The following is a 109,689-nucleotide window of genomic DNA, read 5'->3' on the forward strand; positions in this document are numbered from 1 at the left end:
CGAGCTGCCGCTCGGGCTGCCCGACCGCGCCTTTCACGCGCTGCGCCACAAGGAACGCTATCGCACCCGCGCGGCCGACGCGCTGACGGATCTTATCAAGGAGCAGGTCGCATGACTGCCGACACGCACTCCGTTCTCAGCGGCCTCAAGCCGCTCAGCCGGCTCGATCACCCCCGCGAGATGATCCGCCAGTTCACCCCCAACTGGTTCGCCGCGACGATGGGCACGGGCATCCTTGCCCTCGCGCTGCCGCAGGTACCCGGCATTGGACCCTTGCTGAAGCCAATTGGCGAGGTGTTGTGGTTCTTCAACATCGCGCTCTTCGCGCTGTTCGCCGGCCTCTATGGCGCTCGCTGGGCGATGTTCGGGCACGAGGCGCGGCGCATCTTCGGGCACAACACCGTGTCGATGTTCATCGGGACCATTCCGATGGGGCTGGCGACGATCATCAACGGCTGTCTCGCCTTCGGCATCGCGCGGTTCGGAAATGGCATCGTGCCGGTCGCGCATATCCTGTGGTGGATCGACGCCGCCATGTCGCTCGCCTGTGGCGTGCTGATCCCGTACATGATGTTCACCCGTCACGAGCACAGCCTGGACGGCATGACCGCGGTATGGTTGCTGCCGGTCGTCGCTGCCGAAGTGGCGGGCGCCAGCGGCGGGCTGCTCGCGCCGCATCTGGCCGATCCTCACGCGCAGCTCGTCACGCTTGCGACCTCCTATGTGCTGTGGGCCTATTCGGTGCCGGTCGCGTTCGGCATCCTCGCCATCCTCATCCTGCGCATGGCGCTCCACAAACTGCCGCACGAGAGCATGGCGGCGTCCTCCTGGCTGGCGCTGGGACCGATCGGCACGGGTGCTCTGGGCATGCTGGTGCTCGGGGCGGACGCGCCGGCGATCCTCGCGGCGCACGGGCTGGCCGGTGTCGGTGCCGTCGCGCAAGGGATCGGCGTTGTGGCCGGACTCTGCCTGTGGGGCTTCGGCCTGTGGTGGCTGGCGCTCGCGACGCTCATCACCATCCGCTACTGGCGCGCCGGCGTGCCGTTCAATCTGGGCTGGTGGGGCTATACCTTCCCGCTCGGCGTCTACACCGTTGCCACCTTCCGCCTCGGCACGACGCTCAATCTCGGCTTCTTCGGTATTGTCGGCACGGTGCTGACGATCGCGCTTGCGGCGATGTGGCTGCTCGTCGGCGCCAAGACGCTGGCCGGCGCATGGCGCGGCAACCTGTTCGTCTCACCCTGCATCGCCACCCCGAACTGATCCGCCATGATGATCGGATCAGTCGGTCCGATCACTTGCAGAACGCCCCTTCGATCCGCCAGCGTGACTGGCCACAGGAGAGCCTTGTCATGGACAATTTCGACGCCGGGCTGGCGAGTGAGACCAGCCGTCGCCGCTTTCTCAGGCATGCCGCGCTCGGTACCGTCGGCCTTGCCGCCGCGCCTGCGCTGGCGCAGCAGCTCGTCGACCTGAAGCTGCCCGGCGGCAATGCCGAACGGCCGATGACCAGCGCCTTTCCCGGCAAAGGCAGCATGATCCTTCAGCGCGTCCATCCGCCTTTGCTGGAGACGCCGATGGAGGTGTTCGACAAGTCGGTGTTCACCCCCAACGACCAGTTCTTCGTCCGCTGGCACTGGGCCGATATCCCGACCTCGATCGATGTCGAGACTTTCCGCCTCAACGTCTTCGGCCACGTCAATCGGCCGCTGTCGATCAGCCTCGCTCAGCTGCTGCGCCTGCCGCGGGTCGAGATGGCGGCGGTGAACCAGTGCTCGGGCAACAGCCGAGGGCTGTTCCAGCCGCGCGTCGCCGGCGCGCAATGGGGCAATGGCGCGATGGGCAACGCCAAGTGGCTCGGTGTGCGCCTGCGCGACGTGCTCGACCTCGCCGGGGTCAAGGCAGGCGCGGTGCAGGTGCGCTTCGGCGCTCTCGATCAGCCGGTCGTGGCGGGCGCCCCTGACTTTGAGAAGGCGCTCGACATCGACCATGCCCGCGACGGCGAAGTGATGATCGCCTTCGGCATGAACGGCGAGCAGCTGCCGCTCCTCAATGGCTTTCCCTGCCGGCTGATCGTGCCGGGCTGGTACTCGACCTACTGGGTCAAGATGCTGAACTCGATCGAGGTACTGCCCGGCCCCGACGACCAGTATTGGATGGCCAAGGCCTACAAGATCCCCGCGACGCCGGGCGCGAATGTCGCGCCCGGCGCCAGAGACTTCCCGACTGTCCCCATCAACCGCATGATCCCGCGTAGCTGGATGACCAGCCTGCCCGATGGTCAGGCGATCGCCTATGAAGCGTCGATCCCGGTCGGCGGGATCGCGATGGGCGGCGACTGCGGCGTCGCCAAGGTCGATGTGTCGTCGGACGGTGGCCGCACCTGGTACAGGACGACGCTCGGAGCGGACGAGGGCAGGTACAGCTTCCGTCGGTGGGATGGTCGCGTGCCGCTGCGACGCGGTGCCAACCCGATCATGGTGCGCTGCTGGAACACCAACGGTGTCGCCCAGCCGATGAAGCCGATCTGGAACCCGGGCGGGTTCATGCGCGGCAATATCGAGACCACCACCATCATCGCGGCCTGAGGAGCGAGTAGCATGAAGACCCCGTCTCCCGGCATCATGGCCGCTGGCCTGATCGGCCTGACCGGCATTATCCTCGTCTCGATCGGGGCGCCGAGCAGCCGCAAGGCGCCTGCCCCGATCTCCGAGACATCCGAGCCGGCACCGCCCACCAGCGTCTCAGCCCGCGGCTTTTCGCTCGCCTCGACCAGCGTCGACCTGCCGGTCGATGACGCTACCTACCCCGATGGTCCGCACGCCGACGTCATCAACGCCAACTGCACTTCGTGCCACTCGGCCAGCATGGCGCTAACTCAGCCTGCGCTATCGGCGGACCAGTGGAAGGCGACCGTCACCAAGATGCGTGAGGTGTACAAGGCGCCGGTGGCCGAGAAGGACGTTGACGCGATCGTTGCTTATCTCACCGCTATGCCGAGCCAGAAAGCGGCACCCGCAACCGGCAAGGCACAGGATCCCGACCCCAAGGTGGCTCCTGATGTCTCAGGTGGAACCGGATAAGCAAACCTCTCGCATAATCTAAAAAGGCGATTTCGACAGACGATCGGCAGCCTTCAGTAGGACTTTTTCAACAGCCACGTCCGGTTCTGACGCCCGGCGCTTAGCCTAGCTTGTTCAAGGGTTTGCAGGTGTCACAAATCAGCATCGTAATGATCGCTGGGGGCGAGTTACCTGTAAAAGCCAAAAGCCACGACCCGCTCGTCCCGAAAACGAACGGCCAGCGCGAGCGCCGACGACCGTCCCGATTGGGATCCCAATCGGGAAAGGGGACAGAGCGATTGTGGCGGACCTCCTTGGTTCAGGCAGTCACGTTGGCGCTGTCGCCCCCCGTTACGGCGAGGCTCGTACCCGACACCATCGAAGCGCCTTCCGATGCCAGGAAGACGATTGCCGGCGCCATCGCGTCGGGTTCCAGCCACGGCACGCCCAGCGGCAGTTTGGCGGCAAGCGCCTCCGCGGCCGTCTTCTCGTCCTTGGCTTCATCGCCGGTGGGTTGCTTACCGCCGCTCTCGATCGCCTGTGCGTAGCGATCCTCGTGACGCGTCAGAGCGGTATCGATGAGACCGGGCACGAGCGCGTTGACGGTGATCTTGTGTCTGCCGAGTTCGAGCGCAGCCGACTTCATCAGCCCAAGGATGCCCCACTTCGACGCCGAGTAGCTCGCGCCGTTGAGCGTCCCATGCTGGCCCTGCGTGGACGAGGTGACGATGATCCGGCCGCCGCCACGGTCGACCAGCGCGGGAGCGAAGGCGCGAATAGCATTCGCCGTGCCGTTCAGGTTGTTGTCGATCTGGTCGTGCCAGTCGGCGTCGTCCATTTCGAGCAGCGGCTTGAACGCCTGAATGCCGGCGTTGGCGAACAGGATGTCGATCCCACCGAACGCCGACACAACCTCGTCACGCGCCGCGCGCAACGCGCCAATGTCGCGTTGGTCAGCGACGATCGCGTGCCAGCGATGGCCCGCCTTTGCTACCAGCGACCCGGTGTCGTCGAGGTTGCCTCTCGTCGCGGCCGGAAAGGTGTCGATCGGGCTGGGGCGGCGCACAGATCGATGCCGACCACGTCCGCTCCAGCTTGCGCGAGTGCGATGGCGGCGCAGCGGCCGATGCCACGCGCTGCGCCAGTGACGACAGCAACCTTGCCCGCCAAGGCGTCGGAGGCGAACGTCGGCATCACTTTAGCCCCTTCTTGCTGGCGATAACGACGCGGCCGAGCTTGTCAGGAAGGTTCTCGAATTGCTCGATCGAGCCGCCGAACACCGCGGCCAAAACGTCGGCGGGCATCGCTTTGAAGGACTGGACGAGACCGATGTCATCGTCCGGCTCCATTGAGGACGCATTGAAAACGATGAGGACCAACAGATCCTCGGTATCGCTCGCGTTCTCGAAATAATGAAAATGGCCTTGTGGGGCGAAAATCATGTCGCCCTTTCCCGCTTCGAATGGACCGTCCTGCGCCGAATTCGGCCCCACGAAGGTCCAGCGGACGCGACCTTGAAGGACGAAGTTCATCTCCCAGGCGTAGGGGTGCCAATGCGGCTCGCGTACGCCGCCGGGCGCAAGCCGCGCGATGTAGCAGGCCCCCTGCTGTCCCTTCAGGATAGGCCAGTTATGCTCGTGTCCGCCTTGCAGACCGCCGCCGTCGAACACATTGGCAGGTGCTTCAGCCAGATGAAATAGGTGCGGATGGTCAGCATCCACCCCGCCGGCCGGCTTGTCACCTGCAAGCTCCGGCGCTGCTCCGGGATCACTCCAAGCGGCGCTGCCCACTCCTGGACCTTCGGACGGCGACGACACGGAAGGAGCGTCCTTGCCGCTGTCGTGCCCATGCGGACGGTGACGGAAGTCAGCGTCGGTATCGGGTTGCGTAGCGCCATCGGGTGGGTTCGCGTTCGGCATGGAGTAGGTTCCTTTGCGAAGGGATCATTGCACCGCCCAAGGACTAGCTTGAGTCGTGATGTACATAATCGCCAGCGCGCCATATCGGGCCGAACAATCGTGCAATTGGCTTCAGCGACAGATGCAGGACGCCCGTGCGATGGGCATTCTGCCTAGCCCTCTTAATTTTTTTAGGTTTTTTGGGTCTAAGCATGGGTCACGTTCGTTGAAGGGCGGACCGCCGCGCGTTGCGTCCGGTGAATGGGAGCGGACTGATGCGGAAAAGCGGTGTTCTGATCGGGCTCGGTGCCCTCACGATAGCGCTAGCGGGAGCTGCCTACGCCCAGGTGGGTCGCAGCGCTGCGCTGGCGCAGGTGGCGCGCTTCGACCACCAAGTCACCGGCGTCGCCGTCACTGCCGACGGCCGCCGCTTCGTCAACTTTCCGCGCTGGACCGACGACGCACCGATCTCCGTTGCCGAGGTGATGCCCGACGGATCGCTCCGGCCTTATCCCGACGTCAAGTGGAACAGCTGGCGCAACGCCAGGGCAAACGAAATGCCGGTTGGCGAGTATTTCGTCTGCGTCCAGTCGATCGTTCCCGACGGCCACGGCAATCTCTGGGTGCTCGATCCCGGCGCGCCCGGCAACGAGAAGATCCTGGAGGGCGCACCGAAGCTCGTCCGTATAGACCTGAAGACCAACAAGGTGACCAAGGTCATCGCGGTACCGGGCGACGTTGCGTTGCAGGGCACCTACCTCAACGATATCCGGTTCTCGCCCGATGGCCGGACCGGCTACATCACCGACAGCGGCACGCGCGGCGCAATCATCGTCGTCGACTTGGACGACGGAAAGAGCTTCCGAGCGCTTGATGGCCATCCGTCGACCCAGATCGACAAGAGCGTCACCGTCGCCATCGAGGGCAAGTCGCTTGTTCGCCCCGATGGGCGGCAGCCTACGTTCGCGTCCGACGGCATCGCGATCTCGAATGACGGGAAGACGCTCTACTGGCAGGCGCTGACCGGGAAGACGCTCTATTCGATCGCCACCGACAAGCTGCGCTCCGACGTCAGCGAGCGCGACCGCGCCGCCGCGGTGAAGACAGTCGCTACTACTGCCGTCGCCGACGGCCTGTGGATGAGCAAGGCGGGCACCCTCTACATCACCTCGCCGACCGACTATTCGATCCGGCGGCTCGCCGGGACGTCCACCAAGATTGTCCTAACCGACAAACGGCTGCGCTGGCCCGATACGTTCGCCGAAGGGCCTGACGGGACGATCTACGTCACCGCGAGCCACATCCAGGACACGCCATGGTTCAAGCCGGGCGCGCCGCCGTCCATTCGTACCGAGTTGTTCTCCTTCGCTCCGATCCGCTGAGGATCGTCATGGCCTACTTGCGCTACCGCGACGACATCGAGACGCTCGAGCCCGACGAGCAGGAAACGATCGACGGCATCATCCAGGGGATGACCCAGCAGAGCGAGGTGGTCGAGAAGCGCGAGCAGCACGCCGTGCGCGCCAGCCATGCCAAGAGCTCGGCCTGCGTCGTCGGCACGCTGACGATTGCCGACGACCTTCCGCTCGAACTGGCGCAGGGATTGTTCGCCACGGCGGGCAGCTACGACGTAGCGATCCGCTTTGCGCAAGGCCCGGGCGAAACGCTGGGCGATCGCGTGTCCACGCACCGCGGCATGGCGATCAAGGTGTTCGGCGTTGAGGGTGAAAAACTGCCCGGGCATGACGCGCCGACGCAGGATTTCGTCCTTGCCACGGGACGGACGTTCCCGTCCGGAACCGCTTCCGGCTTCCTGAGCGATGCGAAGAAGATCGGCGCGGCGACGCCCATGCCCGAGGGCGTCAAGAGCGCTGTGTCGTCGATGGCGCGCAACTTCAACAAGGTGCTGAGCCTTTTCAACACCGCTTATGCCAAGGCGGATTTCTTCGGCCATCCGTTCAGCCATCCGATCGGCGACGATTATTTCAGCCAGGCGCCGGTGCGCTATGGGGACTACGTCGCCAAGCTCGGGGCGGTTCCAGCGTCGCAGGCGCAGGACGCGCTCGGCGAGTGGCAGCTCGATCCGCATGAAGACGAGGACGGCTTCCGCCATGCCGCGACCGATTACTTCCGCGACCATGAGGCGGTGTTTGAACTTAAGGTGCAGCTCTGGGCGAACGCGGAGACGCAGCCGATCGAGGACGCCTCGGTCGAGTGGCCATCGCAGGACAGCCAGTACCGCACTGTCGCCACGATCCGCATTCCTGCGCAGGAAGCCTATAGCCCGGCGCGCGTGCGCTACTTCGACGAGGTGATGACCTTTCGGCCCGCGCATAGCCTGGCCGCGCATCGGCCGCTCGGATCGGTGATGCGGGCGCGGTTGCAGGTGTATCGTGTGTTGTCCGCCTTTCGCCACCGCGAGAACGGGGTTGCCGAGGAAAACACCGCCGACATCACCGCCATCCCGGCCTAACGCAAAACATGAAGGCGCCGATCATGCCGACAGCCGTCAATACTGCCACATACGCTGCCGTGCCGATCGGCACGGTGCCGACCACGCTGACGATCAACGGTGAGACGCGCACCCGCGCGATCGAGCCCTGGACGACGTTGCTCGATCTGCTGCGGGAAGGCGAAGACCTGATCGGCACCAAGAAGGGCTGCGACCACGGTCAGTGCGGCGCGTGTACCGTGCTGGTCGACGGGCGCCGCATCAATTCGTGCCTCAAGCTGGCGGTGACGCTGGACGGGGCGGAGATCACTACGATCGAGGGGCTAGGCCAGCCGGGCGACCTCCATCCGCTGCAATCCGCCTTCTGCGACCACGACGCGTTCCAGTGCGGTTATTGCACGCCTGGCCAGATTTGCTCGGCGCAGGGCCTCATCAATGAAGGCAAGGCTAAAACCCGCGAGGAGGTCCGCGAACTGATGAGCGGCAATCTGTGCCGGTGCGGCGCCTATTCGAACATCGTCGATGCGGTGCTCGACGTGATCGGAGAAAAGGCATGAACCGCTTCGACTATGCCCGCCCGACCAGCGTCGCCGAAGCGGTGCAGGCGGGTGCCGGAGAGCAGGTCCGCTATCTGGCGGGCGGCACCAACCTGATCGACCTGATGAAGGAGAACGTCGATCGGCCGATGACGGTGATCGACATCAACCGCCTGCCGCTGGACGCGATCGAGGAGCTGGACGGCGGTGGACTGCGGCTGGGCGCGCTCGTGCCGAACGCCGATACGGCCTGGGACGCGCGGGTCGAGCAACGCTATCCCTTGCTTTCCTCAGCGATCCTTGCCGGCGCCAGCCCCCAGTTGCGCAACGCCGCGACCAATGGCGGCAACCTCAACCAGCGCACGCGCTGCTATTATTTCTATGACGTCGCCACGCCCTGTAACAAGCGCGAGCCGGGCTCAGGCTGCGGGGCGATCGGCGGAGTCAACCGCATCCACGCGATCCTGGGCGCAAGTGACCAGTGCATCGCCACGCACCCGTCGGACATGTGCGTCGCGCTGACGGTACTCGACGCGACCGTCCAGGTGACCGGTCGTGAAGGCGACCGAGCGATCCCGATCGCCGACTACCATCGGCTGCCCGGCGACGAGCCGTGGCGCGACAACACGCTGAAGCCCGGCGAATTGGTGACGGGCATCGACCTGCCGGCCGAGGATTTCACCCAGAACTACACCTATCTGAAGCTGCGCGATCGTCTGTCCTACGCCTTTGCGCTGGTGTCGATAGCCGTCGCGATGCGGGTCGAGGACGGCACGATCGCTGAAGCGCGGGTGGCGCTCGGCGGTGTCGCACACAAGCCATGGCGCAGCACGGAAGCCGAGAAGCTGCTGAAGGGCCAGCAGCCGTCGCCGCAGGCGTTCGGCGCCTTCGCCGACGCCCTTCTCGCCGGCGCGGCCGGTCAGGGCGAGAACGACTTCAAAATCACGCTCGCCCGCAAGGCGATCGTTCGCGCACTGAAGCAGGCTGCCGAGGCCACCCCGCAATCGCAGACCGACAAGCGCGTCGCGTAAGGAACAGACATCATGGCTACCGCAGCGAAAATCGGGATTGGAAGCTCGATCAACCGCGTCGACGGGGTTGAAAAGGTCACCGGCACGGCGCGCTACGCCGCCGAGCATCCGGTGGAGAACCTGCTGTACGGCTACATCGTCGAGGCCGCGATCGCCAAAGGGCGGATCGTCAGTATCGATGAGGAAGCCGCGCGCGCTGTGCCCGGCGTTGTCGAGGTCATCACACACCTCAACCGGCCGCACGTCGCCTGGACCGACCACAGCTACCAGGACGAGATGAAGATTCCTGGCTCGCCGTTCCGGCCACTCTACGATGACCGCATCCACTTCAGCCAGCAGCCGATCGCGCTGGTGCTGGCCGAGACGTTCGAGGCAGCGCGCTTCGCCGCCAGCATGGTCGAGGTCGCCTACGAGGCGGAGGCGCACAATACCGACTTCGAGGTTGCGGTCGGCGATAAGTACGTGCCGAAGAAAAAGCGCAGCGGCTATATGGCGCCGAAAAACCGCGGAGACGCGGCGCAGGCGTTTGCGGACGCCCCGCTCAAGGTGGCCGGCGACTACCGGCTCGCGCCGGAGCACCACAATCCGATGGAGATGTTCGGCTCCACCGTCGAATGGCACGGCGACGGCAGCATCACCGTGTGGGATAAGACCCAAGGTTCGCAGGGGGTGCATGCCTACCTTGCCAGCGTGTTCGGCTTTTCGAAAAAGAAGGTACGCGTGCTCAACCCCTATGTCGGCGGCGCCTTCGGCTCCGGACTCCGACCGCAGCATCAGGTGTTCCTGGCGGTGCTCGCCGCCAAGATGCTGGAACGCTCGGTCCGGGTCACGATGACCCGCAATCAGATGTTCAGCCACGCCTATCGCCCCCAGGCGATCCAGAGCATCGCGCTGGGCGCGGAGACGACCGGTAAGCTCACCGCGATCCGCAACGAGGCGACCACCTCCACCTCGCGCTACGAAGATAATATGGAGAACGTCGTCACCTGGGGGCTGATGAACTACGACTGCCCGAACGCCGACGCTGAATACACCGTCGCTCAGATCGACACACCGACATCAGCAGACATGCGCGCGCCGGGGGCGGCAACCGGCATGACGCTGTTCGAGATCGCGATCGACGAGATGGCCTATGCCGCCAAGGTCGACCCGCTCGAGTTTCGGCTCATCAATTACTCACCCATCGATGCAATGAACGGCACACCGTACACCAGCAAGGCGCTGCGGGAGGCGTTCCGCGAGGGGGCCGAGGCATTCAAATGGAGTGAGCGCTCGGCCGAGCCGCGCTCGATGCGCGATGGCAAGGAGCTGGTCGGCTGGGGCTGCGCGACTGGCATGTGGGACGCGCAATTCTCCAAGACGTCTGCGAGCGCGAAGCTCACGGCCGACGGAAATCTGGAAGTAGCATGCGCGACTTCGGACATCGGCACCGGCAGCTACACGGTGATGACCTTGGTCGCCGCAGAGACGCTCGGCCTGCCGCCCGAGCAGATCACCGCCAAGCTGGGCGACTCAGACCTGCCGACCGCCCCGGTCGAAGGTGGATCGTGGGGGGCGGCATCGACCGGTGCGGCGGTACAGCTCGCTTGCCAGGCGCTCGGCAAGAAGCTTTTGAAGGCGGCCGGCAAGATCGCTGGTGAGCCGCTGGGCGACGCGAAGATAGACGACGTGCTGTTCGAGGACGGCTGCATCGTGCTCAAGGACACGCCAACGGTCCGGGTGCCGTTCGGCGATGCGATGCGTGCCGCTGACCTGACGGCGATCGAAGAGGAAGCAACCGCTGCGCCCGGGTTCGGCGACATGTGGAAGGGTCTGCACAAGTCAAAGAACACCCACAGCGCGATCTTCGCAGAGGTGAAGGTGGACGAGGAACTGGGTGTGGTGCGCGTCACCCGCATCGTCGATGCGGTCGCCGCTGGCCGCATCATCAACCCGAAAACCGCGCGCAGCCAGATTCTCGGCGGCGTGGTGATGGGCATCGGCATGGCACTTCACGAGGAGACCTTCCCCGATCACCGGCTGGGTCGCTGGATGAACCACAACTTCGGCGAATACCATGTGCCCGTGCATGCTGACATTCACGATATCCAGGTGATCTTCGTCGATGAACCCGATTCCGAAGTGACCCCGCTCGGGGTCAAAGGCCTTGGCGAAATAGGCATCGTCGGCACCGCTGCCGCGATTGCTAACGCGATCTATCACGCGACCGGTAAGCGGGTGCGGTCCCTGCCGATCACGATCGATAAGATCCTGGATTGATTAGCCGATGTGAGCACCCGCCGTGCCGGGTCTATAGCCGGTCTCAGCCATTCTCCGGATCTTGGCCTGGCTTGTAGCTGGGCTTTGCTGGCGGAACGATATAGCTCAACGTAACGATCCCCGCGACGATCAGTCCAGCACGCCAATTCCAGAATGCCAAGACGAACGCTGCCCAATAGGCTCCGGCGGTGACGGCGAATTTGAGGGTTATCCGCCTAAGGTAGGCGTCCGTCAGGCGCGGGTCTGGAAGTCCCCTCGCGGTCGCGTAAACCCAACGCACGAACCACCACGTCGCCGGCGCAGCTGCCACGCCCAGATAGGCCAAAACGGCGGTCTTGCTTTCCGCGTCACCGCCGAGATGCTCGATGAGCGGCCGCGCAGGAAATGGCGTGATGCTGACAGCGGCAAGAAAGCCGATGCTCAGCAGATTGTAGCCATGATCGGTTTTTTGCAGAAGCTTGCCGGTTAAGTGGCTGGAAGCCCAGTAAAGGCCGATCAGGATCACGCTAAGGGCGTAGGCCGCATATTCCGGTGCCAGCTTTAGGTATGCCGCTGCCAGGTCGCCGTCAGTCGGCTCTGGTGCGTGTAGTTCGGTCACCGGGAGAGTGATGGCAATTGCCAGCACCGCGTCCATGAACGCTTCAAGGCGATCCGACTCGCGTTCGGTTGCTTCGAGAGAGGGTATTGCCATCTGACGCTACAGCATTTCGAGTGGGCGACGGACCGCTGGCCGGGGAAATGCCGCATCGAGTGTCGCAAGGTCGGCGTCGGAGAGTACGATATCTGCGGCCGCACGGTTCTCCCGCACATGTGCAATCGAACTCGCTTTCGGGATGGCGATGAGGCCATCGTGGCGCAACGTCCAGGCAAGTGCGACCTGTGCAGGGGTTGCGCCAACCTGGGCCGATACTTTGTCGAGGGCGGGATGGCTTGAGAGGCGTCCCTGCTCGACGGGACTATACGCCATCACTGGCACTTTGTGCTGGGTGAGCCACGGCAACAGGTCCAACTCAGGGCCTCGACGGACGAGATTGTAGAGGATCTGATCGGTTACGCAGCCATCCCCGCCGGCAGCGACAAGCTCGTCCATATCGTCGGTATCGAGGTTGCTGACACCCCAATGCCGAATCTTTCCTGCCGATTTCAGCGCCTCCATTGCCTCTATCGTCTCAGCGAGCGGCACTGATCCCCGCCAGTGGAGCAGGTAGAGGTCGAGCCGATCGGTGCCGAGCCGCTTCAGACTCGCCTCGCACGCACCGGCAAGGCGGGAGCGCGATGCATTCTGTGGATACGCCTTGCTGACGAGGAATAACTGGTCGCGGCGGTCGCCGAGCGCTTCGCAGATCAGCGTTTCCGCCGCACCATCGCCGTACATTTCAGCGGTATCGACGAGCGTCATGCCCAACTCGACACCGGCGCGCAGCGCAGCGATCTCATCGGATCGCCGCTCGGCACGTTCGCCCATCTTCCAGGTGCCTTGACCCATTGAAGGAACCACTTCCCCGCCGGGCAATGTCACGTGTTTCATGTGCTTTCGTCCTATGAGATGAGTTCGACTGTTCGGTCGCGGGAGGCGGATTGGCAGATGACCACCATGTAACGATCATATCGCGGCCGGCCATCGATCGAGTGTCATTTTGGCGATGGAGAGCAGTTCGTTGATCGTAGCGCCGTCGCGCGCCTGAACGGACATGCCTTCCATGACCGTATTGATGAATTTGCCTAGCACGGCCGGATCGGTGTTTTCCGCAAGCTCGCCCTGCGCGGCGCCGCGTTGCAGACGCTCGATCAGGAGGGCCTCCGCCGCAATACGCTTGTCGCGCAGCAGGCATTCGATGGCGGCGGACGCCGGCGAAACGGCTGCCGCTGCCGAATACATGAAGCAGCCGGCCGGCGTTCCAGGTTCCGAGAATGATGACGCCGCTCGTTCAAGCAGGCCTTTGACGGCCTCGTAGGTGGACAACGCCGGATCGTTGATGGGTGCATAGAGGTGGACGCTGAACGTCGCGGCGTAGCGCTCGATCACCGCCGCAAACAGCCCCGCCTTGTTGTCAAACGCTGCATAGAGACTGGCGGCGGCGACGCCAGTCTCCGCCACCAGATCGGCCATCGATGTCGCCTCGTAGCCGCGCTGCCAGAACAGCCGCACCGCCTTGTCGAGCGCAGCGTCAGTGTCGAACACACGAGGGCGACCTGCGCGGCGACGGGCTTTCGTCTCTGTCATCTCTGGTGCACGATATGGAACGATCGATAAATAATATCTTGAAACGGGTGGTCTTCTCCCTTACAGAACGATCATTCAATAATCAAGGATTTTCCAATGAGCCGCATCGTCCGTATCCACGAATATGGCGACGCCAGCGTCCTCAGGATTGAAGATGTGGCCGTCCCCGCGCCCGCGGCCGACGAAGTGCAGATCGCGGTGAAGGCGATAGGCATAAACCGCGCCGAGGTGATGTTCCGCAACCATGCCTACCTTCAGGAAGCCGAGTTCCCGAGCCGCCTTGGCTATGAGGCTGCCGGCACTGTCGTTACGGTCGGTGCGGACGTGACCGGGTTTGCGGAAGGCGAAGCCGTCAGCGTCATCCCCCCGCTCGATATCGCGCGCTGGGGCACTTATGGCGAGGTCGCCAACGTGCCCGCCCGCCTTGTCGTCAAGCATCCGGCGGCGCTGTCGTTCGAGGAAGCGGCGGCCGTGTGGATGCAGTATGTCACCGCCTGGGGTGCGCTGGTGGAGCAGGCAAAACTCGGCAAGGGCGATTTCGTCATCGTCACTGCTGCCTCCAGCAGCGTCGGCCTTGCTGCCTTCCAGATTGCGCGGATGGTCGGCGCGACGGTAATCGCGACGACGCGTACCGGCGCCAAGCGCCAGGCCCTGATCGATGCCGGTGCACATCATGTCGTCGCGACCGGGGAAGAGGATCTTGTAGCGAGGGTGATGGAGATAACCGATGGTCAGGGTGCGCGCGTGGTGCTCGATCCGGTCGGAGGCCCGTCGTTCGAGCCGCTGACCGAGAGCATGGCACGCGGCGGCATCCTGCTCGAATATGGCGCGCTCAGTGGCGAACCGACGCCGTTCCCGTTGTTCTCCGTGCTGGGCAAGAGCCTCACGCTCAAGGGGTATCTCTACAGCGAGATCGTCTCGGACGATGCCGCCCTCGATCGCGCCAAGGCGTTCATCGTGGCGGGTCTGGAATCGGGCGCGCTCAAGCCGCGGATCGCGCGCACTTTCCCGCTCGACGCCATCCAGGACGCTCACCGCTTCCTCGAATCGAACGACCAGATCGGCAAGGTCGTCGTTACGGTCTGACCGGCATACCGGGGGGGGGTGAGCGATCGCTCCCCCCCCCTTCCCCGACGGAGGATCGGACCCTCGGCGCCCATGCCAAGGCTGCACGTGGCGCAGGCTTGAGAGCATGACCGGAACCTCGCCCGATCAGAAAAACGCCCGGCTCTGTGCAGGATTGAAACTCCCCCCCTGTATAGTATGCTGGAGCGATTTCTCGGGAAAACGCTATGCCACATTCATCAGAGGACAAGAAGCGAGCCATCACACGCTTGCGGCGTATCAAGGGTCAGGCGGACGCTCTGGAACGCGCGATCGAAGCGGGGGCCGATTGCGCTCCCCTGCTGCAGCAAATTGTCGCCATGCGTGGTGCGACAAATGGACTGATGGCAGAAGTGATGGAGAGTCACCTCAGGGAAACATTCGGTGCGGGCGCAGATCGGGCCGGCGGAGGCGCAGGTGGCGATCACGATGACGGCGTGGAGGGCGTAATGAAGATTCTGCGTACTTATCTTAAATGACAATTTCAGGCTCATTTCCTTGCCCGTGTTCTCCCGCACTTAGAAGCCAGCCCCTGCTGCCTTCTCTGGTTTGAGATCCTCGTTAGGACACCTCTTGCATACTGGCAGGGAGTATGATAAAGATACTCCCTGCCAGTATGAGAATGTCGACGAATTTGCGCTGACGCAACGGCCTCGCACCAGCAATCGGTTTAACTCAACGAGGGTATCCCAACATGAAATCTCGCGCCGCTGTAGCCTTCGAGGCGGGCAAGCCACTCGAAATCGTCGAGATCGATGTCGCCCCACCCCGGAAAGGCGAAGTCCTCATACGGGTGACGCACACCGGTGTGTGCCACACCGACGCGTACACGCTGGCGGGGAGTGATCCGGAGGGTGTTTTCCCGGTGGTTCTGGGCCACGAGGGCGCGGGCATCGTTATCGAGGTCGGTGAAGGCGTCACCAGCGTCGGACCGGGCGATCACGTGATTCCGCTCTACACCGCCGAATGCGGCAAGTGCGACTTCTGCCTGTCGGGCAAGACCAACCTGTGCGTCGCTGTCCGCGAAACGCAGGGCAAGGGCTTGATGCCCGATGGGACCACGCGCTTTTCGTACAATGGTCAGCCCCTCTATCATTACATGGGCTGTTCAACCTTCAGTGAATATACTGTCGTCGCCGAAGTCTCGCTCGCTAAGATCAATCCCGAGGCAAACCCCGAGCATGTCTGCCTGCTCGGCTGCGGCGTCACGACCGGCATCGGCGCAGTCCACAATACCGCCAAGGTCCAGCCCGGAGACTCGGTCGCCGTGTTCGGCCTCGGCGGCATCGGCCTCGCGGCGATTCAGGGTGCGCGCCAGGCGAAGGCGGGTCGCATCATCGCCATCGACACCAATCCGTCCAAGTTCGAGCTGGCACGCCAGTTCGGTGCGACCGAGTGCATCAACCCCAAGGACCATGACAAGCCCATCCAGCAAGTGCTGATCGAGAAGACGGGCTGGGGCATCGATCATACCTTCGAGTGCATCGGCAACGTCCACGTCATGCGCGCCGCGCTTGAATCAGCGCACCGTGGCTGGGGTCAGTCGATCGTGATTGGCGTTGCCGGCGCGGGCGAGGAAATCTCCACCCGCCCATTCCAGCTCGTCACGGGCCGCGTATGGAAGGGGTCCGCTTTCGGTGGCGTCAAGGGACGGACACAGCTCCCCGGCATGGTCGAGGATGCGATGAGAGGCGATATCGATCTGGCCCCATTCGTAACCCACACGATGGGTTTGGAGGAGATCAACGAGGCCTTCGAACTGATGCACGAAGGCAAGTCGATCCGCACGGTCATTCACTACTGACCCGCCGATCCGAAGCGGCGCGAGGCGCTCGGATCGACAACTCGGCCGTCATCATGGCCGGGCCCCCGGCCATGATGAAGCGCGCTCTGGCAAATGGGCAACGCGTCGCGATGCGGTAACAAGCGCCGAAGTACGGTCGTTACATGCCGATAGCGGCACGGACCAGGGCCGCCCAGCCCAGGCGCTTACCAGCGGAGTGTGTGTGGCCTCGTCGCGCGACCCAACGGGAAAAATGGTTTTGTCGTAACCTTTGTCCAATACTGGAGAAATATTTCAAAGGTGCCGAACATCGGGCCAGACTGGCCGCTGGACGTATTGAGTCGGAAATGCATTCATCTGTTACCCGACTGTGATGAACCACGGGCCGCACCGGCGTATAGGGCAGGAAGACTGAATTGAAGAGCAAGGATATTCACGCGACGACGCCGGCCCCCGATCATGGGCATACGGGGCCGCCCGCTTGCGTGCAGGTTCGCGGCGCGCGCCAGAACAATCTCAAAAATGTCGACGTCGACGTACCGCGCGACGCCTTCGTGGTGTTCACCGGCATATCGGGCTCGGGCAAGTCATCGCTCGCGTTCGGCACCCTTTATGCCGAAGCCCAGCGGCGTTATCTGGAATCGGTTTCGCCCTATGCCCGCCGCCTGATCGACCAGGCCGGCGTTCCGGAAGTCGACGCGATCGACGGATTGCCGCCTGCGGTCGCGTTGCAGCAGCAGCGCGGCTCGGCCAACGCGCGATCCTCGGTCGGCAGCGTGACGACGCTCTCCAGCCTGGTGCGGATGCTCTATTCGCGCGTCGGCGAATATCCGCGCCATCAACCCATGCTCTATGCGGAGGATTTCTCCCCCAACACGGTCGCGGGGGCCTGCGCGACCTGCCACGGCATCGGCCGCGTATATGACGCGACCGAAGAGACGATGGTTCCTGACGACAGCCTCACCATTCGCGACCGGGCGATCGCCGCCTGGCCGACCGCCTGGCATGGGCAGAACCTGCGCGATATCCTCGTTTCGCTCGGCTATGACGTCGATACGCCGTGGCGCGACCTGCCGAAAAAGGATCGCGACTGGATCCTCTTCACTGAAGAGGCGCCGACGGTGCCGGTCTATGCGGGCCTGACGCCCGAACAGACCCGGACGGCGCTCAAGCGCCGCATGGAGCCAAGCTACCAGGGCACCTTCACCGGCGCGCGCCGCTATGTGCTGGAAACCTTCGCCAACACGAAAAGCGCGCTGATGAAGAAGCGCGTCTCGCAATACATCATCGGCCGCGATTGCCCGACCTGCGACGGCAAGCGGCTGAAGCGCGAAGCCCTGTCCGTGAAGTTCGCGGGCCTCGACATCGCCGAGTTCGGCGATCTGACGGTGATGAAACTCCGGGACTTGCTCACGCCCGTCGCGCATGGCGAATATGGGGGCGCCGCGGCGGTCCCGAAGGGCCATGTCCTCGGCAAGGCGGCCCGCGATGCGGCGGTCGAACGGCGGGTCGCGGCAGGAGGTTCGGCGCACAAGGCTGCGCCCGACGTGCGCCGCACGCCCAATCTTTCCGATGAAAAGCGGGTCGCCGCACAGCGTCTCGCCTGCGAATTGCTCGAACGGCTCGAGCCACTGATCGATCTTGGCCTTGGCTATATCTCGCTCGACCGCAGCACGCCGACGCTCTCCTCCGGGGAGCTGCAACGCCTGCGCCTCGCCACCCAATTGTCGTCGCAGCTTTTCGGCGTGGTCTATGTGCTGGACGAGCCCTCGGCGGGGCTGCACCCGGCAGACGGCGAAGCCCTGCTGACCCTCCTTCAGCGGCTGAAGGCGGCGGGCAACTCGCTGTTCGTCGTCGAACATGATCTCGACGTGATCCGCCGCGCGGAATGGCTCGTCGATGTCGGGCCAGGAGCCGGGGAAAAGGGCGGTGAAGTCCTCTACAGCGGGCCGATAGAGGGGCTTGCCGACGTCGAGAATTCGATCACCCGCCGCTACCTGTTCGCAGAGCCGCTCCGCAGTGAGCGCACACCGCGCGATCCCAAGGCATGGCTACGCCTGGAAGGGATCAGGCGGAACAATCTCCATGGTCTCGACGTGGAGTTTCCCATCGGCTGCTTCACCGCTGTCACCGGCGTTTCGGGATCGGGCAAATCCAGTCTTGTCAGTCAGGCGCTGCCCGAGCTCGTCACGGAACACCTCGGCGGCTCCCCCTTGGCCGAGGAGGAGGATATCGATCCGCTGCTCGATGTTGCGCAGAACGACACTGAAGGACGCATTGTCGCAGGCATGGAGCATGTTCGCAGGCTGGTGCGGGTCGATCAGAAACCGATCGGCCGCACGCCGCGCTCGAACCTATCCACCTACAGCGGCATGTTCGACCATGTGCGACGGATCTTCGCTGATACGCCGCTCGCCCGTCGGCGGCACTACAGCCCGGGAAGGTTCTCGTTCAACGTCGCGCAAGGCCGCTGCCCAGTGTGCGAGGGCGAGGGATACGTCATGGTGGAGCTGCTGTTCCTGCCGAGCGTTTTTGCCCCGTGCTCGACCTGTCATGGCTCTCGCTACAACCCGCAAACGCTCGAAGTCGAATGGAACGGGCGCAATATCGCCCAGGTGCTCGAACTGACGGTCGACGATGCGTGCGATTTCTTCGCTGGCGAGGCATCTGTGATGCGCTCTCTCAACGTGTTGCGGGAGATCGGTCTTGGCTATCTGCGGCTCGGTCAGCCGGCGACCGAGCTGTCTGGCGGGGAGGCGCAGCGCATCAAGCTGGCGACCGAACTGCAACGCGCTCAACGCGGCAACACGATCTACATCCTCGACGAGCCAACTTCGGGGCTTCACCCCTCCGATGGCGACCGGCTGATGCAACACCTGCACGGCCTCGCAGACGCCGGCAATACCGTCGTAGTCGTCGAACATGACATGCGCGCCATCACACAGGCGGACTGGATCATCGACCTGGGACCGGGGGCCGGCGAAGATGGAGGCCGTATCGTTGCCAGCGGCGTCCCTGGCGTCGTAGCGGAAGCGGAGGGCAGTCTCACCGCCCGCTATCTCAAGGCGGCGCTATAGGTCGTAAATCTGGCCGAACGCACATTCGATCAGGTGCATCTCGACCAGACGTTGGAATGGGTCGAAGCTGGAAGCGGGAGCCGGCGATGTGTCACCGCGGTTGACGCGGATTAGGGTTTGAGTGCCCGTCAGGTGCGCCGTGTTCGTGTGATACGCGGCGTGGCGGACGGCCAATCGCCGACCATCCGCCACGCTCGCTTTGTGCGGATCTTCCCCAGGGAGAGGGCCCTCACACGGTTTCGCCGAACCGCCTCGCCTTAATTCCCTCCTGCGGGCGCTGCACCGACACCTTCTGCGATTTCCTCAACGAGTTTGGCACAGAAGGCGGGCAGATCATTGGGATCGCGGCTGGTAACAAGGCCGTTGTCGACCACGACTTCCTCATTGGTCCATGCACCGCCGGCGTTCTCGATATCGACCTTCAGCGTCGGGTAGGACGTCAAGGTGCGACCCTCAAGCACTCCCGCCTCGATCAATGTCCATGGTGCGTGGCATATCGCCGCAACAGGTTTTTTCTGATCGAAGAAAGCCCGGATGAAACCAATTGCCTCGACGCTGCCGCGCAGCTTGTCGGCACCGACAGTCCCTCCGGGCACAACAAGTCCGTCGAAATCGTCGGCTTTGACCTCGGAAAACGTCTTGTCGATAGTATAGCTGCCGCCCTCGTCAAGATCGCTATTGACTGTGCGAGCCTTGCCCGGTTCAAAACTGACCACGGTCACTTTGCCACCAGCGTCCTCGACAGCTTGCTTGGGCTTCGAGAATTCTGGTTCTTCCGTCCCGCGGGGTGCGATCAGAATGGCAACCGATTTGCCTTCCAAAGTCATAATTTATTTCCTATTCCGTCGAAGGCTAAGGTCAGGTGCCCGGCTTGAGCACGACCTTCGTCCAGCCAGCATCGCGCCCGTCGAAATGCTTGTAGGCGTCTGGTGCCTGATCAAGCGGCAGTCGGTGCGAGATGATTTGGGCAGGATTGGCCCGGCCTTGCTCGATAAGCTTCATCAGTCGCCGGTTGTAGTGCTTTACATTGCACTGGCCGGTGCCGATCTTCTGGCCCTTGAACCAGAAGTTGCCGAAGTCGAACGCCATCTTTCCTTCCTTCTGGAGATCGTCGGGCGCGTTCGGGTCTTCCGGAATGAACACGCCGACGACGCCGATTCCGCCGGTGGCCTTCGTGCTTTTGACGAGGCAGTTCATCGTGTAATTGCTGCGCTCCTTGCCGTGGCGATCGCAACACTGATACCCGACCGCCTCGACCCCCCGGTCGGTCCCGAGGCCGCCGGTCGCGTCAAGAATCTGCCGGGCGGGATCGCCCTTGCGCATGTCGATCGGAATAGCGCCCATCGCCTCGGCCAGTTTCAGGCGGTCATCGTGAGAATCGACCACAAAGATCTGAGAGGCACCGCGAATTTCGGCTGAGTGCGCGGCCATCAAACCGACCGGACCGGCGCCGTAGATCGCGATGCTTTCGCCAGGCAGAAAACCCGACAGTTCGACGCCATGCCAACCGGTGGGGAAGATGTCGGAGAGCATGACATAGTCATCCTCCTTCTCCTCAGCGTCCTCAGGCAGCTTCAGGCAATTGAAGTCCGCATAAGGAACACGCATCAACTCGGCCTGACCACCTTGCCACGGACCCATCTCGGCAAAGCCATACGCTGCGCCGGCGGTTCCAGGGTTGGTCGTGAGGCAGAAACCCGTCAAACCGCGTTCGCAATTTTCGCAGAAACCGCAACCGACATTGAACGGCATGCACACGCGATCGCCCTTCTTGATACGATCTACGGCAGCGCCGACTTCGATGACCTCGCCAAGGTTTTCGTGACCGAAGACCCTGCCCTTCTCGAAGCTGGTACGGCCCTCATACATGTGAAGGTCCGACCCGCAGATATTGGTCGTGGTCAGCCGGATGATAACATCGGTCTGCTTTTCGATCTTGGGATCATCGATGGTATTGACAGAAACATCTTTGGGCCCGTTATACACGACAGCTTTCACGGATTTTTCCTTTCGCAGATCTTCTCAACGCGTCATCAAATCGAGAGCTTGCTGATGATCCCGGTCCGTCGCAGCGACGGAGGACATCGCGCCCCTCCAAGTGAGCTCAGTTTCCTGAACCTTCTGCCATCTGAGATGGTTCCTACCCGCAGGGCCGTCCCAGGATCGATTTACGGCGGTTTTCTGAATGACTGGGCCAGAACGGGCGAATAGCGCTCTAAACGGAGGCGGCCCGCGTCGCGCGAGAGGCGCGCCCGGCGCCCGAGCCCGCCGCTGTCGACTGGACCGCCGTCGACTGAGCCGGCGCCGCCGCGCCCGGCACCGTGCTCCAGGGCTCAGCCGCGCGCGAACGCCTGCGCCGCCGCCTCGGCCACGTCCTGGTCTTGCTTGCCAGTGCCGCCCGACACGCCCACCGCGCCGATCACCGTCTCGCCCTCCTTGATGGGCACGCCCCCGGCGAAGATCATCACCTTGCCGTCGTTGGAGGCATGGATGCCGTAGAAGTCGGCGCCCGGCTGGGCGAGCTTCGACAGCGCCTTGGTCTCGACGTCGAACGCGCGCGCCGTCCACGCCTTGCTTATGGCGATGTCGACGCTGCCGCGCCACGCATCGTCCATCCGCGCGAACGCCAGGAGGCAGCCGCCCGCGTCCACCACCGCGATGTTCGACGGGCTGCCGATCCGCTCGGCCTCCGCGATCCCCGCATCGATGATCGTCCGCGCGTCGTTCAGGTCTAGCGTCTGGGTGGTGCGCATGGAGTATCTCCTTGGCCAGTTCGTGGAAAACCGCTCAACGCACGCCGCCGCGCCGCCCCCCCCCCAACCCGGGCGATGAGAGCGACGCGCTGGGGTGCCGACCGCTCCGCTATTTCGCGGCCAGCAGGGTCAACTTGTGAATCTGCGGCGGTTCAGAAAACAGTTCTTCCGCCTTGTCCATCAGTGCGGCGGCAACCTTGCCGTCAAGATGGGCCTGGCGATCCTCCTCTGTGTCGAACGTATCGAAGATCGCGTACGCACCGGGACCTTCCTCGATCGCATACCAGGTCAGAGTGCCCGGCTCAGCTTGAACGAGCGGCAATGCCGAGGTCAGGAAATCGGCGACATCGCGCTCTTTTCCGGGCTTGGCCTTCAGTGGAACATACAGGGCAAGTTTGGGCATAAATCACTCCTCAAGTGAAACGGACAGATATTATTCGGCAAAGTAACGGACGAGCGGGCCGGTACGTTCCCGATGAGGCGGAGCGCATGCGGCCCCGCCTCCTCGTCGAAATCAGAACTGCTGTGCGGTCGGCCGGATGACGATCGCGTTGACGTCGACGTCATCAGGTTGTTCGACAGCGAACGCGATAGCACGCGCCACCGATGCCGCCGGGATGGCCTGCTTGTAGAAGTCCAGCACCGTCTCGGCAGCCGTACCCGAGGTCGTGAACTTCAGGTCGCTCTCGACGGCTCCGGGCTCGATCGACGTGACGCGGACCTTCTCGCCCACCTCGTGGCGAAGACCTTCGCTGATCGCGCTGACGGCGAACTTGGTGCCGGAATAGACCGTGCCGCCCGGGGCGAAGACCTTGATGCCGGCGACCGAACTCAGGTTGATGATGTGGCCGCTGCCCTGCTCGAGGAAGCCGGGAAGGGCCGCCGCGATGCCGTACAGCGTACCCTTCAGATTGACGTCGATCATCTGGTCCCACTCGTCGGTGTTGACCTCGGCCATCGGACGGATCGGCATCAGCCCGGCGTTGTTGATCAGCACGTCGAGGCGGCCGAAGTCGGCGATGATCGCGGCGACAACGGACTGGACCGCCGACTTGTCGGTGACGTCGAGCGCATAGGCGCGTGCCGTTCCGCCGTTCTCGGCGATCTGCGCGACGACCTCGTCGAGCTTGTCCTTGCGCCGTGCGGCAATGGCGACCTTCGCACCGCGTTCGGCGAGAAGACGCGCGGTCTCTGCGCCGATGCCGGTGCTCCCGCCGGTGATGAGAACAACCTTGCCTTCGATACCTTTGGTCATGACTGTGTTTCCTTCACTTCAGATGTTGATTTTTCGCTGGGTCGCGGCCCCGCGCCAGCGGTAGCCGCGTGGATGAACGAGGCCCATAAGGCCCGCGCGAAGCGCAGGTGCCGACAGGCCGATCATCCGCAGCTCCTCTATGTGGAACGGTTGTGCCAGCAGCGCCGACCCCACCCATTCTTTAAGCTTGCCCATGGCAGCACCCCTAGGTCGCGGAGACGGGGTTGAGGACGAACGCGCCGCGCTCGGCCAGATCGCCGATCTGAGAGAGGTAGTTTCGGAAGTGGGGCGTCGCGCGGTGGGCGGTAACCGCATCCGCGTCCACGTACAGCTCGTCGAGGACGAAGCGGTTCGGATCGCTCTGGTCCTGCCAGAGATCGTAGCGCAAATTGCCCGGCTCGGCACGGCTCGGCTTTAGCATGGCGTCGAGCAGGGCGCGCAGGCGGTCGACGGTGTCCGCACGGGCGGTGAGGACGGCGACGATCTTCACGTTGGAGGTCATGGTACCGTTCCTCATAATGGTTACATGCGAAGCGGGGCGCATCCTGAGCGCCCCGCCCGTCATCCTGGTACTCACGCAGCGGCGCGATCGAGGGCTTCGATCAACGCGTCGGCCATGGCCCGGTCCGACGCGGGATTCTGACCCGTGATCAATTCCCGGTCCACGACGACATTCGAAGCGAAGTTCTCGTCGGTGACAGAGACGTCGCCACCGGCCGACCGCAGCGCCTTTTCCATGTCGAAGTAGAGTTCGCCCTTCAGCACTTGCTCCTCGGCGATCTTTTCCTCGCTCGCCGAAAAGACGGTCATGCGGTAACCTGAGTAGATCCAGTCTCGCGCCAGGTCGGCCGCCCCGGCGTCATCGCCTTCCTCCAGCGCCTTGCGGAAGGCCGGAGCATCGTCGAGCGCAGAGATAACGGCCACCGGTCCGTGGCAGAGGAGCGCGGTCGGCTTGGCCGCCGTGTGGAAGTGACGGAGGATCGTGCCCGCATCGCGGTCCTGCATCAGATCGACGATGGGCGCGTGACCTCCCGGCACGAACACGCCAACGAAGCCGTCCAGACCCTCGTCGACGACCGATTTCAGGGTGCGGACGTCGTTCATGGCCGGGTGGCTGGCGAAGAAGTCCTTGGCGCGCTGGTATGCCGCCTCATCACCGCCGAAGTGGTCCTTCGTGTCGGAGCCGGCGTCGATGTGCGGCTTGGTCCCGTTGGGCGTAGCGATAACAATATCATAGCCGGCGTCGAGCAGTGCCAGCGCGGGGACTGCCGTCTCGTTGAGATACTGACCGACCGTTGCGGTACTGCCGCCACGCAGACCGAGCTGTGTCGCGTTCGATCCAAGAACGAGAACCTGACCCTTGCTCATCTGAACCTCCATGTTCGCGGCGCCCGTCGCCGATGGATGGGAAATGGGCCGCGTTGATATATTCTAGAAGTTTATCTTTTTGATGTCAGATATACGCCTGACAGGATGACTGCATGCGCTACGATCTGAACCTGCTGCCGATCTTTGTTGCGTTGATGGAGGAGCGCAGCGTCACGCGGGCCGCCGCGCGCATGGGCATGACACAGCCCGCCCTGTCTAATGCCCTATCGCGTCTACGACTGATGCTTCAGGACCAACTGTTCGTCCGCGAGCGCTACGGCATCCAGCCGACCCCGATCGCGCTTGAACTCTCACCGCTGATCGCCGAGGCACTCGCCCAGCTCGACGACGCGGTCCTCGGTCAGCAGGCCTTCGACCCCGCACAGGCCGAACGGCTCTTCACGATCGCGCCAAACGGCTATGTCGAGTTCGTCCTCGTCCCCGCTATTGTGGCGCGCCTCGAGAAGGTCGCCCCCGGCATAAAGCTTCGTCTGACGCCCTACGGGAACGATCTTGTGGAAACAGGCGTCGTGTCAGGCACGACGGCGCTCGTGCTGGGCCGCATCGTCGATCCGCCCGACAACCTCGTCGTCCAGCACCTGATGGACGAAGGGCTCGCCTGCGCCGTCCGTGCCGACCATCCGGGCGTCGGCGATGTCATGACGCGCGAGCAGTTCGAGACGATGAAGCATGTCAACATCGTGCCGCCCGGACGGATGCGCGCCGGGCTGTTCCAGGCGCTGGCGCAGCAGCAGCTGAAGCGCGACGTCGCAATCTCCGTGACAAACTTCTTCGCGGTAGCCGAGATGGTGGCCGTGACCGACTATTGCGCCACCTTGCCCTTGCTCATCTGCAGGCGACTGATGCACGACCCCCGGCTGAAGATCCTGCCGGCTCCGGTCGACCTTGGCAGCTTTCCCGTGGAAATGGCTTGGCACGTCCGCTATCGGCATGATCCCGCACACCGCTGGTTACGGGCGCTGATCGGCGCGGTCATCGCCGACCTCACGGGGAATACGGCAGCGGCAATCACGCCGTCGCCAGCCTGAGGACGATGTCGAACCGCGATGTCGCCTGTGCGTATCCCGTACGCGACAAAGTTCGCTATACAGCCCCTGACGGTAGGATTTATCATGCGCGGAATCGGCTACCAGCAGCCCGGAACGATCGATCGCACGGAAGCTCTCGTCGATATCGAACTTCCCGATCCCAACGCTACCGGCCGTGATCTCCTCGTCGAGGTCAAGGCTGTCTCGGTAAACCCGGTCGACACGAAGGTGCGCGCTGGCTCGGGTTCGATCCACGGTGATTGGCGTGTCCTGGGTTGGGATGCCGCCGGTGCCGTTCGCGCCGTTGGCCCTGAAGTGCGCGGCTTCGAACCGGGCGACGAGGTGTTCTACGCGGGCAGTATCGGCCGCGATGGGACCAACGCCGAGTTGCACCTGGTCGACGAGCGCATTGTCGCGAAGAAGCCGGCCAGCCTCGATTGGGCAGAGGCAGCGGCGTTGCCGCTGACGGCGATCACCGCGTGGGAGGCCCTCTTCGAGCGATTGTCCGTGCGTACTCCTGTAGCCGGTGCAGCACATGCGCTGTTGATTGTCGGGGGTGCCGGCGGGGTAGGCTCGATGGCGATCCAGCTTGCCCGTCAGGTTCCCGATCTCACCGTCATCGCAACGGCATCACGCCCCGAGACGCAAGCCTGGGTGCGTGAGCTCGGTGCGCATCATGTCATCGATCATCGCCAGCCGCTGGCTCGGCAAGTGGCGGATTTGGGCATCGGCGCGCCGGCTTTCATCTTCTCGGCCACGCACACCGACGAGCATATCGAGCAGATCGCCGAGCTGATCGCCCCGCAGGGACGTTTTGCGCTCATCGACGACCCCAAGACGCTCGATGTCGTACCGTTCAAACGTGTGGATCGGCGTGGAAAAAGGACCCCGGTAGCGGGGTGATCGGCGTCGAAAAGGGACCCCTCATCCCGGTGGTCTAGGCTGTTCGCTTGGCGGTGTGTCAGGCGGCGAGAGCGGGATGCTGGTATTGGAGACGGTGTTGAGGATCCGGCGCGAGCACGCGTCGGGGAAGGCCATCAAGGCGATAGCGCGGGACCTGCACCTGTCGCGCAAGGTGGTGCGCAAGGCGATCCGGGCACCGGAGGCGGACATGGGCTACCGGCGGGCAGTGCAGCCGCTGCCGAAGCTGGGTCCGTTCCAGGCGCGACTGGATGCTTTGCTGGAGGACGATGAGGCACGGCCGCGGCGCGAGAAGCTGCGCCTCACGCGCATCCACGACCTGCTGCTACGCGAAGGGTTCGACGGCTCGTACGACGCGGTTCGCCGTTATGCGGCCCGCTGGCGGCAGGCGCGACGTCGCGATGTGATGGATGCGCCGGCGTTCATCCCGCTGCTGTTCCGACCGGGCGAGGCCTATCAGTTCGACTGGAGCCATGAGGACGTGGAGATCTCGGGCAAGCCGATGCGCGTGAAGGTCGCGCATGTGCGACTGTGCGCGTCGCGGGCCATGTATGTGCGGGCCTATCCGCGCGAGACACAGGAGATGCTGTTCGACGCGCATGCGCGGGCGTTTGCCTTCTTCGGAGGCGTGCCGACGCGCGGCATCTACGACAACATGAAGACGGCGGTGACGAGCGTGTTCACCGGCAAGGAGCGTGTCTTCAACCGGCGCTTCCTGGTCATGGCCAACCACTACATGGTCGAGCCGACCGCCTGCTCGCCCGCGTCGGGTTGGGAGAAGGGTCAGGTCGAGAACCAGGTGCAGACCGCGCGCGGCCGCTTCTTCCAGCCACGCCTGCGCTTTACCAGCCTCGCGGAGCTGAACGGCTGGTTGGAGGCCGAGTGTCGGCGCTGGGCCGACATGCACCAGCATCCCGAGCAGAAGGAACTGACGGTCGCTGAGGCATGGGCAGCCGAACAGGCTGTACTCCAGCCTGTTGTCGCGCCCTTCGACGGCTTCCACGAGAGCGAGCATGCGGTAAGCGGCACATGCCTCATCAGCTTCGACCGCAACCGCTACTCCGTTTCTGCCAGGGTGGCGCGACGCGCGGTGCAGGTTCGCGCCTATGCCGACCGCATCGTCGTGCGCTGCGATGGTGAAGTAGTCGCCGACCATCCCCGGTTCTTTGGCCGCGACCGGACCATCTACGACCCGTGGCATTATCTGCCGGTGTTGGCGACCAAGCCGGGCGCCCTGCGCAACGGCGCACCGTTCCAGGGCTGGGAGCTGCCGCCTGCGCTGGCACGACTGCGGCGCAAGCTCGGCGTCGGTGACGATGCCGACCGGCGGTTCGTGCGGGTGCTGGCAGCGGTGCTCGACGACGGACTGGAGGCGGTGGAAGCGGCCGTGCGAGAGGCGCTGCTGGCCGGCACCGCCAGCGACGACGTCATCGTCAACATCCTGGCCCGCAGGCGAGAACCGCCACGACCGCTGACCATTGTCACCCCCGAGGACCTGGCGCTGCGCCATCCGCCCCGCGCCGACTGCAACCGCTATGACAGCCTGCGAGGCCTCCATGCAGCGGCATGAGATGATGACGGCCATGACCGAGTTGGGGCTGAAGGGCATGGCTGGCGCCTTCGACGAGGCGGTGACCACCGGTCTCCAGCGCAAGCGCACGACCATGGAGGTCCTGACCGACCTGCTGCGTGCCGAGGCGACGCACCGCCATGCAGCGTCGGTTCGTTACCGGATGTCGGCCGCCAGGCTGCCGGCGGTGAAGGACCTCGACGCCTTCGTCTTCGGCGACACTCCCATCAACGAAGGACTGGTGCGCTCCCTGCACAGCGGCTCGTTCCTCCCCGGCCGGCGCAACGTCGTGCTGGTCGGTGGGACGGGCACCGGCAAGACGCACCTCGCCACCGCCATCACCGCCAATGTGGTACGAGCCGGCGCCCGCGGGCGCTACTTCAACACGGTGGACCTGGTGAATCGGCTCGAGGAGGAAACGCGCCTCGGCAAGGCCGGCACGTTGGCGGCCCAGCTCTCGCGTCTCGACCTCGTGGTGCTCGACGAGCTTGGCTACCTGCCGTTTGCACGCTCGGGCGGTCAGCTGCTCTTCCATCTCGTCAGCAAGCTCTATGAGCAGACCTCGGTCATCGTCACCACGAACCTGGCCTTCGGTGAGTGGCCGACCGTCTTTGGCGACCCCAAGATGACCACCGCGCTGCTCGACCGCATTGCCCACCATTGCGACATCGTCGAGACCGGCAACGACAGCTGGCGATTCAAGCACCGCAGCTGACGCGCGGGACCACCGGCAGAAGATGCTTCGCGCTGGTTGCGCCTCCGGTCGGGCTACGCCCGCCCTACGCCGCAACCAGCGCGAACGGCACGCCCGCCATACCCGTCACACCGCTCGACAAACGGGGTCCCTTTTGGACGCCGATAGGGGGTCCTTTTTGGACGCCGATTGACAGGCGATGGAAGGTCCGCACCTCCAGCGCTGGGACACTGTGTCCGTAAGTGAATACGGAAATCTGAGCCTCGTCACGTTTGAGACTGAGAGGCCAGAACGTCTTCTCGGCACATGGGTTCGTGTCCACGCCGGTCTGGAGTGGAGCCCAGGCTTCAAACCCGATCTTTTGCCAGGCGATGTTCCCTAGCCGCGTCGGCTAGAGCAGTCCCTGCCGGCCTTCTACCGGGTTGTTCGTAAAGATCTCGATGTCGGCATACGTCGCGGCGTTGGTTGGCGGATCGATATTGTCGAAAATGATGACCTGCCCCAGTGCGCCAAGCGATCCCAGATGCGCGAGCATTCGCTCTGCAAGGTCGGAATTCTTGATGGCCGATTCGTCGGCCGAGAGCGCGCCGTCCCGTGACCGGATCGGATCGCGATAGGTGATGAGCGGGCTGTCGAGCACGACGAAGCCTGGATGCGGCAACCCGCGACTCCGGCAATAGGTCATCAGCCCGACCTTAAACGCCGCGTGGGTGATGGCCCGCACGCCCTTGCCGTTATCCATGCGACGCTTGCCGTCGATGATAAGATCAAACGTCTTCTCGACATCGAAGAAGGTCCGGCATTCGCCGGGGAAACCCCATGCCTTCAGGATCGAGCCGATTTCAGCCGCGAACTGGGTAGCGGTATGGATGGACAATCCGGCCTGGGCATTAGACGGTAGCCGCTTTTGCCGTCTCTTCTTGAGCTCGGCGATCTGCTTTTCGAGTTCGAGTTTTCGCTTCGAGAGTTCAAGGCCGCGATTGATGCGGTCGCGCCGCGGGATGATCTCCGACAGGCGACGTAGATTATCATCGGCCCCTGGAAGGCCAACGACGATCTCGGTTTCGATGGCCGCCAAGCTCTTTTGATTGTCCATCAGTCGGTCGCCAGTGCGCCGGAGTTCGGCAGACGTGTCACCGACCGTCGCAGCCAATTCAATAACATGCGCCTTGACCTTAGCGATCTCGATTTCAGCGGCGGCGCGCGCCGCCTCAATTTCGGCAAGAGCGTGCCGATGCTTTTGCGCTTCGGGCGGCGCACCGCAGACCGGGCAGCTGTCATCGCCTGTGAGGCCCAGAAGAAATCCCGCCTCTTCGATCGATTCGAGCCGGGCAACATCGCTATCGTACACCCGCTTGAGCTGCGAGAAATTGTCCAGCGCGAGAACGATGTCGGTGACACGCTGCTGATCGCGATTGATGAGCTTGACCAGATTCGCCTTGTTTTCGAGCTTCGTGCGCGCTGACTCACGCACGAATGCGATCTGCCGCTCGAGATTAGCCAACTCGCCTCGCACTTTTTCCAGCTCATCGGTCAATTTATCAAGATCGGGGAAGCTGTCCGCAATTTCGGCTTCGACCTCAATCAGCATCTGTTCGAGCAGGCTGACCTGGGCTGACCGCCCGGCACTATACTCCTTGGGCTTCAACTGGGTGACGAGCGCTGAATCATCTTCTCCGGTCAACATATATTTGAAGATGTTGCGCTCGAGCGCCGCGAACTGGACCTCGCCGGTCTGCGCGGGCGACGCCTCTGACTGGATCGACGTTTCATCGACGATGCACAGCCGAACGATGTCCCGGAAGCTGAGTGGTTTTTTGGTCGCTGATTTGTCCTGCGCGATTTCTTTGCCGGCCATGCCTAGGCGGCTGAGTAAATTGTTCGACAGATTGTCGTCATTGTTCCTATTGTGCCGTGCGCCCCGTACCACCGGCTCCGCACCATTGAGGGACACCAGGAATTCACCTCCTGCGAGGGCCCGCTCGAGAGCCAGCTTTTGATCTGGTTTGAGTGTCAGATCGAGCTGGACCCGGTCGTAGGGCCGTCGCTCCTGGATGTCGGGAAGTTCGCGATTGCCGCCGAGCATGAAGTCGAGGGACTTAACGGCAAACGACTTCCCCGTGTTCGACGCGCCGAACACGAACGAGAAACTGTCCGAGAATTTGAGCTCGGCGCGCGTATCACCGGTCGAATTGGTGAATATGAGCCGGTTCAGCAGAATCGACGGTTCAGCCATGCGCCCGACCACCTTCAGCCTGGAACTCGATGCTCCAGCGACCGATCTTGTCGCTGATCAATTGCACAAACTCGGTTGAGTCAACCCGGCCGACGTAATCTATGAGCCAGGTTGCCCGCTCCTTCAGCCGCCGCCCGTAATCGGACCGCACCAGTTGCGCGAACTGGGCGCCCTCCTCGGTCACGCAGAACAGGATACCGGATGTCATATAGTTCGTGGCCACAAGATGCAGCCGGCGCATGAGCCTCAGGCCATCCTCTACATTGCGTCGGCGCACGACCAGTTCGCCATCACGCTGCGGAATATCGGGATGAAGGCTCGCGGGTCCGCCGATGTCAGCAGTATGCACCACCAGATGATCAAGCCAGGTCAGATGGGTCAGGTCGAACGCGCGCGGTTGCGCGACACTGAGCAGCAGGACGCTGCGCACGCCCGTTTCGAGCGGGCTATTAAATAGCTGTTCCGGCGCGGCCGTGGTCACTTCGGCGCCTTCCAGCTGATCTCGCCGTCGTTGATCAGATGGTGAAAGATGCCCTGCTTAACGGGTATATAGGCATAGTTCGCAAGCGGCCCCGCCGGCTCAAGACCACCGGCGCGTGACATGGTCGCCTCTACGCGCGCTAATTCATCCGGCGCGGCCTGTTTCAGCGTTTCATGGATACCGAGGCGAATGCCGAGCCGAAACTGGGTGATCGTTTCCGGCGAGGTACTGTCGCGATAGAATTTCTGGAAGCCTTCGGCTTCGTAGAAGCGCAGCCGGTGGATTTTGAAGTCCTCGCCATGCCCGGCATCGTCGAACACATCCTGATGGCTGCCGAATTTGCCTTTCTCACGATCATTATAGGCGCCGAGCAGCGCATCCATGTAGACCATCTCATGCGCCTGCACGGCGAGCGGCACCGACCCCTTGGGATAATCTCCGGGATCATTGCCGAACAAGGCGAAAAGAAGCGGTTTGGCGGCCGGGTCGGCGATCATTTCATCGACGTCGACGAACGAGATCGTGGAATAATCGAACGTTTCAACCGCGACCAGAACCTCGTTCGCGAGCGCGATCGTCTTGTTCTGCACGATCTTCGTGGCGCAGGCGGCATCCCAGCCCGCAACCAGGTCGGCCTTGAAGCTTGCCGGCTTGTTGATGAGCTTCAAGAGGGTCGAGTTCAATCCTTTTGGCGCGACGAAGACGAACCGACGTGGCGACGTGAACTCGCCTTGCGACGCCCAGTAAAGAATCTTGCCGACAGCCAGGAGGCCTTCGGCCTTGCCCAGCTTGGAGCGATACTGCTTGCACTGGTAGTTGTCCCAGTCACCGTCATGGCGCTGGTCGGTGCAGAACCCCACGACGTCGCGTCCCTTGTCGCCCGCACCGCCGAACCGCTTGACCTCGTAATAGTCCACCGAGCGGTGCTCGACCCACTGCCGGCAGAATTGCTCGAGCTCCGCGTCGTCCATTTGCAGGATCAGACGATCTAGCCTGACCTTCAAGCAGCGATCGGACGCATGAGCAGTTCCCCTCCCCCTGGGACGGCAATGCTATCGCGCTGGTGGACCAGGCGCAACGGCAGGGGCAGCCATTAATAACCGCCTTGGGAGTACCCGGGCAACGAGCGCAGCTGGATTGTCGGGCTCGCACGCGAACACCGCTCGCCCGACCTGGATCAGATACGCAATCAGGTTGCGACCTCCGTGTGCATCAGCCGCTTGAAACCGAAGAGTTGCGCCATGTCCTCAGGCTTCATCTCCTCTGTGTAGAAAACGAGATTGTCGCGGAAGATCACATGCGCGAACCCGCGGGTAGCTGCCGATCTGCTGCTGATGAACGAAGGACCGCTTAGCTCAGCATCCCGCCCCAAGCCGGCCAGTCTGGTTTCCACCAGGCTTGCACGCCGACGGTCGGCTATCATCCCCGATGCCGCTGCATCCAGGTGACGGATATGACAGAGGGTCGGGCGCAGAAACAGGTATCGCGCAGCCAGTCGAGTTCGGCGTGTTCGTTTACGGCGGGGAGCTCGGTCCACCACGTGCGTTTTTCGGCATGCCAGCGATATCCCCTGGCTTTCAAGGCGTCTTTGGCATCATACGGGGCATTGGTCGCCTCGATCCGAACGCTGGCCTGCTCAGCTTGGCGGATGAGCTTCGCCAAAGCCGTTTCGCCGTCTGGCATGACGCGACCGAGCAGATTGATCGTCGCCCAGACGTCGACCGCAGCCCGGTGCCCCTGATGGAACAAGCCCTGCTGCATGAGGAGGTGGCCAAGCTTGCGGCCGTCAAAGCCGAGATCCGGCCAGGGCACCTCGTTGCACGAGCAGGCCCAGGCATGACCGGCCACGTCGGGCAGACGCCGCTCGACGCGGGGAGCATCGAATGCGGCATTGTGGGCGATCGCGAGGGTGGTGCTGGCGATCAGGCTCGTTGCTGCGTCGGCATCGATACGCCTGCCGGCGACATCGGCATCGGTGATGCCGGTCAGCCGGGTAATCTCGGCGGGGATCGGCATCCCCGGATCCTCGAACCATTGGCGGGGCTGGCCGACCCGGATAATCACTCCGCGCTCGTCAAATGCGATGCGCTGCATCGCCAGGTCGATGATCGGGTGATCCGCCTCGAGGCCCATCGTCTCGACGTCGATCACGACGGCGGTGCGTACGAGGCCCTGTGGCTGGGCGACGGGATAGCATTCCGGGCGTGGCAGGGCGCGCAGCACCCGGTAGTCAGGATGCTCGTCGAGTAAGGCCGCGGCTTGCTCGGGCGGGGATAGGGCAGCCATCGGTTATCAGCCTGTCGAATGGGGCGACGCCCCTGCCCCAAGCGTCGGGCAGCGGCGTCGCTTCCGATCCGATCAGCCGTTTAGCGCATCTTTGACTGCCTTGGCGGGCACGAAGGTCAGCTTGCGCGATGCCGCGATCTGGATGGTCTCGCCAGTCGCGGGGTTGCGACCCTCGCGAGCCGGGCTATCCTTGACCTTGAACTTGCCAAAGCCAGCGAGCGAGACTTCTTCGCCTTTCCCGGCCGCAGCCACAATCGCAGCCATCAGGGCATCGACCGCTTTGCGCGCATCGGCCTTGCTCAGGGCGTGATCGGCGACCAAGGTCTCGGCAAGCTCGGCGTTGTTCATGACAATCATCTCCAAAAGAGGGAGCCCCTTACCGGGCTGAACGTGCGACGATCAATCGTCTTGCGCATCACGCTGGAACCCGTCGCTCGCAGGACCCGGCTCGCGAATTCGTGCGGCTCTAGCTTGGCTTGACGGGCTTTGCGCCATAGAGCTTGGAACCAGTTATCGCTCCCGCTCCATCATAAGCCTCTTCGCCCATGCAGATCATCGTCCGCGAGAACAATGTCGATCAAGCGCTGCGTGCGCTCAAGAAGAAGCTGCAGCGTGAAGGCGTCTACCGCGAGATGAAGCTGCGCCAGCATTATGAGAAGCCGTCCGAGCAGCGCGCCCGGGAGCGGGCTGCCGCGATCAACCGCGCTCGCAAGGCGGACCGCAAGCGTGCCGAACGGGATCGCTGATCATCCGGCCGCACATCGGAGTGACCATGCCAGAAGGTGAGCGATGCTGAAGACCCGAATGCGCCGACTGGTGGCACAGAACGACGATGCAGCCGCACGCCTCCGCAAAATCGCGCTGTCGATCACGAACCTGATCGACGAGGATCTTCTAGACCTGGCGGACATCTTCAAAGCGTCACCTGCCAGCCCCTTGGGTGAAATGGCTCGCAGCGAGATGGCCAAGCGTAATATCAAGCTGTAATCCATCGGGTACGACAGGCGACGACCCCGCACACGAGGGGCGCTGCATATGACGTATCCGGGACATCTACCTGCAAGCGTGAGTGACATACATTGAACGATGAAACCAATCCCGTCGAACTCGCTGTCGAACTGACCATCGCGTGGCTGGGCAATCCTAACACTCGCGCGGCAAGCGCGGACATCCCCCTCTTCCTTCAGTCGATGCATGCCGCGGTGACCAGGCTCGCCGCTCCCGCGGTGGATGACGCAGCGCCAGCCAGCGGGCAGGATTATACGCCGGCGGTCACCGCCCGGAAGTCGCTTTCCTCGCGCGAGCACATCATTTCGATGATCGATGGTAAGCCGTACCGGACGCTGCGCCGCCATCTCTCGACGCACGGCCTGACCCCAGACGAATACCGCCAGCGTTATAGCCTGCGTGCCGATTACCCGATGGTAGCGCCGGCCTATAGCGAAAGCCGCAGCGCCATGGCCAAGACCATCGGCCTGGGGCGCAAGCCCGGTGAGAGAAAGCATAAAGCCGACGGCGAATGATCGCATGGATGCGCAGCGGTCGGGCAAACCGCTGTGGACACCGTCACCCCTGGCAATGCTCATCCCCGCCCCGCGCAAGGCCGATGATGCGGCGATAGCGGGCCAATCGGCTTGGTGTCGGGACTCGTTGATCGCCACCATGAATGTACGCCTGTTTCCCCGCGCCTGAACCTATCCAGCTTGGCCACAACCGTTCGTCGCACGAGCGATTCATATCGACTCATAGGATTTGGCGGCAGGTGGGTGATGCGGCAGCCTCGAAACCATGGAACAGCAGATCATTCATGCCTGCGGCCACCAGCAGGCTCATGTGCTTTACGGCTTCGACTCTCAAGTTGCGCGCAAGGCACGCTGGTTGCGGACAACCAAATGCCGCGCCTGTTTCCTCGCAGACAAGAAAGCCGAACAGATCGAGGCTACGGCACGTGACACCGCGACGGTAGCGCATCTCATCCTGCCGCCTCTGACCGGCAGCGAGCGGCAGGTGGCTTGGGCAGAAACTATCCGCATCAAGCGCTTGGCCGCACTGACGGTAAGTCCTCACACAAGCATCGACGCCGACTGCAACCTTTGCCTGCGCATCTACGACGCCAAGTGGTGGATCGATCATCGGGACCTGGCGAACGAAGATCTTCTGGATCAGGCAACCAGGCACCTGCAAATTGCTGCCATGCCAGCTAATGGGCAGCAGTCCGCTGCGGCATAATCAGGCTCCCGGCAGATTCCTACTCGATAGCACGAAATTGCCGGAATGCTGCCTGAGATCTAGCGCAGTACGCCGTTCAACTCAGACCCGAAAGTAAAGCAGCCGTGGATCATCGAGCATACTGGCCGGTGTCGGGGTGATCCAATCGGCACCAAGTTCGGGATAGGGGCCGTGGAACAAGTCGCCCAGCGCCCGACGGAAATGCGCGTTCATCCAACGGCGTCGGCGATGCTCAGGCGCATCATGAATCATGTGGCATCGTTGGCAAAGGGCAGCCAGCTTCTCGAAGCGACTGTCGCTTGGATCGTGATGGAGATGCGCGCACGCCAGAACCACCGAGGTCCACCTGCCCACGTGGAGGATATCATTGGTCGGACGACGAACCCGCCTGCCCTGCCCGTTCCGCCAATAGCCACGTTCCGCGTCCCACCACCGTCCGTCGCCCATGTGAAAGACGCGCTTCAGATGTCTCCGACCACAATGCTCGCAGCAGCCTTTGGCACGGACAAAGCTAGCGTCCACGGTCGTGGTGTAATTTCCCGGTGTAGATGACGGTGTATGCCGGGGTGGGGCCGAGGCCCCACCCCGGCGTCGGCGTCTCGGTGGCCACCGGGCTCATCGGTTAAGGTGGAAGTGTCGAGCTTCACCAACCCGAGGAGTAGTTCCCGATGACCGACGACAGACTACCGCTTGCCGAGCTGATGGCGAAGACCGGAGACGGCGATTTCCTGCGCAGTGTCGCTGAGAGCGTGCTGCAGATCATCATGGAGGCCGACGTCGACGGCCTGATCGGTGCCGGCCGGCACGAGCGGTCCGGCGAGCGCAGCACGTGGCGCAATGGCTACCGTGACCGCAGCCTGGACACCCGGCTGGGCACGCTCAACCTGAAGATCCCCAAGCTGCGCACCGGCGCCTACTTCCCAGGGTTCCTGGAGCCGAGGAAGACGGTCGAGAAGGCGCTGGTCAGCGTCATCCAAGAGGCCTGGATCGCCGGCGTCAGCACCCGCCGTGTCGACGATCTGGTGCAGGCGATGGGGATGAGCGGAATCTCCAAGTCCAGCGTGTCGAAGCTGTGCAAGGACATCGACGAGCGCGTGAACGCGTTCCTGAAGCGTCCGCTAGCCGGCGAGTGGCCGTACCTTTGGCTGGACGCCACCTACCTCAAGGTCCGCGAGGGCGGCCGCATCGTCAGTGTCGCGGCGATAATCGCTGTCGCCGTCACCACCGAGGGCAAGCGCGAGATCGTCGGCCTGCACATCGGCCCGAGCGAGGCCGAGCCGTTCTGGTCGACCTTCCTGCGCGACCTGGTGCGCCGCGGCCTGAAAGGCGTGAAGCTCGTCATCAGCGACGCGCACGAGGGGCTCAAAGCCGCCATCACCCGCGTCGTCGGCGCCACCTGGCAGCGCTGCCGCGTCCACTTCATGAGGAACGCGCTGGCGCACGTGCCCAAGGGCCAGAACACCGTCGTCGCCGCCGCGATCCGGCAGGTCTTCCTCCAGCCCGACCATGCCGCCGCCACCCAGACCTGGCGCCACGTCGCCGACCAGTTGCGCGGCCGGTGGCCCAAGCTCGGCGCCTGCATGGACAACGCCGAGCACGACGTGCTCGCCTACATGACCTTCCCCGAACAGCACCGGGTGAAGCTGCACTCGACGAACCCATTGGAGCGGCTGAACAAGGAGGTGAAGCGACGCGCTGACGTGGTGGGCATCTTCCCCAACGAGGACAGCATCACCCGCCTTATCGGCGCCGTGCTCCTCGAGCAGAACGACGAGTACCAGCTCCAGAACCGCTACATGCAGATCGAGGGCATGGTCGCTCTCGCCACACCACAGATCGAGGAGGTGACGCCGCTACAAATTACACCCAAGGCCGCCTAACCGATGCGGCCCGGTGCCACACCTCAAATTACACCACGTTGACGGACACGACCCGGACAAACCGAACGAAGTTGGAAATATGCCGCCAATCGATCGGGTAGAGGAAAACATGCTCAGGACGGATCGGCATCGGTAGCCGGACTATGCAGTAGAGCGGATTCCGATGGCAAGGCATCGTTTGGTCCGAGAGACGCCGCAGGCAGAAAACGGTAGACCGTCCCTCGCGAAATCCCCAGTTCACGGGCAATATGTGCAGGGCGCATGCCCTCTGCCGCGCGCCGGCGCACCGCCTCCGGGTCGATACGCGTTTTACCGCCTTTATAGACGCCTCGCGCCTTGGCAGCCGCGATCCCCTCCGCCTGCCGTTCCTTACGCAGGTTCGTCTCGAACTCTGCAAAGACGCCAAGCATATCTAGGAACGCTTTACCGGCGGCAGTGCGGGTATCAATCGGCTGCTCTGTCGCCTTCAGGGCTACCCCCCTGCCCTTCAACTCGTGCACGATGTCCTGAAGGTCCTTCATCGATCGTGCGAGACGGTCGATCCGCGTTACGACCAGGGTGTCGCCTTCGCGCAGGAAATCGAGGAGGACTTGTAACTCGGTTCGAGCCTCTCGGCCGGCGCCGGACTTTTTTTCCGATCGGATCGTCTGACATCCCGCGGCTCGCAAGGCGGCCTCCTGGATCCCGAGATCCTGATCCGTTGTAGAAACGCGGGCATATCCGAAAAGCGCCATCGAACCCTCATTCTGTTCGAACAGCTTCTAGACCCACCAGTGCGCCTGTTCAATATCCCTGCAAACCACCCTGATGAGACGCTACCAGCGTTTCATCCCGGCTGTACGATACGGGTGTACCCACATTGACATATGCACGATGACACCCCGGAAGTAGCTTCCCACAGCCTAGTTGTGTCACGTTCTTTCTTCTGGCATGTTCTAGATCGATACCAAATGGAAGGAGTGCGAAGGTGGCATCACAATCCATAGATATCAACGTTGCTGGTAATGGCCGCATGGTTCTTCCGGCATCGGTACGAAAGGCGATGGGTCTGCATGGCGATACGAAGATCATCCTAACTGTCGAGGATGATCAGGTGCGCCTGTCCCCTATTGGTCATGGCGTATCACGCGCGCAGGCACTCTATCGAGCACATGCCAATCATGCTCGCACGACCGACGACTTCCTGGAAGATCGGAAGGCGGAAGCCGCCGCTGATCACGGTGAGGACACGTCCGCTGCATCGGATCGAGACGCATAATGGCATTCGTCGTTCTCGACGCATCCGCAGTGTTGGCGTTGGTCCGAGATGAACCCGGTGCCGACAAGGTCGCCCCCCACATCGGGCGCGCAGCGATATCGGCGGTCAACCTCCAGGAGGTGATTAAGGAGCTGCTGCTCAGTGGCCTCGACGAGCCGACCACCCGCGAATTGCTCGACGAGCTTCGACTAGACGTTCGCGCCCACGATACCGAAGCGGCCTATGCCGCCGCGGCTCTCCATGCCCAGACGCGCCAATATGGTCGTGGACTGGGTGACCGATCATGTCTCGCGCTCGCTGTGCAGCTTGGGGTCCCTGCCCTCACTGCCGATCGTGAGTGGAAAAAGGTGAAGGTGAAAAACCTGAAGCTTGAACATATCCGGTAAGCCAAGCTGCGACGATCTCACTGCCTAACACGGACCTCGTGCTTTCGACGACAGGAGGTTCGCTTGTGACGTGATGGGGTGGACGGCCCCTGCACCAGCGTAGCTGTGCGATGATGTGGTCGTTGAGCCACGTCTAGGAGGGGCGATCCATGCAGCAGGACATCGTGGCCGTCGGAGTCGATCTGGCGAAGAGCGTCTTCCAGGTCCACGCGATCGATGCTGGTGGCAAGGTGGTAGTCCGCAGGCAATTGCGGCACGCGGAGGTGCTGAAGTTCTTCTCCTCGCTGCCGCCGTGCCTAGTCGGTATGGAGGCATGTGCTTCGGCGCATCACTGGGGTCGCGAGCTTCTAGCGCTCGGGCACGACGTGCGGTTGATGCCGCCGGCCTATGTAAAGCCTTACGTGAAGCGCGGTAAAACCGATGCCGCCGACGCCGAAGCGATCTGCGAAGCGGTAACTCGCCCTACTATGCGGTTCGTAGCGGTGAAGAGCGTCGAGCAGCAGGCGGTACTGATGCTTCACAAGACCCGCGACCTGCTCGTCCGGCAGCGTACTGCGTTGATCAACGCCTTGCGAGCGCACCTGTCGGAGTACGGCATCGTCACCAGCAAGGGGCCCGGCGGCGTCACCGCGCTGATGAAGCTCCTCCACGAGGAGCAGGAGAAGCTGCCAGCGCATGCGCGGTCGGCACTCCATACGATCGGCGCCCAACTTTGATCGCTCGCGAGCGAGGTCGATCGGCTTGAGGCCCAGATCCTCGCTTGGCACCGCGCCGATGACACCAGCCGCCGGCTCGCTACGATCCCCGGCATCGGCCCGATCACGGCGTCGGCGATCGCCGCGGCTGTGCCCGACGCGTCGCTGTTCCGCTCCGGCCGCCAGTTCGCGGCATGGTTGGGGCTCACACCGCGTCCACATAGTTCGGGCGGCAAGGAGCGGCTCGGCGGCATCAGCAAGCAGGGCGACGGCTATCTCCGCAAGCTGCTGGTGGTCGGCGCGACCGCGGTGATGCGCATGGCAAGGAAGGACGCGGCTCGCCAACCGTGGGCCGCGCAGCTTCTCGAGCGCAAGCCGGTGAAGATCGCTACCGTCGGGCTTGCCAACAAGACAGCGCGCATCGCTTGGGCGGTGATGGCGCGCAACGAGGTCTACGCGGTGGCTGCCGCGTGACCGCTGTCCTCGCCGACCGCTGAGCGGTCGGCAGGATGGTGTAAGGGCAGCTGAGTGGTGATGACAGACCGGTCAGACCGGGGATCGAACAAGCCCAGGGGAGCAGAGCGCTTCGAGCGCGATGACGTGATTAGGGATCCGATCCGTGGACTTCATCGGGGCCAGCAGCCATGCGGTGCTGCACGAACAGGCCGAACACATGGATGCACCCGACCGGTGCTCATCGCTGCACGAAAGCTCTTGCACCGGAGGGGTCGTCCACACATGGCTCAACGATCACATCATCGCACAGCTACGCTGGTGCAGGGGCCGTCCACCCCATCACGTCAAAGCGCGGCAAATACGAATAGATGGGTTGCGGTGGCAACCTTAGCCAAGCCATGAGTCACGCCACACGTTCTGCCGGTCTCGATGCATTGTTACCGCGTACCATCGATCAAGCAGTGGATGAGCCTGTCGCGTGCCGGCTCGACATCCTCTTTGTGCAGCGCTCTCGCACAGACTGAACCAAGCGAGATGATCATGAATGCCTGAGCAAGGGTGCGATGCTCGTCTGCGACCACGTCGCTGCCCATCAATCCGGCGAAAGCCCGGCTGACATTTTCAGACATCCGCGCGCGTACGTCCAAGAAAATTCTGTTGATCCGCTCATTGCGCGACGCTTCCGCGGCAATCTCAAGGAACAGGCGATCGCCCTCTTCATCCTTGCGACAAGGCGTTGCGACCAGCCACCCGATAATGCCGGCACGGTCCTTGGCGGCAAGCGCTTTGTTGAGGGTCTTCTGGTCCGCTATGCGTTCGCAATCCACCGTCACGATGGCGGCGATGATGTCCTCTTTGGAAGGAAAATCGCGGTAGAGCTGCTGGACTGCGACCCTGGACTTCTTGGCAATCGCCGCGATCCCGGTCGCGTGGAAACCGTTCTCAACGAACAGGCGCCTCGCCACTTCCGTGATGGTGTTTTGGCGCAGTTCGCGGCGCGTCAGCGGGGGCACTTTGAATTCGACAACTTAGGACCTCTCGTAAGTCGGTTGGCGCACTCGAACGGCCCATCTAGGGTTAGGACCCATTGATGTCAGCATCGCGATCTGATTCAGCCTCCGCGAGGAGACCGGGATGAGCGGACCTGTTTTGGCTAAAGGATGAGCAGATGGAACGGCTGCGGCCGTTCTTTCCCAAGAGCCACGGCAAGCCTCGGGTGGATGACCGGCGGGTGCTGAGCGGCATCGTGTTCGTCAACAAGAACGGTCTGCGCTGGCGTGATGCGCCGAGCGCCTGCGGCTCACCCAGGACGCTCTTCAACCGGTGGAAGCGCTGGGGGCGGCAGGCGTGTTCACGCGGATGAAGGAAGGTCTGGCTGCGGCGGTCGCGGAGCCACGAACGGTCATGATCGACGCGACCTACCTGAAGGCGCATCGCACGGCATCGAGCCTGCGGGTAAAAAGATCCCATGGGCGCGGGCTGGCGCCGGTTGAGGCAGACTGACCTTCCCGCTTTGTCGTGAAGGAGGTGTGGATCGGCGTGGAAAAGGGACCCCGTTAGCGGGGTGATCGGCGTCGAAAAGGGACCCCTCATCCTGGTGTTCTAGGCTGTTCGCTTGGCGGTGTGTCAGGCGGCGAGATCGGGATGCTGGTATTGGAGACGGTGTTGAGGATCCGGCGCGAGCACGCGTCGGGCAAGGCCATCAAGGCGATAGCGCGGGACCTGCACCTGTCGCGCAAGGTGGTGCGCAAGGCGATCCGGGCGCCGGAAGCGGACATGGGTTATCGGCGAGAGGTGCAGCCGCTGCCGAAGCTGGGGCCGTTTCAGGCGCGACTGGATGCGTTGCTGGAGGAAGATGAGGCACGGCCGCGGCGCGAGAAGCTGCGCCTCACGCGCATCCACGACCTGCTGCTACGCGAGGGGTTCGATGGCTCGTACGACGCGGTTCGCCGTTATGCGGCGCGCTGGCGGCAGGCGCAGCGTCGCGACGTGATGAATGCGCCGGCGTTCATCCCGCTGCTGTTCCGGCCGGGCGAGGCTTACCAGTTCGACTGGAGCCACGAGGACGTCGAGATCTCGGGCAAGCCGATGCGCGTGAAGGTCGCGCATGTCCGGCTGTGCGCGTCGCGGGCAATGTATGTGCGGGCCTATCCCCGCGAGACACAGGAGATGCTGTTCGACGCGCATGCACGGGCGTTTGCTTTCTTCGGAGGCGTGCCGACGCGCGGCATCTACGACAACATGAAGACGGCGGTGACGAGCGTGTTCACCGGCAAGGAGCGGGTCTTCAACCGTCGCTTCCTGGTCATGGCCAACCATTACATGGTCGAGCCGACCGCCTGCTCGCCGGCGTCGGGCTGGGAGAAAGGTCAGGTCGAGAACCAGGTGCAGACCGCACGCGGTCGCTTCTTCCAGCCGCGCCTGCGATTTACCGGCCTCGAGGAGTTGAACGGCTGGCTGGAGGCGGAGTGTCGGCGCTGGGCAGAGTTGCACCAGCATCCCGAGCAGAAGGAGCTGACAGTCGCCCAGGCATGGGCAGCAGAACGGGCGGTGCTCCAGCCTATTGTCGCACCCTTCGACGGCTTCCACGAGAGCGAGCATGCGGTAAGCGGCACATGCCTCATCAGCTTCGACCGCAACCGCTATTCCGTTTCTGCCAGGGTGGTGCGACGTGCCGTCCAGGTCCGCGCCTATGCCGACCGCATCGTCGTGCGCTGCGACGGTGAAGTCGTCGCCGACCATCCCCGGTTCTTCGGCCGCGACCGGACCATCTACGACCCGTGGCACTATCTGCCGGTGCTGGTGACCAAGCCGGGTGCCCTGCGCAACGGCGCACCGTTCCAGGGCTGGGAGTTGCCGCCTGCGCTGGCACGACTGCGGCGCAAGCTTGGCACCGGCGACGATGCCGACCGGCGGTTCGTGCGGGTGCTGGCAGCGGTGCTCGACGACGGGCTGGAGGCGGTAGAAGTGGCCGTGCGCGAAGCATTGCTGGCCGGCGTCGCCAGCGACGACGTCATCGTCAACATCCTGGCCCGCCGGCGCGAACCGCCGCGACCGCTGACTATTGTCACGCCAGAAGATCTGGCGCTGCGCCATCCGCCCCGTGCCGACTGCAACCGCTATGACAGCCTGCGAGGTCTCCATGCAGCGGCATGAGATGATGACGGCCATGGCCGAGTTGGGGCTGAAGGGCATGGCTGGCGCCTTCGACGAGGCGGTCACTACCGGTCTCCAGCGCAAGCGCACGACCATGGAGGTCCTGACCGACCTGCTGCGTGCCGAGGCGACGCACCGCCATGCAGCCTCGGTCCGTTACCGGATGTCGGCCGCCAGGTTACCCGCGGTGAAGGACCTCGACGCCTTCGTCTTCGGCGACACTCCCATCAACGAGGGACTGGTGCGCTCGCTGTACAGCGGCTCGTTTCTTCCGGGCCAACGCAACGTCGTGCTGGTCGGTGGAACGGGTACCGGCAAGACGCATCTCGCCACCGCCATCACTGCCAATGTGGTACGAGCCGGCGCCCGCGGACGCTACTTCAACACAGTGGACCTGGTGAACCGGCTCGAGGAGGAAACGCGCCTCGGCAAGGCCGGCACGCTGGCGGCCCAGCTTTCGCGCCTCGATCTCGTGGTGCTCGACGAGCTTGGCTACCTGCCGTTTGCACGCTCGGGCGGTCAACTGCTCTTCCACCTCGTCAGCAAGCTCTACGAGAAGACCTCGGTCATCGTCACCACCAACCTGGCCTTTGGTGAGTGGCCGACCGTCTTTGGCGACCCCAAGATGACCACCGCGCTGCTCGACCGCATTACCCACCATTGCGACATCGTCGAAACCGGCAACGACAGCTGGCGCTTCAAACATCGAAGCTGAAGCCTGGGGCACCGGCAGAGAACGCTTCGTGCTGGTTGCGCCTCCGGTCGGGCTACGCCCGCCCTACGCCGCAACCAGCACGAACAGTGCGCCCGTCATACCCGTTACGCTGCTCGACGAAGGGGGTCCCTTTTGCACGCCGATAGGGGGTCCTTTTTGGACGCCGATTGACAGGAGAGCTGCGCGATCGCACGTTCGAAAACCAGCGGCACCGCGCGTCAGGGCTGACCCTGGTCACGGCCGCGGTGACGCTATGGAACACGGTCTATCTCGACCGTGCCGTCCAGCACCTGCGCCATTCCGGCATCGACGTCCCCGATGAGCTGCTCGCCCATGTCGCCCCGCTCGGCTGGGAGCACGTCGGGCTGACCGGCGACTACCTCTGGAGCGAGATCGACCGCCCGCGCGAGCGGCTCAGGCCGTTGCGCGTGCCGCGAACCAGCGAGAATCGTTAGCGTACGTTTTCGGGCCTTCTCTCACCGGCCCCCATGGAAGACTCTTTTTTCGTGGCTTTTCACCCTACGCGCTCCGGACCGAGCAGGCGTGGAGCTTAAAGCGCAAGTTACTGGCTACGAACACCTTACGGGATAGCCGAAGCGGGTATGACGCTATCATGGTCGAGCTGCCAGCAGCCGATTGAGGACCTTCGCCACGCGGTCGACCAAATAGGGTTTCTGAAGGAGCTCAAAGCCATGCGAGCCTTCTTCGGCGATGATCTGGCTATAGCCGCTCGCGAGGACGACCGGGAGAGCGGGATGGTCGCGGCGCAGCCGCTGCGCCAACTCGACCCCATTCATGCCGGGCATCACCACGTCCGAAAACACTACGTCGAACTTTTCGGGGTGCTGGTCGATCAGGTCGAGCGCCGCCTGCGCATTGGCAGCCCACGTCGTTCCAAACCCGAGATCGTGCAGCATCTGGGTCGCGAACTCGCCGACCTGCACATTGTCCTCGACAACTAGAATGCAGCCATGGCCCCTCAGGCTCACGCCTTCCTCGGCGTTTATCGGTTTGTCGGCCGACATCTCGTCATGCGCACGAGGCAGATACAGCGTGAACCGGGCCCCCTGGCCCGGATCGCTCGCGGTGACGATATCACCGCCTGTCTGCTTGGCGAAGCCGATCACCTGGCTGAGGCCGAGGCCGGTGCCCTTGCCGACATCCTTGGTCGTGAAAAAGGGTTCGTAAATGCGGTCGATCAGATCATCGCTGATACCGGTGCCGGTGTCGCTGACCTCGATCGCAACGAACGTGCCAAGCGTCGCATCATGGCCTCGCCGCGCCGGGATCTGATCAACATTGCGCGCGACAAAGCGGAGCACTCCGCCTTCAGGCATGGCGTCGCGCGCATTGACCGTCAGATTGAGCATGGCGGTGTCGAACTGCGCGGGATCGGCAAGGACCGGCCAAACGTCGGGTGCGACGTCACGCTCGATGGTGATCTGCGAACCGACAGTCGAGCGCAGCATATCGTCGATCGACGCGAGACGTGCTCTCGGTTCGAACACCTGCGGCTTGAGCGGCTGACGGCGCGCGAACGCGAGCAGTTGTCCGGTGAGAGATGCCGCACGATCGACCGTTTCGGAGATCGCCTTGATGTAACGCCTGCGCTTTTCCTCGGTCACATCGTCGCGCTGCAACAGATCGGTGCTGCCGCGGATGATTGTCAGCAGATTGTTGAAATCGTGCGCCACCCCGCCGGTAAGTTGACCGACCGCCTCCATCTTCTGCGCCTGACGTAAGGTTTCTTCGGTGTGCTGGCGCTCGGAGATCTCCTGCCGCAACTGATCGTTGGCAGCCTTGAGAGCGGCGGTACGCTCGTCAACCGCGTGTTCGAGATTGAGCGCGAGTTGACCCAAGGCTTCCTCGGTACGCTTGCGGTCGGTTACCTCAAGCGTCACCCCGGTCATCGTCATCGATGCCCCGCTGGCTGCGCATTGCACGGTACCACGCAGATGTATCCAGTGTTCGCTGCCATCGGGCCAGCAAATCGGATAGTCGGTATCGTAGGTGTCGCCGCTTGCCAGCGCGTGCTCAATCCCGGCGCTGACTTCGTCGCGATGCTCCGGGTGAACCGCATCGAGAAGCGCGTGGAAGGAAAACGCATCCTCGGCACCACGCCCGAAATTGGCCTTGCACGCATCGTCGCAGCTCAGAAGCAAGGTTGCCGCGTCGAGCTGCCAGGTGCCAAGCCTCCCAGCATCCAGCGCCGTCGCCAGTTGCCGCTCGCTGTCGCGCAGGCGCTGTTCGGCCAGGTGCTGGGGGGTGCGATCCCGCAGTATCTTGATATAGCCGATATGCTCGTCGCTATCCTCGGCCTCGAAGCGCATCATCAAGCCGGACGCCCAGATGCAGCTTCCGTCTTTGCGCTGATGCCAGCGCTCGTCCTCGGCCCGACCATTACGCGCTGCGCCGGCCATCTCGGCATCGCACACCCCGTTCACCTTGTCGTCGTCGGTGAAGAAGATGCAGGCGTTCTTGCCGATGATTTCAGCCTCGCTCCATCCGAGCAGATGCTCGGCGCCTGGGTTCCAGCTCGTGATATTGCCGTCCAGATCGATCGAGATGATGGCAAAATCGGTCGCGCTGTCGAGAACCAAGCGCGCGATCCTGTCGCTATGCGGCCGGGGGTGCGGCGCAGTCGGTCCGGTATGATCCATATGGGTATGCCTACGGGAGAACGCTGAACTAGATGAGACTTATCAGGCGCTCAACGCGCTCGACGGGTTTTGGCTCACCTGTAAAGAGGATTTGCGACTTGTGGCGGCCGTTGCCCCCTCGCATGACACGGCGATGTGCATGAGCCTTCGATATCGATCCCTTCTACCCCTCATTATCGGGTTCGCATTGCTCGCGCTGACCGTGCTCGGCAGCCTGTGGCTGGCGGAGCGGCAGGAGCGCTCGTTCGAGGCCGTCCGCCACACTCTGGAGGTGCAAAAGCGCCTCGGCATGATCCTTTCGCGCTTTCAGGATGCCGAGACGGGGCAGCGCGGATATCTGCTTACCGGCCAAATCGCCTATCTCGAACCCTATGAGGCCGCGTTGGCCGGACTGGGCAGAGAGTTCATCGCGCTCGACGCCGCAATCGCCGACAACCCCGACCAACTGGCGCGAGCCAAAACCCTGAACGCGGTTTCCAACCAGCGACAGGACATCCTGCGCGCCACGATCGAACGCTACCGGCTCGGTGATGCCCGCGGTGCGATTGCAATCGTGCGCGAGGGCAGCGGGAAGCGCATGATGGACCGGCTTCGATCTGTCGTGGCGGCGATGGACCGCGAGGAACAAAGGCTCCTTGCCGCGCGGGGTGCAGCAGCCGACCGTCAAGCGCGCCTCGTAAAGCTCGCGCTCCTGGCGAGCGGCATAGCCATCGTGCTGCTTGCGCTTCTGGCGATCCGGGATGCCCGCAAGCGCCTGCATGACGCAATCGCAGCACGCGATGAACTCGGTATCGCCAACGAGCGGCTGACGATCGAAGTCGCGGAGCGCACCGCGGCTGAGGGACAGGTCCGTCAGATGCAGAAGATGGAGAGCATCGGCCAGCTCACCGGCGGCATTGCGCACGACTTCAACAACATGCTCGCGATCGTGATCGGCTCGCTCGACATGGCGCAGCGGCGGTTTGACGAAGCACCCGCCAAGGCCAAGGACTATATCGACAACGCCATAGATGGCGCTCGGCGTGCCGCCCAACTGACCGCGCGGCTGCTGGCCTTCTCACGTCAGCAACCCCTCGAGCCGCGAGCGATCGACACCAACAAGCTGGTCGGCGGAATGTCGGAACTGCTGCGACGCACCATCGGCGAGCATATCGCGATCGAAACGGTGCTGGCGGGCGGGCTGTGGCCTGCCTTTATCGACGCCGGACAGCTCGAAAACGCCGTCCTGAACCTGTGTGTCAATGCCCGCGACGCCATGCCCGATGGCGGCAAGCTGACACTGGAAACCAACAACACGCATCTCGACGAGCGCTATGCGGCCGAGCATGACGAGGTCACCGCCGGCCAATATGTGGTGCTCTGCATCACCGACACCGGCACGGGCATGCCGCCCCACGTCATCGAACGCGCGTTCGATCCCTTCTACACGACCAAGGGTGTCGGCAAGGGGACCGGGCTAGGGCTCAGCCAGGTGTTCGGGTTCGTCAAGCAGTCGGGTGGTCACATCAAGATCTACTCCGAGCCCGATCAGGGAACGACGGTAAAGCTTTACATGCCACGCCACTTCGGCGCGGCAAGCACGCTGTCCGATGCAAAGGCTGGCACCGTTGAAATCCCCCGCGCGAGGGACGGCGAGACCGTGCTGGTGGTCGAGGACGAAGAGCGCGTGCGGCATATGTCGGTCGATGCCCTTAGAAGCCTCGGCTACACCGTGGTCCAGGCGTCGGACGGTATGCAGGCGCTCGCCGTGCTCGCGATCCAGCCACGGGTCGATCTGCTGTTTTCGGATATCGTCATGCCGGGCATGAACGGACGGGAGTTGGCGGACACCGCCCGCGAGCAGCGATCCACTCTCAAGGTGCTCTTCACGACCGGCTACACCCGCAATGCAGTCGTCCATAACGGCGTGCTCGATCCAGGCGTTGCGTTCATCTCGAAACCGTTCGGGATCGATCAGCTCGCGGTGAAGGTTCGTCAGGTTCTGGATGGCGAGGGCGATAACCGCCGCGACTGAAGCGTCGCTCAAACAAGTTCCCAACCGACCATCCCGCGAATGCCGCAACTGGTTGCGATTACGCCGCCAGCACCAACCGATTTCGGCCATTCGCTTTGGCATTGTACAAGGCCCGGTCAGCGACCCCGAGCAGCTGATCCGCTGTCGTCCCGGGCATGACAGCAGCGATCCCGACGCTGACCGTAGCACGCATGGTTCGTCCATCATCTGCCGTGCAGGGGGCCTCTGCGAAGCTCGCGCGAACACGTTCACAGACCAGCTCCGCCTGCTCCAGTGATGCACCGTCTAGAATGGCAACAAATTCTTCGCCGCCATACCGCGCCACCACATCGGATGTTCGAAGCGTCGACCGGAGAAGGTCCGAAAACGCGCGGAGGACGACGTCGCCCGAGACGTGGCCAAAGCGATCGTTGATCGACTTGAAATGGTCGAGGTCGAACATTGCGATGCAGCCGGGGCGTTGCTCGGTGCGGGAGCGAGCGATCTGCTCATCCAGCGCGAGATCGAACGCTCGCCTGTTGGCAAGCGATGTAAGCGGGTCGGTCAGGCTTTCCCTAGTCAACGCGCCTTCTCGCTCCTTGCGGCGCGTGATCTCTCGAAGGATACTGACGACCCCGCTGGGCGTACCTTGCTGATCGATCGTTGCTCGTGTGTGGGTCTCGAACCAACCTAGGCTGCCATCGCCGCGTCGAGCGCGATATTCGACGATGAACGTGTCGTTCGGCGCAGCGAGCGCCATGCGGTGAACCCGAACCACCTCGGGGACGTCGTCCTCATGGATCATCGCGTGCGGGAGCTGCCCCAGCATGTCCTCTGGTCGGTAGCCGGCGATCGCGAGGAGCGAGGGAGACACATACCGGATGACCCCATCAACATCCAGGCGCATGATGATGTCCCCGGTTCGATCAAGAATAAGGCGCGAGAGCGCCGACGCTTCCTGGAGAGAGGCGAAGAGCTGCTTGCGCCGGCGCAGCTCTGCCGCTGCCGGCAGGATCGTCAGCACCGCCGTCGCCAGATAGAATTGGAGGAACTGCGCCTTGTCGCCGTTCTGGCCGTCGATGAGGCCGATCGGACCGGTGCCGTTGAGCGTCGCAACTATCGCTGGAACGGTAAGAAAAATGATGGATGCCGCAGCGCCGAGCCGGCCGAGCCGGAACACCGCCACCATCATCGGCAAAAAGGGCAGGAAGAGCAGCGGAAAACGTGTCTGCGAAAACACAAGGAAGGCGACAATTCCGACTAATAACGGGAGGACGATTACCTCCGCCCAATCGCTGGCCTCGGCCTTGCGCATCCAGCCGGACACATCACCGCCTCTGGCCAACATCAACAGCGGCGTGAAGGTGATCGCTCCCAGCGCATGACCGGCCGAGTAATGTAGCCAGTTGGACAGAAAGGGACCGCCGGTGATCAGGTGCGCGGTCAGACCGGCGGCTCCTCCGAGCACCGAAGGCACCGCCAGACCAACGATCGCGAAGAATGCGGTGATCTCGGGAATCGACTCCAAGTGGCAGCAGTTCGCGACATATCGTCGCAGCAGGAGCGCTCCCAAGGCTGCCTCCGCCACATTCACCACGGCAAATGGGAGGGAAGCAGCGATGCCGAGGCCGAACCATGTCGTAGCTGCGCTTCCGGCGACGAAGCAGATTGCCAAGGGTAGCGGCCACTCGCCGCGTGGTCGCACCACCAGATCGGAAAGGAGGATTGCAGTTGCACCCCAGATGAATGCCACACCCCCCTCGAAACGGGTGTAGGCCACCGTTAAGCTGGCTGCGACGAAATAGGAGATGCCAAGGAAGGCCACGTGCACGAGGCGCCGGCGAAAATCCCGAGAAAGGTAGGTCGCTGACATCGCCGCAGATTAAGGGAAAAAGGTTAACAGCCAGCTTCTACATGCCGCTACCAGTCCATATGGCTTAGCGAGCTCCGACGGCAGGACGGTGGCTTACCTCAAAACTGGTCACCGGCCTCACATTCCGATAGGGTCGGAGGCCGTATGGGAGACCTCAACGAGGATCGTTCAATGGAAAATACCGAGAACGATCGCCAATACTACAAACGTAGAGCGCGTCAGCAGCTCGACTTGGCTGCGGCCGCTACAGACCTGGCAGTCAAGGCAATCCATCTTAATCTGGCTTCCAGGTACGCGACGCAAAGCGAGGAGGATTCACATGAGAAGGACGGTACATCGACTAACCGCTAGTCGGGTCATAGAGAGCCTTGAGTATCGAGAGGAGGTCTGACTCGCGCAGCGAATGCCTCCAATACATCGGGATCAATCTCTTCGCCTGGTTGAAGCCGCTTCGCTCCAATTGCCGCATCGATCGCGGCCTGGAGATGACAAGCTGCAGTCGTCGTGTGCTCACCATCCTGATCGTAGAGCGCAAGCGCCTTTCGCATGAGAACCAAAGCTCTTTTGTTTTCCATTGGATCCTCCCTTCATTCTTGGGTTGAGTACGCGGCCCCTTCCAGTTCCGCGACGATTGCATCCTGAATCGGCGCGGGAAAGTGGCGGTAAAGCGTTGGAACAGACACTCCGATCGCCGGCGCCACGTCTCGCATCGTCATCCCGCTCGCTAGGAGCTTGCGGGCGGCGTCGAGGCGCTTGGGCGTCATGACCGTCTTTCGGCCCCCTACCCGCCCCTCGCGCCGAGCTACGATCAGAGCGGCCGTCGTCCGCTCACGATTGAGATTCCGCTCCATCTCGGCCATCGCCGCCATGATGTGAAAGACGAGCTTGCCGGCTGTGCCGGCGGCATCAATCCCGTCCGTTAACGAGCGAAAGCCTATGCCACGATCGGCTAGCTCGGCCGCCAGGTCGACGAGCCCCTTCATCGTTCGGCCGAGGCGATCGAGCTTCCACACTACGATCACGTCGCCGGCGCGAGCGTGGGACAAGGCTTCCGCTAGGCCGGCGCGGTTGGCCTTGGCACCACTAGCCTTATCAGTGAAGGTCCGCTCGCAACCTGCCTCGCGCAGCGCATCGAGCTGGAGCGTCAAATCCTGTTCGGGCGTCGAAACCCGCGCATAGCCGATCAGCATGAATCGTTCTCAAAACTCATCTTCCGCGCCTAACACGACCGGTCGCAATCGAGAATGTGTTTTGATACGTCCTCGCTGCCTGCTAAAGCTTCTCACATGGTTTCGGCTCAAAATCGATCGTGGCTGTTGAAAATCTCGCGTTCGAATTGATGTTGCGCGATTAGGGCACTGAGCGCTCTTTCAGGCCCCATTCGGCGGGCGTGTGTTAAAAACCTATCGAACGATCCCGATTTGATGCGCCGGCCCGCCGGGGGGATGGCCGGGCCGGCGCCTGCAGCTGGCTTAGCGACGGGGGAGCTTTGCCAGGGCAGCCTTGTAAGCCGCGTAATGCGTGCCTTCGTCGACCGCGATCTGGCGGAACATCTGCGCCACCTTCTTGTCGCCGGCCGCTTCCGCCTCCTTGGCGAAATTCACGTACATCGTGACATTCTCGTAGTGCTCGCCCTTCATGGCATCTTCGAGGTTCACATTGTTGCTGCTGCCGAGCCGCAGCGCCTGCGCTTCGCGATCGAAGTGCTCGTTGGCCTCGACGTTGGCCGATGCGCGGAAGAGCTTGGCGAGTTCGGGCTTTCCCGCCGCCTGCGCCTGGTCGGCGTACCGCAGATACTTCAGGTTGGCATAAGCCTCCCCGTGCATCGCGGCTTCGAGGTTCGCCCGCGTGCTGGCGGCTAGCGGGCGGGTCGGCGCCGACGGCGCGGCGGTCACGCTGACGGCGAAAATGGTCGCGGCACCGGCGGCAGCGACGATCAGGGACTTCATCATGGTCGATACTCCATTGCCGCCGGAAGTGCGGCTGCCCCGCTATCGACCCCGGTCCTGACGACGACCTGACAGGTCCGCGGCAACCGCATTCTCGAGCCGTCGGAAAAACTCGTTGTGCCGTCAGGTTTCGGTCAGGCGGTGCTGCGATCTCCCGGTCATCGAGGCTATCCCGCCTCTGACAGGAGCTCGTTCGATGATCCGATTTGCCCCCTTGAAGGTCGCAGCCTTTCTCGCCGCCGTCGCAGCTGCGCCGATGGCGATGGCGTCGCCCGTCTGCACCAAGGCGCCTCAGGCCAAATGGATGACGCCGGCACAAATGAAAGGCCGCGTCGCCAAGATGGGCTATCGCGACGTCAAGGTCTTTCAGGTGTCCGGCAGCTGCTACGAAATCTACGCCCACACCAAGGACGGCAAGCGCGCCGAGGTCTATTTCAACCCGGTGAACGGCGCGGTCGTTCAGAACAACGTCGACTGACGATGAGCCACGTCGCTCCAGCGGCTCCTTCCCGAGACCCTGCTCGCAACCGCGGCAGGGTCAAGGTCTGGGACCCGATCGTCCGCATCTTTCACTGGACCGTGGTAGGAGGTGTGATCGCCAACCTGACGTTCCTTCGGCATGAGGAGCCGCCGCATATCTATGTCGGCTACGTTGTCGTCACGGCGCTGGCGATCCGGCTGATCTGGGGTGTTATCGGCCGGCGTTACGCGCAATTCGCCAGCTTCGTGCCAGGCCCGTTCGTGTTGCTGCGCTATTTTCGCGCGATGGCTGCCCGGCGCGAGCCGCGCTACATCGGGCACAACCCGGCCGGAGGCGCAATGATCGTCGTCCTCCTTGTCCTGCTGGCGACGGTGGGGACCAGCGGATGGATGATGGGGCTCGACCAATTCTGGGGTGTGGGCTGGGTCGAGACGTTGCACGAAACCGCCGCCAATGTTCTGATCGGCGCGGTAGCCCTGCATGTCATCGGTGCGATCGTCGAGAGCGTGCGGCACCGGGAAAACCTGCCGCTGGCGATGGTCACTGGCTACAAACGTGCACCAACGGGGACCGACATCGACCATGCGCCTGCTGCTGATTGAAGACAACGCCCGGCTCGGCAGCCTGGTTCGGGACGGCCTGATCCCGCAGGGTTTCGCGGTCGATTGGGTCGAGACCGTCGAGGACGCCGAGCTGGCGATGAAGGTGGCGACATATGACCTGCTACTGGTCGACCTTGGCTTACCCGATGGAGACGGCTTGGACATCGTCCGCCGTTCCCGCCGGGACAAGAATGCGACGCCGATCCTTGTCCTGACCGCGCGAGGTGGCCTCGACGATCGCGTCACCGGACTCGACGCGGGCGCTGACGACTATCTGGTGAAGCCGTTCCAGATTCCCGAGCTCGCGGCGCGGTGTCGTGCCCTGCTGCGACGACCCGGGGCGTCGCTCGGCACCCAGCTCGCCGCGGGCAACGTCGTGCTCGATTGTGCCTCACGGTCGGCCGACGTGGGCGGCGTCGCGATCGACGCGACGCCGCGTGAAATCAACCTGCTCGAAGTTCTGCTCCGCCGCGCCGGACACGTCGTCGCCAAGCCGGCGCTTGAGAATACGCTATATGCGATGGACGCCGAGGTAACGCCCAATGCGTTGGAAGCGGCAGTATCGCGGCTGCGCAAGCGCCTGACCGCCGCCGGGGCGGACGTGCAGGTCCGCACCGTGCACGGCGTCGGCTATGCGCTGTTCGCGCCAAGCGTATCTGGTGAATAGGATGGACGCGGTTCGGCCAAGGCGACGGCCCCCTACGCTGTTCCGACAGATTGCGGCGCGTCTGGCGGCGTTCACGCTGCTGTTCGCAGCACTCGACGTCGGGATCGTCGTGTTCACCTACAGTCGCCAGCCCGAATCGCTCGCGCAGGAATTGCTGACGCTTGAAGCGACGAAGGCTCAGGCAGGCGGCGTGCTGTCGCCCGACCTGCTAACCGGACCGCCGGGGGCCGAATCCTGGTCCGCGCGCTATGTCGAACCGGGATCACCCGAACTCCGGCGGGTAGGGGAAACCGGGATCGACGGCGCGTCAACCCTGGTCGACTGGACGCGGCGCGAACAGACTCCTCGCGGCTATCGGATATCGGGCGTTCGCGCGATCGATCGCGGCGAGGAGCGGCGATGGCTGGCGATGCAGTTCGAGGGCGACGGCATCCGCCCCTATGTGCCGGTGATCGTGAACGAGATCATTCAGCACGTGATGCTGCCGCTGATCCCGTTGTCGCTGTTGCTGTTGCTGTTCAACGTCTTCGCCGTCCGCCGGGTGCTCCAACCGCTCCGCCATGCCGAGCGCGAAGTGGACGCGCTGGAACCCGACAACACCCTGCTTCGCCTTTCGGAGCCGAGTGAGCCGCGAGAGGTCAACACGCTCGTCAGTGCCGTCAATCGGGCGCTCGGTCGGCTCGATGCAGCGATGGCGACTCTGCGGGAGTTCACTGCCAACGCCGCACATGAGCTGCGCACACCGTTGTCGATCATGCAGCTATCGCTCGATCGGCTCCCCGCAGGCAAGCAACGGGACGAACTGCAGGCCGATGCGCGGCACCTGACCCGTCTCGTCGAACAGATGCTCGATCTCGCCCAAGCCGACGCGCTGGCCCTCGATGGCCACGTTGCCATCGATATCGCCGACATCGGCCGGGACGTCGTGGCCGCGATGGCGCCAAAGGTGTTCGCGGCGCAGCGTGATCTACGTTTCGAGAGCTTCGGCGACACCGCGGCGATCGGGCACCCGGAAGCGATCTTCCGCATCTATCGCAACCTGATCGACAATGCGCTGTCACACGCGCCCGGCGTCACGCCCATCGACGTAAGCGCGGGACCCGGTCCACAGCTGACGGTCCGTGACTACGGGCCGGGGATTGCAGAGGTCGATCTTCCGCACGTGTTTGACCGCTTCTGGCGCAAGGATCGCCGCAGCTCTACCGGAGCGGGCCTAGGCCTTGGCATCGTGCAACGGTTGACCGAAGCGCATGGTGGAACGGTCAGCGTCGAAAACGCGACAGGCGGGGGTGCTTCGTTTCGCGTCCGACTCGAGGTCTAGCCTTGAAATTACGGGAGCCATCGCTTTCGTCAGCTGTTCGTCAGGCCCGTGCCGCAACGCACCTGGCGTAGCTACATCGCTCCATCATCCCTGCACTGCTGTCCGGAGCCAAATACAATCCAATTCCCGCCCACTCGGCGGCTCACCGAGTTCGACATACTTTAGGATAGCCAATGACGACCGACGCCATCGATCACGCGCCAGGAGAACATCATCTCGTCCACCGTACAGGCTGGCTTCGCGCAGCGGTGCTCGGTGCCAACGACGGAATCATTTCTGTTTCAAGCCTGATCGTCGGTGTCGCAGCCGCGCCAGGCTCGACTGCGAGCACAGTCCTTGTTGCGGGGGTAGCAGCATTGGTCGGGGGTGCACTGGCGATGGCGGCGGGCGAATATGTTTCGGTCAGTTCGCAGGCGGATACCGAGAACGCTGACCTTGCGCGGGAATCGGCCGAGTTGGAACGTTCGCCCGTGACCGAAACGCGGGAACTGGCCGCAATCTATGAAGGGCGTGGCGTCGAGCCGTCGCTAGCGATTCAGGTGGCCGAACAGATGATGGCACATGACGCTCTGGGAGCGCATCGCCGTGATGAGCTTGGCCTTGCTGACGACGGCGCATCGCAGCCGATGCAGGCCGCGGTATCCTCGGCCTTGGCATTTGCCGCCGGCGCGATCCTACCCGTGATCGCTGCATTAGCACCGCATAGCGCTGTGCTTTATGCGGTACCAGCAACGGCATTGGTGCTGCTTGGCGTGCTGGGTGCGCTTGGAGCGAAGGCGGGCGGCGCCCCGATCGGGCGCGCCATGATCCGGGTGGTTTTACTGGGTGTCCTTGCGATGGGGATGACGGCCCTTATTGGGGCTTTCACCGGGACGGTGGTTTAAAAGCTTTTCGTTGCCCGCGGCGATGCGACACTAGTCCGCACCGCTACGTCCCGAAAACGAGTAAGCAAACGCATCGCCACCCACGCCTATGGTCAGCCCCCCCTTTCGCAAAGCTGATCGTATCCGGCACCACGCTAATTTGTTGCCGAAGTTTCCCGAAGCCTCCACCGTAACTGTCTTTGGCCGTGAAGCGACGGGGCACTCACAGCGCACACCAACCGCCAGAAAAACGACCGGTTTTCTGGCGGTCGATGGTTTTGCCCCGTCAGCGCATCCCGACAATCGGAAAACCCGTTGCGAAAACCACCGACACATTGCAGGGTGCCAAGCGTCTTTTCTGGCGGGGCAATGATGCTCATTGGTTATGTGAGGGTGTCCAAGGCTGACGGATCGCAGACGCTGGCTCCGCAGCGGGACGCGCTGCTCGCCGCAGGCGTCGACCTCTCGCGCATCTACGAAGACCTTGCTTCAGGTCGACACGATGCCCGCCCCGGCCTGACTGCCTGCCTCAAGGCGTTGCAGCCAGGCAATACACTGGTCCTTTGGAAACTGGATCGCCTCGGGCGTGACCTCCGGCATCTGGTCATTACCGCCGAGGCGCTGCGTGAGCGTGGCATCGGGTTGAAGGTGCTGACGGGGGCCGGCGCGCAGATCGACACCACTACCGCGAACGGCCGTCTAGCCTTCGGCATCTTTGCCGCCTTCGCTGAGTTCGAGCGCGAGTTGATCGCCGAGCGCACACAGGCTGGCCTTGCTGCAGCACGCGCGCGGGGGCGGATGGGTGGACGACCCCGCAAGATGGACAAGGCCACCCTTGCGATGGCGATGGCCGCTATGTCCGATCGCAACGCGATCGCAGCCGATGTCGCGCGTCGTCTCGGGATGACGACAACGACACTTTATATGTATGTGAATGGCGACGGCACGCCCAAGGCGCCGGGCCAAGCACTGCTCGACGGCGTGCCGTACCGCAAAGAGCGACTGCGCGCCGCGTGATGAACCGGACCGCGCTTCAGCGATCAGGCATATCGCGCAGAGGGCGGCACAATCACGTCCTGTTCGATCGACCGGGCCGAAATGGCAGCTGGGGTCAACGCCGCGGGGACGCAGACACCCCGGCGCGGCTTGCCGGTCAGCCGTTGCGGTCGCGCCAGGATCATCAGGTTCATAACCGCCGCGCCGATCAGGAACTCCTCCTCCGCTCCGCGAATGCCGCGCAGGTGAAGCCGCCTCATGCCATGCTTGCCCTTGGCGTCGGCGAAGAACCGTTCGACCCCCCGCCGCAACCGCATCGACCGCTTGAAGAGGCCGGTTTCCGTTTCGGCTCTGGCAAGATCGCGGACGTCCTCGTCGTCCAGACGGACCAGGGTACGACGCCGTGCAGTCGTGCATTTCTTCCGAAGCACGCACGCCTCGCAGTCGCGGGCGTCGGCAGCATAGCGATGTACGCCGGTGGGCGGATGGAAGGCGTGGTGTTGGAGCGTCTTGCCGGTCGGGCAGGTAAAGCTGTCGGTATCCCGATCATACCTGAAGGCCGTTCGCGGCAACTTGCCCTTGGTCTGGTGCGTCCGATCGATCACGGGGATGTGCGGAATTGCACCGTGGTCCCGCACGAAGCCGAGGAAGCCGGCGCTGCCATAGGCCTTGTCGGCAGCGACCCGCTTGGGGTGATAATCGAAACGAACGGCCGACCGCTCGAGCATGACGCGGCCTGCATCGACCTCCTCCGCGAAGCGAGCTGGTGTTGCCTCAACATCGAGCGCGACGCCGCTCGGGGTATCGACCAGCGCATTGAGGGCGTAGCCGAACCGGCCACGCACCGTTCGCGCCGACCAGGCCGCGGCAGGATCCGTCCGAGAGACGCCTTGGAAGCTTTTCGAGCGAGCCAACTCCCAGACGGTATCTCCTGTGTCTTGCACCCATTCCCTGACCGCGCGCGACGCGTTGGCGACATACGGCAGGTAGCCAGGAACGGTCTTGCGCTGCCAGCTCGCATCAGCCGCTATGAACGACGCATCGATCGCGGCGTCTTTTCCGCCGATCAGCCCTTCACTGATGCAGAGTCGGACCGTGCTCTCGAACAAGATCCGGAACACGTCGGCATCGCGGAAGCGACCGTGCCGGTTCTTGCTGAACGTCGAGTGGTGCGGAACCTTGTCTCCCGGCGCGAGACGGCAGAACCAGCGATAGGCTAGATTGTAGCGAAGTTCCTCGCAAAGGCGCCGTTCGGACGTGATCGCGTAGATGCGACCGATCAGGGTCATGCGGATGAGGAGTTCGGGATCGATCGATGGTCGCCCCCGCGTGCTGTAATGATCGGCCAGTGCTTGCCTCAACTCGCTTGTGTCGAGACATCGGTCGATGCGACGCAGCAGGTGGTCTGCGGGCAACATGGCTTCTATGGTGCGGCGGGACGCCCCTCCCCGCCCACCGCGACAGGTTGGTCACATCATGGCGGTGCTCCTTTCGGCAGGAGTAAAACGAAGGAGCAACCCGGCATGTCCGGCATTTTTCAACAGGCCCGAACGGTTATGACACCTCGGGTTACCAGCTCCGCTTTCTCACTTCTGCTATTGCGACGGGTTTCGGGATGCGTTCGACATTCCCGTTTTTCGATCCTTGTGGGACGGGATCGCTATGCCTTGGGGTGTCATTCCGCCCCCAACCGTACCGGGCGCCAGCGGCGCATTTTTCAACAGCCCCGATCGTGGCTGTTGAAAAATTCAACGCGCGCTGTTGGTGCTACTCCAGATATTCAGCCCTCCATAAAGCGCCAAGAGTGCCATAAGCTTGGCCAGTGGACCAAATACGTCCTCCAAGCTTGCACCCATCTGATTTAAAGGAACGAAAATATGCATGGCGCAGGTGGCGGGGGAAAACCAGGCCAGCGCAGAAAGCCAGCCCGGCATTGCGTGGAGTGGCCAGGCAAAACCCGCTAGAAACACGAGCGGCACAGATGTCGGCAACAGGATCTTCAATGCATCGTCGCCGCTGTTGAACAACTTACCCAGCAACAGCCCGAGCGCCGCCACGGTTGCCGCAAAGACAGGAACTGCGACGAGGAGCGCCGGCAGCGCCCCAGCGTGCGGGATATCCTGGATCCAATAGATCATTCCGAAATAGAGCAAGGCGGACAGCACGCCGACAAGGGTGCATGCCGCCCACATGCCAAGCGCGGCTGCGACGGACATCCGCCGTTCCCTGCGGCGTTGGCGTTCCGCCATCAGCCGGGCGCAGGCGAGCAGTAGCGTCTGCTGCAGGATGATGTTGGCGACCGCCGGGAAAATGTAGTCGCGGTAGCCGAGCGTGGTGTTGAACAACGGGTGGACAAGGATCGTCGGCATCGCCGCAAGCCGGGCACCGCCTTGCGCCGCGCGCCAGCGGTCGATCGCGCCGGCCAGCGTCGCGGCGACGCCGGTGCCGATGCTCTGCGCACGCAGCAGATACGTCCCGTTCAGCCACAATGCGATGCCCGCCGTACCTCTACCCGTCAGCGCGCCGCCGGTAAAATCGCGCGAGATCAGCAGGATGCCGTCCGCCTTCCGGTCACGCACGGCACCGCGCGCTGCGACCATGTCGGGAACCTCGCCGACGACGCGGACGCTGCGCGTTTCGCCAAGATCGTCGAGCAGGCGGCGCGCGGCGGTCCCGCCGTCGCCGTTCACAACCACCACGGGCAGCGCGCGGGCGGACTGGTGCGCATAGGGCGCTGGATAGTAGAAGGCATAGAGCAGCACCGACAATATCGCGAGCGATAGGAGATCGCGCGTCGTGACGATCGTCAATAGCGTGTGTTCGAGAGCCGCGCGAAACGTCATCGGCCTTCCCGGTCACGGCGGATAAGGATTATGCCCAGGCCGCCTGCGACCAGCGGATACAGCAGCAGCGTTCCCGCTGCCTTCAGGAACGGCCCGGCGGAGGCACCAAGCACCTGATCCATCTGCAGCGTCATGTAGTGGGTCAGCGGCAACACCTGGTGCCAGACCCGCGCGAACAGGCCCGCGCCATCGATCGGCAGCGAAGCGCCCGAATAGGCGAGCGCCGATCCCGCAACGATGACAGCGCCCGACAAGGCGGTGGCAATGCTGCGCGTTGCAGCGACGAGCAATAGCGCGATCGCCGCGGTGGCGACGAACAGCAATGCTTGCCCCGCCACGATCAGCAGCAGCGATCCGTCTGCGCGATAGCCTTGTGCGAGCGTGAGCCATAGCAGCCACGCAACACCCCAGAACGTTCCCGCAATCACATGAGGAGAAAGCCGCCCGGCCAGCGTTGCCGCAACGCCACCCCGTACGGCGAACGCGGCGAACGAGCCATCGTTCATCAGCACCCCGATGCTTCCTACGCAGGCAACCGCGATCAGCAGGTGCAACACCCCCGGGCCCAGCAGCAGTCCTAGATACCATTCCAGGCTGAGCGATGGATTGCCGAGCACCGTCACCTGCACGCCGGGCAGCAACGCCGGATCGATCGCGGCCAGTCCCGCCAGGCCGTGGGTGGACGCCCCGTACTGCGCCAGCGTGGCGGCGACTGCAACGCGCAGGTTCGTCGCCGCGAGTGCCCCCGTCGACAGGAACGCCGCCTGATGGAATATCTCGACCGGGGCGCGACCGGCATTACGGGTTCCGACGCCCCGGGGGATCACCACGGCGGCGACCGCCTGTTCGCGCCGCATCATCGTCACCGCGGCAGCGACGTCGGGCACCCGGCCGACAATCCGCAGGCCTGGGGAGGCGTCGATGTCGCGCACGATGCGCCGGGCCAGCACGCCGCCGTCACGATCTACAATGACGGTGGGCAAATGGTGCGGCGATCCGGCAGATAGCATCGCTGCCATCGCGCCCAGCAAGATTAGCGGCATGACAGTCAGCAACGCCAGATCGACGGGCGTCGAAATGATGCGGCCCCATTCGGCCCGGCACGCATTATACAGGGTGACCATCGCGGGCGTCACGCCGGCGGTTCGAACAGGACGCTCATGCCCGGCCGCAACCCTTGCGCCCCGCCTTCGGGTTTCAGCGTGACCTCGAACGCGCGGACGTCATAGCCGCGCGACTGGCGCGTGGCGCGCCATGTCGCGAAACTGCCCTGCGGCGCAATGTGGCTGATCCGGAACCGTAGGTCGCGGCCGAGCGCCGGGACGTGGCCGACGAGAAGGCGACCGGGCGTCAGTCCGTGATAGGCATCTTCGCGCACGGTCAACGCAACGTGCGGGTGATCGACGTCGATCACCTGAAACGCCGGCAGGATCGGGCTCACGATCTCGCCGGGGCGCAGCAACCGGCGTGACACCTCGCCGTCGATCGGAGACACGAGCCGCTTCTCGCGCTCCAGTGCGGCAGCGGTCGCGGTCGCGGCTCCGGCGGCGCGGACCTGCGCGTCGGCGATCGCGCGATTTTGCGGCCTGATGCCGGCGCGTGCCTTGTCGTACTGGGCCTTTGTCGCTTCCGCCGCACGGCCGGTGCTGTCGCGCGCGGCATGAGCCTCGTCGCGGCGCTGCGCGGCGATAACACCTTGCGCATAAAGCGTGTCGGCACGGCGGCTCGACACCGCGGCCAGGTCGGCCGTCGCCTGTGCGGCCAGCCAGGTGGAACGCAACGAGGTCAGGTCTTCCGCCCTGGCCCCCTCGATCGCCACCGATTGCAGCGCCCGTGCGCTGTCGAGCGCCGCCTGCGCCTGCTGCTGACCACCATCGATCTCCGGCGCCGACAGGATCGCCATCACCTGCCCGCGGCGGACCCGGTCGCCCTCGTCCACCGCCAGCGTCTCCACACGAGCCAGCGCCTTGGTGGCAACATTGATCTCATCTGCCTCCACCTCGCCTTGCCATTGTTCGGGCGCGGGACGGCTCGCCAGCCACAGCCCGAGGCCGACGATTACGACGACGACGGCGATGCCGATCCACAGCAACCAGCGCGCGCGGCGCGAGTGGGCGGCAGGATCGACGTCGACTGCCGGATCGGTCATGGGCGGGCATCCGTGGGCAGATGGATGTCGGCGCCGGCGATATGATCCGCGAACGTATCGAGTTGGCCCGATGCCGACAGGAGCGCCGCCAGCGCGAGGTCATATTCATAGGCGATCGCCGCCCGCTGCGTGCGGGCCGTGGCAAGGGCGGCTTCCGCGGCCAGCACCGCGGTCATCGTTGCTTCTCCCTCGCGGAACGCAATCTCCTGCACTCGCAAATTCTCCTGTGCAGCCGCGAGCGAACTGTCGGTCAGCAGAAAGGCGCGCCGTGCCGATTCGACCAGATCCCACGCGCGCAACGTCGCGGTAATCGCGCTCTTGCGCGCTTCACGCGCGGCATCGTCGGCGGCCGCGGCGTTTGCCTTTGCTGCGTTCAGGGCATGGCGACGATCGACGTTGGACAGCAATGTGTAGCGCACGCCGACTCCGACCACCCAGTCAGGCTCGGTCGGCAATGCATTCGATCGGTTGAGATTGTATTCGCCGAACGCGAACGCCTGCGGGCGGTAGCGCGATCTCGCAAGATCCACGCCGGCGCGGGCGACCGCACCTGCCGCGTCGGCCTGCCGCGTCTGTGGTAATCTTGCCTCGCCGCCGGTGAAGCTGCCCGCGGGCGCAAGCGGATGACTGACGACAAAGAGACCGGTGGTGGGGCGTACCCGGTCCACCTCAAGCAGGCGGGCAAGGTCGTCCCGGGCGCCATCGTGGGCGATCGCGGCGCGCTGCCAGGTTCGCTCGGCGGTGTCGCGCGCGACCTGCGCCTCGAGCGTGCGCGCGTGAGCAACGACCCCCGCGGCCTCCATTTTGCGAACGTCCGACAGCAGCCGGTCGAGTGCGTCGCGGCTTTCCCGCGCCGACGCGGCGAGCGCCGCAGCGGCCTGTTCGCCGAAATAGACGCGGATGAGGTTGAGCTGCGCGAGGTCGCGCCCTTGCGCCGCGCGCGCCGCGGCGATCTCAGCGGCTGCGCGGGCGCCGCGCTGGATCGCAGGTATCGCTCCGCCGGAATAGAGCGGCAGTACCCCCTGCACCGTTGGACGGAACACATCGTCACGGTAGCGATAGCTCAGCTGGTCGGGGATCGCGGTGAACAGGCCGGGCAAAGCCTGCCCGATCCTGCCCACGATGTCGGATGCAATCTGCTGAAACGCAGGCGGGACGGTCATCGGGATGCCGGACAGGAAATCCTGCGTCGCATCGCGCGCATCCTCTTTCTGTCCGGTCAGATCGACCGCCAGCGTCTTCTGATATTCAATGTACTGCGCCGACGCGGTAACGACCGGACGTCTGAGCGTCGCTACCGCGGCTGCCGTTTCGCGCGCCGCATCTTCTGCGTGGTCGGCGGCCGCCAGCGCTGGCGAGGTCGTCTCCAGGCGTCGGCTTGCCGCATCGAACGTCATGGCGACGTCCTGTGCTGCCGCGCCGGCAGCGATTGGCATCAGCGATGCCGCGATTATTGTCGCGCGTGCCATCCCGAACCCTGCCCAGCCCCCGATCATCGTCAATTCTGTCATCCCGGCCATACGCGGCAATCGACGAACCACGACCGCGATGATCCTGTTCTATTGATGATCGAGACGATCCGCGATGGCAAGATCGGCCGGGGTGGGCGGCGTCTTGCGCCACGAACCAGTGCGTCCCCGCTCGACGCCATAGGCGTACAGGCGTCGCATGTAGGTCTTCTCGAACAGGCGGTCGCTGGGTGCGACGTCGTTCCCGATGAACGTCAAGTTCCAGTCGATGCCGTGGCGATGCGCGTAGACGTAGCTGGTTTCCGCCAGTGTCAGCAGCGCTGCCTGCTGGTTGAGCGCGAAGGCGCGCTTCAGGATCGGGACGAGCCGCGGCGTAACCATCTGAAAATCGCCGCCAAGCCTGCTGTTCATCAACAGGTAGACGTGCAGCCGGGCGGCGTCCCCGATCGGCGCGTCGCTGACCGCGAGCTGCGGCGGGATTGCGAGGATGCCAGCGGTCGTCCCGCCATCGGCATGAAGCTCGCGTACGGGCGCCCCGTTGCTGGACGCGTCGATCACCACCGGGGGAAACACCACAGGAATGGACGACGATGCCAGCAATACCCGCCGGAACAGCTCGACCTTGTCCGGCAACATGCTGGCGGCGATTGCCCCCATATCCCAGATCACGCTGCGTTGCGCGTCGAGATTGGCGGTGGCGACGAACAGGCGGCGCCCCTTGGCCTGCTCCTCCGCGATGCGCGCTACAAGTTCCGGTGTCACCTCACGTGCGATCAGTTTCGCAAGCGGTGCGGTGGAGGCGACACTGGTCGATCCCGGTATCGCAAGTGGGAAGCGGGGATGGAAGATGTCCCTTGCGGATACGCTGGTGTAAAACCGGGCGATCGATGCATCGCCTTCCTTGCCCAGAAAGGCAAAGGGAGCGATCAATGCCCCGGTGCTGACCCCGGTGACAACGCTGAACTCCGGACGCGTGCCGCTCTGCGTCCAGCCGTTGAGCACACCGGCGCCATAGGCACCCTCGTCAGCACCACCCGAAAGGGCCAGCATCGTTACCGGCTGCCCGGCCGGCACATCGGGTCGCATCCGCTGCGCGGCATCCGGCAGATCCGCCCAGAAACGGACCTCCGGCGCACCGGCAATAGCGGCCGCGGCACTTTGCGCCCCGGTGAACGGCACGCGCTCCACCGTGGTACATCCACTGACAAACGCCATTGCGGCTATCGTAACGGCGCGGAGGATCTGTCTGGTCATCGCATGGCTCCACTAGCCGTAGTTGCTTCAGTGTCACGAAGATAGAAATGCTGAGCAAGATCGGGACGAATACGCACAAGTTGCCTGGACCCGCGATCGATGCACACCAGCGTAGACTCAACTATGGCAACGTCTTCGCTGTTTCGCTCGAAGCGAGTTTCAAAGTGGGCACGACATCCTTGATGACCAATGACGCGCACTACGGCGACGATCAGATCGTGCAGCACGGCGGGCCTGTGATAGACCACGTCATGACGGTGCGCGATCCAGGCGAGCGTCTCTACCTGTTCTGGCGGCGCGGTCTTGCGCCAATAGGCGTTGACCGCTTCTTGCATCCACATGAGATAGATGGCGTTGTTCACATGATCGAGATCGTCGATCGCTCCCGGACCGACCCTGATCGGATGCCGATATTCAACGTAGCGGCCCGGACCATGGTCAGGCATCTCAGTTCCACGATCCTGCCGCGATCCATCGCAAAGCGGTGAGCGAAGGCATGAACATATATTCGCCGCCACGCAGCCGGTTGTACGTGGTGACACCGTCTATACGGCGACGAACCGGCTCGGCAGGCACGGTGAAGCGTCCGGGTTCCTCATGCAGGCCGACCACAGGATCACGCTCCTTCCCCAGGTCGATGAAATTACCGCGATTGATCCATTCCTGCTGCAGAAACTCGATCGTGTCGAACGCACGTGCCGAGATGAAGATGAAGAAGATGCCGCGATCGTTCTCGCCATCGTCGGCAGCAGTCAGGTCGGCCGACCATTTCGGACCGAAGGTGGAAGAGCGGCGGATGATCCGGTGGATGTTTTCGTCGGTCAGGATCGTCAGTCGCTCACCGCGCGGATTGAGGCGGCGCATGTGCGCGCCATGCGGACAGACAATTCCCGCCTTGTCGCCCGAGAAATCAAAGTCGTTGCGCCGGGCCGGATCGGCGCCCAGCTCTTCGTCGTCGCGGGTCGGCGACAGGATCAGCGGTGCCCCCGATCGCCAGCGGCCGAACATCTTGGCGGCCAGCAGCTCCTGCGCCGCCTCATCGTTTGCCTGGCCGCGCACGAAATCGTTGAATGCGCCCGGTCGACTGTCATACTTGCGCAGCACGACATAGGAACCGTTCCGCCCCAGCGCGTCAGGCTGCGGTATCTCCAGCGGCGCTCCCGTTTCGCTGTCCTCGCCCAGGATGAACTCGCCCGGCGCGATCGCGCGCTCCTGCCCCGGCTGTGGATCGACCCCGGCACCCGCGACGGTCGGCTGCGACACCGAGTCACGAAAGCCGAACGGGTTCTTGGCATCCGCATCGGCTCCGAAACGATGTGTTCCGATCAGCGTCACGCCGCTCGATGCATGATATTCGGACATTGCCCGGTCGGTGGCTTCGTCAAGCCGGGCCTGATCCGAAGCGAAGATGGTGAGCGCGATGTGGCAGCGATTGTCGCGATACGCCTCCTCCCATTGCTCGGGAGCATTCTCTCCCGCGTCACGCAGCTGCTCGGCGCGCGCCGCCATTCCCTGACGAAACGACAGAGGAAAGCTGGCGAGCGAGCCTTCGGGCACCCCAAGCGCCTTCAGACCCGCGTGACTGATCGCCACACCGGTCCATGCCGTCAGCTCTTCGGTCCAGTCTGCTGCGGCAGGGATATGCGGCGCGAGCCTTCGCAGGAGATCGCGGCCACCCGCGGCGTCGTCGACGTGAAGCATTGCGTGAATGCCGACATACGGTTCAGGCCGCGCGCGCAGGATCAACGCCTGAATGTCGTCCAGCTGCAGCGTCACGCGGTCAGGGCGGAAGCGGTCCTTGAGGTGCTGGAGGATACCCATCAGTAATCCACTCCGTGCGGCACCGACACCTGCCTCGACAGCAGGGCCAGCGCGTCCCGTGTCGCGGGGTCCACAGCGGTGTTGCCGGCCATTGTATCGAGGAAGGCATCGAGCGCCGTCTCCATCCGCTGCAGCCGCCGCACGTCCACAACCGTCACCTGCGGGTTGGCGACGAACCAACCGGCCGCGTCGATCTGGTGATCGGCGATGAAATCCTTCACGTCAGGCGAGGCAATCCCCGGCCACCCTTCGACATTGGCGAACAAGAGATCCATCAGGTCAGGGATCTTGGTCGCGAAGTCGTTGATATAGGTATCCCAGTCACCGTCGTACGCCGTAGCGAACAGGATGCGCGTGTCGTCGTCGAACAGGACGAAACGCATGTCATGCAGCGTCGAAACTTTCTGGGCGCCGTCGAAATTGCCGCCGGTCAGGTTGAAGATGCGACGCAGCCGGTCGCCGCCGCCAGGCTTGAGTTTGGCGATTGCAGTCAGTTCGGACACATTGCCCGATTGCCGGCCGGCCCGGCCCGCCGACCCGGCGGTGCCCTTGAACAGAGGGTTGTGGTTGCGGATCAAGCCTTCGATCGCGATCCTGGCCAGCGTGGGGGCATCGGCGGCGATTTCTGCGGCGAGGCGACGGAACTCTTGCAGACGGGTTTCGTCATCAAGCCTGGGATCTTTACTGTCGGCCATGAACGGCTCCTTCTGGTTCGGATCAGTCCGGAATTTCATCAAGCGAGCGTGGTTCGCGCCGAGCCACGGCATTCAGCCTGTGCCGCTGGCTGGAGGACGATTCATACGCTGCCTTGCGGATTCGCATGATGCCGCCGAGCGGCCGATGCGCCGCGACCCCGTTCCACGGGTTGAAGGCGAGATGGTCGTCGCCATGCACCTGTCTGGCCGGGGCATAGGCATCCTGGGGAGGGAAGGTCAGCGTTGCGATCGCGCGATGCGGTGAAAGGGCAGGATCCCACAGGACCGCCGCGTCCTCGATCGGCATTGTATCCGGGTCGACGCATAGCTGCGCGCGTAATTCGTAGGTGGCGCCGGCGTGCCGGAAATGGTCGACTACCGCGTCACGCATGGTCGAGAAGCCCGCCTCGACCTGCCGTCCGGTCAGTTCGGCCACCCCCCCGACCGGCGCCAGCGACAGTTTCGCAACATGATCGCCGTAGCGGATTGCCGCCTGCGTATAAAATGTCTCGCCCAGCATGTTCGCATGGTCGCGCGCCAGTCCGTCAAGCGTGGCATTAGGGCTGCCGCCTAGCGCCTCCACAGCGCCCTTCACGCCACGCGCGGCAGCGGCGATCAGCCGCTGCGCCGCCTCAGGCGCGTCCGCGTTCTTTTCAAGCAGACCCAGCATGACCTTGTATTTGGCGATCGTACCAAAGGCGAGCGTCGGAAAATTGACCATCAGGAAATCCTGATTGGCCCCCCCGAGGGTGGGTGACAGGCGCTCGCCCCCAACGCCGATGACCTTGACCGCAAAGCCGCGCGGGGCCGGCACTGCATCGCTGTGAATATCACCCGGCGCCGATGACAGTCGAGCTACGATCTCATGTTCGCCAGGGTGGGCGAAGATGCCCTGCGCCAATTCGGCAGGCAGATCCTGATGGACTGTCATCCGCCCTTTCAGGATCGCATGGCTCTTCGCATGTGCGTCTCGGTGCGCATGATGATGCCGCTCTGCGTGAGCAGCCTGTGTCGCCGCCATTCGAGCCACGATCTCACGCGTCAGCGCAGCTTCGTCGGGCTGCTCGATTTCGAGATCGTCGCGATAGGCGATGGGGCGGCGGGTGGTCACGGATGACGGCTTTCATTGAGGCGAGCGTCATTAACATATCAAGCGATATATTAGTTGCAATACCTGTGTGGCTGTTGCTCTTGACGCCAACGGGCTGCATCTGGTGTCGGTGGATTATGAGACGACACCGACGACGCAGACGGTACCACGCCGCAGGAAGCGTCCCGAGATGCGGATGGAGACGCGGACACGACTGCTCGACGCCGCGATAGGGCTGATCGTTGCAGGAGGGGTCGCAGCCGCCTCGATTCGAGGCATCTGCGAACGCGCCGGCTTTTCGCAGGGCGCATTCTATTCGTATTTCGCCAGCAAGGACGATCTTCTCTTCACGCTGGTCGAAGAGCATATGGCGAACCTCGCAAGAAAGTTCGACATGTTGGTGGCAGACACCCGGTATCAAACGGCGGAAGCCATCCTGGATACGATCGGTGCCAGTCTGGATGCCTTGTCCGTCGACGCCAGCTATTCGGTTCTGGTGGTCGAACTTCACCTTCACGCACGTCGCAACGCTGCGTTCCGTGCTCGCTTCGAACCGGTCAAGATCGCGTACGAGTCCGCTTTCGCCGGTGTAATGTCCCATCTGCTACGACGTACCGGCCTGACGCCGGTCATACCGAGCATTCAACTGGCGCGCATCCTTCTTTCGCTGTGGTCCGGTTTGACCCTTCAGGAAAGCAGCGATCCCCCTCCCTCTATACAAATGCGACATGTGTTCGCTGCGCTCGCGCAAGATTGATCGATGCCGCCCGGCAGGATAGTCAACGTTGCCGATGCGGTTGGGGGCGGTACCGCGGAGATGGCTGCCTTAGGAAGTCGCGGTGGCGGCCAAAGTAAGTGCCAGTCGCAAAAGGCTCATGATGCTATCTCCTAGGCATATTTTTACGAACGCTCCCGAAGTGGACAGACCCTCAGTTCCGCGATGCCAAGCAATCACTGAGGAATCTGTCGATCACTGCGCGGTAGGCCGTGGCGGCGAACGGCGCCTCAATCGAATGGCCGATCGCTGCAGGCAGTTCCCGGATCCCGTCGCACTGAAGCATTGGCTTTATGGCGGCAAGATCGCCGCGCAGCACCGCGAAATCGCCCGAGGCATGGACGATGCGAACGTTTTCGTGTGGGCCGGGTCCGATCAGAGCAGCAATGTCTCGATCCTCGCTGCCAGCGAAATAATCGAGCAATGCCCTATCGAAAGCCTGCTGTCGTCAGTCTGAATCCGACACTCGCGAAGGTCCGGCCGCAGGTGAAGTCATTCCTCTCTCGAAGCCAGTTGCTCGCCGCGAACACACGCGAGCGAATGTCGCTCCCGCAAGACACGAATGGCGCTGACGGCGGCATATTGGGAACGGGAGTGAACTGGGCCTCTGGATCGGGGAGGGCCATGGTTTCCCCCGCAATGATCAACCTCCGGGTGCCGGCACCCGCAGTGTCATGTGCCCACGCCTGCGCCGGCTGCCCGCGATCCGCCGCGCGGCGCCAGTGTTTGTTCTCCGTCCACCACGTAACTCCAGCGAAATCCTGCAACTTTGCCACAGTTGGTGCGGATCCACATGCAGACGTCCCTGGACGCACCGACATAATCATGGAGCCAACCTGCGCACCTGCCTCCCTAGCTGATTGCCGGTCGTTACACGCGGTGATCAGCAGGGGCAGCGCGAATCACAAGAAAAATCGGATGCAGCGTGGCATCAGGTGGCTGTTTCCCTTTACGCCTTCGCCACATCGAACGATGCTTATCATCGTGCCAGCGGTTTGTTGTGATTACGACAAGGTTTCATTTCACGGTCGATCAGCGAGGAACACGACCGGGGCTGTTGAAAAATGCGCCGCTGGTGGCCGGGTCCGGTTGGGGGCGGAATGACACCCCAACGCATAGCGATCCCGTCTCGCATGGGATCGAATTTCGGGAAAGCCACCTGTCGAGCGAGCAAGACCTACCCGGCGTTGTGGCGCAAAGTCCTCTCGATCAACCAAAGGTGCAGAAGCTGCACCGCGACAAGTGTGGCACCGGTTCCGACCAGCACGGGGAATACAAGTGCCTCCTGCCCGGCTCGGGCAGGAACATTCAATGCCATGAATACCTGAAAGCCAAGAACGCCGATTGCCAAGATCGGTATGAAGGCAAGCGCAACGGATCGGGGCGCGGACCAGTTTACTGCCCCTGTGATCCCCCACTGCATTGGAAGTCGGCGCTCGTTACGAAAGCGTATGTTCGCGCGGTAAGCTAAGGCAGAAAGTATCACGACAAAAACTGCCGAAACGACCAGCATACCCATAGACCGGCTCCTTTACGGATTGTCGTAGCATATTCCCGACACAACGTCTCGCCTTCCCGTTGGGGAACCACCAACGAGACGGCCGCGGCTTTCCCATTAGGATGGTCAAGCGGGAAAGCGAAGGCTTCATTCGTACGAGGAGACTTCGATCAGGTTACCGTCCGGATCGCGGACGTAGACGGAGCGGATCGCGCCTCGCGCGCCTTTCTCGGTCACAGGGCCCTGTTCGATCGCTACGCCTATTGCCGTGAAGTGGTCGGCCACGGTGCAGGGCGGGGTTTCCGTCAGGAAGCACAGGTCCGCGCTGCCCGGCGAGGGGGTGCGCGCGGTGAACCACGCCTCCTGGGAGACGGAGACGGGGCGCAGGTTGATCTTGGTGGCGCCGAACATCATGCTCGTCCGGGTCGACCCGTTGTCGGCCTCGGCATCCCGGCGGCCCATGCCGAGCGCCTTTGCGTACCAAGCCGCCGAAACCTCCACATCGCGCACGTTGAGCACGATGTGATCGAACGCTTCCACCTTCATGTGTGGGTCCTTTCGTCTCGCCCCGTAACCTTATCCACCGGGGTTGTTGCAACCACCTCGACGCAGAAGGCTATGAACGCCTCGATCGCGGCCGGGGCGAGCCGGCGGGAGGGCCGAACCGCGTAGAGCGGAAACACCTCGCCCGGCCAGTCCGGGAACAGGTCGATCAGCGTGCCATCCGCAACCAATCGCTCCGTACCGAGGGCCAGAACCTGCGCGATGCCAGCGCTGGCGCAGGCGGCTACTACCATTGCTTCCACATCAACGAAGGTATAGCGCCCCGTCACCGCGACCGACCGGGTATCGCCGTCGCGGCGGAACTCCCACTCGAATGGCCGGTCCCGCTGCGGATCGACGAAGTGGAGGCAGTCATGGTCCGCCAAGTCTGCGGGCGTCTCCGGGCGACCATGGCGTGCGACATAGCCGGGCGCGGCCACCGTCAGCACCCGAGTATCTATCAGGTGCCGCGACGCCATTGCCGACGACGGCTGGGGCCCGAAGCGCAGCGCAAGATCAATGCCGCTCCGGGTCAGGTCGCCGGCGTCACCCACGACGAACTCGACATGCAAGCCCGGATGACGGTCGGCGAGGGTTGGCAAGGCCGGCGCGATCAGGTGTCGCAGCACGATCGAATTGATCGCGACCCTGACGCGGCCGGACACGACCTGCGCCACACCGCTCGCAATCGTCGCCGCCTCCTCCAGCCCGGCGAGGTGGGGCCGCGCCAGCGTGTGAAGGCGCTGCCCTGCCTCCGTCAGGCGCAAGCTGCGCGTTGTCCGGTCGAGCAGCCGGGCGCCGATTCGGCCCTCCAGTCGCGCCACCGCCCGACTGGCGCCGGACGGCGTCAGCCCTAACGACCGGGCGCCGCCCGAAAAGCTACCCGCCTCAACGACGGCGACGAGTGTGCCGATGTCTGCCAGCAGTCTGGTGTCACGCATCGGTGATCTTTGCCTCCTGTCAAAGGCTTTGTGAGTGACACCCGTCTAACGCACAGGTCTGCCATGGCCTAATTCGTCCTGACGATTGAAGGGAGACGGTCATGTTCGCAGTCACGGGCATTACGGGTCAGGTAGGTGGTGAAGTCGCCCGTGCCCTGCTGGAGGCGGGTGAGCGAGTTCGTGCCGTCGTCCGCCACGAAGACAAGGGGGCGGCCTGGGCGGCGTATGGGTGCGAGGTGGCGGTCGTCGCTGACGCCACGGACCGTGCAGGCCTCGCCGCGGCGCTGGCGGGAACGTCGGGCACCTTCCTGATGGTACCGCCCGACTACGATCCTGCGCCGGGCTTCCCCGCTGCGCGCACAATGGTCGCCGCCTATGCTGGCGCGCTGGCCGATGCCCGGCCTGGCCGCGTCGTCGCCCTGTCGAGCATTGGCGCCCAGATCGACCGCTTCAACCTGCTCAACAACGCCGGGCTGCTGGAGCAGGATTTGGTCAACCCCGGCGTCCCGATCGCCTTCCTGCGCCCCGCCTGGTTCATCGAGAATGCGGCGTGGGACGTGGCCGCTGCGCGGGAAGGCGCGATCGACAGCTTTCTGCAACCGACCGACCGTGCCATCGACATGGTGAGCGTGCGCGACATCGGCCGCGTTGCGGCCGAACTGCTGCGGGGAGATTTGCAGGAGCGTCGCGTCGTCGAGTTGCGTGGTCCCCGCAAGGTCAGCCCGGACGACCTTGCTGCAGCATTCTCGGAGGCACTTGGCCGGCCGGTGCAGGCGGTGCCCGTGGCACGCGCGACATGGGAAGCACGCTTCCGCGCCGAGGGAATGCGACACCCGCAGGCGCGCATGGCGATGCTCGACGGCTTCAACGAAGGCTGGATTGAATTTGCCGGCGAGGGCGCCGGCATCGAACCGGCGGTCGGTACCGTCGATATGGCAGAGGTCGTCTCCGACCTTTGTGCGCGGAGCTGAAGGAGGTCATCATGGCGCGCATCTTCATTACCGGCTCCGCCCAAGGGCTGGGCCTCATGACCGGGCAATTGCTCGCGGAAGGCGGGCATGAGGTCGTCCTTCATGCTCGCGACGCGGCGAGGGCGGCGGCTACGCGCGCCGCTCTGCCGGCTGTGGCCGGTATGGTGGAAGGGGATGTTGCGACGCTGGCCGGGATGCGGGCGGTCGCGGCGCAGGTGAACGCGTTTGGATCGTTCGACGCGGTGATCCACAACGTCGCGATCGGCTACCGCGAACCGCGCCGCGACATCACGGCGGACGGGCTTCCAGCCCTGTTCGCGACCAATGTGCTGGCGCCCTACGCTCTGACCGCGCTGATGCATCGGCCGCGACGGTTGATCTATCTCAGCTCAGGTATGCACCACCATGTCCGCACGGAGATCGACGACATGCTTTGGGAGCGGCGCCGTTGGAATGGCTCGACCGCCTACGCCGAGAGCAAGTTGTACGATGCGATGCTGGCCTTCGCCATCGCGCGACAATGGCCGGATACGATCTCGAACGCGCTGGAGCCGGGGTGGGTACCGACGCGGATGGGCGGTGCGGGCGCGCCCGACGACATGGACCAGGCACATCGCACCCAAGCTTGGCTGGCGGTCTCCAACGATCCCGCGGCGATGCGATCTGGCCGCTATTTTTATCACCTGGAGGAGCGGGCGGCCAACCCGGAGGCGCACGATCCCGCCCTGGCGCGTCGGCTTCTCGACCGATGTGCCGCGTTCAGCAAGATCGAACTTCCGTCCTGACTCCGCGTCAGGCATCGGCAGCAAAGGACGCTCGCAGGGTCGCGCCTCGATACATCATGGAACTCGGGATGGGCATTCCCGATTGGGATCGTTGATCGGGAAACCGAAGACCCGCTTAGCTGCGAAGTAACAGGCCCTGCACGACCTGTTGAATCATGGTCCGATGGTCGGGATTGAAGGGGGATAAGGATCGTGCGGGGTCAATACCGACTCCTTCCGCCGAACGTCCATCGGGATCGCGGTAATCCTCCGCGGGTAACGTGAGCGTCCAACCGTTCGGAAGGGGCTTGGTAAGCTGATCGGACAACGCACCTCGGGTTCGGCCGCCGATCTGCACCACGTTCGGTAACGCCCGCATTGCGAGGGTGAAGGTTTCGCCCGCGCTGACTGTCACGTCGCTGGTCAGCAACGCGACCTTGCCGAGAAAGTGAATACGCTCAGACGGCACGACCTCAAACCGTTGGTAAGGGCCGTTCGCCCCGATGGCCCGTTTCGAAAAGGCTAGCCGTCGCCCTGCCGCGAACCGACTGGCGATATGGAGGCTGATCGCGTCGTACCCGCCACGGTTATTCGTGACATCCACGATCATGCCGGGAAGCCCCTGAAAGGCGGCAAGAGCCTCGTCCAGCGCGGCATCCAGCGCCTTCGTGTCATCAGGGGGCGCATCCTTATCGAACGCGCCCATGGAGACGATGTTGATATAGCCGATCTGCCCGATCGTCCCCCACAGGATGCGGCGGTTGGCGACTTGGCGCCCGCCGCCATCGAGCAGGCTAGTGATCCCCTCACGGTACGACTTCGACCAAGCCCGTTCCCGCTGCGCGGGATCGGGACCCAATGCCGGATCGGCTCGGGCGCTCACGACGGTCCGAGCTTCGCCGCCCTCGAAATCATGATCTACGCCGTCGATCCTGGCCTGCAAACCGACATGGGCATCATCTAGGCTGGCGAGCGCCCGAGTGGTTTGCTTGAAAAAGGCCGTGCCGGGAGCTGAAGCGTCCGTAGTCGTGTCAATCGGCGTCCAAAAAGGACCCCCTATCGGCGTGCAAAAGGGACCCCCTTCGTCGAGCAGCGTAACGGGTATGACGGGCGCACTGTTCGTGCTGGTTGCGGCGTAGGGCGGGCGTAGCCCGACCGGAGGCGCAACCAGCACGAAGCGTTCTCTGCCGGTGCCCCAGGCTTCAGCTTCGATGTTTGAAGCGCCAGCTGTCGTTGCCGGTTTCGACGATGTCGCAATGGTGGGTAATGCGGTCGAGCAGCGCGGTGGTCATCTTGGGGTCGCCAAAGACGGTCGGCCACTCACCAAAGGCCAGGTTGGTGGTGACGATGACCGAGGTCTTCTCGTAGAGCTTGCTGACGAGGTGGAAGAGCAGTTGACCGCCCGAGCGTGCAAACGGCAGGTAGCCAAGCTCGTCGAGCACCACGAGATCGAGGCGCGAAAGCTGGGCCGCCAGCGTGCCGGCCTTGCCGAGGCGCGTTTCCTCCTCGAGCCGGTTCACCAGGTCCACTGTGTTGAAGTAGCGTCCGCGGGCGCCGGCTCGTACCACATTGGCAGTGATGGCGGTGGCGAGATGCGTCTTGCCGGTACCCGTTCCACCGACCAGCACGACGTTGCGTTGGCCCGGAAGAAACGAGCCGCTGTACAGCGAGCGCACCAGTCCCTCGTTGATGGGAGTGTCGCCGAAGACGAAGGCGTCTAGGTCCTTCACCGCGGGTAACCTGGCGGCCGACATCCGGTAACGAACCGAGGCTGCATGGCGGTGCGTCGCCTCGGCACGCAGCAGGTCGGTCAGGACCTCCATGGTCGTGCGCTTGCGCTGGAGACCGGTAGTGACCGCCTCGTCGAAGGCGCCAGCCATGCCCTTCAGCCCCAACTCGGCCATGGCCGTCATCATCTCATGCCGCTGCATGGAGACCTCGCAGGCTGTCATAGCGGTTGCAGTCGGCACGGGGCGGATGGCGCAGCGCCAGATCTTCTGGCGTGACAATAGTCAGCGGTCGCGGCGGTTCGCGCCGGCGGGCCAGGATGTTGACGATGACGTCGTCGCTGGCGACGCCGGCCAGCAATGCTTCGCGCACGGCCACTTCTACCGCCTCCAGCCCGTCGTCGAGCACCGCTGCCAGCACCCGCACGAACCGCCGGTCGGCATCGTCGCCGGTGCCAAGCTTGCGCCGCAGTCGTGCCAGCGCAGGCGGCAACTCCCAGCCCTGGAACGGTGCGCCGTTGCGCAGGGCACCCGGCTTGGTCACCAGCACCGGCAGATAGTGCCACGGGTCGTAGATGGTCCGGTCGCGGCCGAAGAACCGGGGATGGTCGGCGACGACTTCACCGTCGCAGCGCACGACGATGCGGTCGGCATAGGCGCGGACCTGGACGGCACGTCGCACCACCCTGGCAGAAACGGAATAGCGGTTGCGGTCGAAGCTGATGAGGCATGTGCCGCTTACCGCATGCTCGCTCTCGTGGAAGCCGTCGAAGGGTGCGACAACAGGCTGGAGCACCGCCCGTTCTGCTGCCCATGCCTGGGCGACCGTCAGCTCCTTCTGCTCGGGATGCTGGTGCAACTCTGCCCAGCGCCGACACTCCGCCTCCAGCCAGCCGTTCAACTCCTCGAGGCCGGTAAATCGCAGGCGCGGCTGGAAGAAGCGACCGCGTGCGGTCTGCACCTGGTTCTCGACCTGACCTTTCTCCCAGCCCGACGCCGGCGAGCAGGCGGTCGGCTCGACCATGTAATGGTTGGCCATGACCAGGAAGCGACGGTTGAAGACCCGCTCCTTGCCGGTGAACACGCTCGTCACCGCCGTCTTCATGTTGTCGTAGATGCCGCGCGTCGGCACGCCTCCGAAGAAAGCAAACGCCCGTGCATGCGCGTCGAACAGCATCTCCTGTGTCTCGCGGGGATAGGCCCGCACATACATTGCCCGCGACGCGCACAGCCGGACATGCGCGACCTTCACGCGCATCGGCTTGCCCGAGATCTCGACGTCCTCGTGGCTCCAGTCGAACTGGTAAGCCTCGCCCGGCCGGAACAGCAGCGGGATGAACGCCGGCGCATTCATCACGTCGCGACGCTGCGCCTGCCGCCAGCGCGCCGCATAACGGCGAACCGCGTCGTACGAGCCATCGAACCCCTCGCGTAGCAGCAGGTCGTGGATGCGCGTGAGGCGCAGCTTCTCGCGCCGCGGCCGTGCCTCATCTTCCTCCAGCAACGCATCCAGTCGCGCCTGAAACGGCCCCAGCTTCGGCAGCGGCTGCACCTCTCGCCGATAACCCATGTCCGCTTCCGGCGCCCGGATCGCCTTGCGCACCACCTTGCGCGACAGGTGCAGGTCCCGCGCTATCGCCTTGATGGCCTTGCCCGACGCGTGCTCGCGCCGGATCCTCAACACCGTCTCCAATACCAGCATCCCGATCTCGCCGCCTGACACACCGCCAAGCGAACAGCCTAGAACACCAGGATGAGGGGTCCCTTTTCGACGCCGATCACCCCGCTAACGGGGTCCCTTTTCCACGCCGATCCACACCCTTCTGACGCTGAAAGATCAAATGCTTGATTAGGACCGCGCAGCATGGGGCTTTGAACTGGGCAAGTTACGCGTCAGCAATTCTCAGCCTACGCATCCGCTTGCGTAAGAGTCCGAACCGTCGCGATCGGCAGGAACAACCGCAAGCCGTTGGAGGGCAGCGGCTCAAAGCCATAGCCGGTATAGAGCGCGATGCGTTTCGCCACCTTCTCGGCATCGCCGCAGTCGAACACGTCCAGCATGACGACGGCGATCCCCAACGCTTCGGCCGCCAAGGCCAGGCGCTTGAGACAATCGACCAACAGATCGCCGCCATAGCCTTGCCCTTGAAAGCGGCTGTCGACGCCGATCATCGAAATGTAGGCGGCCGGGATACTGCCATGCGCAGGGCGGTTGCGGGCGAACCGATCGGGTAACTCGGTATAGTCGATCGCATGGGCGTTGGTGGCATAGAAGCCGATCAGCTCGCCCTCGGCACCGACCATCACGAAGGTGCGGACGTTATCCGCCTTGGCGAGCTTGTTCGCGGTCCGGCGGAAGAAGTTGTCGACCTGCGTGATGCCACAGGAAAAGGCCGCTCGATCGTGCTTGGCAGGATCGAGCGGTTCGATGGTGAAGAGCTTTGCGTCCTCTGTCGCCGTCACCTGCTGACGATCGTCTCACGATGCCGCGCGAATGCTGCCCGAAGTCGCTCGGTGGGTGCCGGCGGCGTGTCGAGCGCCGCAAAGAAGCGCGAATGATCGACCGGCTGCAGGGTGGTGCGTTCGTGCGCCGCGATCGTCTCCATCGCAGAGCGATAGGCCGCGTTCATCGTGAAGACGGAATCGTCCACACCGGAAAGAGCGGCAGCCTGCTGAATCGCCTGCTTGATGCGCGGCTTGGTACGGAAGTTCATCCGCTCGCTGCTGCGCTCCTCAACGGCGCCGACCTGATCCTGAAAGCCAAGCATGGCACACCTCATCCAACCTTCACGCACATGTACGTCTTTGCGGCGTACATTTCAACAAAAGATTGAGAGTCGCTTAATTTGTCTGTCCTGCTGCAGGCGTCAGAAACCCGCGTCAGAATGTCTGGCCGGGATGAGCCAACATGCACTTCGATGAGGGGTGTGGGAGCTGGTAGCTGCCGTGAGTGCCGGCGTGAATGGTGAATGAAGGCGTTCCCGTCTGTCCAAGCCGCCCCGTCCGTTTTCCTACCCAACCCTGCCCTTTGCCAAACGACCGCCAATCACCCACGGCCGATCGCACGACGGATCTGATCGCGTACGTTCAGGCGGTCCGTATCGGCGAACACCAGCTCGCCCTGCATCTGCGCCATCAGGCGGGGCACGACAAACGTCTGCCCAAGCTCGGCGGGCGCCGCTTCATGCGCGTGCTCGGCCTCATAGGCGGCGACCTGTTCGCGCACATGGGCGGCGGCGGGCGCGGGGAGCGCGGCATAGACCGCCGCCTTCTCCGCCTCGCGCAGGAAGCCGGTGATCCGGATCGCGCCATCCTCGACGCTGAGCCGATCGGGCGCGGCGGCCCTCACCGCCGCCAAAGTGCCCGCATCCGCCGCAACCTCGATCCGCGCGGACGGCAGCGGACGCGCGCGCGCGCCGAACACCCCTCTCCCAACGTCGGCGCCGCTTCGATCGACGCTTCCGCCTCCTGCTCCTCGAAGCCCATGTCGACCAGCCGGTCCTTGAGGGCCGTCGCGGCCTCCGCGAATGACTTGGACACGAGGTGCGCATAGGCCTTGTTCAGCGCGGGCGCCTTGCGCCTCCTCGCATAGGGCATGCGCAGCACGCGGCCGAGCAGCTGCTCCGCATCGGTCGCGCTGCGAATGTTGGCGACCGAACAGAAGACGTAGGCGAAGGAACAGTCCCAGCCCTCCTTCAGCGCCTCGACGGTGATGATGTAGTCGATCGGGCAGTCGGGCGAGAACAGGTCGATGCCGTCGAGACCGCGCTGGTCGCCGGTCGCGACCGCGATCTTGTCGGCGGGGATGTGGTGGACGGACCGGAGGTGCTCCAGCAGCACGTCGACGGTCACCTCGCGGCCCTTGTCCTCGGCCTGGAACAGCACCAGCGGGCGGATGTATCCGTCGCGATCGCGGCCCGCCTTCTCCGCCAGCTCGGCGCGGCGCGCGATCGCGCCGGTCACCGCACCCTCCCAGGTCTGGTGCTCATCCAGGCGGACGGGCAGCTTGATCATCTGCTCCGCCTTCAGCTCCGCGGCGCTAACGGCGTGGAGGATGTTGCTCTTGGGATGCGGGGTCGCGGTGAACTCGATGATGGCGGACGGGTTCACGCGCGCCTGCATCTCGCGCGACAGGCCGGTCACCGCCTTGTGCGCCTCATCCACGATCATCAGCGGGCGATGGAGGTGGAGCAGGTTGGCGAAGGAATAGCGTATGTCGTCCGGGTGGCCCCCTACCCGCTTTGCCACCTCGGCACCGAGCGGCTCCAGCCCCGAGATCCGCTTCGGCACGTTCGCGAACAACGGCTCCAGCGCCTCGTGGTGCGCATAGACCTTGCGCCCCTCTGTGTTCTCCACGCGCAGCGTCTGGATGGTGGCGACGAACACGCACAGGTGCCGCGACAGGTCGGCCGCGGTCAGCCGGGTGAAATCGGCGATGTCGAACACGCGCACCGGCTCACCGAAGGCGGCAGCCAGCGCCTTACGATAGTGATGGCGCGGGTTGTTCAGCGCGTCCACGGTCTGCCGGCGGATCGTCGTGGTCGGCACCAGCCACAGCACCGGCGGATAGTCGCGCCCGATCCACGCATCGCGCGCGACCGCGACGCTGTGCGCGGCGAGCAGCGTCTTGCCGCCGCCGGTGGGCAGGCGCAGGCAGACATAGGGCATCCCCTCCTGCCCGAGCAGGGGCGTGTAGCGCCCGCCATAGCCGCACAGCCGCCTGACCTGGTCCGGCTCGGTCGTGATCGCCTCGTACGCGGCCTTGGGCCCGTGCGCCTGTGCCGCTTCGAAAAAGCGACGCAGCGTGTCGAGGGTCGCCTGCTGATAGGTCTTGAGCTGCATCAGCGGGCCTTCACGTCGTAGGGCGTCTGCTTGAAGATGACGCGCTCGGCGGTGAGCGTCGCGGGCGACAGCCGGCTCGCCTCGCCATAGATGGTGACCGGGCCGGTGAAGCCCTCTGCCCCCTCCCGGATCAGCGCCAGCGTCGCGCGTGTCAGCACGTTGCCGCCCGCCGGACGCTTGTCACCGAGAATGCCATTGTAGAGCAGCGCGACCCCCTGCCCGTCATGGTGGCCCAGGAACGGCGTGGCGGCCGCTCCGGCGAATGGCGTCCCGGTCTCCGCGAACCAGACGTGCGCAGCAAGCGGGGCGAAGGCGATGCCGGCGGCGATCGTGCCATCGGCGTCGAACACCGCAGGGCCGAGCCGGTAGAAGTCGAACCCGCCCCCGCCCTGCCAGTCGACCGCCCGGCTGATGCCGCCGCCCTCACCCGCGATAACCTTGTTCAGCCGCGGCGCGCAATGAGTGACGGCATGGTCGCCCATCTCGATCCCGATCCAGCGCCGCCCCATCTTGTGCGCGACCGCCGCCGTGGTGCCGGAGCCGAGGAAGGAGTCGAGGACGAGGTCGCCGGGGTTGGTGGCAATGTGGAGGATGCGTTGCAGCAGGCGTTCGGGCTTGGGCGTGCCGAAACTTACGTCGGCGCCAAACAACGCGTTCGCCTCTTTCTTGCTCTCGTCAGTATGGCCGACCTCGCCATGTGGCCACCATGTCCAAGGCACCAATCCTTCGACCTCAGAAAGAAAACGGATGACGCTCGGCTGTGCGTTCCCGTCCTTGCCCCAGTAAATCCGCTTCGCCTCAACTAGCTTTTCGAACTCGGGTCGAATCATCGACCAGCAGCGACCTTCGGGAGGTGTATGCCGTCGACCATTCGGGGCGACAATCTCGTACATCTGGTTTGGGCGGTAGCCCTGCGCAGTCATCGGAAGCCCACGCCAACGCTTACTCGGGTCTGCTTCTTTGGCGTTGTCAGGATTGCGATATCAAGCGGCAGCTTGTTGCGTTGCGCTTTGAAGCGCTCAGGTGATGGCGAATAAGCGAGCAGATACTCGTGAACGTCGCCGATCGCCTCTCGGTTTTCACGCGAGTAACGCTTTTGCCAAACAGGGCTTGCAATGAAAGATCCGCGTCCAAACACCTCGTCCATCACGATCTTGAGGTAATGCCCCTCATGATCGTCAATTGACACCCAGATGCTTCCATCCTCAGCGAGCAGTTTTTGGAGTAGTTCAAGCCGCGGATAGATCATCGCCAGCCACTGACTGTGCTCTAGGCAGTGTCTGCATTTAGCGGATTCCATTTGGAAGACCGATCTGATTCAAGGCTGGTGAAGGAGCCAAGCCTTGAGCAGACGAACGCTGACGGACGAGCAATGGGATCGGATTGCGGGTCATCTTCCGGGTCGGGAGGGGACGCGAGGGCGGAGCGGTGTCGACAACCGGCTATTTGTGGATGCGATCCTGTGGATGGCCGGCAATGCGGCGCGCTGGCGTGACCTGCCGGAGGTGTTCGGCAAGTGGACAGGGGTGCATGCGCGGTTCCGGCGGTGGTCGCATGCCGGTGTATGGGAACGGCTTTTCCATAGCCTGGCCGACACGCCGGACTTCGAATACGTCCTGATCGACAGCACCATCTCGAAGGCGCACGCCGATGCGGCGGGCGCAAAAGGGGGGCTGAAGCTGCCGCGATCGGTCGGTCCCGCGGCGGGCTGACGACCAAGCTGCATGCGGCGGTCGACGCCATCGGCCTGCCGATCCGTATCCATCCGACGCCCGGGCAATGGGGCGATCGCCCCCAGGCCGAAGCGCTGCTGACGGGCTTGAAGGGTGTCGGCCACGTCATCGCCGACGCCGCCTATGACGCCGATCCGCTACGCGTCTTCATCGCCGACAGTCTCGGTGCTACTGCCCACATCAAAGCCAATCCCAGCCGAACCGGAAAGCCTCCCATCGACTGGCGCCTCTACAAGGAACGCCATCAGGTTGAGTGCTTCTTCAACAAGCTCAAGCGCTTCCGCCGCATCGCCTTGCGCTGCGAGAAGACCATCTCCGCCTTCATGGGCTTCGTTCACCTCGCATGCGCCATGATCTGGCTGCGCTAAATGCAGACGCGGCCTAACGTGTCGTCATAATGGACAGAAACAGCCGACCGCGTATTGTAAGGCGGGTCGATGTAGATGCACTTCACCTGTCCGCGATAATTGGGCAGCAGGCTCTTGAGCGCCTCCAGATTGTCGCCTTGGATCAGCATGTTGCCGCTGCCGGGCGCGCCGGCGGAAAGCGCCGCGTCGCGCTCCAGCAGGCGGTACGGTACGGCATCCGCCGCCTTCACGTCGCGGTCGCGTGTCAGCCAGTGCAGGGTCGGCATTGTGTCCCCTTCGCCCGCCCTCTTGCCGCCCTGAATGAAATCTGGCAAGTTCGTTGCTGAAAAGGTTCAAGGGGCTTTGTCTTGGCACATGATGGTGCAGTGCTGACGCAGATCGGCGACCTCGCCGAGGCTGGCGAGCGGATGATCGAACGCCTCCGGCGCAAAGCGTTTCTGCCCGAGAGCCGCAAGGGGCTCAACGTTCGCTTCGGCATCGCCGAGGCGGCACAGCTGCTCGGCTGCTCTACCAACCGCATCCGCATGGCGGAAGATGACGGGAGATTGCCCCCTGCCCCCGCCTCCGAGAGCGGGCGCCGGCTGGGCTACACGGTCGAGGAAATGCTGCGGATGCGCGAGGTGCTGGGCGCGTCCCCTGCCCGCGCCCCGCTCGACGTGCCGGCGATCATCGCGGTGCAGAACTTCAAGGGCGGCGTTGGCAAGTCGACCGTCACCACGCACCTAGCCCATTATTTCGCGGTGCAGGGCTATCGCGTGCTGGTGGTCGATTGCGACAGCCAGGCGACGACGACGACCCTGTTCGGCTTCAACCCACACTTCAACATTACGCGGGAAGAGACGCTCTACCCGTATCTCTCGATTGACCCAACCCAGGCGGACCTGCTCTACGCGGTAAAGCGGACGCCGTGGCCGAACGTGGACCTGATCCCGTCCAATCTCGAACTGTTCGACGTTGAATATGAGCTGGCGGCAGCGGGCAGCGATGGCGGATCAGTGCTGGCGGCGCGGTTTCGCAAGCTGAAGCGCGGTTTGTCCGACCTCGCGCGCGACTATGACATCGTTCTGCTCGATCCGCCCCCTGCCCTCGGCACGATTAGCCTCGCAGTGATGCAGGCGGCGAACGCGCTGCTGGTGCCGCTGGCGGCCACCACGCCGGATTTCTGCTCCACCGTGCAATTCCTGTCGATGATGGATCAGGTGCTGCACCAGCTGACGGGCGCCGGCATCGAGGTCGACTACCAGTTCGTCCGGCTGATCTGCTCCAAGTTCGATGGCAACGATCCCAGCCACGCAATGGTGCGCGCGATCATGGAGCAGAGCTTCGGCCCTGCCCTGCTCCCGGTGCCGATCCTCGAATCGGCCGAGATCAGCCATGCGGCGATGCGGATGATGACCGTCTACGAGCTGGAAAAGCCGATCGGCACGCCCAAGACGCACAAGCGCAGCCGCGCCAATCTGGACGAGGCGCTGCGGCAGGTGGAGCAGCTCGTGCGCCAAAGCTGGGGGCGTGTCGAACCGGCCAGCGAGGAGGCGGTGATCCATGCCGCGGCCTGACCTTTCCTACAACGCCATGTTCTACTTACGTTCTGCACGGGAGGTGCGGCATGGCGCGTAAGCAATCGGACTATCTGGCGGCGCTGCTCGCAGATGACGCGTCCGAACAAGGCAATGCCCCCTTCCCTGCCCCGGCGCGCGAGGCTCCCCCGGAACGCGCGCGCACGACCACGCTGCTCGGTCGCGAGTCCGCGCTGGCGCGTGTGGCGAGCGGCGAGGTGCGGCAGGTCACCCAACTGCTGCTCGATCCCGCGCGCGTGCGCATCTGGCCGGGCAACGCTCGCACTTACGCGCACCTCTCGGAGGAGAATTGCCGCGAGCTGATCGACTCGATCGTCGCCGAGGGCGGACAGAAGGTGCCGGCGGTGGTGCGGCGCGTCGACGGCGATCCGGATCACGATTTCGAGGTGATCGCCGGCACGCGGCGGCATTGGTCGATCAGCTGGCTGCGTTCGCACAGCTATCCCGACATGCAGTTCGTGGCGCAGGTCGCGCAGCTGGATGATGAGGCGGCTTTCCGGCTGGCGGATCTGGAAAACCGCGCGCGGGCCGACGTGTCCGACCTGGAGCGGGCCCGCAACTATCTCGACGCGCTGAAGGCGCATTACGGCAACCACCAGACGCGGATGGCCGAACGGCTGAAGCTGTCCAAGGGCTGGCTGTCCAAGATGCTGAAGGTCGCCACGATCCCTGACGCGGTGATTGCCGCCTTCGCCTCGCCGGGCGACGTGCAGCTGAAGCCGGCCTATACACTCGCCCAGGCGCTAGACGACAAGGACATGGCCAAGGCGATCACCGCCATGGCGCGGCAGGTCGCCAAGGAACAGGCGGCACGTCGCGAGGCGGGCGCCCCCCCCTCCCCCGCCACGGACGTGCTGCGGCGGCTGCTCGACGCGCCAAAGGCGTTGTCCGGTGACGAAAGGCCAGAGCCGTACCGCTACGCCACCAAGTACGGGCGCACCGCACTGACGGTACAGTCGGCTAACCGGCAAGGCGTGACGATCCGCCTCCACGCGGGCTCTGGCGCAGACACGGACGAGTTGATGACCGCCTTGCGCGATGCACTGGCCCACCTCGAGGCGACCGGGAAAGGACTCCAGCGCTGATGTTTCCCCGGGGAAACATGCAGGGGCGGAGCATCGGTTTTGTAAACCGCTGGTCGATGTTTCCCCGGGGAAACATCGCATGACCCGCGCGCGCCGGGAGGCCGTGTCCGAGCAGTTCGAGCTGTTCCTCCCCTATCTTGCCGACTTGCCGCTGCGCGACCAGCGCGAAATGATGGAGCGGCCTTTCTTCAGCCTCGCAAAGTCGAAGCGTGTGAAGCCGATCGACTACCGATCACCGGACGGCAAGCTGTGGGTCCACGTCTCGGCCAATCCCGACTACGGCATGGCGACGATCTGGGACGCGGACATCCTGATCTACTGTGCCTCGATGCTCGCCGACATGGCGCGCCGCGGCGTTAACGACGTGCCGCGCAAGCTCCACCTGATGCCCTACGACCTGCTGCGCGCGATTGGGCGGCAGCCGACGGGTCGCGCCTATGAGCTGCTCGGCCAGGCGCTCGACCGGCTGGTGTCGACCACGGTCAAGACAAATATCCGTGCCGAGAACCGCCGCGAGGCGACGTTCAGCTGGCTCGACGGCTGGACGCAGCTGGTGGACGAGAAGACCGAGCGCTCGCGTGGCATGACAATCGAATTGTCGAACTGGTTCTGGGAAGGCGTGATGATGACCGGCGGCGTGCTGTCGATCGACCGCGCCTATTTCGACATCACCGGCGGGCGCGAGCGCTGGCTGTACAAGGTCGCGCGCAAGCATGCGGGCGGCGCCGGCGAGGCGGGCTTCGCCATCTCAATGCCGACGCTGTTCGAGAAGTCGGGCGCCGAGGGCCAGTATCGCCGCTTCAAGTTCGAGATCGCCAAGATCGCCGAGCGCGACGAACTGCCCGGCTATGCGCTGACGATAGAGCAGCCCGATGGCAAGCGCGAACCCGCGTTGCGGATGCGCCGGCGAAGCGAAGGCGAGACGAAGGCGGCGCCGTCAGCGAAGGCAGCGAAGACTGGCAAGGCACCCTCCCCCGCCCCGAAGCCCGATCCCGCTCTTGAGCCGACGGCCGAGCCCGGCGTCGATGCCGCCGCCCTGATCCGCCGCAGCGTGAAGAGCCTGTCGGGCCGCGCCACCTTCGGCGAGATCACCGACGCGACTCTGGCAACGCTGCGCGCCGAATGCCCCGGCTGGGACTATCAGACACTCCACGCTGACTTCCGCACCTGGATAGAGGCGGACGCAGGCCGGACCCCGGTGAGCTATCAGAACGCCTTCATCGGCTACGTGCGGCGCTTTGATGCTAAGAATCGGCATACGCTGCGGTAGAGAGATCACCTGCGATTCGTGGCCACCGAATAGGACGGCGTCGCCAGCGCGGGGTTCTGTGTCCGAACATCGAGCAGCAACGCGATCCTTTGGCAGACGCGGCACGGAGCTACAACTGGACGACGATTGTTGAAAAGGTCCGGGCAATGCCCGCGCTCGCCAACACTACGCGGCCGGGTAGCACATCCGGCTTCGCGCCGCTGCATCAGGTGGCGCATGGCGGTGGACCGTCATCCGTGGCGATGGCTCTGATCACGCGGGGCGCTTGGCGGAGCCTGCGCGAACTTTCACGCCGTCATCCGTGGCCGCGTCGGCGATCTGGAGGCGAAAAGCGGACTCCGCCTGCTACGACTGGCACCCATGCTAGAGACCTTCGGTGATCGATAGTTCCCGGAGTCCGAAATGTACGGTGGTTTCCGCTACAGCCTGGATTTGCAGGGCGCCGAACCGACCCTGGTGAGCGAGAGCTGTTGCCGCGTCGTGGAGGGATCCGAAGAGCGGCAAGAGGTCGACGTCCATTGCAGCAGACTGGTCCCGCAAAAGCCGCGTTCCACGGGCATCGAGATTATCCGCAAGGACGATGGCGTTCCGGATGTATCGCGTGGCGAGTGACAGATCCTTCCTACGGCCTCGTGGCGCACCGCAGATTCGGACAATTTGAACGTCGCCGGCGCAACGCCATCGCAAACTGATTCAATGAGAGTGCTCATTTTCCACCCGTCCGTCGATCATCGATACTCCGGGAACGCTAATCGACACTCCCGGAACGGCGAGGCGATACATCGGGAACGCGAGCATCGATCCTTCAGGAACGCCGCAACGATACTCCGGGAACGCACCTTCGAAAGCGAATCGTGGAAAGTCGCTGACTTGAGCAGTTACAGCGGCACCCCTAACTTCTTAACCTCTCATTGAACCCTCTAACCCCGCGAAATAATTTTCTTTGAATTTTGGAGATTCAGAAAGGCAGGCTCTAGCGTCGCATTGCGTCCACAGTGCCGTGCGCTAGCGTAAATCGTCAGGACCGGGCAGCGACTTGCTCGATCGATCCAGGCCCCAGTCAGTGCAGTAACGCGGTGACGAAGGACGGATGGGGTAATGTCGGCGTCTGCGACGAACCATGTCCATGCCTCGCTCCTCGTCGATCGCACCGGCACGACCTACCAAGCGGATGCCCGCTATTCAGTTGGTCGCTCGTCAACCCTCTTACCAACTGAAATCTCGAGAGCTTGCTTCAACAACATGACCGGATCGACCCCGATAGCCAATGCCACGGCAACATACTCGTCAACGCCAAGCAGGCGCTCGCCGGTTTCGTACCGCGACACGTAGGCCTGTTGCCAACTTAGCCGCCCAGCGAGATCGACCTGCCGCAGCTTGGCATCACGGCGTGCCTTTGTGAGCAGGTGCACGATGAGACAATGCAGGTCAGACGAAGCAGGAGAACGCATACCAGGCATCTACCATTTGCCTAGTATACGTAAAGCGTATATCACGCGTCTAGCTTTTTGCGAGCGCGATCCGATGGAAGACGACCGAATTGCTGAGAAGTGTGCATCGGCGGACAGGGAAGCTTCCATACCGGTGCTGGATCGCTTCGTCGCTCGCCTGGAGGTCAGCCGGACCTACCCGTGTCCGGTGGTCAGCATCCTAACCTTCTGGGCCGGGCTGATCGCGCTCACCGTCGTCGACAAGGTGACCGGAACGACGCCTGTGGTAGCGAGCCGCCTCTATGCGGTTGCATGGGCGCTGGTAGTAGGCCTGGAACTCGGCCGCGATGTTTGGGTCCAACGTCACCGCTACGCGTCACCTCGCTGGCTACAAGCTTTAGATGCGGCCGTGGGCCACGAGGTGACCGTCCATGCGCTGGCCGCGCTGATCAGGCAGCATGAGCACGAGTTGGATTACGTGGTCACCCGCTCCGATCTGAGATTCGAGGTTCAGGCAGAGCGAGCTCGACGAAGGGAAGCTGCACGGCGAGCGGAAGGATTTCGCCTTGTCGAAGCACCGGTGATCGACGCCGCTCAGGTCGCGCGCGACGAGAAACGACGCCGTCGTGCTCGTGAGCGGCGTGCCGCCAGGCAGGGCAGGGCGCCTGCGTGACCGGCTCTAAGCCGGAAACGGTTGGAGATCTGGTCGGCATTACGATCTCCGGCGGGATCGCGCACTTTCCCGGCCGGGCTGGCGAGCGAGTTCGCCACTTCGCCGATCTCGACCCGACACTGGTCGCCGAGCTGCTCACCGCGGCCGAGGCGGTGACTTCTTCACCCGCCCGGTTCCGAATGGGACTGCGCCTGTCCGCCCTGACGCGCGCACGTACAGCATACGTCTCGTGCATGCCGACCACTCACGGGTGCTGACCGTCCCGGAGCCGTTCGAAGCACCGGAGCTGGCGCAGCTGATCCGAACCGTGCGCCGCTGCCTATCGGACAGGGCGAGACACCACGCTTCGCATTTGCTCGGCGCTCCCGACGTGATAGCGTCCGTTCGCCGCCCGGTCAGTCCCGGCGGTGAGGCGTAGCAACCTCAAGACATAGCAGCCGGTCAGCAATTAGGTGTTGGCCGGGTGGCCGTCACGCATGTCCAGGGCTCCGCCTAAAGGTGGCGGCGCCTTGTGCTATGCAGGGTTGCTAACACCCGGCTCACGGGCCGGAGAACGCCTCCAGACGACGGGGAGGCGGTCATGGCAGGGCAGGGTACGTTTCGAGCCGTAGCGGCGCTCACAGCGGCTCTGGCGGGCGTTCCGGCCATGGCGCAGCAATCACTCGGTGTCGCTGACTTTCTCACCACCATCGGCGGCGATACCGACGTGAAGACCAGCGGGTCGCTTCGGACCCGCCCGTCGCCGCAGGTCTTCCCGCTGCTCGACGACGCTGACGAGATCATCGGCTACTCCTTCTTCTCCGAGAAGATTACCACCAACGGCTCGGCGACAGCCGAGCGCGCCCGCGATGCCTTCGCTCAGGAGTGTAGCGCCAAGGGCGGTCGGCTCGAGCCGGAGGAGGGGGACGCAGCACGCACCTTCCGCGATCGCGCGCTCGGCCGCAGGCTGCCGCCCCGGGGCGAGTTCAAGCACTTCTGGTCCGGCATGTCGGCCGTGTGCTCGCGTGGACCGGACCAGGTCCTCGGAGGCTTCGTCGCGATCACATTCGACACGACCGAGGTGGCGACGAAAGGCGACCTGGGCAGCCGGCTAATGAGCCGCGTGTCGATGGTCCCGACCCGCACCGCCGTCTATGCCTGCCGCCCCGACCAGATCCGCTCTGCGGCATGGTTCCAACGCACCCAGGACAGCTACGTCGCCGACCGAGAGGCCGAGCAGAACCGGCACGAAGCCTTCCGACGCGACCTCGCGATCGGAACCGTCACCAACTGCGGCACGGTAGTCCAGATCCGCGGTCCCATGGTCGAGATCGCGGTGCCCCCGACCACGCTAACGCCCAACGGCCAATCCACCTTCTGGTCCCGGCGTGATGCGCTGGCGCCGACCTTCTCGACGCCGTGCACCTACGGACTCTGAGGAGCCGATCTGCCCGATTTGCATAAACTGGAAACCCTGAACGGAGACGCGCCATGACCATCGACCTGAGCGACTTCAAACTAACGCCTTTGCCCTCCCGTGAGACCCCGCCCTATGCGTCGGCCGACCCTTCGACGGACCTGCGGTTGCTCCTCGCCGGCACCGACTGGAGCGAGCCAGGACACGGCGGCTACCCGACCCGCACCGAGGCGGGAGATTGGATGATCCGGGTCATGTTGGACCTGCCTTACCCCATGCTTGCCAGCCTTGAAGCGCAGGCCGGCTCGTATGACGTCGGCGAGCTGATCCGGGCCGCTCTCGTGACCGCTGGACATGGCTCGCGGACGGAAATTGTAGGTATCAGGTCCGACCGCTACGCGACCCGCGACGAGCAGCGTGAGCGGCTCGGGATCCCCTCAGGAATAAGCGGCACGCGAGAGGGCGAATGACCGATCGATCCGGGCACGAACGGCTACGCTACCAGGCGGTTCTGAAGCCGCTCGAATGGGAGCAGCGGATGCGCGTCGACTACCGTGATGACGTACTTCGGATCGTGGCTGTCCTGGCTGCCGACGGCATCGCCATCAGTGAGGATGTCGCGTTCATGGCGTGGCACCGGTTCTCGGAAGAGGACCGCTGCGCCGGCTGGTACGGCCCCGGCACCGACGACCAGATCCGACGCAACCTGATGCCGCATCTCGAGCTCAGACCGATTGCGGAACAGGATGGCTCTGGCAATGTCCATCGGCCCGTCGTTAACCCGGATCACGCCCGCCGATGAGCGACGTCGAACACCACGATGTCAGGACGGCATTGGCGCTGATGCGCCTGGCATTGGCGTTGCTCGACCGGGCTGGATGCACCCTTGTTGCAGCTCGCCTTCAGCATGCGTTCGAGAGGGTTTGGAACGATCCGGGGGCCGCCGCAATGCCGCGCCATCCTGCCGCTCCGAGCGGTGCTGAACACGACCGGCACAAGCATCAGCGCCCGACCGACAACGGGGAGGGAACCGACCCATGACGGACGTCATCACGCTTGGGATTTCGGGATGGTTCACCCCGCATGGAACCCTCTACCATGAGGAGGGTCGCACGCTCGATGAGATCGCTCCGGAGGACTGGTCCAACCTCCTCGCCCATGCCGACGCGATCGACTTCTTCACGCGACCCGATCCGGCCTGGCCGGCACTGGAAGCCCGCATCTTCCATCTGACGATCACCGACGGCGAGCGGTCGCGCGAGCTGGCGGTAAACGACCCGTTCGAGGCGCCGGAACTGGCCTTCCTCATACGGCTGACGCGCCGTGCCATGCGGGACCGGCTGGTGCTGACGCCTGAAACGCTGAGCGAGGAGGCGCTCGAAGCCTTACGGGCAAGCCTGCGTCAGGCGGGGCAAGACTGAGTCGGCTGGCCGGCTCATGCGCCGGCCCGTGTGCTCCGCCGGAATCCGGGGATGCGCCCGAAAGAACCACATCATCTACGGCGGCCAGCTTACTGAGCAGTAAGGGTAGGGGCACACCCGATGCACCCTGACGGGGTGCGAAAAAGGGCAGATTCGCGTCGTTTGAGCGGCATGGTCCGACGCAGATGCTGTGCTCGGACCGTCTGGTCCATGGTGGTCCACAGAGCATCTAGAGCACGGATTTGCAGCGTTTCTTCTGGCGCTGCTCTGCACTTCCTCCTTGCGCGCCCGTTATGCGCAATGCACACTCCCTTCCGGGGTAGAAGGGGGTCCGCATGGCGCGCGTACCGATCACGGTGTACCTGCAACCCGACCAGCTTGCCGGCATCGAGCGCCGCGCGGGCCAGGTCGGCAAGACGCGCAGCGCCTGGGTGGCGGACACGCTGGTGCGCTCACTCGAGGACGAGCTGCTGCCGCTCGACGAGATCCTGCTCGACCAGCTCACCAAGGTTCGTGCCGGCCTGGAAGTCGTCGCGGAAGTGCAGGTCGGGCGTGGCCCGGAGAGCAAGAAGGGGCTGGCTGAGATGCGGCAGCGCCGGACCGACCTGGCAACCCGGATGCTGGCCGAAGCGCGCGGGATGCTGCGGCGATGACCGATGCCGGCCGCAGGCGGATCGACGTCTCCAGTGAGGTCCACAGCCGCCTGGATGCCGAATCCAAACGGCGCAATATTCCCATCCGTGATCTCGTCGAACAGGCGGTCACCACCATGTTCGACAGGGAGGCACAAGCAGCCCTGTCGGTGCGTCAGCAACGTGAGCGCCGCCATGCCGATCGCATGGAGGAACAGACCGCTCAAATCGGCGAGATCACGCGCCGCGTCTCGGCCCTGATCGCCCAGCAAACGAAGGATCTGCCCGGCGCGTTGAACGCAGGCTTCGACGCGATCAAGACGACCATCAAGGAGACCGGCGGGACCGGACATCTCCGCGACATGATCGCCAAGTTCCAGGCCGAATTTACGACCATCTTCAAGGAAGCGCAGAGCGCTCTGGCCGCCTCGGTTCTCAATGTCACCAAAGCCGCCGAGGAGCAGGCGAAGAGCCTCGGGAAGCAGCTCGATCGCATCGAGAAGCGTCAGTCGGGTACGCGTACAAAGCTTGGCGCAGGTGCCGCCCTTGGCATCGCCGGACTTGTTCTGATCTGCCTACTTTTCGCGAATACGGCGCCGACGCGCTGGCTTTCCATCCGCCTTCTGGGTGAGAGTGACTCGGCATCTGCGGCATGGAGCCTGGCAGGCGATGGGCGCACGAAAGGCGAGCTGATGGCGGAGACCAAAGGCCTTCTCGGCGATGATACATACCGGGTCCGGTACGCCGAATGCGTGGACCACGCGAAGCGCATGAAGAAGCCGTTTCCGTGCCGGCTCACCTTTCCGCCTCTGCTCGGCACGACGCCGTGACCGTCCGGCCCAACTCGATCGCCGGCGGCGGTGATGCCGCCGGCTATTATGCGGCCGACAACTACTACACCGGGGAGCAGGAAGGGCCCTCCGAGTGGGGCGGGGGGGGGGCCGAGGAACTCGGTCTGTCCGGCACCGTGAATGCCGGAAAATTCGCCGAGGTGCTGGACGGCAAACTGCCCAACGGGGCCGTTATTGCGAGAGGGGGCAATGGCGAGCGGGCGCCGGGGTTCGAGCTGACGTTCAGCGCGCCGAAGTCGGTATCGCTGGTCGCCATGATCGGCCGCGATGAGCGGGTCATGCCAGCGTTTGCGGAAGCGATCCGGAGCACCATGGCGTGGGCCGAGGAGCGGTTCGGGGAGGTGCGGTGGGGCAAGGCCGGCGCGGTGATCGAACCCGGTCGCTTGGTGTACGCGATCTTCTACCATGACCTTAGCCGGAAGCTCGACCCGCAGGCCCACGCTCATGTCGTCGTGGCGAATGCCGCACAGCGGGGTGACGGTCGCTGGGTCGCCCTCCACAATCCGGCGCTGTGGAAGCATTCGAGCACGATCGGCGCCGCCTTCCATGCCGACTTCCGTGCCCGGTTGGAGCAGCTCGGCTATCGGATCGAGATCACCGGCAAGCACGGTCAGTTCGAGATCAGCGGTATCCCGCGTGCCGCCATCGATGCGTTCAGCGCACGGCGCGAACAGATCCTTAGCCGGGCGGCTGAGCTTGGGGCTTCCGGCCCGAAGGCGATGGAGACGATCGCGGTCAGTACTCGCGACGCCAAACAGGCGGGCGATGCCACGGTTGCCCGCGTCATGTGGGCCGAGAAGGCCGAGGTTCATGGTGCTGCCATCTCCGCCGTCGTGGACGCCGCGCGCGGAATCGAGCGGCCGCGGTCCGTACTCGATGCCGTGCGTGCCTGGGGGGCCGCCTTGCTTGAGCGGATCACGCATGCCTTCGGACCACGACCCGAGCCGCTGCTTCACGGCACGGATGCGGTGCGCCGGAGCGCCGAGCTGGCGAGCGGCTATGCGGTCGCGGCCGGTGTTCGGCACCTCGGCGAACGCGAAGCGAGCTTCACCTACGCGAACCTGCTGAAAAGCAGCCTCGATATGGCGGAGAAGGGCGCGACGGTGCGCGGTATCGAGGAGCGCATCGAGCGGCTGCGCGAGGCAGGTGTGCTCATCGCCGGTCCGCGCGGCAGCCTGCACGCAGACCGGCTCACGACCCGCGATATGCTGGCGACGGAAAAGGCGCTGGTTGCGGCCGCGCATGGCGGGGTGGGGCAGGGGACACCCATCCTCGAGGCCGCTTCGGTCGACACCGCACTCGACCGCGCGGCCAGTCGGCGCGAGGTCACGCTGTCCGGCGAACAGCGTGTCGCGGTACACGCCATGCTGTCCGGCACCAACCGCATCCAGGTCGTCCAAGGCGATGCCGGTACCGGCAAGTCGTTCCTCTTCGAACTCGTACGGGAGGTTGGCGCGGAAGTAGGGGCGGGGATGCTGGTGCTGGTCCCGCAGAACAAGTTGATGGATGACCTGACCGGACGGGGGCTGGAGGTGCGCTCGCTCGCATCCGTGCTGAAGGAGCATGCTAGCCGGGTCGGCCCGGCCAAGCCGAACGAGCAGCTGTCGGCGCTGATGAAGGGCAAGGTCGTGGTGCTGGAGGAGGCCTCGATGGTGTCCTCGCGTCAGCTTGCCGGGTTGTTCGAGGTCGCCTGGAACGGCGAGGCCGCCAAGCTGGTGCTGGTCGGTGACGTGAAGCAGATACCCGCCGTAGAGGCCGGGCGGCCGTTCGCGCTGCTGCAGGAGGCGGAGGCTCCGACGGTGCGGCTGACCGAGAACCGGCGCCAACAGACCGATGTGCTCCGTGAGGCCGCCTCCCTGGCACGCGAGGGCAGGGTCGCTGCTGCTTTCGAACGGCTCGGGAACAAGGTCCAGGAGAACGCTCATCCCGCAGGAGCGGCCGTTGTAGAATATCTGCAGCTTTCGCCCGAAGAACGCGACCGCACCGCCTTGCTCACTTCGGGGCACGTGCTGCGCGAAGCCGTGCTGGAGACGGTTCGGGCCGAGCTGCTGGCTAGAGGAAAGCTGGGCGCGGACGCCCTGAGCCTGCGCAGCTGGGACACGCTGAACCTGACCCGCGAGGAGCTGCGCCAGATCCGGCATTGGGCGGAGGGGATGCGGCTCGACATCTACCGCCACCAGTCAGGGCTTGTGCCGGGATCCTACGAGGTTGGCTTGATCGATCGGGCGAGCGGCATGCTCGAGCTCGCCCGTGACGGTCAAACCAGGCTCTTCGATCCCAAAAGCCTCCGATCGGGAGGGGAGGGGGCCGCGCTCTCCGTTCCCGGAGAGATCGAAGTTCGCGAAGGTGACCGCTTGGTCTTCACGGCCAGCGACCTGAAGCGCGGGATGGCGAACGGTGCTGCGATGACGCTCACCGCGATCGATGGCGACACGCTCCACCTGTCCGGCCGTGACCGGGATCATGTGATCGGGCCCGACGATCCGATGCGCGAGCGGCTTGGCCATGGCGCTGTCATCAACATGCACCGTGCGCAAGGGATGATGGTCGATCGCGCGATCACGGTGATGGACAGCCGCGACAGGCTGCTGAACAGCGAGAGCCTCTACTACGTGCTCCAGACCCGCGCGCGCGAGGACGTGTCGCTGCACACCGACGACAAGAAAGCGCTCGCCAACGCGATCGAGTCACATCGCGGTGACGTTCCGCACGCGAGCGATGTGGCACCCGAGCTCTCGTTGTCCGGTAGGGAGCGATTCGATCCGGCCACGGGCGAGCTGCCCCGACTAGACGATCCTGGCGCGAGCGATCGCCGCCAACTGGAGGCGATGAGTGCCGCCCTCCGATCCATCGGCAGCGAGCCTGCCAAGCCGGTGGCGGAGGCTGTTCGGCAGGCGCCGGTTCCGGTCAGAGAGCTGGTGAAGGAGCCGGAGATCGAGATCGACCACGATTACGACTTCGACATGTGAGACATCGCGTTGCGATTACGGGTGGGCGGATCAGCTTCGTTCCTGCTCATATGATCTGGGTTTGCCGGCCGTCGAAGCGGACATCGTAGCGGCCAAGGATGGCGGAGATCGGACGACCTTAGCGAGGCAAGCAGGTAAACCAGATGCTGCAGGACATGGCCAACGAACCGGACTTCGGGGTGGTCGCCGACCGGGGCGAGGGCATCGGCGCCGTGCAGCCCATGAAAATGGGGGAGGGCGGGCCGCGGTACCGCGACGCCGTCGACCTCGCGATCGAGCTGACCGCCAAGTCTGCCGCCTTCCGCAGCAGTCTGCCGCCCGCACTCCGGGCTGGGCTCGCCGGTCTCGTCCGAACGGTGACCTGCTACTACAGCAACCTGATCGAGGGGCATGATACCCACCCCGTCGACATCGAGCGGGCGCTGAAGAACGACTTCAGCGCTGACCCGGCCAAGCGGGACCTGCAGCTCGAGGCGACCGCCCGTTTCGCGGTCCAGGGCTGGATCGACGGGGGAGGGCTGGCGGGCCGGGCGACGAGCGTGGAGGGCCTGCAAGAGGTTCACCGACGCTTCTGCGAGCATCTGCCCGAGTCGATGCTCTGGATTGAGCCGGTCGAGGGCGGCGAGCGCGTTCTGGTCGAGCCCGGTGCCCTGCGGACCCGCGATCTCCGGGTCGGGCAGCACATTGCGATCAGCCCCGGGGCGGTGCCGCGCTTTCTCGAGCACTTCGCCTGGGCGTATCAGAAGCGCGGCGCGACGGACGCCATCGTATCTCTCGCGGCCGCGCATCACCGGTTCGCCTGGATTCACCCTTTTCTCGACGGCAACGGGCGGGTCGCCCGCCTCATGTCGCACGCCATGCTGCTCGACGCGCTCGACACGGGCGGCGTGTGGTCCATCGCGCGCGGCCTCGGCCGCAACGTGCAGGCCTATAAGCGGCACCTTGCCGCCTGCGACCTACCCCGCCGCAACGACCTTGATGGGCGGGGCTCGCTAAGCGAGGAGGAGCTGGCGAGCTTCACGACCTTCTTCTTGAAGACCTGCATCGACCAAGTCGACTTCATGGCCGGCTTGGTCGAGCCCGACCAGCTGCGCAGTCGCATCCGGCGCTGGGCGGCCGAAGAGACGGACGGGGGAAGGCTGCCGGCCAAGGCCATCCAGGTAATTGACGCAGCGCTGTACCGAGGCGAGCTCCCGCGCGGCGAGGTAGAGAGTATCGTCGGCACTGGCGAACGCCAAGCGCGCCGGGTTACCTCCGCGCTGACGAGTCTCGGCGTGCTGACGGCCGACAGTTCCCGGGCGCCCCTGCAGATCGCCTTTCCTGCCACGCTGGCGGGGCGCTGGATGCCGGGACTGTTCCCAGAAGCGCGTAGCGGCTTGCGTCAGCCGCTGGAATCATCAGCGGTGCGACACGGGGCGGCCAATGGTAAGGTGTCGTGACCGCGATGATGCGGATCAACTCGACGGAGGCAACCTTCCCGTTCTTCAGCCGCAACGACTTCCAGGGTCAGCCCAGCAGCCGTGTTTACCGACCCTACAAGGCATTCGAGATCATCCTCGACCGTGTTCTCGGCGAACGGGTGAGAGCGGATGGCGCGTGCGCTGTCGACCTCTGGTGTGCGCTCGCCAACATTCGTTGGTCCGGTCCAGATGGCATGGACGTCTCCTACGGCTTCAGGCGGGCCGGCGAGGTGGTGTCCTGGGTGCGCGAGGAGGGAGACTATCTCACCTGGTATTGCAGCGGCGAGCCAGGGCACGTTGCCACTTGGATCGACAGAGCGCTCGCGGTAGCGGGATGGTCGTGGAGGCGGTTGGAACCGGACGCCGCGGACACCGGCGAGAGGGCCGACGACAGTTAGCGCTTGGCGTAGAGTTCGGGCTGCCGCTCCACGACAGAACGGCGGACCGCGCGCAGCCGAATGGCTTCCGGTCGAGCGAAAACGGGTACTGATTGCGTGTAGGCCGATCAGGAGTGTGGACGCCCACAAGTAGATAGTTTGGAAATGCCAATCGTGACACTTTGCCCAGCGGCAAAGTGTCGCAGCCGACAGAAACGCCGCCGGCCGAACCGGAAGGGATTCACACGATTCCCGTTTCGTGCTTCTCCTGTTCCCATGATTCAAGGTGACTTGTTCTCCGCATCCCCGGTGGCCCCGCCGAGGATTTCGTCCCAGACGCCCTTAGCCGAGGGTCTGCCGTCGATCATCGATGTTATCGCGCAGGTGTCGACCCGGCCGCGCTACGCCTTCATGGTCTTGAACCTGATCGCGCGCGCGGCAGGGCAGGGGGGCAAGGCAGGACCCTACGTCCTCCGGCAGGGGCAGGCCGTTCGGCTGCGCGACTGGTTGTGCGACTCCCTCGCTCCCATGGCAGCCCGCGATCATAAGCGGGCAGCGCTGGCCGAGCAGGTGAGGGTGGAACTGGCAGGGCAGGAGCAGCTGCCAGGAGACCCTGACGCAGCGTCACGACTAGTGGAGCAAGTGGTGCTGGAGCGGGTGCGCCGCTCCGGCCGGTGTAATGTCAGCCGGGCGGTGTCCGAGCTGGTCCGGGCAGGGCTGGTCCGGCGCCACTATGAGGGCTGGCGAGTAGATCACCACAATCGAGGCGCCCGGCGCGAGGCGGTGTACACGTTATTGCCCGATACGATGCGCGCACTAGGCAAGGCGTAGAGCTAAATCCGCGCTGGTCATGACAACCCTCAGTCTGCTGGATCAGGGTCGCATGGCAATTTGACGCTCTTGAGCTTGCCCGTGAGCTAGGCTTACTGTCGCGAGACCCGCCGGCATGAATTGCTTGCCAGTCCAGAAGCCGCTCGAGTGTACGCTCTCGGCGGCTCCTGCTTATGATTTAAGAAGCGCTGTGATCTCAGCCATCCAGCGCGGCGAGATCAGGCTGTTACGGATCAGCTCGGTGGCGCTGGACGGGATCAGCGGGGGAGTCGTGCGCGATCCGAGAAACAGGGCGGTGCTTGACCTTGGTGACGAGCGGTCTGACCGTCGGCGAAGTCAGCCTGCCGATCACCTAAGCAAGTCCAAGCGAGGTGCTCCGACCCTTTGCCGATGCAATCAGCTTCGACGCCGCGACGGGAACGATCGCGCTAGTCGGGCCGGTGCCATGGACGCCGCTTGCGCGGCGAGACGGGGAGGCGCATATTACTGTCATGGCGACCCGGTCCGATACGATAACCACCAAGGGGAGCAAGCCAGGCGTGCTCGGGCGCAGCGCAGCGACGGGCCGTTACGTTCTGGCGCCGGTGGCAACCAAGAAGGCGACCGTCTCCGACCAGCGTATCGCCGCGGCAGTGAAGAGCGTTCTGGCCAAGAAGAAGTAGTTTGCCGGTCGTTCAGACGTCGACGGATGACGTCTTCATCAATTGCCCCTTCGACGATGCGTTCGCGCCGACGTTCCGCGCACTGATCTTCGCCATTCTCGTCTGCGGCTTTCGCACGCGCTCGGCGCGCGAACTGGATGACGGTGGCCAGACTCGGATTGACAAGATCTTCGCTCTGATCGAGCAGTGCCGCTACGGCATTCATGACCTGTCACGCACCGAGCTGGACGCGGTCAACAACCTGCCGCGCTTCAACATGCCGCTCGAACTCGGGCTGTTCCTTGGCGCCAAGCGCTACGGTGGCCAACATCAGAAGGTCAAGCGTATCCTGATCCTCGACGTGGAGCAGTTCCGCTACCAGCGTTTCATCTCCGATCTGGCTGGCATGGACATCCACGAGCATGGGGGCGACCCGACTCGAGCACTTCGCGAGGCGCGTGATTGGCTCGCCAACGTGTCGCGTCGCGAGCTGCCGAGCGCCGACCGCGTGCAATGCGTCTATAAGGCGTTTCTGGCCGACTTGCCCGATCTGGCGGCCGTGCTAGAGTTTCACCCAGATCGGATCCCGTATGTCGATTTCGAGCGGGTCGTCGGGCGATGGCTGATCGAAGCGCCGGCCGCGATTGGGGCAGCTTGAGGCGCCGCTGAGCCGTTACGCTATGTTCCCGCTGATTAGAAAAGACACATTCTGCCCCAAATAGAAATGACACACGGCTGGTAGCAGCGGGGGCAGCGTGGAGCCATCCACAAGCGCAGCGCTGACCCCGCTGATGCGGTGAGTTTCGAGGGAAGGGCGACGGACCCGCTGCGCCAGCAGCGGGCTCGGTCACACCAGAATGCAGACAGTCAGGCAGGTTCCTGGGGTGGGGTGGCGTGACCCGGACTCAGCCAGCGTATTCGGCCAGTCCGCGCGCGACGAGTTCCGTCTCGGAAAGGCGCGGCCCGCGCTTCAGTTTCGGCGTGCAGAGCGTGCGGCGATCCACCTTCGATGCGGTCGCAACAGCCGACGCGGCGAACATGCCGCCAGTCTGCGCCGTCCGCGCCGGCTCGTTGTTGTTCCGCTTGCGGTGGTGTGGCGCCGTTTCCTGCAGGAGCCGCGCCATCGCCAGCGCCGCGTCGAGATGCTTGTTGTCGACCACCGCTGCCTGGTTCACCCGCCGCATCTTGTCGAACACGCGATAGGGCAAGGCCTGCCCGTCGTGCCGGATCTCGATCCGTCCGTCAGGATACTCGCAAACCTCCACCCGCTTGCGCGCCAGCGCCTGGCTGGTCCGGTTCGGCTCCAGGATGAACAGCGCCTTGTTGTAGTGCAGCGTCAGCGCCGCGGTCACCGTGCGCTGCTCGCGCCACACCATCTCTGCCTCGATGTTCTCGTGCGGCGCCAGCGGGCGGTGCAGATCGCGCGGGTCGAACGGGGTCCTGGCGAACTGCCGGTTGTGCCGGGCCATGTAGGAGGGGAGGAAGGCATTGGCTTCGTCGATGGTGGAGATGCCCTCCAGTCTCATCGCCTTGACCAGCCGGTCCTGCAACGTGCCGTTCGCGCGCTCGACGCGCCCCTTGGCTTGCGGCGAGTTGGCGCAGATGATCTCGATGTTGAGCGCGTGCAACGCCCGCCCGAGATGGGTCATGCCGTCGCCGTTCGCCGAGGCCGTGTTGTTGCGAAACGCGCTGTGCTTGTCGGAGTAAAGGGCCACGGGTTTGCCATGGCGCTCGATATAGCTGCGCGTCGCCCGCATATACGAGAAGGTGCTCTCGCTCTCCACCATCTCCAGGTGCATCAGCTCGCTGGTCGCATCGTCGATATAGACCAGCAGCGTGCATTGCGGGCCCCGGTCCTCGAACCACCAGTGTTTGGACCCGTCGACCTGGATCAGCTCGCCGCGGCAGTCCCGCCGATAACGCGGCTGGTACGGGCGAGGGCGGCGCGCTGCGCGGTCCTTCCACAGCCCCGCTGCCATCATCATCTGCCGCAGCGTCTCGCACGAGATTCGGATGCCGTGCCGCTCGGCCAGATACTCGCGCGCGAGCGTCGGCCCGAAGCCGCTATACTGCTCGCGCACGAGGCTGACGACCTGATCACGAACGGCATCGCCGTAACGCCGGTTGCTCGGACGCCCACGCTTGCGGGATATGAGCCCGGCTGCGCCGTCCTGCCGAAGTCGCTCCAGCAACCGGTAGATCTGTCGACGCTCAAGCCTCAGCAGCGCCATCGCGTCCGCCACCCTGATCTCACCGCGGTCGAGCCGCATCAGCGTGTCGTACCGGCTCACCTCGGCAGCACTCATTGTCAGCACCGTCATCGCTTGCACATCCTCGCTGCCGAGGATGGCCATGACACCGGCGACCCGCTGGCACTCGTTGTGCCTTTTCTATCTAGCGGAGGAGTGTCATTTCTACTTAGCACCTACACGCTAGCAGTCCGATAACAAAGATTATGTTAAACTAGGCGCCCTTGGTCAAAGGCTGTTTCTGGGTTCGCAGTGTTTTTTGAATGGCCTGGGGCCGCAAGCCTGCAGCCGTGCTCTCGTCGGCATCTGAGCTCAGGATGGGCGCCACTTAGCCGGGACCAGCGATCTCGATTCGATATGTAGATCAAACGCAGCGGCGCCCTTAACGCCCTAAGCGGGATAGCGAATCTGGAGCCGCGGGGCTTGGTGGAAACTGTACATTCAATGAACGAGAGGCATCCGGCCCCGATCAACATCGAAGGGCTTCGTCAGCGGATCCGCGTGATGGCGTTCGACCGCGGCACCCCTCGGCAAGTCTCGCTCTGGCGTGCTGATATATCTGATAGCCGTGCAAATCTCGTCATCGAGGGGATGACGCCGACTTCGGACGACGATGATCTCTTTGCGCTGATGCTCGACGAAGGCGTTCCCGTCCGTAATGCCATCCATCATTCTCGAGCTCTAAAAGAGGAGATAAGCTCGCCCCGCTGTAGCCTTGGCGACCGGCCGCCGAGCGACGCCGGACGCGAGATCGTTACCAGCTTGGCTGCGGTCAATGAAAGCACGAACCTTGCAGCGTGCCGCTGCCTTTCTCATACTAGGCGACGCTCCAAACCGCTCGCGACTTCGTGCTTTTGTTGACCGGTCGCGGCCGGGCCGCGCCAACCGTCAGCGCAGTTGTGTTGGGGGGCCCTGAGGTGCTCAATGAAAAAAGCATTGCTCGGCACTGTGGTAGGCTCGTTCGATGACTCAGGCTCCCAACCCTGCTCCCGTGCAAGACTCGAGGACAGGAAGGACTGTGATCGTTCGAGGTCTCGGTGCCCTGAAGGGCCGACTGCGCCTCGATCAACGTATCGATCTCCTCAAGCCCATAGCGCGGCAGGCAGCGGAGCTGGACTGATCGCGACCAAGGCGGAGTAGGCAGGTGGTCGATTGAAAGCCAGATTGGTTCACGGCCGGCTTTCAAGTCTTCACGTGACGAGATATAAGGACGCTAACATGGCCGTCCCCTCTGATGCTGAACGCATCAAGGGGCGGCCTTCTTGTTAACAAAAGCTGCACCGTTCAGGTCGCGCGCCGAATGTAAGTCATCGAAAGCACGAAGATCGAGGTTGTCGAACCTCAAGCCGGCAGGAGCCACTAATGCTTCAGTGAGGGCATCCGCGCAAATGGGCTTCTGGATAAGCTGGAGCGCCCGATAGGCCGGAGGGATCGCTTCCCTGTCGTAGCCGGTGACCAACACGGCAGGCACACGGCGATCGGCGAGACGGTCGAGCAGATCGAACGCCATCTCGCCGCCGAGACGAAGGTCGACGACCGCCGCCTGCACCGCCGTGGCGGAGAGAAGTTCGTCGGCCGTCTCCACGCAACCGGCAGGGCCGACGATTTCGGCCCCTTTCCCGGCCAGGGTTTCCTCGATCTCGCTCGCGATCAGATATTCGTCCTCGACGACCAGGATGCGAAGACTGCGGAGTGGCTGCTGCGCCCTTCGATCGTAGAGCGTCGCAAGTTCGAAATGGATCGCGCGCGCCTTCGCGCAGGGGCTGGCGAGGGCGATCGCACGCTCGTCGCGCGCGCGGCGCCCGCAATAGTCGAAATCGAGCATGGGAAGAGCTCCGTCTTGAAGCGGGAGCTTTCCAGTTGCTCTCAGCCGCCGACATGCTCGGGCCTTGGTCGGCGATGACCGCCTTTTACCACGATTGACCGTCCATGACGAGGCTGGGCCGCGTCGCTCGTCGGATCAGGCCACCAGGGCCAGCAAAGGTGTGCCACGTGGCACACTCTGCCTGCTCCGATGCGCTGTCAGCGTCCATAGCGCCACTGCCGTGGTCGGCATGCCACCAGCGTCAACCTTGAGGGGAAGAGTCGCCCCGGCGCGATGACTCGGCCTTTGTAGGGCCGGCGCGCCCGTTCCCCTTTCAGCCCGCGTAGCGCCGCCTAACACGAGGTCGGGCAGCGCCGTGGACAACTTCTCAACTTCCGGTGAGCGCAGCGTGCTGAGATATAAGCCCCCATGACCGCTTTTGCATTCTTCGGCGCCGCCTTGGCGGAGATCGCCGGCTGTTTCGCGTTCTGGGCGTGGCTCAGGCTCGGCAAGTCGCCCTGGTGGGTCGCGCCCGGCATCCTGTCCCTTTGTCTATTCGCCTATCTGCTCACCTTACCGGCGTCCGATCAGGCTGGCCGATCCTATGCGGCGTATGGGGGCGTCTACATCCTGTCGGCCGTGTTGTGGCTCTGGATCGCGGAGGGTACCAAGCCCGATCGCTGGGATCTAATCGGCGCGGCAGTCTGCCTTGTCGGAGCAGCGATCATCTTCTTCGGCCCGCGCGCGGCAACGGGCGGCTGACGGCCGCCCTACCTTCGAGGGGAAAGCGGGCCGCGTCGCCATCATGCCCGGGCGCTCGATGCGCCGATCGCGATCGCCGATGGGTCCAAAGCCGGATTGACCGCCACCCCGGCTTGCTTGCGCTCCGAATAGCGGTCGACGAGCTGCGTCGTGTGCGGCCGGAGCAGCACGATGAAGCGGACCAGCTCCTCCATCACGTCGACGATGCGGTCATAATAGCTTGACGGCTTCATGCGTCCGGCCTCGTCGAACTCCTTGTACGCCATTGCTACCGAGGACTGGTTCGGGATCGTGAACATGCGCATCCAGCGGCCGAGCAGGCGCAGCGTGTTGACCGCGTTGAAGGATTGCGATCCGCCCGACACCTGCATGACCGCGAGCGTGCGGCCCTGGGTCGGACGCATGCCCTTCATCTCGAGCGGAAGGTGATCGATCTGCGCCTTCATGATGCCGGTGATCTGGCCGTGCCGCTCCGGGCTGCACCAGACCTGGCCCTCCGACCACATCGCCAGCTCGCGCAGCTCGTGAACGGCCGGATGATCGTCGCCCGCGATCTGGTCGGGTAGCGGCAGCGTCGAGGGATCGAAGATCCGCGTTTCCGCGCCGAACAATTGCAGCAGACGCGCCGCTTCCTCCGTGGCAAGCCGCGAGAAGGAGCGCTCGCGCAAGCTGCCGTAGAGCAGCAGGATCCGCGGTGCCGGGTCGAGGGAGCCGAGCCCCATGGCGGGCTGCGTGCGGATGAAGGCGGGATCGAGTGCCGGCAGGAGGTCGGGATCGGCGAGCGGACGGAGCGGCATCAAAGAGCTTTCACGAGATAGGTGGCCGACGCCGGGCAGAGCGCGGTGAACTCGCGCGAGGCGGCGATCGCGGGCGGGGCCGCGATGCGATCGGCTTCGGCATAGCCGTTCGCGCGGAAGAACGGCGCCGCAGTGTTGGTCAGGAGGTGCAGTCGCGCGACGCCGAGCCGCCGCGCCTCGTCTTCGAGCAACGCCAGCATCGCACGGCCGAGGCCAGCGCTCCGGCGATCGGCCACGACCACGAGCGAGCGGAGCAGCCGGTCCGGATCGTCGCCCTCGATCCCGCCGAACCCGACCAACCCAGCGTCATCGTCAAAGCGGACGAAGGTGCGGCGGGATTCGGCCAGGTCGGCGGTTGGCAGCTTGGCGGCTGCCAGCGCGCCAGCCAGGTCATCCAGTTCGCCCGGCGCGAGACGCTTCACGCCGAGGCCGCTCACGCGCGCGCACCGCGCTCATACCAGCCCCGCGACGCCTTCACGATCGAGACGACCGAGAGCATCACCGGCACCTCGACCAGCACGCCCACGACCGTTGCCAGCGCCGCGCCCGACTTGAGCCCGAACAGCGAGATGGCGGCCGCGACGGCCAGCTCAAAGAAGTTGGACGCGCCGATCAGCGCCGCAGGCGCCGCCACGCACCATGCAACGCCGAAGCGGCGCGACAGCCAGTAGGCTAGCCCTGCATTGAAATAGACCTGGATGAGGATCGGCACCGCGAGCAGCGCGATCACCAGCGGCTGCGCCACGATCGCCTCACCCTGAAAGCCGAACAGCAGGACGAGCGTCGCCAGCAGCGAAACGAGCGATACCGGGCCGAGGCGACCGAGCAGCCGGTCGAGCGCTGACTGTCCGCCGTTTGCCAGCACGGCCCGGCGAACGAGCTGGGCGGCGATGACCGGCACGACGATGTAGAGCAGCACCGAGATCAGTAGCGTGTCCCACGGCACCGTCACCGAGGCAACGCCGAGCAGCAGCCCGACGAGCGGCGCAAACAGAAACACCATGATGACGTCGTTCAGCGCGACCTGGGACAGCGTATAGGTCGGCTCGCCCTCGCACAGGTTCGACCATACGAACACCATGGCGGTGCACGGTGCCGCAGCGAGCAGGATCAGGCCGGCGATGTAGGACGGCCCCTCCCCTGCGGGCAGGAGCGGCGCGAACAGCCAACCGATGAACAATGTGCCCAGTGCTGCCATCGAGAAGGGCTTCACCGCCCAGTTGATGAACAGCGTGACGCCCACCCCCTTCCAATGCTGGCGGATCGACCCGAGCGCGCCGAAGTCGATCTTGAGCAGCATCGGCACGATCATCAGCCAGATCAGTACCGCGACGATGAGATTGACGCGCGCGACCTCGGCCGAGGCGATGCGCGCGAACAGGCCGGGCAAAAGGTGCCCCAGGCCGATGCCGGCAACGATGCAGAGCGCCACCCAGAGCGTCAGGTATCGCTCGAAGGTGCCGATGCCGGGGCGCGCCGGCGCAGGTCCGGCGACGGGGGCGATCGTCGACATGGGCTCAGCCAACCCGCTCGCCGAACGCGTCCACCACCTGTTCGCCGTCCTCCTTGGCGAAGGCGCCGAGCTGCCTGCTCGGCAGCAGATCGAGGACGGCTTCGGACGGGCGGCAGAGCTTCACGCCCAGGGGCGAGACGACCAGCGGGCGGTTGATGAGGATCGGGTGCGCCATCATCGCGTCCACCAGCGCCTCGTCGGACAGCGAAGTGTCGCCGAGCCCCAGCTCCGCATAGGGTGTGCCCTTCTCCCGCAAGAGGTCGCGCGGCGAGATGCCCGCCCGCTCGATCAGCTCGACCAGCATCGCGCGCGAGGGCGGGGTCTTCAGATATTCGACCACGTGCGGTTCGATGCCGGCATTGCGGATCATGGCAAGCGCGTTGCGCGACGTGCCGCACTCAGGATTGTGGTAGATGACGATATCGACGGCCGAGTCAGTCCGGCTCATGGGGCTTCCTTTCAGCAGCAGGGGGCGAGTTCGGCGACGAGCGGGACGCACAATTCGGCGTTGCCGGCACAGCAATCCTTGACCAGGAACAGCGTCAGCGCGCGCAGCCCGCCGAGGTCGGCGCGGTAGATGATCGAGCGGCTGTGCCGTTCGGAGCGGACGAGGCCGGCACGGGCCAGGATACCCAGATGCGCCGACATCGTGTTCTGCGGCACATCGAGCTGTCGGGCGATCTCCCCCGCCGCCAAGCCGGCAGGCTCGTGCCGGACCAGCAGACGAAACACGTCCAGGCGCGTGCCCTGCGCCAAGGCCCCCAATGCCACAATCGCCGACTCGCTTTCCATATATCCAGCATAGCGGATATGTGGAGGAAGGCTAGGCTGTTGCTCCGAAAGTGACTTCTCGTGACTTCGCACTCAGGCGGTGAGACGCACAGGTGTGCCACGTGGTACACCTGTGATCGGCAACGCTGCCCGGTCGTCGAGCATCGCCAGCAGATCTCCCAGCGCGCGACGTCGATACGCATTGTACCAGCGGCGCCGACGATGTTCGGCCCCATCGTGGATCATGTGGCAGCGCTGGCAGAGCGCAGCGAGATTGCGCGGCCCATTATCGGTCGGGTCGTGGTTGAGGTGTGCGCAGGCGATATAGACCCGCGTCAGCCTAACCGCTTCGGCGACATTTGCGCCTGCCACACGGATGCGACGCCCTCGCCCATCGCGCCACTGCCGGCGATCGGCATCCCACCAGCGGCCATCGCCGAGGTGGAAGACACGTGCCCCATGCGGCCGCCGGCAATGCTCGCACCGCCCTCCAGCTCGGCCAAACCGGATCAGCTTCGACAGTTCGGGCCAGTCGATCGGGTAGAGCCAGCGATGTTCCGGCATGATCGGCATGACGATTCTATGAGTCAGGACCGGGCGGAACGAAAGCAGAAAATGTATGCTGGCGAAGGTGGCTGCGCAGATCACGCAGCCACATACGGCTCAGCCGTTCAGCGCGTCCTTGACCGCCTTGGCCGGCACGAACGTCAGCTTCTTCGAGGCGGCAATCTGGATGGTCTCGCCGTTCGAGGGATTGCGGCCCTCGCGCGCCGGGCTATCCTTGATCTTGAACTTGCCGAAGCCGGACAAGGATACTTCCTCCCCCTTCGCCGCGGCCGCGACGATCGCCGCCAGCAGGCCATCCACCGCCTTACGGGCGTCGGCTTTGCTCAAGGCGTGATTGGCAACCAGCGTTTCGGCGAGTTCGGCATTGTTCATGGTGTTCTCCCAAATCAGATCGTGTGAATACCCGCGCGATCCCGGATTGGCGACCGGCACCATGATGGCCGCCGAGGCGGGCTCGTTTGTTGGCGGCAGACGCCGCGGGGAACGCCAAGGGCGCCGCCCTTTCGTTCCCGAACGACAATCTTGCCGCCCGTGTAATCCGCCAAGCGCGGCACCCGGGGTGAAGCCCCGGCCGCGCTAGGGCGGCTCGCCCGCGCCAGCTTCCCAAGATTCTCGCTCCCCCTCCCCATCCCGTCCTCGCCGGACAGGCAGGGCCGTGAGGCCGAGCGGCCTTGCGGCCCATGCCAACAAGGAGGATCACCCGATGCCGACCCCCGAGCAAATCGACACCATCCGGCGCCTCAACGACGCGGCGCGTACCCACCCCGGCCTCGCGAGCCTCGCCAACGTTACGATGGGGTTCCAGGCACTCTCCGAGCTGGACCGTTTCGCCGCGCTGTTCGCGATCACCCGGTTCACGAAGTTTGACGGCGACAACGACCCTTATGGTGAGCACGATTTCGGCGCGGTCT

At 64.1% G+C, this 109,689-nt stretch carries 117 protein-coding genes and 6 pseudogenes (1 of these 123 cut by a window edge); 62 read left to right on the forward strand and 61 right to left on the reverse strand.

Annotation, left to right across the window (positions count from 1 at the left end; genetic code table 11):
* From PQ455_RS19215 to PQ455_RS19230, 4 genes are all read left to right on the forward strand, one after another.
* A protein-coding gene (locus PQ455_RS19215) for a LysR family transcriptional regulator (protein ID WP_088368481.1) crosses the window boundary here: on the forward strand, positions 1 to 115 show its end. Its footprint begins 758 nt before the window's first position; only the last 115 of its 873 coding nucleotides appear in the window; the start codon falls outside the window, past its left edge; its stop codon occupies positions 113 to 115.
* Complete coding sequence (locus PQ455_RS19220) at positions 112 to 1,263, forward strand: TDT family transporter (protein ID WP_273691808.1); 1,152 nt, start codon at positions 112 to 114, stop codon at positions 1,261 to 1,263. The genes PQ455_RS19215 and PQ455_RS19220 overlap by 4 nt, the downstream gene beginning before the upstream one ends.
* Positions 1,264 to 1,352: 89 nt before the next feature.
* On the forward strand, positions 1,353 to 2,588 hold the full coding sequence (locus tag PQ455_RS19225) for a molybdopterin-dependent oxidoreductase (protein ID WP_273691810.1): 1,236 nt from the start codon (positions 1,353 to 1,355) through the stop codon (positions 2,586 to 2,588).
* Positions 2,589 to 2,600: 12 nt separating this feature from the next.
* Positions 2,601 to 3,083 carry a c-type cytochrome gene (locus tag PQ455_RS19230; RefSeq protein ID WP_021224435.1) on the forward strand — a complete coding sequence of 161 codons (483 nt, stop codon included), beginning with the start codon at positions 2,601 to 2,603 and terminating at the stop codon, positions 3,081 to 3,083.
* A 298-nt stretch (positions 3,084 to 3,381) separates the two neighbouring features.
* Here PQ455_RS19230 and PQ455_RS19235 read toward each other — a convergent pair whose 3' ends face one another.
* From PQ455_RS19235 to PQ455_RS19245, 3 genes are read right to left on the reverse strand one after another with little or no spacing between them, the layout of a single operon-like run.
* The gene (locus PQ455_RS19235; protein ID WP_273691820.1) at positions 3,382 to 4,128 is read right to left on the reverse strand and encodes an SDR family NAD(P)-dependent oxidoreductase; all 747 of its coding nucleotides are present in this window, start codon (positions 4,126 to 4,128) and stop codon (positions 3,382 to 3,384) included.
* Positions 4,053 to 4,256 carry an SDR family NAD(P)-dependent oxidoreductase gene (locus PQ455_RS19240; protein ID WP_273691823.1) on the reverse strand — a complete coding sequence of 68 codons (204 nt, stop codon included), beginning with the start codon at positions 4,254 to 4,256 and terminating at the stop codon, positions 4,053 to 4,055. The genes PQ455_RS19235 and PQ455_RS19240 overlap by 76 nt, the downstream gene beginning before the upstream one ends.
* A complete protein-coding gene (locus PQ455_RS19245) occupies positions 4,256 to 4,981 on the reverse strand; it encodes a cupin domain-containing protein (protein WP_273691825.1) in 726 nt (241 codons plus the stop codon). Before PQ455_RS19245 ends, PQ455_RS19240 begins: the two co-directional genes overlap by 1 nt.
* Before the next feature lie 254 nt (positions 4,982 to 5,235).
* Between PQ455_RS19245 and PQ455_RS19250 the strand changes: the two genes are divergently transcribed.
* Genes PQ455_RS19250 through PQ455_RS19270 form a run of 5 tightly spaced genes read left to right on the forward strand, consistent with a single transcriptional unit; the run spans position 5,236 to position 11,238 of the window.
* The gene (locus PQ455_RS19250) at positions 5,236 to 6,342 is read left to right on the forward strand and encodes an L-dopachrome tautomerase-related protein (RefSeq protein ID WP_273691828.1); all 1,107 of its coding nucleotides are present in this window, start codon (positions 5,236 to 5,238) and stop codon (positions 6,340 to 6,342) included.
* Between the two features lie 8 nt (positions 6,343 to 6,350).
* The gene (locus PQ455_RS19255; protein ID WP_273691830.1) at positions 6,351 to 7,433 is read left to right on the forward strand and encodes a catalase family protein; all 1,083 of its coding nucleotides are present in this window, start codon (positions 6,351 to 6,353) and stop codon (positions 7,431 to 7,433) included.
* Positions 7,434 to 7,456: 23 nt separating this feature from the next.
* Positions 7,457 to 7,969: a (2Fe-2S)-binding protein gene (locus PQ455_RS19260; RefSeq protein WP_273691887.1), complete on the forward strand. Its 513-nt coding sequence runs from the start codon at positions 7,457 to 7,459 to the stop codon at positions 7,967 to 7,969.
* On the forward strand, positions 7,966 to 8,979 hold the full coding sequence (locus PQ455_RS19265) for an FAD binding domain-containing protein (RefSeq protein ID WP_273691832.1): 1,014 nt from the start codon (positions 7,966 to 7,968) through the stop codon (positions 8,977 to 8,979). Before PQ455_RS19260 ends, PQ455_RS19265 begins: the two co-directional genes overlap by 4 nt.
* 12 nt (positions 8,980 to 8,991) lie before the next feature.
* The gene (locus PQ455_RS19270; RefSeq protein WP_273691834.1) at positions 8,992 to 11,238 is read left to right on the forward strand and encodes a xanthine dehydrogenase family protein molybdopterin-binding subunit; all 2,247 of its coding nucleotides are present in this window, start codon (positions 8,992 to 8,994) and stop codon (positions 11,236 to 11,238) included.
* A 43-nt stretch (positions 11,239 to 11,281) separates the two neighbouring features.
* Here the strand turns inward: PQ455_RS19270 and PQ455_RS19275 are convergent, their stop codons facing one another.
* From PQ455_RS19275 to PQ455_RS19285, 3 genes are all read right to left on the reverse strand, one after another.
* Positions 11,282 to 11,872: a TMEM175 family protein gene (locus PQ455_RS19275; protein ID WP_273691836.1), complete on the reverse strand. Its 591-nt coding sequence runs from the start codon at positions 11,870 to 11,872 to the stop codon at positions 11,282 to 11,284.
* Positions 11,873 to 11,935: 63 nt separating this feature from the next.
* Positions 11,936 to 12,766: an aldo/keto reductase gene (locus PQ455_RS19280; protein WP_273691838.1), complete on the reverse strand. Its 831-nt coding sequence runs from the start codon at positions 12,764 to 12,766 to the stop codon at positions 11,936 to 11,938.
* Between the two features lie 75 nt (positions 12,767 to 12,841).
* A complete protein-coding gene (locus tag PQ455_RS19285) occupies positions 12,842 to 13,420 on the reverse strand; it encodes a TetR/AcrR family transcriptional regulator (protein WP_273691840.1) in 579 nt (192 codons plus the stop codon).
* A 138-nt stretch (positions 13,421 to 13,558) separates the two neighbouring features.
* Here PQ455_RS19285 and PQ455_RS19290 point away from each other — a divergent pair, with 138 nt between their 5' ends.
* The 4 genes from PQ455_RS19290 to PQ455_RS19305 all read left to right on the forward strand — a co-directional run bounded on the left by PQ455_RS19290 (position 13,559) and on the right by PQ455_RS19305 (position 19,426).
* The gene (locus PQ455_RS19290) at positions 13,559 to 14,548 is read left to right on the forward strand and encodes a zinc-dependent alcohol dehydrogenase family protein (RefSeq protein WP_273691841.1); all 990 of its coding nucleotides are present in this window, start codon (positions 13,559 to 13,561) and stop codon (positions 14,546 to 14,548) included.
* Positions 14,549 to 14,754: 206 nt separating this feature from the next.
* Positions 14,755 to 15,045 (forward strand): metal/formaldehyde-sensitive transcriptional repressor, encoded by a 291-nt coding sequence (locus tag PQ455_RS19295; RefSeq protein WP_273691843.1) that lies wholly within the window; start codon positions 14,755 to 14,757, stop codon positions 15,043 to 15,045.
* Positions 15,046 to 15,260: 215 nt separating this feature from the next.
* Entirely contained in the window at positions 15,261 to 16,370 is a 1,110-nt protein-coding gene (locus tag PQ455_RS19300; protein WP_273691845.1) for an S-(hydroxymethyl)glutathione dehydrogenase/class III alcohol dehydrogenase, read from the forward strand.
* 410 nt (positions 16,371 to 16,780) lie between these two features.
* A complete protein-coding gene (locus tag PQ455_RS19305; protein ID WP_420542881.1) occupies positions 16,781 to 19,426 on the forward strand; it encodes an excinuclease ABC subunit UvrA in 2,646 nt (881 codons plus the stop codon).
* 257 nt (positions 19,427 to 19,683) lie between these two features.
* On the opposite strand, the gene PQ455_RS19310 is transcribed toward PQ455_RS19305, so the two are convergent.
* The 8 genes from PQ455_RS19310 to PQ455_RS19345 all read right to left on the reverse strand — a co-directional run bounded on the left by PQ455_RS19310 (position 19,684) and on the right by PQ455_RS19345 (position 24,802).
* Positions 19,684 to 20,253, reverse strand: coding sequence for a type 1 glutamine amidotransferase domain-containing protein (locus tag PQ455_RS19310; RefSeq protein WP_273691847.1), 570 nt, complete (start codon positions 20,251 to 20,253; stop codon positions 19,684 to 19,686).
* Between the two features lie 31 nt (positions 20,254 to 20,284).
* Positions 20,285 to 21,424 (reverse strand): glutathione-independent formaldehyde dehydrogenase, encoded by a 1,140-nt coding sequence (locus PQ455_RS19315; RefSeq protein ID WP_273691849.1) that lies wholly within the window; start codon positions 21,422 to 21,424, stop codon positions 20,285 to 20,287.
* Between the two features lie 335 nt (positions 21,425 to 21,759).
* On the reverse strand, positions 21,760 to 22,179 hold the full coding sequence (locus PQ455_RS19320) for a GlcG/HbpS family heme-binding protein (protein WP_273691852.1): 420 nt from the start codon (positions 22,177 to 22,179) through the stop codon (positions 21,760 to 21,762).
* A gap of 109 nt (positions 22,180 to 22,288) precedes the next feature.
* The gene (locus PQ455_RS19325; RefSeq protein ID WP_273691854.1) at positions 22,289 to 22,582 is read right to left on the reverse strand and encodes a putative quinol monooxygenase; all 294 of its coding nucleotides are present in this window, start codon (positions 22,580 to 22,582) and stop codon (positions 22,289 to 22,291) included.
* Positions 22,583 to 22,693: 111 nt separating this feature from the next.
* Complete coding sequence (locus PQ455_RS19330; RefSeq protein WP_273691856.1) at positions 22,694 to 23,434, reverse strand: SDR family oxidoreductase; 741 nt, start codon at positions 23,432 to 23,434, stop codon at positions 22,694 to 22,696.
* Between the two features lie 18 nt (positions 23,435 to 23,452).
* A complete protein-coding gene (locus PQ455_RS19335; protein ID WP_273691858.1) occupies positions 23,453 to 23,629 on the reverse strand; it encodes a hypothetical protein in 177 nt (58 codons plus the stop codon).
* A 10-nt stretch (positions 23,630 to 23,639) separates the two neighbouring features.
* On the reverse strand, positions 23,640 to 23,936 hold the full coding sequence (locus PQ455_RS19340; protein ID WP_273691860.1) for a putative quinol monooxygenase: 297 nt from the start codon (positions 23,934 to 23,936) through the stop codon (positions 23,640 to 23,642).
* Between the two features lie 71 nt (positions 23,937 to 24,007).
* Positions 24,008 to 24,802, reverse strand: a complete 795-nt coding sequence (locus PQ455_RS19345) for a type 1 glutamine amidotransferase domain-containing protein (RefSeq protein ID WP_273691861.1) — start codon at positions 24,800 to 24,802, stop codon at positions 24,008 to 24,010.
* A 113-nt stretch (positions 24,803 to 24,915) separates the two neighbouring features.
* Here PQ455_RS19345 and PQ455_RS19350 point away from each other — a divergent pair, with 113 nt between their 5' ends.
* The 4 genes and pseudogenes from PQ455_RS19350 (at position 24,916) to istB (PQ455_RS19365) (ending at position 29,057) form a co-directional block, all read left to right on the forward strand.
* Positions 24,916 to 25,851, forward strand: a complete 936-nt coding sequence (locus tag PQ455_RS19350) for a LysR family transcriptional regulator (protein WP_273691862.1) — start codon at positions 24,916 to 24,918, stop codon at positions 25,849 to 25,851.
* A gap of 84 nt (positions 25,852 to 25,935) precedes the next feature.
* Positions 25,936 to 26,715 (forward strand): annotated as a pseudogene (locus PQ455_RS19355) (zinc-binding alcohol dehydrogenase family protein); the annotation flags it as partial.
* Between the two features lie 115 nt (positions 26,716 to 26,830).
* Positions 26,831 to 28,342: an IS21 family transposase gene (istA, locus tag PQ455_RS19360; RefSeq protein WP_125961258.1), complete on the forward strand. Its 1,512-nt coding sequence runs from the start codon at positions 26,831 to 26,833 to the stop codon at positions 28,340 to 28,342.
* Positions 28,329 to 29,057: an IS21-like element helper ATPase IstB gene (gene istB / locus PQ455_RS19365; RefSeq protein WP_273691867.1), complete on the forward strand. Its 729-nt coding sequence runs from the start codon at positions 28,329 to 28,331 to the stop codon at positions 29,055 to 29,057. The genes istA (PQ455_RS19360) and istB (PQ455_RS19365) overlap by 14 nt, the downstream gene beginning before the upstream one ends.
* Positions 29,058 to 29,427: 370 nt before the next feature.
* On the opposite strand, the gene PQ455_RS19370 is transcribed toward istB (PQ455_RS19365), so the two are convergent.
* The 6 genes from PQ455_RS19370 to PQ455_RS19395 all read right to left on the reverse strand — a co-directional run bounded on the left by PQ455_RS19370 (position 29,428) and on the right by PQ455_RS19395 (position 34,387).
* On the reverse strand, positions 29,428 to 31,272 hold the full coding sequence (locus PQ455_RS19370) for a coiled-coil domain-containing protein (protein WP_273691870.1): 1,845 nt from the start codon (positions 31,270 to 31,272) through the stop codon (positions 29,428 to 29,430).
* Entirely contained in the window at positions 31,265 to 31,753 is a 489-nt protein-coding gene (locus PQ455_RS19375) for an ABC-three component system middle component 2 (RefSeq protein ID WP_273691872.1), read from the reverse strand. The genes PQ455_RS19370 and PQ455_RS19375 overlap by 8 nt, the downstream gene beginning before the upstream one ends.
* On the reverse strand, positions 31,750 to 32,724 hold the full coding sequence (locus PQ455_RS19380) for an ABC-three component system protein (protein ID WP_273691874.1): 975 nt from the start codon (positions 32,722 to 32,724) through the stop codon (positions 31,750 to 31,752). Before PQ455_RS19380 ends, PQ455_RS19375 begins: the two co-directional genes overlap by 4 nt.
* Positions 32,725 to 32,942: 218 nt before the next feature.
* On the reverse strand, positions 32,943 to 33,176 hold the full coding sequence (locus PQ455_RS19385) for a hypothetical protein (protein WP_273691876.1): 234 nt from the start codon (positions 33,174 to 33,176) through the stop codon (positions 32,943 to 32,945).
* Positions 33,173 to 34,039, reverse strand: a complete 867-nt coding sequence (locus PQ455_RS19390) for a 3'-5' exonuclease (RefSeq protein WP_273691878.1) — start codon at positions 34,037 to 34,039, stop codon at positions 33,173 to 33,175. Before PQ455_RS19390 ends, PQ455_RS19385 begins: the two co-directional genes overlap by 4 nt.
* A gap of 72 nt (positions 34,040 to 34,111) precedes the next feature.
* Positions 34,112 to 34,387, reverse strand: a complete 276-nt coding sequence (locus PQ455_RS19395; RefSeq protein ID WP_273691879.1) for an HU family DNA-binding protein — start codon at positions 34,385 to 34,387, stop codon at positions 34,112 to 34,114.
* A gap of 197 nt (positions 34,388 to 34,584) precedes the next feature.
* Here PQ455_RS19395 and rpsU point away from each other — a divergent pair, with 197 nt between their 5' ends.
* From rpsU to PQ455_RS19420, 5 genes are all read left to right on the forward strand, one after another.
* Positions 34,585 to 34,785, forward strand: a complete 201-nt coding sequence (gene rpsU, locus PQ455_RS19400) for a 30S ribosomal protein S21 (protein ID WP_273691881.1) — start codon at positions 34,585 to 34,587, stop codon at positions 34,783 to 34,785.
* 43 nt (positions 34,786 to 34,828) lie between these two features.
* Positions 34,829 to 35,026, forward strand: a complete 198-nt coding sequence (locus PQ455_RS19405; RefSeq protein WP_273691883.1) for a hypothetical protein — start codon at positions 34,829 to 34,831, stop codon at positions 35,024 to 35,026.
* 92 nt (positions 35,027 to 35,118) lie between these two features.
* Positions 35,119 to 35,562 (forward strand): Ros/MucR family transcriptional regulator, encoded by a 444-nt coding sequence (locus tag PQ455_RS19410; protein ID WP_273691548.1) that lies wholly within the window; start codon positions 35,119 to 35,121, stop codon positions 35,560 to 35,562.
* Positions 35,563 to 35,827: 265 nt separating this feature from the next.
* Positions 35,828 to 36,268, forward strand: a complete 441-nt coding sequence (locus tag PQ455_RS19415) for a hypothetical protein (protein ID WP_273691551.1) — start codon at positions 35,828 to 35,830, stop codon at positions 36,266 to 36,268.
* Between the two features lie 668 nt (positions 36,269 to 36,936).
* Positions 36,937 to 38,148 (forward strand): IS256 family transposase, encoded by a 1,212-nt coding sequence (locus PQ455_RS19420; protein ID WP_273691552.1) that lies wholly within the window; start codon positions 36,937 to 36,939, stop codon positions 38,146 to 38,148.
* Between the two features lie 113 nt (positions 38,149 to 38,261).
* On the opposite strand, the gene PQ455_RS19425 is transcribed toward PQ455_RS19420, so the two are convergent.
* Positions 38,262 to 38,882, reverse strand: coding sequence for a recombinase family protein (locus PQ455_RS19425; RefSeq protein ID WP_273691553.1), 621 nt, complete (start codon positions 38,880 to 38,882; stop codon positions 38,262 to 38,264).
* A 233-nt stretch (positions 38,883 to 39,115) separates the two neighbouring features.
* Between PQ455_RS19425 and PQ455_RS19430 the strand changes: the two genes are divergently transcribed.
* The 3 genes and pseudogenes from PQ455_RS19430 to PQ455_RS19440 all read left to right on the forward strand — a co-directional run bounded on the left by PQ455_RS19430 (position 39,116) and on the right by PQ455_RS19440 (position 40,961).
* Positions 39,116 to 39,406, forward strand: a complete 291-nt coding sequence (locus PQ455_RS19430) for an AbrB/MazE/SpoVT family DNA-binding domain-containing protein (RefSeq protein WP_273691554.1) — start codon at positions 39,116 to 39,118, stop codon at positions 39,404 to 39,406.
* Positions 39,406 to 39,792 (forward strand): type II toxin-antitoxin system VapC family toxin, encoded by a 387-nt coding sequence (locus tag PQ455_RS19435; RefSeq protein ID WP_273691555.1) that lies wholly within the window; start codon positions 39,406 to 39,408, stop codon positions 39,790 to 39,792. The genes PQ455_RS19430 and PQ455_RS19435 overlap by 1 nt, the downstream gene beginning before the upstream one ends.
* Positions 39,793 to 39,941: 149 nt before the next feature.
* Positions 39,942 to 40,961 (forward strand): annotated as a pseudogene (locus PQ455_RS19440) (IS110 family RNA-guided transposase).
* A gap of 419 nt (positions 40,962 to 41,380) precedes the next feature.
* Here PQ455_RS19440 and PQ455_RS19445 read toward each other — a convergent pair.
* A complete protein-coding gene (locus tag PQ455_RS19445; RefSeq protein ID WP_273691556.1) occupies positions 41,381 to 41,956 on the reverse strand; it encodes a TetR/AcrR family transcriptional regulator in 576 nt (191 codons plus the stop codon).
* A 155-nt stretch (positions 41,957 to 42,111) separates the two neighbouring features.
* Between PQ455_RS19445 and PQ455_RS19450 the strand changes: the two are divergent.
* From PQ455_RS19450 to PQ455_RS19465, 4 genes and pseudogenes are all read left to right on the forward strand, one after another.
* Positions 42,112 to 42,422, forward strand: a pseudogene (locus PQ455_RS19450) (transposase); the annotation flags it as partial.
* 165 nt (positions 42,423 to 42,587) lie between these two features.
* Positions 42,588 to 44,099, forward strand: a complete 1,512-nt coding sequence (gene istA, locus PQ455_RS19455) for an IS21 family transposase (protein ID WP_273691558.1) — start codon at positions 42,588 to 42,590, stop codon at positions 44,097 to 44,099.
* Positions 44,086 to 44,814, forward strand: a complete 729-nt coding sequence (istB, locus tag PQ455_RS19460; protein WP_062127353.1) for an IS21-like element helper ATPase IstB — start codon at positions 44,086 to 44,088, stop codon at positions 44,812 to 44,814. The genes istA (PQ455_RS19455) and istB (PQ455_RS19460) overlap by 14 nt, the downstream gene beginning before the upstream one ends.
* Positions 44,815 to 44,966: 152 nt before the next feature.
* Positions 44,967 to 45,269: pseudogene (locus tag PQ455_RS19465) on the forward strand (Tn3 family transposase); the annotation flags it as partial.
* Positions 45,270 to 45,425: 156 nt separating this feature from the next.
* Here the strand turns inward: PQ455_RS19465 and PQ455_RS19470 are convergent.
* Positions 45,426 to 47,414, reverse strand: coding sequence for a PAS domain S-box protein (locus PQ455_RS19470; RefSeq protein ID WP_273691564.1), 1,989 nt, complete (start codon positions 47,412 to 47,414; stop codon positions 45,426 to 45,428).
* 193 nt (positions 47,415 to 47,607) lie between these two features.
* Here PQ455_RS19470 and PQ455_RS19475 point away from each other — a divergent pair, with 193 nt between their 5' ends.
* Positions 47,608 to 49,488, forward strand: coding sequence for a CHASE3 domain-containing protein (locus tag PQ455_RS19475; RefSeq protein WP_420542882.1), 1,881 nt, complete (start codon positions 47,608 to 47,610; stop codon positions 49,486 to 49,488).
* A 58-nt stretch (positions 49,489 to 49,546) separates the two neighbouring features.
* Here PQ455_RS19475 and PQ455_RS19480 read toward each other — a convergent pair whose 3' ends face one another.
* From PQ455_RS19480 to PQ455_RS19495, 4 genes are all read right to left on the reverse strand, one after another.
* Positions 49,547 to 51,340 carry a sensor domain-containing diguanylate cyclase gene (locus PQ455_RS19480; RefSeq protein WP_273691567.1) on the reverse strand — a complete coding sequence of 598 codons (1,794 nt, stop codon included), beginning with the start codon at positions 51,338 to 51,340 and terminating at the stop codon, positions 49,547 to 49,549.
* Between the two features lie 356 nt (positions 51,341 to 51,696).
* Positions 51,697 to 51,915: a hypothetical protein gene (locus tag PQ455_RS19485; RefSeq protein ID WP_273691569.1), complete on the reverse strand. Its 219-nt coding sequence runs from the start codon at positions 51,913 to 51,915 to the stop codon at positions 51,697 to 51,699.
* Positions 51,916 to 51,927: 12 nt separating this feature from the next.
* Entirely contained in the window at positions 51,928 to 52,530 is a 603-nt protein-coding gene (locus PQ455_RS19490; protein ID WP_273691571.1) for a recombinase family protein, read from the reverse strand.
* A 282-nt stretch (positions 52,531 to 52,812) separates the two neighbouring features.
* Positions 52,813 to 53,292 (reverse strand): acyl-ACP desaturase, encoded by a 480-nt coding sequence (locus PQ455_RS19495; protein WP_051693705.1) that lies wholly within the window; start codon positions 53,290 to 53,292, stop codon positions 52,813 to 52,815.
* Between the two features lie 193 nt (positions 53,293 to 53,485).
* Here PQ455_RS19495 and PQ455_RS19500 point away from each other — a divergent pair, with 193 nt between their 5' ends.
* The 6 genes from PQ455_RS19500 to PQ455_RS19525 all read left to right on the forward strand — a co-directional run bounded on the left by PQ455_RS19500 (position 53,486) and on the right by PQ455_RS19525 (position 58,240).
* Positions 53,486 to 53,767: a PepSY domain-containing protein gene (locus tag PQ455_RS19500; protein WP_066707254.1), complete on the forward strand. Its 282-nt coding sequence runs from the start codon at positions 53,486 to 53,488 to the stop codon at positions 53,765 to 53,767.
* A 113-nt stretch (positions 53,768 to 53,880) separates the two neighbouring features.
* Positions 53,881 to 54,372, forward strand: coding sequence for a cytochrome b/b6 domain-containing protein (locus tag PQ455_RS19505; RefSeq protein WP_245857876.1), 492 nt, complete (start codon positions 53,881 to 53,883; stop codon positions 54,370 to 54,372).
* Positions 54,353 to 55,039 (forward strand): response regulator, encoded by a 687-nt coding sequence (locus PQ455_RS19510; RefSeq protein WP_066707257.1) that lies wholly within the window; start codon positions 54,353 to 54,355, stop codon positions 55,037 to 55,039. The genes PQ455_RS19505 and PQ455_RS19510 overlap by 20 nt, the downstream gene beginning before the upstream one ends.
* Before the next feature lies 1 nt (position 55,040).
* Positions 55,041 to 56,360 (forward strand): sensor histidine kinase, encoded by a 1,320-nt coding sequence (locus tag PQ455_RS19515; protein ID WP_211250653.1) that lies wholly within the window; start codon positions 55,041 to 55,043, stop codon positions 56,358 to 56,360.
* A 173-nt stretch (positions 56,361 to 56,533) separates the two neighbouring features.
* The gene (locus PQ455_RS19520) at positions 56,534 to 57,244 is read left to right on the forward strand and encodes a VIT1/CCC1 transporter family protein (RefSeq protein ID WP_066707260.1); all 711 of its coding nucleotides are present in this window, start codon (positions 56,534 to 56,536) and stop codon (positions 57,242 to 57,244) included.
* Between the two features lie 351 nt (positions 57,245 to 57,595).
* Entirely contained in the window at positions 57,596 to 58,240 is a 645-nt protein-coding gene (locus PQ455_RS19525; RefSeq protein ID WP_273691583.1) for a recombinase family protein, read from the forward strand.
* Between the two features lie 23 nt (positions 58,241 to 58,263).
* Here the strand turns inward: PQ455_RS19525 and PQ455_RS19530 are convergent, their stop codons facing one another.
* The 10 genes from PQ455_RS19530 to PQ455_RS19575 all read right to left on the reverse strand — a co-directional run bounded on the left by PQ455_RS19530 (position 58,264) and on the right by PQ455_RS19575 (position 69,561).
* Entirely contained in the window at positions 58,264 to 59,637 is a 1,374-nt protein-coding gene (locus PQ455_RS19530; protein WP_273691584.1) for an IS1182 family transposase, read from the reverse strand.
* A gap of 330 nt (positions 59,638 to 59,967) precedes the next feature.
* Positions 59,968 to 61,062 (reverse strand): ABC transporter permease, encoded by a 1,095-nt coding sequence (locus PQ455_RS19535; RefSeq protein WP_063690355.1) that lies wholly within the window; start codon positions 61,060 to 61,062, stop codon positions 59,968 to 59,970.
* A complete protein-coding gene (locus tag PQ455_RS19540) occupies positions 61,059 to 62,186 on the reverse strand; it encodes an ABC transporter permease (RefSeq protein ID WP_273691590.1) in 1,128 nt (375 codons plus the stop codon). The genes PQ455_RS19535 and PQ455_RS19540 overlap by 4 nt, the downstream gene beginning before the upstream one ends.
* Before the next feature lie 8 nt (positions 62,187 to 62,194).
* Positions 62,195 to 63,211: an HlyD family secretion protein gene (locus tag PQ455_RS19545; protein WP_273691592.1), complete on the reverse strand. Its 1,017-nt coding sequence runs from the start codon at positions 63,209 to 63,211 to the stop codon at positions 62,195 to 62,197.
* Complete coding sequence (locus PQ455_RS19550; protein WP_273691891.1) at positions 63,208 to 64,707, reverse strand: TolC family protein; 1,500 nt, start codon at positions 64,705 to 64,707, stop codon at positions 63,208 to 63,210. Before PQ455_RS19550 ends, PQ455_RS19545 begins: the two co-directional genes overlap by 4 nt.
* 63 nt (positions 64,708 to 64,770) lie before the next feature.
* On the reverse strand, positions 64,771 to 65,934 hold the full coding sequence (locus PQ455_RS19555; RefSeq protein ID WP_273691594.1) for a patatin-like phospholipase family protein: 1,164 nt from the start codon (positions 65,932 to 65,934) through the stop codon (positions 64,771 to 64,773).
* On the reverse strand, positions 65,931 to 66,380 hold the full coding sequence (locus tag PQ455_RS19560; protein ID WP_273691595.1) for an acyl-CoA thioesterase: 450 nt from the start codon (positions 66,378 to 66,380) through the stop codon (positions 65,931 to 65,933). The genes PQ455_RS19555 and PQ455_RS19560 overlap by 4 nt, the downstream gene beginning before the upstream one ends.
* Before the next feature lies 1 nt (position 66,381).
* Complete coding sequence (locus PQ455_RS19565; protein WP_273691596.1) at positions 66,382 to 67,755, reverse strand: Dyp-type peroxidase; 1,374 nt, start codon at positions 67,753 to 67,755, stop codon at positions 66,382 to 66,384.
* Positions 67,755 to 68,450, reverse strand: coding sequence for a hypothetical protein (locus tag PQ455_RS19570; RefSeq protein ID WP_066693438.1), 696 nt, complete (start codon positions 68,448 to 68,450; stop codon positions 67,755 to 67,757). The genes PQ455_RS19565 and PQ455_RS19570 overlap by 1 nt, the downstream gene beginning before the upstream one ends.
* A gap of 22 nt (positions 68,451 to 68,472) precedes the next feature.
* Positions 68,473 to 69,561, reverse strand: coding sequence for a catalase family protein (locus tag PQ455_RS19575; RefSeq protein ID WP_239017960.1), 1,089 nt, complete (start codon positions 69,559 to 69,561; stop codon positions 68,473 to 68,475).
* A gap of 67 nt (positions 69,562 to 69,628) precedes the next feature.
* Here PQ455_RS19575 and PQ455_RS19580 point away from each other — a divergent pair, with 67 nt between their 5' ends.
* The gene (locus PQ455_RS19580) at positions 69,629 to 70,297 is read left to right on the forward strand and encodes a TetR/AcrR family transcriptional regulator (protein WP_066693440.1); all 669 of its coding nucleotides are present in this window, start codon (positions 69,629 to 69,631) and stop codon (positions 70,295 to 70,297) included.
* 172 nt (positions 70,298 to 70,469) lie between these two features.
* Here PQ455_RS19580 and PQ455_RS19585 read toward each other — a convergent pair whose 3' ends face one another.
* From PQ455_RS19585 to PQ455_RS19600, 4 genes are all read right to left on the reverse strand, one after another.
* Positions 70,470 to 70,739, reverse strand: coding sequence for a hypothetical protein (locus tag PQ455_RS19585; RefSeq protein WP_116462793.1), 270 nt, complete (start codon positions 70,737 to 70,739; stop codon positions 70,470 to 70,472).
* A gap of 753 nt (positions 70,740 to 71,492) precedes the next feature.
* Positions 71,493 to 71,834: a hypothetical protein gene (locus tag PQ455_RS19590; protein WP_273691600.1), complete on the reverse strand. Its 342-nt coding sequence runs from the start codon at positions 71,832 to 71,834 to the stop codon at positions 71,493 to 71,495.
* A gap of 126 nt (positions 71,835 to 71,960) precedes the next feature.
* On the reverse strand, positions 71,961 to 72,359 hold the full coding sequence (locus tag PQ455_RS19595; RefSeq protein ID WP_273691602.1) for a VOC family protein: 399 nt from the start codon (positions 72,357 to 72,359) through the stop codon (positions 71,961 to 71,963).
* Positions 72,356 to 73,297 (reverse strand): LysR family transcriptional regulator, encoded by a 942-nt coding sequence (locus PQ455_RS19600; protein WP_273691603.1) that lies wholly within the window; start codon positions 73,295 to 73,297, stop codon positions 72,356 to 72,358. The genes PQ455_RS19595 and PQ455_RS19600 overlap by 4 nt, the downstream gene beginning before the upstream one ends.
* Positions 73,298 to 73,398: 101 nt before the next feature.
* On the opposite strand from PQ455_RS19600, the gene PQ455_RS19605 reads away from it, so the two are divergent.
* Positions 73,399 to 74,268, forward strand: coding sequence for an NmrA family NAD(P)-binding protein (locus PQ455_RS19605; RefSeq protein ID WP_273691604.1), 870 nt, complete (start codon positions 73,399 to 73,401; stop codon positions 74,266 to 74,268).
* A gap of 11 nt (positions 74,269 to 74,279) precedes the next feature.
* Positions 74,280 to 75,053, forward strand: coding sequence for an SDR family NAD(P)-dependent oxidoreductase (locus PQ455_RS19610; protein WP_273691606.1), 774 nt, complete (start codon positions 74,280 to 74,282; stop codon positions 75,051 to 75,053).
* Between the two features lie 115 nt (positions 75,054 to 75,168).
* On the opposite strand, the gene PQ455_RS19615 is transcribed toward PQ455_RS19610, so the two are convergent.
* The 9 genes from PQ455_RS19615 to PQ455_RS21020 all read right to left on the reverse strand — a co-directional run bounded on the left by PQ455_RS19615 (position 75,169) and on the right by PQ455_RS21020 (position 82,850).
* Positions 75,169 to 76,206: a S41 family peptidase gene (locus PQ455_RS19615; RefSeq protein WP_273691608.1), complete on the reverse strand. Its 1,038-nt coding sequence runs from the start codon at positions 76,204 to 76,206 to the stop codon at positions 75,169 to 75,171.
* Between the two features lie 28 nt (positions 76,207 to 76,234).
* Complete coding sequence (gene istB, locus PQ455_RS19620; protein WP_062127353.1) at positions 76,235 to 76,963, reverse strand: IS21-like element helper ATPase IstB; 729 nt, start codon at positions 76,961 to 76,963, stop codon at positions 76,235 to 76,237.
* Positions 76,950 to 78,461: an IS21 family transposase gene (gene istA, locus PQ455_RS19625; RefSeq protein ID WP_078462179.1), complete on the reverse strand. Its 1,512-nt coding sequence runs from the start codon at positions 78,459 to 78,461 to the stop codon at positions 76,950 to 76,952. Before istA (PQ455_RS19625) ends, istB (PQ455_RS19620) begins: the two co-directional genes overlap by 14 nt.
* Positions 78,462 to 78,667: 206 nt before the next feature.
* Positions 78,668 to 79,222: a GNAT family N-acetyltransferase gene (locus tag PQ455_RS19630; RefSeq protein WP_010409162.1), complete on the reverse strand. Its 555-nt coding sequence runs from the start codon at positions 79,220 to 79,222 to the stop codon at positions 78,668 to 78,670.
* Entirely contained in the window at positions 79,219 to 79,527 is a 309-nt protein-coding gene (locus tag PQ455_RS19635) for a type II toxin-antitoxin system TacA family antitoxin (protein WP_010409160.1), read from the reverse strand. Before PQ455_RS19635 ends, PQ455_RS19630 begins: the two co-directional genes overlap by 4 nt.
* Before the next feature lie 278 nt (positions 79,528 to 79,805).
* Positions 79,806 to 80,117, reverse strand: a complete 312-nt coding sequence (locus PQ455_RS19640) for a hypothetical protein (RefSeq protein WP_273691615.1) — start codon at positions 80,115 to 80,117, stop codon at positions 79,806 to 79,808.
* Positions 80,105 to 81,601 carry a DEAD/DEAH box helicase gene (locus tag PQ455_RS19645; protein ID WP_273691617.1) on the reverse strand — a complete coding sequence of 499 codons (1,497 nt, stop codon included), beginning with the start codon at positions 81,599 to 81,601 and terminating at the stop codon, positions 80,105 to 80,107. Before PQ455_RS19645 ends, PQ455_RS19640 begins: the two co-directional genes overlap by 13 nt.
* On the reverse strand, positions 81,601 to 82,524 hold the full coding sequence (locus PQ455_RS19650) for a site-specific DNA-methyltransferase (RefSeq protein ID WP_337958584.1): 924 nt from the start codon (positions 82,522 to 82,524) through the stop codon (positions 81,601 to 81,603). Before PQ455_RS19650 ends, PQ455_RS19645 begins: the two co-directional genes overlap by 1 nt.
* Positions 82,521 to 82,850, reverse strand: a complete 330-nt coding sequence (locus tag PQ455_RS21020; protein ID WP_241889903.1) for a DNA methyltransferase — start codon at positions 82,848 to 82,850, stop codon at positions 82,521 to 82,523. The genes PQ455_RS19650 and PQ455_RS21020 overlap by 4 nt, the downstream gene beginning before the upstream one ends.
* A gap of 94 nt (positions 82,851 to 82,944) precedes the next feature.
* On the opposite strand from PQ455_RS21020, the gene PQ455_RS19655 reads away from it, so the two are divergent.
* Positions 82,945 to 83,702 (forward strand): IS5 family transposase gene (locus PQ455_RS19655; protein ID WP_288933965.1). Its coding sequence is split into 2 segments (ribosomal slippage): positions 82,945 to 83,263 and positions 83,263 to 83,702, totalling 759 coding nucleotides; the frame shifts between segments, so codons are not numbered across the junction.
* Between the two features lie 14 nt (positions 83,703 to 83,716).
* Here the strand turns inward: PQ455_RS19655 and PQ455_RS19660 are convergent.
* Positions 83,717 to 83,968: pseudogene (locus PQ455_RS19660) on the reverse strand (site-specific DNA-methyltransferase); the annotation flags it as partial.
* Between the two features lie 141 nt (positions 83,969 to 84,109).
* Between PQ455_RS19660 and PQ455_RS19665 the strand changes: the two are divergent.
* The 4 genes from PQ455_RS19665 (at position 84,110) to PQ455_RS19680 (ending at position 88,246) form a co-directional block, all read left to right on the forward strand.
* Entirely contained in the window at positions 84,110 to 85,258 is a 1,149-nt protein-coding gene (locus PQ455_RS19665; RefSeq protein WP_066487632.1) for an AAA family ATPase, read from the forward strand.
* 50 nt (positions 85,259 to 85,308) lie between these two features.
* Complete coding sequence (locus tag PQ455_RS19670; protein ID WP_066652229.1) at positions 85,309 to 86,364, forward strand: ParB/RepB/Spo0J family partition protein; 1,056 nt, start codon at positions 85,309 to 85,311, stop codon at positions 86,362 to 86,364.
* Between the two features lie 79 nt (positions 86,365 to 86,443).
* A complete protein-coding gene (locus PQ455_RS19675; protein WP_017980698.1) occupies positions 86,444 to 87,634 on the forward strand; it encodes a replication initiator protein A in 1,191 nt (396 codons plus the stop codon).
* 402 nt (positions 87,635 to 88,036) lie between these two features.
* On the forward strand, positions 88,037 to 88,246 hold the full coding sequence (locus PQ455_RS19680) for a hypothetical protein (RefSeq protein ID WP_063690300.1): 210 nt from the start codon (positions 88,037 to 88,039) through the stop codon (positions 88,244 to 88,246).
* Between the two features lie 566 nt (positions 88,247 to 88,812).
* On the opposite strand, the gene PQ455_RS19685 is transcribed toward PQ455_RS19680, so the two are convergent.
* Positions 88,813 to 89,094, reverse strand: coding sequence for a helix-turn-helix domain-containing protein (locus tag PQ455_RS19685; RefSeq protein WP_273691621.1), 282 nt, complete (start codon positions 89,092 to 89,094; stop codon positions 88,813 to 88,815).
* 64 nt (positions 89,095 to 89,158) lie between these two features.
* On the opposite strand from PQ455_RS19685, the gene PQ455_RS19690 reads away from it, so the two are divergent.
* From PQ455_RS19690 to PQ455_RS19760, 15 genes are all read left to right on the forward strand, one after another.
* Positions 89,159 to 89,737 (forward strand): hypothetical protein, encoded by a 579-nt coding sequence (locus tag PQ455_RS19690; RefSeq protein ID WP_273691623.1) that lies wholly within the window; start codon positions 89,159 to 89,161, stop codon positions 89,735 to 89,737.
* Positions 89,734 to 89,994 carry a hypothetical protein gene (locus tag PQ455_RS19695; protein WP_241889898.1) on the forward strand — a complete coding sequence of 87 codons (261 nt, stop codon included), beginning with the start codon at positions 89,734 to 89,736 and terminating at the stop codon, positions 89,992 to 89,994. The genes PQ455_RS19690 and PQ455_RS19695 overlap by 4 nt, the downstream gene beginning before the upstream one ends.
* 389 nt (positions 89,995 to 90,383) lie before the next feature.
* Entirely contained in the window at positions 90,384 to 91,154 is a 771-nt protein-coding gene (locus tag PQ455_RS19700; RefSeq protein ID WP_066486882.1) for a hypothetical protein, read from the forward strand.
* Positions 91,155 to 91,207: 53 nt separating this feature from the next.
* Entirely contained in the window at positions 91,208 to 91,603 is a 396-nt protein-coding gene (locus tag PQ455_RS19705; protein WP_273691628.1) for a hypothetical protein, read from the forward strand.
* The gene (locus PQ455_RS19710; protein WP_017980691.1) at positions 91,600 to 91,935 is read left to right on the forward strand and encodes a hypothetical protein; all 336 of its coding nucleotides are present in this window, start codon (positions 91,600 to 91,602) and stop codon (positions 91,933 to 91,935) included. Before PQ455_RS19705 ends, PQ455_RS19710 begins: the two co-directional genes overlap by 4 nt.
* The gene (locus tag PQ455_RS19715) at positions 91,932 to 92,174 is read left to right on the forward strand and encodes a hypothetical protein (RefSeq protein WP_139143974.1); all 243 of its coding nucleotides are present in this window, start codon (positions 91,932 to 91,934) and stop codon (positions 92,172 to 92,174) included. The genes PQ455_RS19710 and PQ455_RS19715 overlap by 4 nt, the downstream gene beginning before the upstream one ends.
* Entirely contained in the window at positions 92,171 to 92,554 is a 384-nt protein-coding gene (locus PQ455_RS19720; RefSeq protein ID WP_066486878.1) for a hypothetical protein, read from the forward strand. Before PQ455_RS19715 ends, PQ455_RS19720 begins: the two co-directional genes overlap by 4 nt.
* Before the next feature lie 335 nt (positions 92,555 to 92,889).
* The gene (locus tag PQ455_RS19725; protein WP_017980688.1) at positions 92,890 to 93,207 is read left to right on the forward strand and encodes a hypothetical protein; all 318 of its coding nucleotides are present in this window, start codon (positions 92,890 to 92,892) and stop codon (positions 93,205 to 93,207) included.
* Entirely contained in the window at positions 93,204 to 94,016 is an 813-nt protein-coding gene (locus PQ455_RS19730) for a hypothetical protein (protein WP_241889897.1), read from the forward strand. Before PQ455_RS19725 ends, PQ455_RS19730 begins: the two co-directional genes overlap by 4 nt.
* Positions 94,013 to 97,006 carry a MobF family relaxase gene (mobF, locus tag PQ455_RS19735; protein WP_273691634.1) on the forward strand — a complete coding sequence of 998 codons (2,994 nt, stop codon included), beginning with the start codon at positions 94,013 to 94,015 and terminating at the stop codon, positions 97,004 to 97,006. The genes PQ455_RS19730 and mobF overlap by 4 nt, the downstream gene beginning before the upstream one ends.
* Before the next feature lie 143 nt (positions 97,007 to 97,149).
* Entirely contained in the window at positions 97,150 to 98,445 is a 1,296-nt protein-coding gene (locus tag PQ455_RS19740) for a Fic family protein (RefSeq protein ID WP_273691635.1), read from the forward strand.
* Entirely contained in the window at positions 98,442 to 98,864 is a 423-nt protein-coding gene (locus PQ455_RS19745; protein WP_020486653.1) for a hypothetical protein, read from the forward strand. The genes PQ455_RS19740 and PQ455_RS19745 overlap by 4 nt, the downstream gene beginning before the upstream one ends.
* A gap of 255 nt (positions 98,865 to 99,119) precedes the next feature.
* Positions 99,120 to 99,674 carry a hypothetical protein gene (locus PQ455_RS19750; protein WP_017980682.1) on the forward strand — a complete coding sequence of 185 codons (555 nt, stop codon included), beginning with the start codon at positions 99,120 to 99,122 and terminating at the stop codon, positions 99,672 to 99,674.
* A 491-nt stretch (positions 99,675 to 100,165) separates the two neighbouring features.
* The gene (locus PQ455_RS19755) at positions 100,166 to 100,336 is read left to right on the forward strand and encodes a hypothetical protein (protein ID WP_225883565.1); all 171 of its coding nucleotides are present in this window, start codon (positions 100,166 to 100,168) and stop codon (positions 100,334 to 100,336) included.
* 1 nt (position 100,337) lies between these two features.
* Positions 100,338 to 100,973: a hypothetical protein gene (locus PQ455_RS19760; RefSeq protein WP_273691641.1), complete on the forward strand. Its 636-nt coding sequence runs from the start codon at positions 100,338 to 100,340 to the stop codon at positions 100,971 to 100,973.
* 247 nt (positions 100,974 to 101,220) lie between these two features.
* Here PQ455_RS19760 and PQ455_RS19765 read toward each other — a convergent pair whose 3' ends face one another.
* A complete protein-coding gene (locus tag PQ455_RS19765; protein ID WP_047867320.1) occupies positions 101,221 to 102,636 on the reverse strand; it encodes an ISNCY family transposase in 1,416 nt (471 codons plus the stop codon).
* Between the two features lie 372 nt (positions 102,637 to 103,008).
* Here PQ455_RS19765 and PQ455_RS19770 point away from each other — a divergent pair, with 372 nt between their 5' ends.
* Entirely contained in the window at positions 103,009 to 103,425 is a 417-nt protein-coding gene (locus tag PQ455_RS19770) for a hypothetical protein (RefSeq protein WP_226341943.1), read from the forward strand.
* Between the two features lie 385 nt (positions 103,426 to 103,810).
* On the opposite strand, the gene PQ455_RS19775 is transcribed toward PQ455_RS19770, so the two are convergent.
* Positions 103,811 to 104,389, reverse strand: coding sequence for a response regulator (locus PQ455_RS19775; protein WP_017980829.1), 579 nt, complete (start codon positions 104,387 to 104,389; stop codon positions 103,811 to 103,813).
* Positions 104,390 to 104,797: 408 nt separating this feature from the next.
* On the opposite strand from PQ455_RS19775, the gene PQ455_RS19780 reads away from it, so the two are divergent.
* Positions 104,798 to 105,130 carry a YnfA family protein gene (locus PQ455_RS19780; RefSeq protein WP_017980828.1) on the forward strand — a complete coding sequence of 111 codons (333 nt, stop codon included), beginning with the start codon at positions 104,798 to 104,800 and terminating at the stop codon, positions 105,128 to 105,130.
* Positions 105,131 to 105,171: 41 nt separating this feature from the next.
* Here PQ455_RS19780 and arsH read toward each other — a convergent pair whose 3' ends face one another.
* The 7 genes from arsH to PQ455_RS19815 all read right to left on the reverse strand — a co-directional run bounded on the left by arsH (position 105,172) and on the right by PQ455_RS19815 (position 109,150).
* A complete protein-coding gene (gene arsH, locus PQ455_RS19785; RefSeq protein ID WP_273691646.1) occupies positions 105,172 to 105,927 on the reverse strand; it encodes an arsenical resistance protein ArsH in 756 nt (251 codons plus the stop codon).
* On the reverse strand, positions 105,927 to 106,349 hold the full coding sequence (gene arsN2 / locus PQ455_RS19790; RefSeq protein WP_273691649.1) for an arsenic resistance N-acetyltransferase ArsN2: 423 nt from the start codon (positions 106,347 to 106,349) through the stop codon (positions 105,927 to 105,929). The genes arsH and arsN2 overlap by 1 nt, the downstream gene beginning before the upstream one ends.
* Before the next feature lie 11 nt (positions 106,350 to 106,360).
* A complete protein-coding gene (gene arsB / locus PQ455_RS19795) occupies positions 106,361 to 107,440 on the reverse strand; it encodes an ACR3 family arsenite efflux transporter (RefSeq protein ID WP_273691653.1) in 1,080 nt (359 codons plus the stop codon).
* 4 nt (positions 107,441 to 107,444) lie between these two features.
* Positions 107,445 to 107,888, reverse strand: coding sequence for an arsenate reductase (glutaredoxin) (arsC, locus tag PQ455_RS19800; protein WP_017980824.1), 444 nt, complete (start codon positions 107,886 to 107,888; stop codon positions 107,445 to 107,447).
* An 11-nt stretch (positions 107,889 to 107,899) separates the two neighbouring features.
* Entirely contained in the window at positions 107,900 to 108,232 is a 333-nt protein-coding gene (locus PQ455_RS19805) for an ArsR/SmtB family transcription factor (RefSeq protein WP_017980823.1), read from the reverse strand.
* Between the two features lie 72 nt (positions 108,233 to 108,304).
* Complete coding sequence (locus PQ455_RS19810) at positions 108,305 to 108,784, reverse strand: hypothetical protein (protein ID WP_078462361.1); 480 nt, start codon at positions 108,782 to 108,784, stop codon at positions 108,305 to 108,307.
* Between the two features lie 90 nt (positions 108,785 to 108,874).
* Positions 108,875 to 109,150, reverse strand: a complete 276-nt coding sequence (locus tag PQ455_RS19815) for an HU family DNA-binding protein (RefSeq protein ID WP_024310666.1) — start codon at positions 109,148 to 109,150, stop codon at positions 108,875 to 108,877.
* 421 nt (positions 109,151 to 109,571) lie between these two features.
* On the opposite strand from PQ455_RS19815, the pseudogene PQ455_RS21025 reads away from it, so the two are divergent.
* Positions 109,572 to 109,631: pseudogene (locus tag PQ455_RS21025) on the forward strand (hypothetical protein); the annotation flags it as partial.
* Positions 109,632 to 109,689 lie beyond the last annotated feature (58 nt).

The organism is Sphingomonas naphthae, assembly GCF_028607085.1.
Taxonomy (GTDB): Bacteria; Pseudomonadota; Alphaproteobacteria; order Sphingomonadales; family Sphingomonadaceae; genus Sphingomonas_Q; species Sphingomonas_Q naphthae.

What these genes read in the sequence shown, in the direction of transcription:
- PQ455_RS19220 (WP_273691808.1), top strand. Translation starts at nt 112, where the DNA reads ATGACTGCCGACACGCACTCCGTTCTCAGCGGCCTCAAGCCGCTCAGC.
- PQ455_RS19225 (WP_273691810.1), top strand. Translation starts at nt 1,353, where the DNA reads ATGGACAATTTCGACGCCGGGCTGGCGAGTGAGACCAGCCGTCGCCGC.
- PQ455_RS19230 (WP_021224435.1), top strand. Translation starts at nt 2,601, where the DNA reads ATGAAGACCCCGTCTCCCGGCATCATGGCCGCTGGCCTGATCGGCCTG.
- PQ455_RS19240 (WP_273691823.1), bottom strand. Translation starts at nt 4,256, where the DNA reads ATGCCGACGTTCGCCTCCGACGCCTTGGCGGGCAAGGTTGCTGTCGTC.
- PQ455_RS19245 (WP_273691825.1), bottom strand. Translation starts at nt 4,981, where the DNA reads ATGCCGAACGCGAACCCACCCGATGGCGCTACGCAACCCGATACCGAC.
- PQ455_RS19250 (WP_273691828.1), top strand. Translation starts at nt 5,236, where the DNA reads ATGCGGAAAAGCGGTGTTCTGATCGGGCTCGGTGCCCTCACGATAGCG.
- PQ455_RS19255 (WP_273691830.1), top strand. Translation starts at nt 6,351, where the DNA reads ATGGCCTACTTGCGCTACCGCGACGACATCGAGACGCTCGAGCCCGAC.
- PQ455_RS19260 (WP_273691887.1), top strand. Translation starts at nt 7,457, where the DNA reads ATGCCGACAGCCGTCAATACTGCCACATACGCTGCCGTGCCGATCGGC.
- PQ455_RS19265 (WP_273691832.1), top strand. Translation starts at nt 7,966, where the DNA reads ATGAACCGCTTCGACTATGCCCGCCCGACCAGCGTCGCCGAAGCGGTG.
- PQ455_RS19270 (WP_273691834.1), top strand. Translation starts at nt 8,992, where the DNA reads ATGGCTACCGCAGCGAAAATCGGGATTGGAAGCTCGATCAACCGCGTC.
- PQ455_RS19275 (WP_273691836.1), bottom strand. Translation starts at nt 11,872, where the DNA reads ATGGACGCGGTGCTGGCAATTGCCATCACTCTCCCGGTGACCGAACTA.
- PQ455_RS19280 (WP_273691838.1), bottom strand. Translation starts at nt 12,766, where the DNA reads ATGAAACACGTGACATTGCCCGGCGGGGAAGTGGTTCCTTCAATGGGT.
- PQ455_RS19290 (WP_273691841.1), top strand. Translation starts at nt 13,559, where the DNA reads ATGAGCCGCATCGTCCGTATCCACGAATATGGCGACGCCAGCGTCCTC.
- PQ455_RS19295 (WP_273691843.1), top strand. Translation starts at nt 14,755, where the DNA reads ATGCCACATTCATCAGAGGACAAGAAGCGAGCCATCACACGCTTGCGG.
- PQ455_RS19300 (WP_273691845.1), top strand. Translation starts at nt 15,261, where the DNA reads ATGAAATCTCGCGCCGCTGTAGCCTTCGAGGCGGGCAAGCCACTCGAA.
- PQ455_RS19310 (WP_273691847.1), bottom strand. Translation starts at nt 20,253, where the DNA reads ATGACTTTGGAAGGCAAATCGGTTGCCATTCTGATCGCACCCCGCGGG.
- PQ455_RS19320 (WP_273691852.1), bottom strand. Translation starts at nt 22,179, where the DNA reads ATGCGCACCACCCAGACGCTAGACCTGAACGACGCGCGGACGATCATC.
- PQ455_RS19325 (WP_273691854.1), bottom strand. Translation starts at nt 22,582, where the DNA reads ATGCCCAAACTTGCCCTGTATGTTCCACTGAAGGCCAAGCCCGGAAAA.
- PQ455_RS19330 (WP_273691856.1), bottom strand. Translation starts at nt 23,434, where the DNA reads ATGACCAAAGGTATCGAAGGCAAGGTTGTTCTCATCACCGGCGGGAGC.
- PQ455_RS19335 (WP_273691858.1), bottom strand. Translation starts at nt 23,629, where the DNA reads ATGGGCAAGCTTAAAGAATGGGTGGGGTCGGCGCTGCTGGCACAACCG.
- PQ455_RS19340 (WP_273691860.1), bottom strand. Translation starts at nt 23,936, where the DNA reads ATGACCTCCAACGTGAAGATCGTCGCCGTCCTCACCGCCCGTGCGGAC.
- PQ455_RS19345 (WP_273691861.1), bottom strand. Translation starts at nt 24,802, where the DNA reads ATGAGCAAGGGTCAGGTTCTCGTTCTTGGATCGAACGCGACACAGCTC.
- PQ455_RS19350 (WP_273691862.1), top strand. Translation starts at nt 24,916, where the DNA reads ATGCGCTACGATCTGAACCTGCTGCCGATCTTTGTTGCGTTGATGGAG.
- istA (WP_125961258.1), top strand. Translation starts at nt 26,831, where the DNA reads ATGCTGGTATTGGAGACGGTGTTGAGGATCCGGCGCGAGCACGCGTCG.
- istB (WP_273691867.1), top strand. Translation starts at nt 28,329, where the DNA reads ATGCAGCGGCATGAGATGATGACGGCCATGACCGAGTTGGGGCTGAAG.
- PQ455_RS19370 (WP_273691870.1), bottom strand. Translation starts at nt 31,272, where the DNA reads ATGGCTGAACCGTCGATTCTGCTGAACCGGCTCATATTCACCAATTCG.
- PQ455_RS19380 (WP_273691874.1), bottom strand. Translation starts at nt 32,724, where the DNA reads ATGGACGACGCGGAGCTCGAGCAATTCTGCCGGCAGTGGGTCGAGCAC.
- PQ455_RS19385 (WP_273691876.1), bottom strand. Translation starts at nt 33,176, where the DNA reads ATGATAGCCGACCGTCGGCGTGCAAGCCTGGTGGAAACCAGACTGGCC.
- PQ455_RS19390 (WP_273691878.1), bottom strand. Translation starts at nt 34,039, where the DNA reads ATGGCTGCCCTATCCCCGCCCGAGCAAGCCGCGGCCTTACTCGACGAG.
- PQ455_RS19395 (WP_273691879.1), bottom strand. Translation starts at nt 34,387, where the DNA reads ATGAACAACGCCGAGCTTGCCGAGACCTTGGTCGCCGATCACGCCCTG.
- rpsU (WP_273691881.1), top strand. Translation starts at nt 34,585, where the DNA reads ATGCAGATCATCGTCCGCGAGAACAATGTCGATCAAGCGCTGCGTGCG.
- PQ455_RS19405 (WP_273691883.1), top strand. Translation starts at nt 34,829, where the DNA reads ATGCTGAAGACCCGAATGCGCCGACTGGTGGCACAGAACGACGATGCA.
- PQ455_RS19415 (WP_273691551.1), top strand. Translation starts at nt 35,828, where the DNA reads ATGGAACAGCAGATCATTCATGCCTGCGGCCACCAGCAGGCTCATGTG.
- PQ455_RS19420 (WP_273691552.1), top strand. Translation starts at nt 36,937, where the DNA reads ATGACCGACGACAGACTACCGCTTGCCGAGCTGATGGCGAAGACCGGA.
- PQ455_RS19425 (WP_273691553.1), bottom strand. Translation starts at nt 38,882, where the DNA reads ATGGCGCTTTTCGGATATGCCCGCGTTTCTACAACGGATCAGGATCTC.
- PQ455_RS19435 (WP_273691555.1), top strand. Translation starts at nt 39,406, where the DNA reads ATGGCATTCGTCGTTCTCGACGCATCCGCAGTGTTGGCGTTGGTCCGA.
- istA (WP_273691558.1), top strand. Translation starts at nt 42,588, where the DNA reads ATGCTGGTATTGGAGACGGTGTTGAGGATCCGGCGCGAGCACGCGTCG.
- istB (WP_062127353.1), top strand. Translation starts at nt 44,086, where the DNA reads ATGCAGCGGCATGAGATGATGACGGCCATGGCCGAGTTGGGGCTGAAG.
- PQ455_RS19475 (WP_420542882.1), top strand. Translation starts at nt 47,608, where the DNA reads ATGTGCATGAGCCTTCGATATCGATCCCTTCTACCCCTCATTATCGGG.
- PQ455_RS19480 (WP_273691567.1), bottom strand. Translation starts at nt 51,340, where the DNA reads ATGTCAGCGACCTACCTTTCTCGGGATTTTCGCCGGCGCCTCGTGCAC.
- PQ455_RS19485 (WP_273691569.1), bottom strand. Translation starts at nt 51,915, where the DNA reads ATGGAAAACAAAAGAGCTTTGGTTCTCATGCGAAAGGCGCTTGCGCTC.
- PQ455_RS19490 (WP_273691571.1), bottom strand. Translation starts at nt 52,530, where the DNA reads ATGCTGATCGGCTATGCGCGGGTTTCGACGCCCGAACAGGATTTGACG.
- PQ455_RS19495 (WP_051693705.1), bottom strand. Translation starts at nt 53,292, where the DNA reads ATGATGAAGTCCCTGATCGTCGCTGCCGCCGGTGCCGCGACCATTTTC.
- PQ455_RS19500 (WP_066707254.1), top strand. Translation starts at nt 53,486, where the DNA reads ATGATCCGATTTGCCCCCTTGAAGGTCGCAGCCTTTCTCGCCGCCGTC.
- PQ455_RS19510 (WP_066707257.1), top strand. Translation starts at nt 54,353, where the DNA reads ATGCGCCTGCTGCTGATTGAAGACAACGCCCGGCTCGGCAGCCTGGTT.
- PQ455_RS19515 (WP_211250653.1), top strand. Translation starts at nt 55,041, where the DNA reads ATGGACGCGGTTCGGCCAAGGCGACGGCCCCCTACGCTGTTCCGACAG.
- PQ455_RS19520 (WP_066707260.1), top strand. Translation starts at nt 56,534, where the DNA reads ATGACGACCGACGCCATCGATCACGCGCCAGGAGAACATCATCTCGTC.
- PQ455_RS19525 (WP_273691583.1), top strand. Translation starts at nt 57,596, where the DNA reads ATGCTCATTGGTTATGTGAGGGTGTCCAAGGCTGACGGATCGCAGACG.
- PQ455_RS19530 (WP_273691584.1), bottom strand. Translation starts at nt 59,637, where the DNA reads ATGTTGCCCGCAGACCACCTGCTGCGTCGCATCGACCGATGTCTCGAC.
- PQ455_RS19535 (WP_063690355.1), bottom strand. Translation starts at nt 61,062, where the DNA reads ATGACGTTTCGCGCGGCTCTCGAACACACGCTATTGACGATCGTCACG.
- PQ455_RS19540 (WP_273691590.1), bottom strand. Translation starts at nt 62,186, where the DNA reads ATGGTCACCCTGTATAATGCGTGCCGGGCCGAATGGGGCCGCATCATT.
- PQ455_RS19545 (WP_273691592.1), bottom strand. Translation starts at nt 63,211, where the DNA reads ATGACCGATCCGGCAGTCGACGTCGATCCTGCCGCCCACTCGCGCCGC.
- PQ455_RS19550 (WP_273691891.1), bottom strand. Translation starts at nt 64,707, where the DNA reads ATGATCGGGGGCTGGGCAGGGTTCGGGATGGCACGCGCGACAATAATC.
- PQ455_RS19555 (WP_273691594.1), bottom strand. Translation starts at nt 65,934, where the DNA reads ATGACCAGACAGATCCTCCGCGCCGTTACGATAGCCGCAATGGCGTTT.
- PQ455_RS19560 (WP_273691595.1), bottom strand. Translation starts at nt 66,380, where the DNA reads ATGCCTGACCATGGTCCGGGCCGCTACGTTGAATATCGGCATCCGATC.
- PQ455_RS19565 (WP_273691596.1), bottom strand. Translation starts at nt 67,755, where the DNA reads ATGGGTATCCTCCAGCACCTCAAGGACCGCTTCCGCCCTGACCGCGTG.
- PQ455_RS19570 (WP_066693438.1), bottom strand. Translation starts at nt 68,450, where the DNA reads ATGGCCGACAGTAAAGATCCCAGGCTTGATGACGAAACCCGTCTGCAA.
- PQ455_RS19590 (WP_273691600.1), bottom strand. Translation starts at nt 71,834, where the DNA reads ATGGGTATGCTGGTCGTTTCGGCAGTTTTTGTCGTGATACTTTCTGCC.
- PQ455_RS19595 (WP_273691602.1), bottom strand. Translation starts at nt 72,359, where the DNA reads ATGAAGGTGGAAGCGTTCGATCACATCGTGCTCAACGTGCGCGATGTG.
- PQ455_RS19600 (WP_273691603.1), bottom strand. Translation starts at nt 73,297, where the DNA reads ATGCGTGACACCAGACTGCTGGCAGACATCGGCACACTCGTCGCCGTC.
- PQ455_RS19605 (WP_273691604.1), top strand. Translation starts at nt 73,399, where the DNA reads ATGTTCGCAGTCACGGGCATTACGGGTCAGGTAGGTGGTGAAGTCGCC.
- PQ455_RS19610 (WP_273691606.1), top strand. Translation starts at nt 74,280, where the DNA reads ATGGCGCGCATCTTCATTACCGGCTCCGCCCAAGGGCTGGGCCTCATG.
- istB (WP_062127353.1), bottom strand. Translation starts at nt 76,963, where the DNA reads ATGCAGCGGCATGAGATGATGACGGCCATGGCCGAGTTGGGGCTGAAG.
- istA (WP_078462179.1), bottom strand. Translation starts at nt 78,461, where the DNA reads ATGCTGGTATTGGAGACGGTGTTGAGGATCCGGCGCGAGCACGCGTCG.
- PQ455_RS19635 (WP_010409160.1), bottom strand. Translation starts at nt 79,527, where the DNA reads ATGCTTGGCTTTCAGGATCAGGTCGGCGCCGTTGAGGAGCGCAGCAGC.
- PQ455_RS19645 (WP_273691617.1), bottom strand. Translation starts at nt 81,601, where the DNA reads ATGCAGCTCAAGACCTATCAGCAGGCGACCCTCGACACGCTGCGTCGC.
- PQ455_RS19650 (WP_337958584.1), bottom strand. Translation starts at nt 82,524, where the DNA reads ATGACTGCGCAGGGCTACCGCCCAAACCAGATGTACGAGATTGTCGCC.
- PQ455_RS21020 (WP_241889903.1), bottom strand. Translation starts at nt 82,850, where the DNA reads ATGATCTATCCGCGGCTTGAACTACTCCAAAAACTGCTCGCTGAGGAT.
- PQ455_RS19665 (WP_066487632.1), top strand. Translation starts at nt 84,110, where the DNA reads ATGATCGAACGCCTCCGGCGCAAAGCGTTTCTGCCCGAGAGCCGCAAG.
- PQ455_RS19670 (WP_066652229.1), top strand. Translation starts at nt 85,309, where the DNA reads ATGGCGCGTAAGCAATCGGACTATCTGGCGGCGCTGCTCGCAGATGAC.
- PQ455_RS19675 (WP_017980698.1), top strand. Translation starts at nt 86,444, where the DNA reads ATGACCCGCGCGCGCCGGGAGGCCGTGTCCGAGCAGTTCGAGCTGTTC.
- PQ455_RS19680 (WP_063690300.1), top strand. Translation starts at nt 88,037, where the DNA reads ATGTACGGTGGTTTCCGCTACAGCCTGGATTTGCAGGGCGCCGAACCG.
- PQ455_RS19685 (WP_273691621.1), bottom strand. Translation starts at nt 89,094, where the DNA reads ATGCCTGGTATGCGTTCTCCTGCTTCGTCTGACCTGCATTGTCTCATC.
- PQ455_RS19690 (WP_273691623.1), top strand. Translation starts at nt 89,159, where the DNA reads ATGGAAGACGACCGAATTGCTGAGAAGTGTGCATCGGCGGACAGGGAA.
- PQ455_RS19700 (WP_066486882.1), top strand. Translation starts at nt 90,384, where the DNA reads ATGGCGCAGCAATCACTCGGTGTCGCTGACTTTCTCACCACCATCGGC.
- PQ455_RS19705 (WP_273691628.1), top strand. Translation starts at nt 91,208, where the DNA reads ATGACCATCGACCTGAGCGACTTCAAACTAACGCCTTTGCCCTCCCGT.
- PQ455_RS19710 (WP_017980691.1), top strand. Translation starts at nt 91,600, where the DNA reads ATGACCGATCGATCCGGGCACGAACGGCTACGCTACCAGGCGGTTCTG.
- PQ455_RS19715 (WP_139143974.1), top strand. Translation starts at nt 91,932, where the DNA reads ATGAGCGACGTCGAACACCACGATGTCAGGACGGCATTGGCGCTGATG.
- PQ455_RS19720 (WP_066486878.1), top strand. Translation starts at nt 92,171, where the DNA reads ATGACGGACGTCATCACGCTTGGGATTTCGGGATGGTTCACCCCGCAT.
- PQ455_RS19725 (WP_017980688.1), top strand. Translation starts at nt 92,890, where the DNA reads ATGGCGCGCGTACCGATCACGGTGTACCTGCAACCCGACCAGCTTGCC.
- PQ455_RS19730 (WP_241889897.1), top strand. Translation starts at nt 93,204, where the DNA reads ATGACCGATGCCGGCCGCAGGCGGATCGACGTCTCCAGTGAGGTCCAC.
- PQ455_RS19740 (WP_273691635.1), top strand. Translation starts at nt 97,150, where the DNA reads ATGCTGCAGGACATGGCCAACGAACCGGACTTCGGGGTGGTCGCCGAC.
- PQ455_RS19750 (WP_017980682.1), top strand. Translation starts at nt 99,120, where the DNA reads ATGATTCAAGGTGACTTGTTCTCCGCATCCCCGGTGGCCCCGCCGAGG.
- PQ455_RS19755 (WP_225883565.1), top strand. Translation starts at nt 100,166, where the DNA reads ATGGCGACCCGGTCCGATACGATAACCACCAAGGGGAGCAAGCCAGGC.
- PQ455_RS19765 (WP_047867320.1), bottom strand. Translation starts at nt 102,636, where the DNA reads ATGACGGTGCTGACAATGAGTGCTGCCGAGGTGAGCCGGTACGACACG.
- PQ455_RS19770 (WP_226341943.1), top strand. Translation starts at nt 103,009, where the DNA reads ATGAACGAGAGGCATCCGGCCCCGATCAACATCGAAGGGCTTCGTCAG.
- PQ455_RS19775 (WP_017980829.1), bottom strand. Translation starts at nt 104,389, where the DNA reads ATGCTCGATTTCGACTATTGCGGGCGCCGCGCGCGCGACGAGCGTGCG.
- PQ455_RS19780 (WP_017980828.1), top strand. Translation starts at nt 104,798, where the DNA reads ATGACCGCTTTTGCATTCTTCGGCGCCGCCTTGGCGGAGATCGCCGGC.
- arsH (WP_273691646.1), bottom strand. Translation starts at nt 105,927, where the DNA reads ATGCCGCTCCGTCCGCTCGCCGATCCCGACCTCCTGCCGGCACTCGAT.
- arsB (WP_273691653.1), bottom strand. Translation starts at nt 107,440, where the DNA reads ATGTCGACGATCGCCCCCGTCGCCGGACCTGCGCCGGCGCGCCCCGGC.
- arsC (WP_017980824.1), bottom strand. Translation starts at nt 107,888, where the DNA reads ATGAGCCGGACTGACTCGGCCGTCGATATCGTCATCTACCACAATCCT.
- PQ455_RS19805 (WP_017980823.1), bottom strand. Translation starts at nt 108,232, where the DNA reads ATGGAAAGCGAGTCGGCGATTGTGGCATTGGGGGCCTTGGCGCAGGGC.
- PQ455_RS19810 (WP_078462361.1), bottom strand. Translation starts at nt 108,784, where the DNA reads ATGCCGATCATGCCGGAACATCGCTGGCTCTACCCGATCGACTGGCCC.
- PQ455_RS19815 (WP_024310666.1), bottom strand. Translation starts at nt 109,150, where the DNA reads ATGAACAATGCCGAACTCGCCGAAACGCTGGTTGCCAATCACGCCTTG.